General features: G+C 64.9%; 104 protein-coding genes and 5 pseudogenes (1 of these 109 running past the window's edge). 52 read left to right on the top strand and 57 right to left on the bottom strand.

Translation table 11 applies throughout. The features are described 5' to 3' along the window. The first annotated feature begins 271 nt into the window (after nt 1-271). Genes M3I53_RS09450 through M3I53_RS09475 form a run of 6 tightly spaced genes read left to right on the top strand, consistent with a single transcriptional unit; the run spans nt 272 to nt 7,308 of the window. Nucleotides 272-1,627 carry a lysine N(6)-hydroxylase/L-ornithine N(5)-oxygenase family protein gene (locus tag M3I53_RS09450; RefSeq protein WP_254315691.1) on the top strand — a complete coding sequence of 452 codons (1,356 nt, stop codon included), beginning with the start codon at nt 272-274 and terminating at the stop codon, nt 1,625-1,627. Further along, a complete protein-coding gene (locus M3I53_RS09455; protein WP_254315692.1) occupies nt 1,624-2,847 on the top strand; it encodes an MFS transporter in 1,224 nt (407 codons plus the stop codon). Before M3I53_RS09450 ends, M3I53_RS09455 begins: the two co-directional genes overlap by 4 nt. After that, entirely contained in the window at nt 2,837-3,436 is a 600-nt protein-coding gene (locus M3I53_RS09460) for a GNAT family N-acetyltransferase (RefSeq protein WP_254315693.1), read from the top strand. Before M3I53_RS09455 ends, M3I53_RS09460 begins: the two co-directional genes overlap by 11 nt. A gap of 21 nt (nt 3,437-3,457) precedes the next feature. Continuing rightward, nucleotides 3,458-5,350, top strand: a complete 1,893-nt coding sequence (locus tag M3I53_RS09465) for an IucA/IucC family protein (protein ID WP_375542488.1) — start codon at nt 3,458-3,460, stop codon at nt 5,348-5,350. Between the two features lie 2 nt (nt 5,351-5,352). Continuing rightward, a complete protein-coding gene (locus M3I53_RS09470; protein WP_254315694.1) occupies nt 5,353-6,123 on the top strand; it encodes a siderophore ferric iron reductase in 771 nt (256 codons plus the stop codon). A 9-nt stretch (nt 6,124-6,132) separates the two neighbouring features. After that, nucleotides 6,133-7,308, top strand: a complete 1,176-nt coding sequence (locus M3I53_RS09475) for an aromatic ring-hydroxylating dioxygenase subunit alpha (RefSeq protein ID WP_254315695.1) — start codon at nt 6,133-6,135, stop codon at nt 7,306-7,308. A 79-nt stretch (nt 7,309-7,387) separates the two neighbouring features. Here the strand turns inward: M3I53_RS09475 and M3I53_RS09480 are convergent, their stop codons facing one another. After that, nucleotides 7,388-8,461, bottom strand: coding sequence for an alkene reductase (locus tag M3I53_RS09480; RefSeq protein ID WP_254315696.1), 1,074 nt, complete (start codon nt 8,459-8,461; stop codon nt 7,388-7,390). A gap of 105 nt (nt 8,462-8,566) precedes the next feature. Here M3I53_RS09480 and M3I53_RS09485 point away from each other — a divergent pair, with 105 nt between their 5' ends. Then, complete coding sequence (locus M3I53_RS09485; protein WP_254315697.1) at nt 8,567-9,439, top strand: LysR family transcriptional regulator; 873 nt, start codon at nt 8,567-8,569, stop codon at nt 9,437-9,439. Between the two features lie 75 nt (nt 9,440-9,514). Here the strand turns inward: M3I53_RS09485 and M3I53_RS09490 are convergent, their stop codons facing one another. The 3 genes from M3I53_RS09490 to M3I53_RS09500 form a co-directional block, all read right to left on the bottom strand. Then, complete coding sequence (locus M3I53_RS09490) at nt 9,515-10,840, bottom strand: DUF3443 family protein (RefSeq protein ID WP_254315698.1); 1,326 nt, start codon at nt 10,838-10,840, stop codon at nt 9,515-9,517. A 21-nt stretch (nt 10,841-10,861) separates the two neighbouring features. Then, a complete protein-coding gene (locus M3I53_RS09495; protein WP_254315965.1) occupies nt 10,862-11,368 on the bottom strand; it encodes a DUF2844 domain-containing protein in 507 nt (168 codons plus the stop codon). Between the two features lie 205 nt (nt 11,369-11,573). After that, on the bottom strand, nt 11,574-11,963 hold the full coding sequence (locus M3I53_RS09500; protein WP_254315699.1) for a hypothetical protein: 390 nt from the start codon (nt 11,961-11,963) through the stop codon (nt 11,574-11,576). A gap of 597 nt (nt 11,964-12,560) precedes the next feature. Here M3I53_RS09500 and M3I53_RS09505 point away from each other — a divergent pair. Further along, nucleotides 12,561-13,409: a hypothetical protein gene (locus tag M3I53_RS09505; protein WP_254315700.1), complete on the top strand. Its 849-nt coding sequence runs from the start codon at nt 12,561-12,563 to the stop codon at nt 13,407-13,409. A 7-nt stretch (nt 13,410-13,416) separates the two neighbouring features. Here M3I53_RS09505 and M3I53_RS09510 read toward each other — a convergent pair whose 3' ends face one another. Then, the gene (locus tag M3I53_RS09510; RefSeq protein ID WP_254315701.1) at nt 13,417-14,316 is read right to left on the bottom strand and encodes a DMT family transporter; all 900 of its coding nucleotides are present in this window, start codon (nt 14,314-14,316) and stop codon (nt 13,417-13,419) included. 208 nt (nt 14,317-14,524) lie between these two features. On the opposite strand from M3I53_RS09510, the gene M3I53_RS09515 reads away from it, so the two are divergent. From M3I53_RS09515 to M3I53_RS09535, 5 genes are all read left to right on the top strand, one after another. Next, nucleotides 14,525-15,448 carry an AraC family transcriptional regulator gene (locus tag M3I53_RS09515; RefSeq protein ID WP_254315966.1) on the top strand — a complete coding sequence of 308 codons (924 nt, stop codon included), beginning with the start codon at nt 14,525-14,527 and terminating at the stop codon, nt 15,446-15,448. Between the two features lie 124 nt (nt 15,449-15,572). Further along, nucleotides 15,573-15,851 carry a hypothetical protein gene (locus tag M3I53_RS09520; protein ID WP_254315702.1) on the top strand — a complete coding sequence of 93 codons (279 nt, stop codon included), beginning with the start codon at nt 15,573-15,575 and terminating at the stop codon, nt 15,849-15,851. Between the two features lie 99 nt (nt 15,852-15,950). After that, a complete protein-coding gene (locus tag M3I53_RS09525; RefSeq protein WP_254315703.1) occupies nt 15,951-16,427 on the top strand; it encodes a VOC family protein in 477 nt (158 codons plus the stop codon). Between the two features lie 240 nt (nt 16,428-16,667). After that, nucleotides 16,668-17,783 (top strand): OpgC domain-containing protein, encoded by a 1,116-nt coding sequence (locus M3I53_RS09530; RefSeq protein WP_254315704.1) that lies wholly within the window; start codon nt 16,668-16,670, stop codon nt 17,781-17,783. Further along, nucleotides 17,780-19,450: a tannase/feruloyl esterase family alpha/beta hydrolase gene (locus M3I53_RS09535; RefSeq protein WP_254315705.1), complete on the top strand. Its 1,671-nt coding sequence runs from the start codon at nt 17,780-17,782 to the stop codon at nt 19,448-19,450. The genes M3I53_RS09530 and M3I53_RS09535 overlap by 4 nt, the downstream gene beginning before the upstream one ends. 9 nt (nt 19,451-19,459) lie before the next feature. Here the strand turns inward: M3I53_RS09535 and M3I53_RS09540 are convergent, their stop codons facing one another. Beyond that, nucleotides 19,460-20,248: a hypothetical protein gene (locus M3I53_RS09540; protein ID WP_254315706.1), complete on the bottom strand. Its 789-nt coding sequence runs from the start codon at nt 20,246-20,248 to the stop codon at nt 19,460-19,462. A gap of 190 nt (nt 20,249-20,438) precedes the next feature. Between M3I53_RS09540 and M3I53_RS09545 the strand changes: the two genes are divergently transcribed. After that, entirely contained in the window at nt 20,439-20,801 is a 363-nt protein-coding gene (locus tag M3I53_RS09545) for a hypothetical protein (RefSeq protein ID WP_254315707.1), read from the top strand. A gap of 59 nt (nt 20,802-20,860) precedes the next feature. Here M3I53_RS09545 and M3I53_RS09550 read toward each other — a convergent pair whose 3' ends face one another. Next, entirely contained in the window at nt 20,861-21,121 is a 261-nt protein-coding gene (locus M3I53_RS09550; protein WP_254315708.1) for a DUF2934 domain-containing protein, read from the bottom strand. 153 nt (nt 21,122-21,274) lie between these two features. On the opposite strand from M3I53_RS09550, the gene M3I53_RS09555 reads away from it, so the two are divergent. After that, nucleotides 21,275-21,649 (top strand): VOC family protein, encoded by a 375-nt coding sequence (locus tag M3I53_RS09555; protein WP_254315709.1) that lies wholly within the window; start codon nt 21,275-21,277, stop codon nt 21,647-21,649. A 72-nt stretch (nt 21,650-21,721) separates the two neighbouring features. Here the strand turns inward: M3I53_RS09555 and M3I53_RS09560 are convergent, their stop codons facing one another. Then, entirely contained in the window at nt 21,722-22,954 is a 1,233-nt protein-coding gene (locus M3I53_RS09560; protein WP_254315967.1) for a phospholipase A, read from the bottom strand. Nucleotides 22,955-23,287: 333 nt separating this feature from the next. Between M3I53_RS09560 and M3I53_RS09565 the strand changes: the two genes are divergently transcribed. Further along, the gene (locus M3I53_RS09565; RefSeq protein ID WP_254315710.1) at nt 23,288-23,737 is read left to right on the top strand and encodes a Spy/CpxP family protein refolding chaperone; all 450 of its coding nucleotides are present in this window, start codon (nt 23,288-23,290) and stop codon (nt 23,735-23,737) included. Nucleotides 23,738-24,138: 401 nt separating this feature from the next. Here M3I53_RS09565 and M3I53_RS09570 read toward each other — a convergent pair whose 3' ends face one another. From M3I53_RS09570 to M3I53_RS09595, 6 genes are all read right to left on the bottom strand, one after another. Continuing rightward, nucleotides 24,139-26,253, bottom strand: a complete 2,115-nt coding sequence (locus M3I53_RS09570; protein WP_254315711.1) for a phosphocholine-specific phospholipase C — start codon at nt 26,251-26,253, stop codon at nt 24,139-24,141. Nucleotides 26,254-26,342: 89 nt separating this feature from the next. Then, a complete protein-coding gene (locus M3I53_RS09575; RefSeq protein ID WP_254315712.1) occupies nt 26,343-26,786 on the bottom strand; it encodes a hypothetical protein in 444 nt (147 codons plus the stop codon). A 163-nt stretch (nt 26,787-26,949) separates the two neighbouring features. Beyond that, nucleotides 26,950-27,351 carry a PPC domain-containing DNA-binding protein gene (locus M3I53_RS09580; RefSeq protein ID WP_254315713.1) on the bottom strand — a complete coding sequence of 134 codons (402 nt, stop codon included), beginning with the start codon at nt 27,349-27,351 and terminating at the stop codon, nt 26,950-26,952. A gap of 123 nt (nt 27,352-27,474) precedes the next feature. Then, nucleotides 27,475-27,795 carry a DUF4148 domain-containing protein gene (locus tag M3I53_RS09585; RefSeq protein WP_254315714.1) on the bottom strand — a complete coding sequence of 107 codons (321 nt, stop codon included), beginning with the start codon at nt 27,793-27,795 and terminating at the stop codon, nt 27,475-27,477. A 208-nt stretch (nt 27,796-28,003) separates the two neighbouring features. Then, a complete protein-coding gene (locus tag M3I53_RS09590) occupies nt 28,004-29,506 on the bottom strand; it encodes a M81 family metallopeptidase (protein WP_254315715.1) in 1,503 nt (500 codons plus the stop codon). Between the two features lie 75 nt (nt 29,507-29,581). Next, entirely contained in the window at nt 29,582-30,871 is a 1,290-nt protein-coding gene (locus M3I53_RS09595) for an MFS transporter (protein WP_254315716.1), read from the bottom strand. Nucleotides 30,872-31,002: 131 nt separating this feature from the next. On the opposite strand from M3I53_RS09595, the gene M3I53_RS09600 reads away from it, so the two are divergent. Next, nucleotides 31,003-31,920, top strand: coding sequence for a LysR family transcriptional regulator (locus M3I53_RS09600; protein ID WP_254315717.1), 918 nt, complete (start codon nt 31,003-31,005; stop codon nt 31,918-31,920). Nucleotides 31,921-31,941: 21 nt separating this feature from the next. Here M3I53_RS09600 and M3I53_RS09605 read toward each other — a convergent pair whose 3' ends face one another. From M3I53_RS09605 to M3I53_RS09615, 3 genes are all read right to left on the bottom strand, one after another. After that, nucleotides 31,942-33,060: an exo-alpha-sialidase gene (locus M3I53_RS09605; RefSeq protein ID WP_254315718.1), complete on the bottom strand. Its 1,119-nt coding sequence runs from the start codon at nt 33,058-33,060 to the stop codon at nt 31,942-31,944. 58 nt (nt 33,061-33,118) lie between these two features. Next, nucleotides 33,119-33,388, bottom strand: a complete 270-nt coding sequence (locus M3I53_RS09610; RefSeq protein ID WP_254315719.1) for a MoaD/ThiS family protein — start codon at nt 33,386-33,388, stop codon at nt 33,119-33,121. 162 nt (nt 33,389-33,550) lie between these two features. After that, entirely contained in the window at nt 33,551-34,354 is an 804-nt protein-coding gene (locus M3I53_RS09615) for a hypothetical protein (protein ID WP_254315720.1), read from the bottom strand. On the opposite strand from M3I53_RS09615, the gene M3I53_RS09620 reads away from it, so the two are divergent. Next, nucleotides 34,353-34,490 carry a hypothetical protein gene (locus M3I53_RS09620; protein WP_254315721.1) on the top strand — a complete coding sequence of 46 codons (138 nt, stop codon included), beginning with the start codon at nt 34,353-34,355 and terminating at the stop codon, nt 34,488-34,490. The genes M3I53_RS09615 and M3I53_RS09620 overlap by 2 nt on opposite strands. A 20-nt stretch (nt 34,491-34,510) precedes the next feature. Next, on the top strand, nt 34,511-35,440 hold the full coding sequence (gcvA, locus tag M3I53_RS09625; RefSeq protein WP_254315722.1) for a transcriptional regulator GcvA: 930 nt from the start codon (nt 34,511-34,513) through the stop codon (nt 35,438-35,440). Between the two features lie 21 nt (nt 35,441-35,461). Here gcvA and M3I53_RS09630 read toward each other — a convergent pair whose 3' ends face one another. Beyond that, complete coding sequence (locus M3I53_RS09630; RefSeq protein ID WP_254315723.1) at nt 35,462-36,268, bottom strand: sulfite exporter TauE/SafE family protein; 807 nt, start codon at nt 36,266-36,268, stop codon at nt 35,462-35,464. A gap of 49 nt (nt 36,269-36,317) precedes the next feature. Continuing rightward, nucleotides 36,318-37,472 (bottom strand): annotated as a pseudogene (locus M3I53_RS09635) (cysteine desulfurase family protein); the annotation flags it as partial. A 317-nt stretch (nt 37,473-37,789) separates the two neighbouring features. Here M3I53_RS09635 and M3I53_RS09640 point away from each other — a divergent pair. Next, nucleotides 37,790-38,905 carry a galactose oxidase gene (locus M3I53_RS09640; RefSeq protein ID WP_254315724.1) on the top strand — a complete coding sequence of 372 codons (1,116 nt, stop codon included), beginning with the start codon at nt 37,790-37,792 and terminating at the stop codon, nt 38,903-38,905. Nucleotides 38,906-38,917: 12 nt separating this feature from the next. On the opposite strand, the gene M3I53_RS09645 is transcribed toward M3I53_RS09640, so the two are convergent. Then, the gene (locus M3I53_RS09645; protein WP_254315725.1) at nt 38,918-39,181 is read right to left on the bottom strand and encodes a DUF6723 family protein; all 264 of its coding nucleotides are present in this window, start codon (nt 39,179-39,181) and stop codon (nt 38,918-38,920) included. A 212-nt stretch (nt 39,182-39,393) separates the two neighbouring features. Here M3I53_RS09645 and M3I53_RS09650 point away from each other — a divergent pair, with 212 nt between their 5' ends. Then, the gene (locus tag M3I53_RS09650; protein WP_254315726.1) at nt 39,394-40,659 is read left to right on the top strand and encodes a multidrug effflux MFS transporter; all 1,266 of its coding nucleotides are present in this window, start codon (nt 39,394-39,396) and stop codon (nt 40,657-40,659) included. A 23-nt stretch (nt 40,660-40,682) separates the two neighbouring features. On the opposite strand, the gene M3I53_RS09655 is transcribed toward M3I53_RS09650, so the two are convergent. The 7 genes from M3I53_RS09655 to M3I53_RS09685 all read right to left on the bottom strand — a co-directional run bounded on the left by M3I53_RS09655 (nt 40,683) and on the right by M3I53_RS09685 (nt 47,479). Then, entirely contained in the window at nt 40,683-42,311 is a 1,629-nt protein-coding gene (locus M3I53_RS09655; protein ID WP_254315727.1) for an FGGY-family carbohydrate kinase, read from the bottom strand. 45 nt (nt 42,312-42,356) lie between these two features. Continuing rightward, complete coding sequence (locus tag M3I53_RS09660) at nt 42,357-43,085, bottom strand: SDR family oxidoreductase (protein WP_254315728.1); 729 nt, start codon at nt 43,083-43,085, stop codon at nt 42,357-42,359. 34 nt (nt 43,086-43,119) lie between these two features. After that, on the bottom strand, nt 43,120-44,415 hold the full coding sequence (locus tag M3I53_RS09665) for a sugar ABC transporter permease (protein ID WP_254315729.1): 1,296 nt from the start codon (nt 44,413-44,415) through the stop codon (nt 43,120-43,122). An 11-nt stretch (nt 44,416-44,426) separates the two neighbouring features. Then, nucleotides 44,427-45,257, bottom strand: coding sequence for an ATP-binding cassette domain-containing protein (locus tag M3I53_RS09670; protein WP_254315730.1), 831 nt, complete (start codon nt 45,255-45,257; stop codon nt 44,427-44,429). 60 nt (nt 45,258-45,317) lie between these two features. After that, entirely contained in the window at nt 45,318-45,539 is a 222-nt protein-coding gene (locus M3I53_RS09675; protein WP_254315731.1) for a hypothetical protein, read from the bottom strand. A 47-nt stretch (nt 45,540-45,586) separates the two neighbouring features. Then, nucleotides 45,587-46,375, bottom strand: a complete 789-nt coding sequence (locus M3I53_RS09680) for a substrate-binding domain-containing protein (protein ID WP_254315732.1) — start codon at nt 46,373-46,375, stop codon at nt 45,587-45,589. Between the two features lie 135 nt (nt 46,376-46,510). Continuing rightward, the gene (locus tag M3I53_RS09685) at nt 46,511-47,479 is read right to left on the bottom strand and encodes an AraC family transcriptional regulator (protein WP_254315733.1); all 969 of its coding nucleotides are present in this window, start codon (nt 47,477-47,479) and stop codon (nt 46,511-46,513) included. A gap of 469 nt (nt 47,480-47,948) precedes the next feature. Between M3I53_RS09685 and M3I53_RS09690 the strand changes: the two genes are divergently transcribed. Then, on the top strand, nt 47,949-49,355 hold the full coding sequence (locus tag M3I53_RS09690) for an MFS transporter (RefSeq protein ID WP_254315734.1): 1,407 nt from the start codon (nt 47,949-47,951) through the stop codon (nt 49,353-49,355). Between the two features lie 79 nt (nt 49,356-49,434). On the opposite strand, the gene M3I53_RS09695 is transcribed toward M3I53_RS09690, so the two are convergent. The 3 genes from M3I53_RS09695 to M3I53_RS09705 form a co-directional block, all read right to left on the bottom strand. Further along, nucleotides 49,435-49,863 carry a nuclear transport factor 2 family protein gene (locus tag M3I53_RS09695; protein ID WP_254315735.1) on the bottom strand — a complete coding sequence of 143 codons (429 nt, stop codon included), beginning with the start codon at nt 49,861-49,863 and terminating at the stop codon, nt 49,435-49,437. A gap of 98 nt (nt 49,864-49,961) precedes the next feature. Continuing rightward, nucleotides 49,962-50,483 carry a hypothetical protein gene (locus tag M3I53_RS09700; protein WP_254315736.1) on the bottom strand — a complete coding sequence of 174 codons (522 nt, stop codon included), beginning with the start codon at nt 50,481-50,483 and terminating at the stop codon, nt 49,962-49,964. Between the two features lie 49 nt (nt 50,484-50,532). Continuing rightward, nucleotides 50,533-51,369, bottom strand: a complete 837-nt coding sequence (locus tag M3I53_RS09705; protein WP_254315737.1) for an MFS transporter — start codon at nt 51,367-51,369, stop codon at nt 50,533-50,535. Between the two features lie 138 nt (nt 51,370-51,507). Between M3I53_RS09705 and M3I53_RS09710 the strand changes: the two genes are divergently transcribed. After that, nucleotides 51,508-52,443, top strand: a complete 936-nt coding sequence (locus tag M3I53_RS09710; RefSeq protein ID WP_254315738.1) for a LysR family transcriptional regulator — start codon at nt 51,508-51,510, stop codon at nt 52,441-52,443. A 22-nt stretch (nt 52,444-52,465) separates the two neighbouring features. On the opposite strand, the gene M3I53_RS09715 is transcribed toward M3I53_RS09710, so the two are convergent. Next, nucleotides 52,466-53,461 carry a Gfo/Idh/MocA family protein gene (locus M3I53_RS09715; RefSeq protein WP_254315739.1) on the bottom strand — a complete coding sequence of 332 codons (996 nt, stop codon included), beginning with the start codon at nt 53,459-53,461 and terminating at the stop codon, nt 52,466-52,468. A gap of 289 nt (nt 53,462-53,750) precedes the next feature. On the opposite strand from M3I53_RS09715, the gene M3I53_RS09720 reads away from it, so the two are divergent. After that, nucleotides 53,751-55,400 (top strand): alkaline phosphatase family protein, encoded by a 1,650-nt coding sequence (locus M3I53_RS09720; RefSeq protein ID WP_254315740.1) that lies wholly within the window; start codon nt 53,751-53,753, stop codon nt 55,398-55,400. A 61-nt stretch (nt 55,401-55,461) separates the two neighbouring features. Here the strand turns inward: M3I53_RS09720 and M3I53_RS09725 are convergent, their stop codons facing one another. From M3I53_RS09725 to M3I53_RS09775, 11 genes are all read right to left on the bottom strand, one after another. Then, complete coding sequence (locus tag M3I53_RS09725; RefSeq protein WP_375542489.1) at nt 55,462-56,217, bottom strand: helix-turn-helix domain-containing protein; 756 nt, start codon at nt 56,215-56,217, stop codon at nt 55,462-55,464. 262 nt (nt 56,218-56,479) lie between these two features. Continuing rightward, nucleotides 56,480-57,871, bottom strand: a complete 1,392-nt coding sequence (locus tag M3I53_RS09730) for an aspartate aminotransferase family protein (protein WP_254315742.1) — start codon at nt 57,869-57,871, stop codon at nt 56,480-56,482. A 20-nt stretch (nt 57,872-57,891) separates the two neighbouring features. After that, the gene (locus tag M3I53_RS09735; RefSeq protein ID WP_254315743.1) at nt 57,892-59,370 is read right to left on the bottom strand and encodes an NAD-dependent succinate-semialdehyde dehydrogenase; all 1,479 of its coding nucleotides are present in this window, start codon (nt 59,368-59,370) and stop codon (nt 57,892-57,894) included. A 129-nt stretch (nt 59,371-59,499) separates the two neighbouring features. Continuing rightward, nucleotides 59,500-59,982, bottom strand: coding sequence for an Lrp/AsnC family transcriptional regulator (locus M3I53_RS09740; protein ID WP_254315744.1), 483 nt, complete (start codon nt 59,980-59,982; stop codon nt 59,500-59,502). A gap of 7 nt (nt 59,983-59,989) precedes the next feature. Beyond that, nucleotides 59,990-61,018 carry a N(2)-acetyl-L-2,4-diaminobutanoate deacetylase DoeB gene (gene doeB, locus M3I53_RS09745; protein ID WP_254315745.1) on the bottom strand — a complete coding sequence of 343 codons (1,029 nt, stop codon included), beginning with the start codon at nt 61,016-61,018 and terminating at the stop codon, nt 59,990-59,992. 5 nt (nt 61,019-61,023) lie between these two features. Further along, nucleotides 61,024-62,232 carry an ectoine hydrolase DoeA gene (doeA, locus tag M3I53_RS09750; protein ID WP_254315746.1) on the bottom strand — a complete coding sequence of 403 codons (1,209 nt, stop codon included), beginning with the start codon at nt 62,230-62,232 and terminating at the stop codon, nt 61,024-61,026. 9 nt (nt 62,233-62,241) lie between these two features. Further along, entirely contained in the window at nt 62,242-63,267 is a 1,026-nt protein-coding gene (locus tag M3I53_RS09755) for a cyclodeaminase (RefSeq protein WP_254315747.1), read from the bottom strand. Nucleotide 63,268: 1 nt separating this feature from the next. Beyond that, a complete protein-coding gene (eutB, locus tag M3I53_RS09760; RefSeq protein ID WP_254315748.1) occupies nt 63,269-64,255 on the bottom strand; it encodes a hydroxyectoine utilization dehydratase EutB in 987 nt (328 codons plus the stop codon). A gap of 108 nt (nt 64,256-64,363) precedes the next feature. After that, on the bottom strand, nt 64,364-65,776 hold the full coding sequence (locus tag M3I53_RS09765; protein WP_254315968.1) for a PLP-dependent aminotransferase family protein: 1,413 nt from the start codon (nt 65,774-65,776) through the stop codon (nt 64,364-64,366). A 171-nt stretch (nt 65,777-65,947) separates the two neighbouring features. Continuing rightward, nucleotides 65,948-68,560 (bottom strand): DNA ligase D, encoded by a 2,613-nt coding sequence (gene ligD, locus M3I53_RS09770; RefSeq protein WP_254315749.1) that lies wholly within the window; start codon nt 68,558-68,560, stop codon nt 65,948-65,950. A 44-nt stretch (nt 68,561-68,604) separates the two neighbouring features. Beyond that, entirely contained in the window at nt 68,605-69,465 is an 861-nt protein-coding gene (locus tag M3I53_RS09775) for a Ku protein (RefSeq protein ID WP_309249501.1), read from the bottom strand. Between the two features lie 247 nt (nt 69,466-69,712). Between M3I53_RS09775 and M3I53_RS09780 the strand changes: the two genes are divergently transcribed. After that, the gene (locus M3I53_RS09780; protein WP_254315750.1) at nt 69,713-72,649 is read left to right on the top strand and encodes a PAS domain S-box protein; all 2,937 of its coding nucleotides are present in this window, start codon (nt 69,713-69,715) and stop codon (nt 72,647-72,649) included. 18 nt (nt 72,650-72,667) lie between these two features. On the opposite strand, the gene M3I53_RS09785 is transcribed toward M3I53_RS09780, so the two are convergent. The 3 genes from M3I53_RS09785 to M3I53_RS09795 all read right to left on the bottom strand — a co-directional run bounded on the left by M3I53_RS09785 (nt 72,668) and on the right by M3I53_RS09795 (nt 76,456). After that, nucleotides 72,668-73,816, bottom strand: a complete 1,149-nt coding sequence (locus tag M3I53_RS09785; protein WP_254315751.1) for a branched-chain amino acid ABC transporter substrate-binding protein — start codon at nt 73,814-73,816, stop codon at nt 72,668-72,670. 76 nt (nt 73,817-73,892) lie between these two features. Continuing rightward, on the bottom strand, nt 73,893-75,125 hold the full coding sequence (locus M3I53_RS09790; protein WP_254315752.1) for an FAD-binding oxidoreductase: 1,233 nt from the start codon (nt 75,123-75,125) through the stop codon (nt 73,893-73,895). Then, entirely contained in the window at nt 75,125-76,456 is a 1,332-nt protein-coding gene (locus M3I53_RS09795; RefSeq protein ID WP_254315753.1) for an amino acid permease, read from the bottom strand. The genes M3I53_RS09790 and M3I53_RS09795 overlap by 1 nt, the downstream gene beginning before the upstream one ends. Nucleotides 76,457-76,821: 365 nt before the next feature. Here M3I53_RS09795 and M3I53_RS09800 point away from each other — a divergent pair, with 365 nt between their 5' ends. After that, the gene (locus M3I53_RS09800) at nt 76,822-78,249 is read left to right on the top strand and encodes a PLP-dependent aminotransferase family protein (protein ID WP_254315754.1); all 1,428 of its coding nucleotides are present in this window, start codon (nt 76,822-76,824) and stop codon (nt 78,247-78,249) included. 335 nt (nt 78,250-78,584) lie between these two features. Next, entirely contained in the window at nt 78,585-79,124 is a 540-nt protein-coding gene (locus M3I53_RS09805; protein WP_254315755.1) for a hypothetical protein, read from the top strand. 79 nt (nt 79,125-79,203) lie between these two features. On the opposite strand, the pseudogene M3I53_RS09810 reads toward M3I53_RS09805, so the two are convergent. Together M3I53_RS09810 and M3I53_RS09815 are read right to left on the bottom strand one after the other, a co-directional pair. Continuing rightward, a pseudogene (locus M3I53_RS09810) lies at nt 79,204-79,554 on the bottom strand (EAL domain-containing protein); the annotation flags it as partial. Next, entirely contained in the window at nt 79,542-79,733 is a 192-nt protein-coding gene (locus tag M3I53_RS09815) for a hypothetical protein (protein ID WP_254315982.1), read from the bottom strand. The pseudogene M3I53_RS09810 and the gene M3I53_RS09815, both read right to left, overlap by 13 nt. Nucleotides 79,734-79,932: 199 nt before the next feature. Between M3I53_RS09815 and M3I53_RS09820 the strand changes: the two genes are divergently transcribed. Then, nucleotides 79,933-81,399: an MFS transporter gene (locus M3I53_RS09820; RefSeq protein WP_254315756.1), complete on the top strand. Its 1,467-nt coding sequence runs from the start codon at nt 79,933-79,935 to the stop codon at nt 81,397-81,399. A gap of 42 nt (nt 81,400-81,441) precedes the next feature. Here M3I53_RS09820 and tssJ read toward each other — a convergent pair whose 3' ends face one another. From tssJ to tssF, 3 genes and pseudogenes are all read right to left on the bottom strand, one after another. Beyond that, nucleotides 81,442-81,972, bottom strand: a complete 531-nt coding sequence (gene tssJ / locus M3I53_RS09825) for a type VI secretion system lipoprotein TssJ (protein ID WP_254315757.1) — start codon at nt 81,970-81,972, stop codon at nt 81,442-81,444. 13 nt (nt 81,973-81,985) lie between these two features. After that, entirely contained in the window at nt 81,986-83,101 is a 1,116-nt protein-coding gene (gene tssG, locus M3I53_RS09830; RefSeq protein WP_254315758.1) for a type VI secretion system baseplate subunit TssG, read from the bottom strand. Continuing rightward, nucleotides 83,098-84,147 (bottom strand): annotated as a pseudogene (gene tssF, locus M3I53_RS09835) (type VI secretion system baseplate subunit TssF); the annotation flags it as partial. The gene tssG and the pseudogene tssF, both read right to left, overlap by 4 nt. Here tssF and tssD point away from each other — a divergent pair. The 4 genes and pseudogenes from tssD to M3I53_RS09855 form a co-directional block, all read left to right on the top strand. Next, nucleotides 84,122-84,421, top strand: a pseudogene (tssD, locus tag M3I53_RS09840) (type VI secretion system tube protein TssD); the annotation flags it as partial. The pseudogenes tssF and tssD overlap by 26 nt on opposite strands. A gap of 153 nt (nt 84,422-84,574) precedes the next feature. Continuing rightward, the gene (tssH, locus tag M3I53_RS09845) at nt 84,575-87,301 is read left to right on the top strand and encodes a type VI secretion system ATPase TssH (RefSeq protein WP_254315759.1); all 2,727 of its coding nucleotides are present in this window, start codon (nt 84,575-84,577) and stop codon (nt 87,299-87,301) included. Between the two features lie 13 nt (nt 87,302-87,314). Beyond that, on the top strand, nt 87,315-87,746 hold the full coding sequence (gene tssE / locus M3I53_RS09850) for a type VI secretion system baseplate subunit TssE (protein WP_254315760.1): 432 nt from the start codon (nt 87,315-87,317) through the stop codon (nt 87,744-87,746). A 218-nt stretch (nt 87,747-87,964) separates the two neighbouring features. Next, nucleotides 87,965-88,303 (top strand): DUF2322 family protein, encoded by a 339-nt coding sequence (locus M3I53_RS09855; protein ID WP_246088922.1) that lies wholly within the window; start codon nt 87,965-87,967, stop codon nt 88,301-88,303. Between the two features lie 49 nt (nt 88,304-88,352). On the opposite strand, the gene M3I53_RS09860 is transcribed toward M3I53_RS09855, so the two are convergent. The 3 genes from M3I53_RS09860 to M3I53_RS09870 all read right to left on the bottom strand — a co-directional run bounded on the left by M3I53_RS09860 (nt 88,353) and on the right by M3I53_RS09870 (nt 92,071). Next, the gene (locus tag M3I53_RS09860) at nt 88,353-89,792 is read right to left on the bottom strand and encodes an MFS transporter (RefSeq protein ID WP_254315761.1); all 1,440 of its coding nucleotides are present in this window, start codon (nt 89,790-89,792) and stop codon (nt 88,353-88,355) included. A gap of 160 nt (nt 89,793-89,952) precedes the next feature. After that, complete coding sequence (locus M3I53_RS09865) at nt 89,953-91,104, bottom strand: CaiB/BaiF CoA-transferase family protein (RefSeq protein WP_254315762.1); 1,152 nt, start codon at nt 91,102-91,104, stop codon at nt 89,953-89,955. A gap of 16 nt (nt 91,105-91,120) precedes the next feature. Continuing rightward, nucleotides 91,121-92,071: a hydroxymethylglutaryl-CoA lyase gene (locus M3I53_RS09870; protein ID WP_254315763.1), complete on the bottom strand. Its 951-nt coding sequence runs from the start codon at nt 92,069-92,071 to the stop codon at nt 91,121-91,123. Between the two features lie 127 nt (nt 92,072-92,198). Between M3I53_RS09870 and M3I53_RS09875 the strand changes: the two genes are divergently transcribed. Continuing rightward, complete coding sequence (locus M3I53_RS09875) at nt 92,199-93,128, top strand: LysR family transcriptional regulator (protein ID WP_254315764.1); 930 nt, start codon at nt 92,199-92,201, stop codon at nt 93,126-93,128. Nucleotides 93,129-93,148: 20 nt separating this feature from the next. Here the strand turns inward: M3I53_RS09875 and M3I53_RS09880 are convergent, their stop codons facing one another. Next, nucleotides 93,149-94,096, bottom strand: coding sequence for a LysR substrate-binding domain-containing protein (locus tag M3I53_RS09880; RefSeq protein ID WP_254315765.1), 948 nt, complete (start codon nt 94,094-94,096; stop codon nt 93,149-93,151). A gap of 180 nt (nt 94,097-94,276) precedes the next feature. Between M3I53_RS09880 and M3I53_RS09885 the strand changes: the two genes are divergently transcribed. The 10 genes from M3I53_RS09885 (at nt 94,277) to M3I53_RS09930 (ending at nt 103,481) form a co-directional block, all read left to right on the top strand. Next, a complete protein-coding gene (locus M3I53_RS09885) occupies nt 94,277-95,344 on the top strand; it encodes an ABC transporter substrate-binding protein (RefSeq protein WP_254315766.1) in 1,068 nt (355 codons plus the stop codon). A gap of 49 nt (nt 95,345-95,393) precedes the next feature. Next, nucleotides 95,394-96,464, top strand: coding sequence for an ABC transporter ATP-binding protein (locus M3I53_RS09890; protein WP_254315767.1), 1,071 nt, complete (start codon nt 95,394-95,396; stop codon nt 96,462-96,464). Further along, nucleotides 96,451-97,323, top strand: coding sequence for an ABC transporter permease (locus M3I53_RS09895; protein WP_254315768.1), 873 nt, complete (start codon nt 96,451-96,453; stop codon nt 97,321-97,323). Before M3I53_RS09890 ends, M3I53_RS09895 begins: the two co-directional genes overlap by 14 nt. An 11-nt stretch (nt 97,324-97,334) precedes the next feature. Beyond that, nucleotides 97,335-98,132, top strand: coding sequence for an ABC transporter permease (locus M3I53_RS09900; protein ID WP_254315769.1), 798 nt, complete (start codon nt 97,335-97,337; stop codon nt 98,130-98,132). Next, complete coding sequence (locus M3I53_RS09905) at nt 98,129-99,271, top strand: FAD-binding oxidoreductase (RefSeq protein ID WP_254315770.1); 1,143 nt, start codon at nt 98,129-98,131, stop codon at nt 99,269-99,271. Before M3I53_RS09900 ends, M3I53_RS09905 begins: the two co-directional genes overlap by 4 nt. 7 nt (nt 99,272-99,278) lie before the next feature. Next, entirely contained in the window at nt 99,279-99,653 is a 375-nt protein-coding gene (locus M3I53_RS09910; RefSeq protein WP_254315771.1) for a (2Fe-2S)-binding protein, read from the top strand. Beyond that, on the top strand, nt 99,643-101,073 hold the full coding sequence (locus M3I53_RS09915; RefSeq protein ID WP_254315772.1) for an NAD(P)/FAD-dependent oxidoreductase: 1,431 nt from the start codon (nt 99,643-99,645) through the stop codon (nt 101,071-101,073). The genes M3I53_RS09910 and M3I53_RS09915 overlap by 11 nt, the downstream gene beginning before the upstream one ends. Next, complete coding sequence (locus M3I53_RS09920; RefSeq protein WP_254315773.1) at nt 101,066-102,247, top strand: FAD-binding oxidoreductase; 1,182 nt, start codon at nt 101,066-101,068, stop codon at nt 102,245-102,247. Before M3I53_RS09915 ends, M3I53_RS09920 begins: the two co-directional genes overlap by 8 nt. 55 nt (nt 102,248-102,302) lie before the next feature. Next, complete coding sequence (locus M3I53_RS09925) at nt 102,303-102,656, top strand: RidA family protein (protein WP_254315774.1); 354 nt, start codon at nt 102,303-102,305, stop codon at nt 102,654-102,656. A 159-nt stretch (nt 102,657-102,815) separates the two neighbouring features. Continuing rightward, nucleotides 102,816-103,481, top strand: a complete 666-nt coding sequence (locus tag M3I53_RS09930; protein WP_254315775.1) for a DUF2278 family protein — start codon at nt 102,816-102,818, stop codon at nt 103,479-103,481. 62 nt (nt 103,482-103,543) lie between these two features. On the opposite strand, the gene M3I53_RS09935 is transcribed toward M3I53_RS09930, so the two are convergent. Further along, nucleotides 103,544-105,745, bottom strand: coding sequence for a TonB-dependent siderophore receptor (locus M3I53_RS09935; protein ID WP_254315776.1), 2,202 nt, complete (start codon nt 105,743-105,745; stop codon nt 103,544-103,546). A gap of 351 nt (nt 105,746-106,096) precedes the next feature. On the opposite strand from M3I53_RS09935, the gene M3I53_RS09940 reads away from it, so the two are divergent. After that, nucleotides 106,097-106,402: a hypothetical protein gene (locus M3I53_RS09940; protein ID WP_254315777.1), complete on the top strand. Its 306-nt coding sequence runs from the start codon at nt 106,097-106,099 to the stop codon at nt 106,400-106,402. A gap of 290 nt (nt 106,403-106,692) precedes the next feature. Here M3I53_RS09940 and M3I53_RS09945 read toward each other — a convergent pair whose 3' ends face one another. Further along, nucleotides 106,693-107,118 (bottom strand): VOC family protein, encoded by a 426-nt coding sequence (locus M3I53_RS09945; RefSeq protein ID WP_254315778.1) that lies wholly within the window; start codon nt 107,116-107,118, stop codon nt 106,693-106,695. A 102-nt stretch (nt 107,119-107,220) separates the two neighbouring features. Between M3I53_RS09945 and M3I53_RS09950 the strand changes: the two genes are divergently transcribed. After that, nucleotides 107,221-108,114: a LysR family transcriptional regulator gene (locus M3I53_RS09950; protein ID WP_254315779.1), complete on the top strand. Its 894-nt coding sequence runs from the start codon at nt 107,221-107,223 to the stop codon at nt 108,112-108,114. Nucleotides 108,115-108,224: 110 nt separating this feature from the next. Here M3I53_RS09950 and M3I53_RS38430 read toward each other — a convergent pair whose 3' ends face one another. Beyond that, nucleotides 108,225-108,347 (bottom strand): hypothetical protein, encoded by a 123-nt coding sequence (locus tag M3I53_RS38430; RefSeq protein WP_309249509.1) that lies wholly within the window; start codon nt 108,345-108,347, stop codon nt 108,225-108,227. 255 nt (nt 108,348-108,602) lie between these two features. On the opposite strand from M3I53_RS38430, the gene alr reads away from it, so the two are divergent. The 7 genes and pseudogenes from alr to M3I53_RS09990 form a co-directional block, all read left to right on the top strand. Beyond that, nucleotides 108,603-109,724 carry an alanine racemase gene (gene alr / locus M3I53_RS09960; RefSeq protein WP_254315780.1) on the top strand — a complete coding sequence of 374 codons (1,122 nt, stop codon included), beginning with the start codon at nt 108,603-108,605 and terminating at the stop codon, nt 109,722-109,724. Between the two features lie 189 nt (nt 109,725-109,913). Next, nucleotides 109,914-110,024: pseudogene (locus M3I53_RS09965) on the top strand (non-heme iron oxygenase ferredoxin subunit); the annotation flags it as partial. A gap of 294 nt (nt 110,025-110,318) precedes the next feature. After that, nucleotides 110,319-111,434, top strand: a complete 1,116-nt coding sequence (locus tag M3I53_RS09970; protein ID WP_375542495.1) for a SpoIIE family protein phosphatase — start codon at nt 110,319-110,321, stop codon at nt 111,432-111,434. Between the two features lie 14 nt (nt 111,435-111,448). After that, nucleotides 111,449-112,012, top strand: a complete 564-nt coding sequence (locus tag M3I53_RS09975; protein WP_254315782.1) for a SiaB family protein kinase — start codon at nt 111,449-111,451, stop codon at nt 112,010-112,012. 18 nt (nt 112,013-112,030) lie between these two features. Then, nucleotides 112,031-112,417, top strand: coding sequence for a DUF1987 domain-containing protein (locus M3I53_RS09980; protein ID WP_254315783.1), 387 nt, complete (start codon nt 112,031-112,033; stop codon nt 112,415-112,417). A 22-nt stretch (nt 112,418-112,439) separates the two neighbouring features. Then, nucleotides 112,440-113,180 carry a GGDEF domain-containing protein gene (locus M3I53_RS09985; protein ID WP_375542490.1) on the top strand — a complete coding sequence of 247 codons (741 nt, stop codon included), beginning with the start codon at nt 112,440-112,442 and terminating at the stop codon, nt 113,178-113,180. A 143-nt stretch (nt 113,181-113,323) separates the two neighbouring features. Beyond that, nucleotides 113,324-113,957, top strand: the 5' portion of a protein-coding gene (locus M3I53_RS09990; protein WP_254315784.1) for a patatin-like phospholipase family protein. 497 nt of this gene lie beyond the right edge of the window; only the first 634 of its 1,131 coding nucleotides appear in the window; its start codon is at nt 113,324-113,326; the stop codon falls past the right edge of the window.

Raw genomic sequence — 113,957 nt, forward strand, 5'->3', positions numbered from 1 at the left:
CAGCCGGACTTTGCCGCCGGTCGAGCCTGCGAGCCTTGATGCGTATTGGGCAGGCACGATAGTTCGGTATCCTCAACGCCGTGCGTTTCGCTCTTGCCATGGGACCGCGTCTTTCCTATGATCATCAAACGCGAATCACTCTCATTCGCATCGAAACTCACACGCCCACGCAAACGACTGCGCGGTTGCGTCTCATGAGCCTTCTCGCCGTCTTCGTCCTTCGAAGAGGTAACCCGACATGGTCCTTTCCGCTACAGGTGAAAGTTCAATTATGAGTAGAACTAATGTCAAGCCACGTCCGCCCTCGTCCGTGCTCGACTTCGTGGCGATCGGCCTCGGGCCGTTCAATCTGAGTCTCGCCTGTCTGGCCGAGCCGATCCACGACCTGCGCGGCATCTTCCTCGAGCGTAACGAGGACTTCGACTGGCACCCAGGCATGCTGATCGACGACACCACGCTGCAAAATCCGTTTCTGGCCGACCTCGTGAGCCTCGCGGATCCCCAAAGCAAGTTCAGCTTCCTCAATTACTGCAAGCAGGAAGGCAAGCTCTATGCGTATTACATCCGCGAGCGCTTTTATCTGAGCCGCGCCGAATATAACCGCTACTGCAAATGGGCCATCGGCCAGCTGTCGAGCATCGCGTTCGGCTCGAGCGTGGAGCACGTTGAATACGACGCGCAGCAAGGCCATTACGTGGTGCGTGGGCGGCACGTGCGCACCGGCCAGCCGTTCACGCATCGCGCCGGCCGCCTCGTGATCGGCGTGGGGTCCGTGCCGCAATTGCCGCCATGCTGCGGCGAGCTGCGCGAGCGCTGCATCCATAGTGCGCATTACGTGGCGCGCAAAGCCGAGCTGCAGCAAAAGCGCTCCATCGCCGTGATCGGCAGCGGCCAGAGCGCAGCCGAGATCTTCTACGACCTGCTCAAGGAGAGCGACGAGCACGACTACACGCTCACATGGATCACGCGTTCGCCGCGCTTTTTCCAGATGGAGAACACAAAGCTCACGCTCGAAATGATCTCGCCCGACTATATCGACTACTTCTACAACCTGCCGGACGGCGTGCGCGAAGAAATCATCGCCAAGCAGGACAGTCTCTACAAAGGCGTGAACGCCTCACTCATCAACCAGATCTACGACCTGCTCGACGACCGCCGCAGCCGCGGCAGCAACAGCGCGCGCCTCATCACCAATTCCGAACTGAGCGCCTGTCATCACGACCGCGTCGAAGACCGCTTTCACCTGCGCTTCGTGCAGCGCGACGAGGGCGTGCAGTACACCCACGTGACGGACGGCGCGATCTTCGCAACCGGCTATGTGCAGAACGTGCCCGGCTTCATCGACGGCATTCGCGCCCGCATCCGCTGGGACGACAAAGGGCGCTACCGGCTCTCGCGCAACTATGCGATCGACGTGAGCGGGCGCGAGATCTTCGTGCAGAACGCGGGGCTCTACAGCCACGGCCTGACCAACCCCGACCTCGGCATGAGCTGTTATCGAAACTCCTGCATTCTGCGCGAGCTAACCGGCGTGGAGCACTACAAGATCGAGCGGCGCATCGCGCTGCAGGACTTCTCGGTGCCCGACACGGAAGCGTTCGTAAAGATACCGATGGAGGCGCAATGAAGCTGCGCAGCACGATCATCCTGATGACGACCTTCGCCGTCGTCAGCGATGCGATCCTGATTCCGTTCTACCCGCAGTTCTTCGCCGCGCGCTATGGCGTGACGAGCCCCGTGCACGCGGGCGCCTACGTGGCGTTCATCTCCATTGTCGTGATGCTCACGCTGCCGCTTTGGGCGCGCATTGCGAAGCGGCTCGACGCCATGCATCTGCTCGTTTATACGCAGTGCGCAGCGGGCGTGCTTTCGGTCGCGAGCTATTTCGCGTCGACGGTGCCGCTCTTCTGGGTACTCTCGCTCGCGATGTTCATGTGCAAAAGCAGCTATTTGCTGATGTACCCGTACATGATGCGCCTCGAAGCGAAAGAATCGCATGCGCGTACCATCGGCGTGCTTTCCGTGGTGGTGCACTTCGGCGCGATTGCGGGCGCGGTGGCGGGCGGCTTCGTCATGCAGGTCTGGGACGCCCATCACTGCATCTTCGCGATGGCCGCCGGCGACTTCGTGCAGATGGCAATCTGCCTTGCGCTGATCCGCACGCACCGCATTGCGCGGCGCTGCCGGTTTGCGGACTCTGCCGATAAAGCACAGGCCAAGCCGGGGCTGCGTGCGCGCATGCCGATCCTGCGCCTCGCCCTGCTCATGCTCGCGTTCGACTTCTGCGTCTATCTCATCCGCCCGTTCATGGCGTCGTACTGGCAAGCGGTCACCCACGCGCCCGGCGAACTGGTTCCGGGACTCGTGTTCGCCATTCCGGGCATCGTCGCGCTCGTCGCGCTGCGCCTGAACAAGCGCCTCGCCACCCAGGGCAAGCGTGTGCCCGACCACATGCTCGCGAACCTGCTGCTGTGCACCGCCGGCATGCTGCTGCAAGGCGTGGAAGCGCCGCTGTGGATCGTCGTGGGCCGCGTGATATTCGGCTGGGCGCTGTTCCAGATCGTCGTGAAGCTCGACGTGACGATGTTCGCACTGAGCACGCCCGCCACCTATGCCGCCGATTACAGCGTCATCAACTTCTTCCAGAACCTTGGCGTGCTACTCGCCTCGTTCGCGGCCGGCGCCATTGTCGACGACGCGGGCTTGCGTGCGCCGTTCTTCGCGGCGTCCGTGGGCCTCGTTTCCACGGCGCTCGCGAGCGTCTGGCTGCTCGCCCGGCCGCGTGCCCAGGACGCCGTCCTTTCCAACCCGATTGCCGAAACAGGAGTCACCGCCCGTGCGAACTGAAATCGCTGCCGACGAAATCGCGCCGCGCCGTGTCCCGGCTGCACGCATGGCCACGCCCGACGCCTTTCACATCCGCCCGCTCGACGCACAACGCGACGCGCCCACGCTGCACCGCTGGTTCATCGAAGAACGCGCCGCGTTCTGGAACATGCGCGACAAGAGCGTGGCGGACGTGGCCGCGTTCTATCAGGCGATAGAGGACTCGGGGCACGCGCGAGCCTGGCTGGGCTTGCAGGATGGCGTACCTGCCTTCCTCTTCGAAAGCTACGACCCGGCTCACGAAGAGATCGGCGAGCACTACGACGTGTGCACGGGCGATCTCGGCATGCATCTGTTCGTCGGGCCCGCTGTCAGGAAGACTTCTGGCTATACGCGCCACGTGTTCGAAGCGCTCATGGCGTTCCTGTTCGAGCGCCTTCGCGCGCAACGCGTCGTCGTCGAGCCGGATGCGCGCAACGCACGCATACACGCCCTGAATCGCGCGATGGGCTTCGTGTATACGAAGGACGTCGCGTTTCGCGAGAAGACCGCCTCGCTCGCGTTCTGCACCCGAGCCGATTTTTACGCTGCCATTACGCAGGATCACTAAATTCCATAAGGACATCGCATCATGAATCACGTCGCAACCCAGGCTTCCATGCAACACGTTCTCGTCACGCCGCACGAGGCTGCCGCCCACCTCGCGCCAGAAGTGTGGCAGCGAGCGAACCGGATGCTGCTGCGCAAGGCCATTGCCGAGTACGCGCACGAGCTGATCGTCGAGCCACAGCGTGTGGGCGATGCGCCCGGCGAGCACTACGCGCGCTATGCGCTCGAATCCGACGACGGCACCCGCGTCTACACGTTCGATGCGCGCCTGCTCGCGCTGCGCCACTGGAGCATTCGCCCCGAAACCATCGTGTGCTCGCAGGACGGGGCGCCGCAACCGCTCGACGCGCTGGCCTTCATCCTCGACGTGAAAGCGCGGCTTGGCATCAAGGAGGAAATGCTGCCCATTTACCTCGACGAAATCAGCAGCACGCTGTATGGCGCGGCCTACAAAGCGGTGAAAGACGGCCCGGACACGGCCGCACTCCTCGACGCCGATTTCCAGGCGATCGAAACCGCGATGAGCGAGGGCCATCCGGGCTTCGTCGCCAACAACGGCAGGCTCGGGTTCGACGCGGGCGACTATCGCGCGTTCGCGCCCGAGGCGGGCTCGCCGCTGCAGATCGTCTGGCTCGCCGTGCACAAGGAGAACGCGGCGTTCCACAGTTCAGCCGACCTCGACTACGAACAGCTCATGGAAGAAGAACTGGGCGTGGAGACTATCGTGCGCTTTCGCTCGATCGTCGAAGCGCGCGGCGCGGACTTGGCCGACTATCGGCTAATGCCGGCGCACCCGTGGCAGTGGTTCAACAAACTCTCGATCGCGTTTGCGAGCTACGTCGCGACCGACCGCATCATTTGTCTCGGCTTCGGCGAGGACCGTTATCAGGCCCAGCAGTCGATCCGCACGTTCTTCAATCTCTCGGACCGCTCGAAACGCTATGTGAAGACGTCGCTCTCGATCCTCAACATGGGCTTCATGCGCGGACTCTCGCCGTACTACATGTCCGGCACACCCGCCATCAACGACTTCATCAAAGGCCTCGTGGCTAGCGATTCGTATCTGCAGAGCAAAGGGTTCACCATCCTGCGCGAAGTCGCGTCCATCGGCTTTCGCAATCGCTATTACGAAGCGGCCGTCCAGGCGGATAGCCCCTACAAGAAGATGTTTTCGGCGCTCTGGCGCGAGAATCCGCTCAGCCTCGCGGGAGACGGCCAGCGGCTCATGACTATGGCCGCGCTGCTGCATACGGACCGCCATGGCGAGGCGCTGCTGCCCGCGCTGATCGGGGCTTCGGGACTCACGGCGCAAGCCTGGCTCGAACGCTACATGGAGGCGTATCTGGCGCCCCTCGTCCATTGCTTCTACGCACACGATCTCGTGTTCATGCCGCACGGCGAGAATCTCATCCTCGTGCTCGAAAATCATGTGCCTGTGCGCGCGATCATGAAGGACATCGCGGAAGAATCCGCCATCCTCAACAAGGACGCGCGGCTTCCGGAAAACGTCAAGCGCCTCGCCGTGGACGTGCCCGAGCGCGTCAAGCTGCTCGCGATCTTCATCGACGTGTTCGACGGCTTCTTCCGCTACATGAATCAGATACTCGTCGAGCACGATTGCTGCACGGAAGACGTGTTCTGGAACACGGTGGCGCGCTGCGTCGGGCGCTATCAGGACGAGCACCCGCAACTCGCGCGCAAATACGCCGAATATGACCTCTTCGCGCCCGAGTTCCTGCACTCGTGCCTGAACCGCCTGCAACTCGGCAACAACCTGCAGATGGTCAATCTCGCCGATCCCGCGGGCAATCTGAAGATGGCGGGCAATCTGCAGAACCCGCTGGCGGGCAGGCGCGGCGTGCCGCGAGACGCCGCGCAGGCTAGTGGCATGAGCGCCGAAGCGGTCGCGGCGTAAGCATGGCGGGGAACCGCGCGCTCGACGACATGCTGCGGCTCGCCGCGCGGCTCGTGCCTGGGTTGCAGGGCGTTGTAGCAGCGCGCCCCGCCCAAGGCATCGTGCATACGCGCCCGGCGCCCAACGGCGACGCCAATCGCGCTGCGCTCGATGCGCTCCTTGCCTTCTGGTCGCGCACCTACCCCGAAGCGGGGCGCCCCTATTGGTCGTCGCGCTGCTGGGGCATCCTGATCTGGCAACCGCTCTACTTGAGCGTGATCGGGGTGCATGCGGCAGGCCTGTCGCTGTCGCTTGCGGACATCGCGCAGCCCATTGCCGAGGGCTGGACCCGCGAAGTCCGCATACGCGATCACGAACCGGCGCATGGCGACACGCACGCGTTGATCGCGCACGCTGCATGCGAAATCGTCTCGTGCTGCGAGCAAATGCACGACGAGCTGATGCCGGTGATCCGCCTGAATCCGGCAGCAGCGCGCGGCACGCAAGCCGACGTGGTGCTCGCGGCACTGCTTGCGGCACGCAAGGCGCGTCCCGAATGGAGCGACGCACAGGTCGAGGCGCATGGCCGGCAGTGGCTCGCAGCGCTCGGCCTGCAAGGCTGCTCAGGCTATTTCCCGTTTTCGCGCGCGGACGGCGAAAAAGCGCTCGCGCTGGAGCGCCGCACCTGCTGCTACCACTATCGCCGCCGCGACGGCGAACTCTGCAGCACCTGCCCGCGGCTCGCAAAGCATGAACGCATCGTGCGCCTGAACGCGCAACACGAAACAGGATGAACCCGATCGATGAACGATATCAGTGACCTCGCGCATCTCGCGCTGCCGCCCGATACAGAGGAAGCGCACGTGCAATTGCCCGCGAGCGCCTATTTCGACGAGGCGCTGTTCGAGCGCGAGATGGCGCGTATCTTCGTGCACTCGGCGCTATACGTGGGCCACGAACAGTCGGTGCCCGAGCGCGGCGACTGGCGGCACCTGCCGCAGGACGAAGGCGGCCGCGTGCTGGTGCGCGGCGAGCACGGCGTGCAATTGCTCTCGAACGTCTGCCGCCATCGACAGGCGCTCATGCTGGGTGGCATGGCCGGGAAAGTCGCTGCGAGCAGCGGTCTCACTGCGCAAGGCAATCTCGCGGCGAGCGGCGGCAACATCGTGTGCCCCTTGCATCGCTGGACGTATGCCCCTGGCGGCGAACTGATCGGCGCGCCCGAGTTCGAGCGCAAACCGTGCCGCAATCTCGAACGTTTCGACCTGCGAAATTGCCATGGCCTGCTCTACGAAGGGCCACGCGAGCCTGCGCGCGACATGGCGCGCGTGTTCGCCCGGCCCGAGTTCGACTTCTCTGGGTACGTACTCGATCACGTCGAAACGCATACCTGCCGGTACAACTGGAAGACCTTTATCGAAGTCTACCTGGAGGATTATCACGTCGCGCCATTCCACCCAGGCCACGGGCGCTTCGTGACCTGCGAAACGCTCGACTGGGAATTCGCCGAGACGTACAGCATGCAGCGCGTGGGCGTGCACACCGCGCTTGCGCAGCCGGGTTCGGAAATCTATCGCGCGTGGCACGATCGTTTGCTCGATTATCGCGGCGGCGAGGCGCCCGAATTCGGCGCCATCTGGCTCGCGTATTTCCCCACGCAGATGATCGAGCTATATCCGCACGTGCTCGTGGTTTCGACGCTCTATCCGAAGAGCCCGCAGGAAACGCTCAACGTGGTGGAGTTCCACTACCCGGAAGAAATCGCGGCATTCGAGCGCGAGTTCATCGACGCGCAGCGCGCCGCGTATCTGGAGACGATGATCGAGGACGACGAGATCGCGGAGCGCATGGACGCGGGACGACTGCGGCTGCGCCGGCGCGGCATCAGCGACGCCGGGCCGTATCAGTCGCCGCTCGAAGACGGCATGCGCCATTTCCATGCGTGGTATCGGCGCGCCCTCGCGGGACCGCTCGAGTGAGCCATGCGAAACCGCGCAAGGCAGGCGGTTTCGCATTGGCGCGGCGCATGCAACGCACGCCCCGCGCCTTCTCGTTACGTCAGGCGTTAGCCACTTCGCTCAGGCTCGGGTAGTCCGTATAGCCTTGCGCGGCGCCCCCAAAGAAGCCGTTGCGATCCGCCGCGTTCATCGCCGCATTGCGCTGCAGGCGGGTGACGAAATCGGGATTCGCCAGCACCATCTGACCGTAGGACTCCAAAGCTGCCAGCCCCGTGGCCACGTCTGCGCCAATCTGTTCGCGCGGGCGGCCAGCCCGGTTCACGATCAATGCGCCCTTCCACAGCTTGCGAATCTCACCCAGCAGCGCCTCGTCGCCCTGATGCGCGATGTGCAGATAGGCGAGGCCCAACTTGTCGAGTTCGGCCACCAGATAGTGATAAAGATCGGGGCCTTGCGCGCCTTCGTCGATGCCCCACAGCGTCGTGCCCGGCGAGAGCCGGATGGCCGTGCGGTCCGCGCCGATTTCCCCGGCAATGGCGGCCGCGACTTCGAGCGCAAATCGTGCGCGGTTTTCGATCGGGCCACCGTATTCGTCGGTGCGCGTATTGGCGCTCGGCGCGAAGAACTGCTGAACCAGATAGGCATTCGCGCCGTGGATTTCGACACCGTCCGCGCCGGCATCAACGGCGCGGCGGGCCGCGGTGCGGAAGTCCTGGACGGTGCGGCGGATTTCCTCGGTGGTCAAGGCACGCGGCACGGGAATGTCCTGCATGCCGCTGGCCGTGAACATGGCCGTGCCCGGCGCGATGGCGGAAGGCGCGACGCCCACGCTGTGGTGCCGCGTATTGTCGGGATGCGACATGCGCCCGGCGTGCATGAGCTGGATGAAGAGATGGCCGCCTCTCGCATGCACGGCCGAGGTGACTTTTTTCCATCCGGCGACATGCGCGTCGTTATAAATGCCCGGGGTCGTAATGTAGCCCTGGCCCTCTTCCGAAGGCTGCGTGCCTTCGGTGACGATCAAGCCAACGCTCGCGCGCTGGGCGTAGTATTCGGCGGCCAATTCGCCGGGCGTGCCGTCGGCCAGCGCGCGCGAACGGGTCATGGGCGCCATGACCAGACGGTTTGACAGCGTGTAACGTCCAACGCGTACGGATTCGAAAAGCTTGCTCATGATGACTCACCTCGACTGGTTTGGATGGGTGCATCGTCGCCTGCTTCACGATTGGGATAAATATGGTAATTTGGATATCATTGATCCGTTGATGGAGCAGTCGAGGTGGAACTACTGAACGACATGGCCTTGTTCGTGGAGGTCGTCAAAGCCAAAGGGTTTCGGAGTGCCGCGGACGTGACAGGCATGCCGAACTCCACCCTTTCGCGCCGCATCAGCGGCCTGGAAAAAGCGATCGGGCTGCGCCTGCTCCATCGCACGACGCGCAAGATCGAGTTGACCGAAGCAGGCCAGATCTACTTCGAGCGCTGCAAGCGCATCGTCGACGAGGCCCGCCTCGCGCACGAGCAGTTAGGCGACATGGTCGCGCAGCCCAGCGGCGTGCTGCGGGCCTCGTTTCCGGTCGATTTCGCCGTCACGTACCTCGCGCCTCTGATCGCGGAATTCGCCGCTCTCTACCCTGCCATCTCCTTCGATTTCGAACTGAATCCGCGGCGTGTCGATCTGGTGAGCGACCCGTTCGACGTGGCGATTCGCATGGGTGAGTCCGAAAGCTCACAACTCATTGCGCGTCCGCTGGCATCGCTCACGCCTTACCTCTATGCGTCGCCGGGCTATCTCGAGCGCGCTGGCGAGCCAGCCAAACCGGCCGATCTCGAACGGCACGAATGCCTGGGAATCCTGAAGGCTGACACATGGAGCTTGCACGACGCCAAGCGCAGGAGCACGGTGAAGGTGGACGGACGCTTCACGCTCAACAGCGTCGGCATGATCCGCCGCCTCGCTACGTTCGATCTGGGCATCGTGCTGCTGCCGGAAGAAATCGTGGCCGACGAGGTGGCCAGCGGAGCGTTGCGACGAATCTTGCCACAGTGGCATGGCACGCCCACGACGGTCTACGCGATTACGGAAACGCGTTTGCTGCCGGCGAAGACGCAGCGCTTTATTGAGTTTTTGCGGGAGCGGTTGGCGCGGTAGCGCGCTCCAAGGATTTATGACCGCTGAGACATCCGCGAGCGGCGCGGCGGCCGCTCGCGGATACGGCGCTACGAGTCAGAAGGCAACGTAGGCCGACGTAGCGACGCCAGAATTGCCGTCGGTGTTCGGATCGTAATTGACGTACACAGTGCGACCGTAGAAGAACGGCATGCCGAAATCAAAGGCGACGCCCGTCATGATCCCGCCGACGTTCCCGTACGCGAAGCCACCGTCCTCGAACAAATCCAGCGCGTTGGCGATGCTAAGCCCAGCCGAAACGTTGGTGCCGTTGAACCCTGTGACAGAAGGCGTCCGCGACACCGTCGAAGCGGGGCAATAGAAGCCGATCGCGAGCTTGCACATCGTCGATGACAGCGTGCTGTCGGGGAAGAACAGCCCGTTTGAGCCCGTATCGAAGAACGCCGACGACACGCTCGTCCCACTCAGCGATGCACTTTGCACGTTGCCGTAATGATCGGTTGTGAGCTTCTGGATGCCGGAAGTCGGTACAGCGTTGTTCGATTGCGTACCGATGCCGAACGTCAGGAACCCGGTTGCACTCGTCGAGCCCGACGAAGTCACGGCAGGCATGTTCAGGATCACGCCCGTGTTGTCGATCGGGAACAACCGGACCGGATTCGTCACTTGCGCCGTTTCCGCTACCCCCAGGTCCGTGCAGTTCGTCGAACTCCCCGACCCCGTGCAGCCGAAATAGACGCCGTTCGGCGGGGTCGCGCAGCCATTGCCGCAGTCGTATTCGGCGGGGCCGATGCCGAGAATACCGTGCGCGGCGATTGACGACGACGTGTCATTGAGAGAGCCTGTTGCGCAACTGTTGTTAGTGCCGCCGGCTGCCGTTTGCGGCAGATCGCCCATGACATGGATGGGCACGCTCGAAGCCGTTTCACCGCCGATCGTCACATCCGCCGTACGAACGGAGCCCCAGGCGTTGCCGTCGACGAAACCGAAGCACTCGGCCACGGATTTACCGCTCGCAGTCTCGACCGGCAATGCAGACTGCATGGGTCCGTTCAGCGCATCCAGCGGGAGCCGCAACCCCCATGACCCCGTATCGACCTGAATGTCGGTGATCGTTTGGCACGTGGTCGTGCCGTGAGCGCAAATCGTGACGCTGACCGTCGGAATGTTCGGAGCGTTCTTGACGCCCGCCGCCACTGTCACAGCGACCTGGTTGCTCGCGAGCGTCGCGGGCAAGCTCGATACCGGCGCGCCGGCAGCGAGGACCGTACTGTTGGACGTACCGCCCGTGCCGCCGCTGCCTGTGCCCGCCGACGAATTGCCCGATCCGCCGCCACCGCCGCATCCCGCGACGACAGCGACAGCCGCCGCCAGACCGAATGCGGCCAGCATTCGGGCCAGTTTCCCGTTGATACTCAACATGGTTCGCCTTGTTTTTGTTTGTTATTGGATGTCGGTGGCGCTCACGCCAGCTGGCAACGACTGCGGCAGGTAGGCCTGCCCGGAGAACGCACCCGTGTGGCCGCCGGAATGGACGACAAGATCGGGAAGCTCGACATTCAGCGGACCACGGCCCGGATTAGCCGTGCGCTGCGAGACGCGCGCGCTGTCGTACTGCGTGAAGTAGGTGCCGAGCAGTACGGGCAGGTTCGGCATGATCGGGCCACTCCACGCAATGCCGAATACCGTTCCCGCTGCCGAGACGTACTCACGCACGACCGTGCCGGTCGAAAAAGTCGTTTGCGTCACCGTGTATGAGGCGGCGCTCGCGGTACCGGAGACGCCCGATGCAGCATGGACGACGGCCGCATTGGCCGAACTGGAGACAGCTCCAGCCGGCGCGGGCGTGGGCATGCCGCCGAGTGCAGCCGAGGCAGGTGCCGCCGCGCCCAGCGCAGCGCAACTGAACGCCGCGCAAAGCGCGACGTGCATGATCTGATTCGACATCAGGAGAGAACCCTTTTTATGGTTGGCTTTATCGCGCACATCGGCGCAGGTTTGCCGTTGCCATCCTTGCGAAAATCAACGGCGAGAATCGACCCCTCACTTCACGCCAAGGCGTCCCGGAAACTACCCGGAATGCCTCGCGGGGTCCGCTGAACGGTGGATCTATTTCTTTAGTCTCCCCAGTCGCCCCAATTTGCACGCAGTGGTTTCAGTCATTGAGCTTTAGTTTGCCGAGGCGATCTCCGCCTCGATTATCCTGGCCGTTATCTTCGATCTGGTACACGCGCGTACGCACCGCGGGAAGCTCGGGCGGCTCCTTGGCGATTCCCCAGGCGCTCAGCAAGCCTTCGAATGATGCACCGGCTGGCGTCGTCCGTGGCTCCGGCAGTGGGACGCCGGTAGAACGGTAACGCGCGGATCCTCTCGCAGTCGCGCCCTTATTGATGCGTTCGGCAGCTCCGTTGCGCATGGCGTAGCGCACGACGTCCGACGCTTCTCGCGAATTCATCAACCCCGACGCAGTAATTTCGCTGACCGACGCGCTTTCGCGTTGCGCCAACCAGTGCAGCAGTGTAAGCGCACTAGCGTGAACCTTCATTGCAGGCCTCTCCCGTCCTTGTCTTGTCCCTGTCCCCGGCGAAGCTCACGCGGTGCACTGAACTGATTTCGCGGCGTCTGCCATGTCATGCCGACACCCGCGAGCCAGAGTCGCGTCCATGCCGTTGCGCTTGACAGCGCCCGCGAACGTAAATCCCGTCGTTAGGACCGCGCTCGTCCGGAGCGTGATTTGCGTGTGCAAGCGTGTGCTGCACGCTGAGATGGGCCATCTGCTTTGCATTCGTTCATTCACGGCACGCGCATGCGTTGGCGGTAACCCCCGGAGCGGCCGGCGTGCCGCGTGTTTGCAATCGTATTAAATCCGTTCTTAAAAGGCTATCGGCACCCTTTAGACGAATCTTTAGTGCACACCATTAGTTTATGAACGCTGCATTTACGCAGTCGTAATAAAAACGTAGGGATTTGAAATTAAACCGAATAACTCACCGAAAACCTCAGTGTGCCATCCCACATACTCGCATCCCATATCCCATCACAATCGACGCGGCCGCGTAGGGCGGCGACGCATGATGCCAAACACATAACTGCCCGACTGACGCTTCGAGATGACCGAAAAAACAACGCGCAAGGGGTTCGAATGGAATCGATCACATTTGCTCAGTGCGTGGAGGGCGCATGGCGCGATGGCTGGCGATACCTCTGTCATCGTCCCGCATTTGCGGTTTTGCTATTGCCCTACGCGTGGCTGTCGTCGTTCGCCGTGAACGCCCTGCGGCCCGACCGCACGCCGCCGTTCCGGCTCCTCACCTACGTCCCGCTGGGCGTTTTCACATTGCTGGAGAACTCGCTATTTTCGCTTCTCATCATTCACGCCATACGCTTCGTATTGCTTGACAATGATTCGGCGAACGCACAGCCAATCTCAGGCCCGAGCTATTGGCGATATCTTGGCTGCACCTGGGGACTGGCCATGCTCGCGCCGGTGCTTGCCTGCCTGGTGCTGGCGCTCGTCTGCCTGGCCTTGGCGCTGTATGTCGGGGTGATCATCGCGCTCGACCCCACAGGGAAAGCCGCAATCGTGCAGCATCCGGTCGAGGTGCGCCTCCTGATAATGATCGTCGGCGGAGGTCTCGTGCTGTTTGCCGGAGGCATCAGTTGTTTCGTACTCACGCGACTGAGCCTGCTCCACACGCATGTCGCCATTGGCGGCACGGTCAGGATACGGGAAGTCTGGACCGATACGCGCGGGCATTGCTGGAGCATTTGGCTCATCCAGTTGTGCGTCGGACTGCCAACGCTCGCGGCCTCGGTACTGGTCGCCGCATCCGGGCTCGGGACCCGGCACCCAGGTCTCGCCTCGCTCAACATCCCCAATCTGTTGGGCACCGCACTCGCCACTTTCGGCGCGCTCTATCTTGGCGCGCCGTGTTCCGCCTGGCTGTACCGGCGTTATGGCAACAGCCTGAGAGCGAGCCCGGCGCCCTGAAGCCCGCTCACGCAGCCGGCGCGCGCCGCGCGAACAGGCGCCGCGTGAGGTCGAACGCCACGAGGTTGCCCAAAACGACCAGCAAAAGCCCGATAACGGCAAGCAAGGACCAGCGATAGCCCTCGTACACCGTCGACACTGCCAGCGCCACGATCGGGAACAAGACCGTGCAATACGCCGCGCGCTCGGGCCCGATCCGGCCCACCAGCGTCAGATAGGCCGTAAAGCCGATCACCGAACCTGCCACGACGAGCCACGCCAGCGCGCCGAGGTAGCGCGCATCCATTTCGAGCCTGAACGGCAATCCGGCGACGGCGCTGCCGGCCACGAGCACCGCGGTGCCGATCAGCATGGCCCAGCCGTTCGTGACGAGCGGATTGAGCCCCATCGACTGCATGCGGCTAGACAGCAGATTGCCGGTGGAGAAACACAGCGTGCCGAGAAACGCCACGGCGAGCCCGAGCCACGCGGTCTGATCGCCGATATGGCCGGCCATCTGCTGCAGGAAGAGGCAGACGATCCCCATCAGGCCCAGTACGGCGCCACCCAAGGCGGCGGGCTGCAGCGGCCGGCCCATGAAGATGCGTCCGTTGATCGAATTCAGCAGCGGCGCGGTCGAAAAAACCACGGCGACGAGCCCGCTCGGCACGATGTTCTCGGCATAGTAGAAGCACAGGAAATTGAGGCTGAACAGCGCCAGCCCTTGGGCAGTGAGATACCGCCACGCCGCGCGCGGCGGCCAGATGGGGCGGCGCATCACGCCCAGCAGCGCGAAGACCAGGAGCGCCGCAAGCCCGAAACGCCAGGCGATCGATACGGGCGCGGGCACGACGCCGAGCTGCCATTTGATAGCGATCCAGGTGGTGCCCCAGATCAAGACGGTGAGCACGTAGAGTAAGAGATTCATTGCGGGAAAGGACCTCGAGTCGATGCCCCTACTATGGCGCACGGGGGCGGCGCGGACTTGTCCAGGATTGCGCATTTCTTGCCTGCGCCCGGCCACGGCCAGCAACGGTGGGGGCGCGAGCGTATACTTTGAGAACCCGCTTTGAAAACCTGCTTTGACGACCCGCTTTGTTGACCCCATCACCGCCTTGCAGCCCGCCGCCCCGACCATGAACGCCCAGGTGCCGCTTCCCGCGCCTGCCCTCGCCCTCGCCGAGACGCCCTTTGGCCTGCATTCGGTGTGCCGCACGCTGAGCGCTGCCAATGCGACGCTGGAGCGCTTTGCGTGGCTGGGCGACCAGTTCGCGGCCGCCGTCTGGACGCGCGTCACGCGCGAGGCCGAGACCATCTATGACCGGCCGGGCCATCACACGTTGTCGTGCTATCTCGACGGCGGCTATCGCACTGAGCGGCAGAAACTGCCCGGCGTTTACGGCGCGCCAAGCCGCCTCTGCGCGCTTCCTGGCGACCATGAATCGCGCTGGTGGGTGCGCGGCCACATGCATTTCATGCACCTGTACTTCCTGCCCGAGCACTTCACGCAGCGCGCGGTGCGCGAACTCGACCGGGAGCCGCGCGAACTCACCCTCGCCGACCGCACGTATTTCGAAGACGAACGCATTGCCGTGCTCTGCCAGGCGCTGGCCAACGAAAACTGGTCCGATCCAGACGGCCTTTTGCGCAGCAACGAAACGGCGCACGAAGTGCTGAGCCTGCTGCTGCGCAGCCAGGGCGTGCGGCGCGCGGGTGCGGCCCTCAAAGGCGGTCTCGCCGTATCGACACGGCGGCGTCTGCGCGACTATGTCGACGCCCACCTTGGCGAAACACTGACGCTCGGCGCACTGGCCGATGTCGCGTGCCTTTCCGAATACCACCTCGCGCGCATGTTTCGCGCCTCGTTCGGGCTGCCGCCGCATGCGTGGATTGCGGCCCAGCGTCTGGAGCGGGCCCGTCTCCTGTTGCGCACGACCGCCCTGCCGCTCGCGCAGATCGCGGCAGCGTGCGGGTACGCGAACGCGAGTCACTTCAGCCATCGCTTTCGCGACGCGTTCGGCGCCGCGCCGAATGTCTATCGTCAAGCATTCCTGAAGTAGTTGTAGTTCCCACGACCCCGCCGTGCGTGGCTCCATGTTTTGATGCGCGGCTGGGTCTTGCCGCGGCTGCCGGGCCTGCCTATCGTGACGTCATGCCCTCGACGTTCATCGAAAAGAGCCCGCCATGTTCCGAATCATCGTCGAACAGACTTCGCGTTTTAGCGCCGTTTTCCCCTTGTCGCCCGCTTTGCGCACAACGTTGCGCGGCCGCGCCATTCTGGTTGCGGCAGTCATGGCATTCACGCTTGCGCTCATGTTCGCGCCATACAGCACCCGCGCCAATCTTGCGCTGTGTATTCAATCGCAGTCCGAATCACATCAGGATCGCGGCAAGCTGGATTCGCACGGCGCCCGGTCGACCCAGTCCGCCCAGTCCCTCGCGATCGAGCGCTGCATCGACTAGCCGCGATGCTTCGCCAGCAAAAATCCCCCATACAGCCGAGGCTTTGTCACAATGTGCGCTACGCGCCGGCAATGAGGCGCCTTGTCAAAGGAGAGCGTGATGGCGGAGCTTGTGACTTGCCTGTGGTTCGATGGAGGGAGAGCACGCGAAGCGGCCGAGTTCTATGCCGCGACGTTTCCGGACAGCCATGTCGGGGCTGGCCATGTTTCCCCGATACCTGGCATCGGCGCGGGGGCGGAACTGGTGGTCGAATTCACGGTGCTCGGCCGGCGCTTCGTGGGCCTGAACGGCGGCCCCAACTTCCAGGCGAACCAGGCCGTGAGCTTCATGGTCGAGACGCACAGCCAGGAAGAGACCGACCGATACTGGAACGCCATCGTCGGCAACGGCGGCGAGGAATCGGATTGCGGCTGGTGCAAGGATCGCTGGGGTTTTTCGTGGCAGATCACACCGAAGCGCCTGCTCGAATGCGTCTTCGGCGCGGATCGCGAAGCCGGCAAGCGCGCGATGGAAGCGATGATGACGATGCGCAAGATCGACATCACCACAATCGAGCGCGCCGCTGCAGCGAAGTAGGCGGCACCCCACCGGACACCGCAGTCGTCCCCTGGCTGGCATGCAGATGGCGCCAACATGGCGTGAGCGTCATATCCGGCGCATAGCGCGCCAACCATGCTGCGCGCAGGGAACGATACCTGCGAGATGCTCTCGTACGCACAAGGGCGGCGCCACGATACGTGAGAGCCGCCGCCCTGCCATTCATCGAGCGGTCGACGCCAGCCTGAGCGGCGCCGCCGCGATGCTTGCGAGGGCACCATGGAGTCTCGCCAGGGGCGTTCGATCGAAGTCGACTTTTTCCGCGGCATCGTGCTGATCGTGATCGTGCTCGATCACATTCCGGGGAGCGCCTTGTCGCAGCTGACGTTGCACGCTTACGCGCTGTGCGACTCCGCCGAAGTGTTCGTGTTTCTCGGCGGCTACGCGTCGGCCGCGGCGTTTATGGCCGTGCGTGCGCATCGTGGCATGAGCGCTGCGCAAGGGCGCTTCCTGCGCCGCAGCTGGGAGATCTACCGCGCCTATCTGCTGACGGCCCTCCTCACGCTGCTCTCGGGTGCGGTGCTCGCGCTCCTGCACCTGAATCCCGCTGCCACCGACCTGAGCGGCTGGGCGTCGTTTGCCACGCATCCGCTGCGCGAGACCTTCCACGTCGTCTTGCTCGCCCGTCAACCGTATCTGTCGAGCGTGCTGCCGATGTATGTCATATTTGCGCTGTGCGTGCCCGCGGCCGTGCCTTTCGCCCGCCGCGCGCCGCTCGCCGCCCTGATCTGCAGCCTGCTTCTCTGGGCCTTCGCGCCGCTACTGGCTGCGCTCATCGGGGCGCGCACGTTCGCGAACTGGCCGTTCAACCCGTTCGCGTGGCAGTTGATGTTCGTATTCGGCATGCTCTGCCGGCTGCACCCGCTTGCGCCAGGGTTCAAGACCTCGGAAACCGCGCGCTGGCTGGTACGATGCGCGTTCGCCGCGGTGGCGCTGTTCGCGGCCGTTAAATGGTTCGTCCTGACTCAACCCATGCCTGGGGCAATGAAACAGCATCTGGCCTTCGCGCGCGTCGTCAACTTCATCGGCATTGCCATGGTTGCGGCGTATTTCGTCCATCGCGGCACGATCGCGCGGATCGCCGCGCGTCTGCCCGCCGTCGTGATCGTGGGCCGCACGGGGCTCGTGTGTTTCGTCGGCGGCACGCTGATCTCGGTGATCGTCGACACGGCCACGCCACACGCGCTGCACGGCGCGGCGGCGTTCGCGGCGGCGCTAGCCGGCGACATCGTCGCGATCGGCGCGACGCTCATGCTCGCCAAAGCCTGGCGCGGCACGCTCGGGCGCCAAAAGGAGAAGGCCCGCGCGAGCGTCAACGGAGCCGGCTGCGGATGATACGGCGGGGCAAGCGCTCAATCGGATCCCTCAAGGCGATCGCCATCGCCACGCTCACGCTCATCGCTAGCGGTCCCGCTTTCGCCAAGCACACGCCTTCGCTGCCACTGCATTGCACCGACCTTGCCGGTGCGCTGCTGCCGCCCGCGAGCATCGGCCTGCCGACCAACGGTGCGCTCGTGCAGAGCGCGGCGATGATTTCCGCGACCGCCACAGGCAATCTCAACGGCGACTTCTGCCGCTTGACGGGCGTGATCCGCGCCCAAAGCGCGGGGACGCCGGATATCCGCTTCGAAGTGAACCTGCCGAGCCGCTGGAACGGCCGCGCGCTGCAATTCGGCGGTGGGGGGTACAGCGGCGTCGTGGTGACGGGAACCGGCCCGATGCCCTTTTCGCCCGACCGCGCGCCGCTCGCGCGCGGCTATGCGACCTTCGGCGACGACTCCGGCCACAACGGCACGTCGTCGGAGGCCAACTTCGGACTGCTTGAAGAAGCCGTGACCAATTTCGGCTACGCGCATCTGAAAAAAGCGCATGACGTCGCGCTCACACTGATCACGCTCGGCTACGGGCGGCCGCCGGAGCACATGTATTTCGCAGGCGGCTCGACGGGCGGCCGCGAAGGCTACACCGTGATCCAGCGCTATCCCGACGACTACGACGGCGTGATAGCGAATTCGCCCGCGCTGAACTTCTCGGGTGTGCGGCTGACAGGCGTCGTGGTGGGCCAGCACGAATACCGCAGGCCCGGCGGCTATCTGTCGCCGGAGTTGCTGGAGCACGTGTACGAGCGCGTGATGCAGGTGTGCGACACGCTCGACGGCGCGGCGGACGGCCTCATCAGCGACGTCGAAGCCTGCCGCGCGAAAGAACCGGAGATCATCGACTCGCTGCGTTGCTCCTCACAGGACCAGACGGATCGCCAGCACGCCCCCGACGACTGCCTCACGCCACCGCAACTCGCGACGCTGGAAAGCCTGCGCGACGGCCTGCGCCTGCCCTACGCGCTCGCCTGGAATGCCGATACCTATCGCGGCTACAACGTCTTCCAGGGCACGCGCTTCACGAGCATGCTGGGCCTCGCGCATTCGCCGCAGCGGCTGACTCAACCGAGGTTCGTCACTAACGGCTACCTGTACGCGCAGGGCGATGCCTACCTCAAATACTTCATCACGCACGACTCGACTTTCGATTCGACGACCTTCGACGTGATGCATCCCGGCCGTTACCGCGAGCGGCTTTTTACGCTGTCGACGACGATTGGCGCGATGAATCCGGACGTATCGCGCTACATGGCGCGAGGCGGCAAGCTCATCACCTTGCAAGGGCTCGCCGACGAAGTCATCAGCCCGAACCAGACCATCGCCTATTACCAGGGGCTGGTAGGGCGCTACGGCGAAGAGCGCGTGGACAGCTTCATGCGGCTCTACATGGTGCCGGGGTACCAGCACGGCAACGGCGTCTTCATTCCGTCCGTCGATCTGCTAGGCGCACTCGACGACTGGGTCACGCACGACAGCGCGCCCGAAACGCTGTTCGCGACCGACATTGCCCAGGCCACGAACGGCCGCACGCGGCCGCTGTGCCGCTACCCGGCGTTTCCGCGCTATCTCGGCAACGGCAATCTGAACCGCGCGACCAGTTTCACATGCGTGATGCCGCAATGACCATGCGCACTACGCGCTGTGCGCCCTGCGAGCGGCACGCTGAGGCAGCACCACGATGCAGCCGACGATAAAGATCACCAGCAACGCCGATGCATAAAAGCGGCTGAAGTGCAGGCCACCGTCGGCGACGGGCTTGTCGAGCAGATCGCCCAGCGTCGCGCCGAGCGGACGCGTGAGCACGAACGCGAACCAGAATAGCGCCGTGCGGGAGACGCGCGGCCACAACCACAGCAGCGCCACGACAACGAGGCCCGCGCCAAAGATCGCCGCGCCGTACTCGTAGCCCAAGCCGAGACCGCCGCGGTCTTCGCCGGACACCCAGTCGCCGAGCGCGGTGCCTAGCGTTTGCGAAAACAGGATCGTAATCCAGTAAAACCACTCGACGCGTGGCGTCGCGACGCTCTCGATCGAAACCGTGCCTTCTGCGCGGTACCAGATCGCGAGACTGGCCACGAGCAACAGGAGAATGATCGATACGCCGCCGGGATAACCTACGCCGAGCGAGCGGTCGCAAAAGTCGGCGAGCGTCGTGCCGAGCGTGGTCGTGGCGACGATCGTCGCCCAATATAGCCACGGGTAGAAGCGCTGCGCGCGGATCTGCGCCGCAACCAGCACGACGAAGCATGCGAGGAAAATGAGCGAGCCGACCAGATAGCCCAGATTCAGCGACATCGTCACCCAGTCACCGCCGGTTTCGCCGAGCGTGGTGCAAGCAATCTTGATGACCCAGAAGCCGAGCGTTACGGCGGGGACCTTGCTGACCGCATCTTCGATGAGATTTCGTGTGGTGGTGGACATGAATACTCCTTGCGCCGCATGACCGGCGTAACGGAACAGCGTGGGACTATATGCCGTTGTTGCTTAACTAAACCTTAACCGCGACCGAATATGCGCTAAATGCGCATCGTTGCCTGCGCATAAGCAAACTCTAAGGTTGGCTGCGTAGTCTGGGCACATGCGCCGTAGTGATTAGACTGCGCAAGATTGAATGAGCGTCTGCAAAAACGATTTTGCAATTCGCGCATTTTTTAGTCATCCGAATCAAATTTACTACCTGGAGTCTTCCATCATGAAACTTCTACTTGCTACTGCTATTGCCTCGCTCGGCGTCGTATTGTCCCCCGTCGTCTTCGCACAGGACACTGAACCCGCGGCACAAATGAGGCAGATGCAGCAGGCGCAGCAGATGCAGCAACCGGCAAACCCGCAGCACGTCGGCACGCAACGCGCTGACGACTCCGGCTATGGAATGGAAAGCTCGGGCACCTCGAATGCCTCCGTTGCGCAAACGTCGCGCCACGACGCACTCATGTCACACGAGCGCCGCAACGACCTGTTCGCGCATCATTGATGTGCGAACAGGTCGCGCGCTGGCATGACTATGGCTTGAAGCGCGGCACATCCGTGACTTCACCCGCCGCCGCGCCGCTTGTCGCGCGCCAGTTCGTTCGGCGGCATGGCGTCGGGTTCCTGCATGGGTTCACCGGCAAGCCGGCGCTTGCCGGCCTGATCGCTGGGGATATTCGACGCTTCTCCTTCTGCGTCGTATTCGGCGGCAACCTGCTTTTCGGCGCGGCTCCAGTATTCGTCCGCCCGACCTTCGGGCGCGCCGTCGTCTTCCCAGAGTTGATAAGCGCGTCGCCGGACGCGCTCTTCTCGTTGGTCATTCATGGTCAGTCCTCCGATCTGCGCGCGTAAGCGACGCGGCAACCGGCTAGCCGCAGTTGCGGATGGCGCACTACATGTGCAACGAGCAAACACGGTGCCCGGGGCGTGCGTCATACTCACGCCACCCGAACCCAACTCTGTTAAAGAAGATCGCTCATGACCGACACGAACACGCTAGGTCCCTTCGCTTTCGTCCTTGCCGTCCAGGACCTCGAACGCAACGCGGCATACTTTCGCGACGTGCTCGGCTTTCGGGTAGATTGGGCCGATTCGACCGACTGGCGAATCGTCGAGAGGGGCGGCGTACGGATCATGCTGGGCCATTGCCCCGATGCGTTGTCCCCGGCGGCGACGGGGGATCACAGCTACTTCGGCTATCTGGAAGTCGATGTTCAAGCGTTTCACAATGAAATCGCGCAAAGAGGCGCAATTGTCCTGCAACCTCCGGTCGATCGCCCGTACGGCATGCGCGAATGCACCGTCGCCACACCCGATGGCCACCGGTTCGTAGTCGGTCAAAGCATTACGTGACCCACGCTTGGTGTCTCTCTACGTTACCCGCCGGACGAATGACGTTTCCCAACATCCGCACCCCAAAGTCAGCTAGCGTGACACGGCAAAACCGATGCGCGCAGCCCAGCGGTGCTGGTTGTAATCGAGAAGATCTTCGGCGTAGCCGTTGAAGTAGTTGAGGAACAGATACCCGCCCCATGCATTGCCGAATAGCTTGGCAAGCGGGTATGTAAATTGCACATCGACGCTTCCATAGGTCGATCTCGTGCCCTTTCTCAGGGTCGTCGCGAGTTGCCAGCCGTCGGGGCTGCCATATTTGAACAGCAGATCGACATAGCCGCGATAGTGGGCAATATCCCCATTCGACTCCTGGATGTGCTCATACGCGTAGATTTTCGGCTCGATGGTCAGGTGGTTCGCGTTGAGGTCGCCGAAATCCCAGATCGGCTTCACGTACACGATGTCGACGCCGCGTGAACCCGGACCGGGGGTCCCGTTCGACTCGTGCTCGTAGCCGGTCTCGATACCCATCCGGGTGAACCAGTTGGACCTCCAACCGGTGTCCTCGAGGTAGTAGAAAAGCGCGGGCATGTAGCTCGTATCGTGGAACGGCGACTCGTCCCCGCGGACATCCCAAAGCGAAGTCTGCGTATAAGCAAAATAGAGGTTGTCGAGGAAACCGCGTGAACGCGGATCGTCCGGCAATATGAAGCGGAACTTGATACTGATCTGGAATCTTGCGAGATCCGCGTCGCTCGATGACCAGCCGTCCGCGAAATAATTTGGCTGGTAGAACGAAAGACGGCCCGCGAGGAAAGTGCCAATATCGGGCACCAGCGAATTCGAGGGCTTTACGGCGGAAGGCGGCATTTGCGCCGCAAGTGAAGCATTGCCCGCCATCGGTCCTTCGGCTGGCGCCGGGGCGACCGGTTCCGATGCGGACGCAACCGTTGCCGCAGGCACCAAAGGCGCAGAGGCAGGAGCCGCGGCGTTCGCCGTTGCCGAAGCCGGCATGCGCGTGAGCAGGACCACGGAAGGCGAAACGTCCACGCCCGGCACATCCACTCTCAAAGCGCCGCGCGCCCACTTGGGCCATGGCGCGCTATAGCTCACTGCCTTCATCTCTCCCGCGGCGAGCCGCAAATGCTCGGGTGCGCCTGGTTCGCGCGCGAGCAGCACGGCCTTCGGCAACGCCTCACCGTTGGTCAGCGTGATACTCAAGTCGCGCGGCACATCGATCGAACTGCCGGTCGGCGCATCGCCGGAATACACGATCGTCACGACGAGCGGTTCGTCGGATCTCGCCTCGCGCGGCGGGCGCATGATGGACACGGCCGCGCGGCTCGCAGGCACATAGCCCGCCAAAGTCGCCACGGCCAGGGTGGCGCACGCCAGTTTGCCCCAAGCCAACCGGGCGACGGGAGCGGCGCACAAACAAGATGCCCTCTGAAATGCCAATCGAATCGCCACGTTGCCTCCGTGTATCGTCAGAATGACTCGCGGCCGGGCAAGCCCAAACCGATTTTCTGCGTGAGTGAAGCGTGGTGCATTCGGGAATCGTGCCCTATTCCCTGTTATTCGCTGTTACATAGAGGATGCCGAAATTGCTTGCCGCCGCTGCTATGATCAAAACGGTTCGTTCCGACTTGCCGGCCATTGCCGGCGAACGCTTTTTCGCGAGGGCTGACAATGAAACCTGTCCTGCTTGCGCTAGCCCTGCTCGGCACTTCCACCTGCTGGGCGCAGGCCAGCGCTCCGACTGCGTCGTCGCATCAGCATCGCGTTGAAACCGTCGACGACCGCGTCAAAGAATTGCATGCCGAACTGAAGATTACTCCCGCCGAAGAGGATCAGTGGGCGAAAGTGGCCGACGTCATGCGCAATAACGCCAAAACCGTGGACGATTTGATCCAGCAGCGGCACGACAAGGCGCAGCAGCAAACCGCGGTGGAGAACCTTCAATCGTGGAACGAGATCGCGCAGGCGAATGCCGACGGCAGCAAGGCGATGCTCGATGCCTTCTCGGCTCTATATGCGACCATGCCCGACTCGCAGAAGAAGCTTGCGGACGCCGCTTTCCGGCCCACTGAAGCGCACACGAAATAACCAGCCGCGAGCGTCGGCAACGCGCGCTCGCGACGGAGGATCGGCGATGAAACTCCGTGTGTTGAAGTTTGCATTCCTTTGTATCGCGACGACGCTGTGCGCGATGCAAACCGCACAGGCGCGCGTGAACGTCAATGTCGGCGTGGGCATCGGGATTCCTGGGGCGTTCTACGCGCCGCCGCCGCCCGTATTCTTCATGCATCCCGCCGCGCCGATGTGGCCGCCTCCCGTTGTGTATTCGCGGCACGGCTTTTCTCCGTGGCACCGCCCTCCGCATTTCATGGGTCCGCGACACGTCCGGCATCCCGGCTGGGGACCACCGCCGCCACGCTGGCGGTAGCGCGGCAAACAAAAAAGCCACGGCTCGCGAAAGCCGTGGCTCACCTCACGCCTCAGCGGTATCAGGCGCCGAGTGCGGGATCGCTATAGCTCGGGCGGCCGGTCTCGACGTGGCCCGCGACGCGGCGCACGAACGTCGTGTCGCTATCGACCGTGATCGTCAGGTCGTACCAGCCGTGCGCGTTGCGCAGGTCGAGATAAAGCTGCTCGGTGTCGCCGCCGGGCACGGTACGCTGGATCTTCGTGCCCGGGTCATACGCGTTGACGATTGTGAACTGGCAACGCGCGCCGCCCTTGTTCTCGAGGCGCAGTTGCAGGTTGCCGTTCGCCACGTCGTAGCCCTCGGCCACTTCGGGGCGCGCCGTTTCGTTGCCCCCGAACCAGCCCGTCTTGACCTGCGTGCCCGCGAAACGGCGCAGAAACCCGTTCGGCCCATGCACGCTGAAGTCGTATGCGCCGCTGGCGCCAATCGCGAACTTGTCCTGCAGATGCTTGCCGGCTTCGACCGTATAGGTGCGCGGCGCATCGGTGCTGCCCGCCGTGTAGACGAGGAACACGGCGCCGGCGCGGCCCGAATTGACGAAGCGCGTGGTGACGTCGCCCGAACTGGCGTTCGAATCGAAGCGCACGAACAGCTCGTACGGCAACGCGCGCGCGTTGCGCACGCCCGCTTCCTGCTTCGGCACGCTGCCCACGACCGGCGGCACCGGCACATAGTCGGGGTGACGGAGCTTGTCGGGCGGCGCATAGCCCGTCGTGGAAGGCAGCGCGGGAATCGCCGCGTTAGGCGTGGCGAAGTTGAATGCCGACGTGAGGTCGCCGCACACGGCACGGCGCCACGGCGTGATGTTCGGCTCACGCAGGTCGTGATGCAGACCGAAGCGCTTTTCGATGAAGCGGATCACGGAAGTATGGTCGAACGTCTCCGAGCACACCCAGCCGCCGCGCGACCACGGCGAAACCACGAGCATCGGCACGCGAGGTCCGAGGCCATACGGGCCCGCTGCATACTTGCTGCTGCCCGGGAAGATCTCGTTCGTCGTGTCCACGGTCGAGAGGCCGTTCGCGCTCGAAGCCGGCGGGAACGGAGGCGCCAGGTGATCGAAGAAGCCGTCGTTCTCGTCGTAGTTCACGAGCAGCACGGTCTTGCTCCAGAGATCCGGGTTCGACGTGAGGATCTGCAGCACCTGGTCGACGTACCACGCTCCATAGTTCGCGGGCCAGTTCGGATGCTCAGAGTACGCTTCGGGCGCAACGATCCACGAGACCTGCGGCAGCGCGTTGTTCGCCACGTCCTGCTTGAGCACATCGAAATAGCCGCCGCCCGCCAGCACGTTCGTGCCCGTGCGTGCGCGGTCATACAGCGGATTGCCGGGCTGCGCGTTCTGGTATTGATGGAAATACAGGAGCGAGTTGTCGCCGTAATTGCCGATGTACGGGTTGTCGCCCGTCCAGCCCCACGAGCCCTTGGCATCGAGGCCTTCGCCCGCGTCCTGATAGATCTTCCACGTGATGCCCGCGCTCTGCAGGACTTCGGGATACGTGGACCAGCCATAGCCCGCTTCCGCATTGTCGATCACCGGGCCGCCGCCGCTGCCGTCGTTGCCCACCCAGCCCGTCCACATGTAGTAGCGGTTCGGGTCCGTCGCGGTCATCGTCGAGCAGTGGTACGCGTCGCAAATCGTGAACGCATCGGCGAGCTGGTAGTGAAACGGAATGTCGTCGCGCGTGAGGTAGGCCATCGTGGTCGTGCCCTTGGCGGGCACCCACTGGTCGTAGCGGCCGCCGTTCCAGGCGGCGTGCGTCGTGGTCCAGTCGTGCGGCAGATCCTGGATGAACTGCAGGCCCAGGTTGGACGCCGTCGGATGGAACGGCAGCACTTCGCCCACGCCGGCCGCGAGCGGCTGGTTCCACACGGGCTTGCCGGTGGGCAGCGTGATCGTGCGCGTGTCGCCGAAGCCGCGCACGCCGCGCAGCGTGCCGAAGTAGTGGTCGAATGAGCGGTTCTCCTGCATGAGGATGACGATGTGCTCGACATCGCGGATGCTCCCCGTGCGATTGTTCGCGGGAATCGCGAGCGCATTGCGGATGCCCTGCGGCAGCATCGTCAGGGCGGTGGCCGAACCGGCGCTCATCGCGGCGGTGCGGAGAAAGTCACGGCGGCTTCTCGATGTCATCTTGTGGTTTCCATCTTCAGGTTGAGAAAGGCACGCACGGCACGCCGCCTTGACGGGCGGCAGGCGGCAAGGCCGCGCGGCCGGGTACGTCAATCAGCGGTGTGGATGACGGGTGTGACAAGCGGTTCGATCTGTGCGGCTTGTGTGTCTTGCGCGCTCCCGCCGGCAGGTGGCTTCGCCGGCGAGCGCACGGCGTTCGCGGGCAAGGCGACGCCGGCGTTTGCCATGCTGTTCGCACTATCTGGGAGATTCGATGCGCCCGCATCTGACGCCAGCGTGAATGCGTTCGCGAGCGGCGTGCGCTGTGGATTGCTGCCCGGCTGCGCTTGCGCGAGTTCGCGTGCCGCGTTCGTGGTGAGCGCGGCGCGCGCGTCGCTATCGCGTGCGCTGCATGCGCCAAGCGTACACAGCGCGGCTGCGCATGCAAACAGCATGGCGGGCGCACGCATCGTCGCGAATGCAGCGGGCAGGCTCAAACGTCTGCGCAACGCGCCTTGCCATGGCAAGCGCGCCGGCGCGGATTCGACCGTCATCGAAGTCTCCGTCCAGATAGAGGCACAACAACGGCTCGAGGAGCGGCCCGAGCGGGGCCTCGCGCGCAGCACAGACAGCGGCGAGGCAACGCCGAAGCATAACGATGCCGCTTTTAAATTTTGTGACGGTGCGTGCTTCCGCTCGAAGCGCGGCGCAGGCGGATCAGCCTGGCGCGTTGCGGATCTGCAGTTCCGCGTATCCGGTCGAGGAATCGAGTTCGCGTGAGAAACGATGGCCGGGCAGCAGCACCAGCAACAGTTCTGCCGTAGTGCGCACAGTGCAGCCGCGCGCGACGTGGCCGCCCAACACGCGGCCTTGCGCGTCGGACACGGACATGTGCAAATGGGCGCCATCGGGCGACACCGAGCCCGCGAGCGTAAGAATTTCCAGGTCGCCGCGCAATTCGGTCGGCGTTTCGGCGCCCGCGAAGCGCAACTGGGCGACGCTCAGGCTGCCGATGCCCTGCATGACGAACGCCGCATGCGAGGCTTGCTGGCCCAGCAAGCTTTCGACTGCGACGCGCAGATCGTCGCCAGGAGACAGCCGTACCGGATGGATTTGCATGCTGGCCTCGGGGTCGTCGTATCCGGGACAGATTAGGCCGGGACGAAGCATGAGGCAAGTCGCGACATGGGCAGCGGCCCGCTCGAAGCGGGCCGCTCTTGCATTCGCATCTTCAGTCACCCATCACCGATGCGCGTAGAGCGAACCGAAGCCAGGAATGTCGTGAGGCGCCGAAGCCGTGGGCGCGCCCGCTGCTGACGAACCATTCGCCACGCCGCCGAACGCCGATGCCGCCGCGGCATTCTGCGCACTCACCTTCGCTTCGGCGGCCTCGATGTGCTGCGGATAGTCGTTGTAGTCGGCCGCAGGGTTGTAGCCGGCTTGCTGAAGCTGCACCAGTTCGGCGCGGACCTGGGCACGCGTGATCGGCTCGGCCGACTGCGCGAAAGAGACGACGGGAACGGCGACGACAGCGGCAACGATCAGCGACTTGATGAGTTTCATGGTATCCACCTGTAAGCAATGAGTTATGTCGGACCACGATTGCGTGGCTCGTGCATCCAGTCTTTTCGATGTCTGCCTGGCGACGTCGCTGACTGGCATGGGTGTATTTGAACTCCCGCACGTATCCCGCTTGTTTCCGGGAACCCCTGCTTTTGCAAGCCTGCTTGTCCATTGCCACGGTGGATACACAACCATACAAAACCCCTCCCTACTCCCGCATCTCGCTCAGCGACATCCCGTTCGGACGCAGGCGCAAGCGCGTATCGATGCGCTGCCACGGCAGGTCCGCGGGGTCGGCGGCCATGGGGCCGGGCGCCTTCGCCACGAGATGCGCCGAGGCTATAGCGTCGAAATCGGCGCGATAGTGGACCGAACTCTTGTTCACCAGAATCTTCATGCGCTCCGGTTCGATACCCGCCGCGCGATACAGATTGCGGTCGAAGATCTGCATCTTGACCGAGCTGACCGCGATCCTCACGCCGTCGATGCGCAGGCACGCCACCGGCCCGATCTCGGTCCACATGCCGTTCATCATCGGGCCGTCGAAACGGACGCGCCCGTCGGCGAGATGCTCCACGACGAAGCGCCCGGCGAGCGGCGCGTCGCCGGGCACGCCCGTGCCGCCCGCGAGCGCCAGTTCGATCGTCGCGCCCACGCCCGCTTCGTGCGCCTTCGCGGCCGCCTGCGGGTCCCAGATCAGGCCCACGGCCGCGTCGCGCGCGCCCTGGCGCAACAGCGCGCGCACGAGGCCCATCGTGTTCGAGTCGCCGCCCACCCCCGGGTTGTCCTGCGTATCGGCGATGATTACCGGCTGCGTGGCGTGTTCGGCCAGGCGCATGGCTTCGCGCACGGCGGCGTCGGGGTCGAGAAAGCGCACTTCCCAGTCGCGCTCCTGCTCGACGACGCCCGAGGCCAACTCGTTCACCGCCGCAATGAGGGCGGCTTCATCGAAGCCGTAGCCCCACACGGCCGCGCCGCACTCCGGGAAATCGGAGGCCGGAAAACCCGGCGCGAATGAAAGCGAGACGACCGCATCGTCCTCCAATTGCGCGAGATGCGCGTAAGTGCCGCGCGCCGGCTCCGCGAGCGTGCACATGCCGTTCACGGGAATCAGAAACGGAATGCGGCGCACATAGCGCTTGAGCCTGCGCTCGGGCTCCGCGACGAGGCGCAGGAGAATCTGCGCGGCGCGCGCGCCCGTTTCAGCCATGTCGACGTGCGGATACGTGCGATACGCGACCATGGCGTCGGCGTGCGTGAACATCTGCTCTGTCACGTTGGCGTGCAAATCGAGCGAGACCACCACAGGCATCTCGCGGCCCACAATAGCCCGCACGCGGGCGAGCAGCGCGCCCTCGCCGTCGTCGAGATGCTCGGTGACCATCGCGCCATGCAGGTCGAGATAGATCGCGTCGAAGCCGCCGCGCCGCACGGCATCGACGATCTCGCCGGCAATGTGCTCGAACGCGTCTTCGGTCACATGCGCGGAAGCGCTCGCCCCGGCCCAGATGACCGGCACGAGCGTATGGCCCGCCGCTTCCGCCGCCTGGATGAAACCGCCGGCGGGCACGTTCACGTCGCGCAGAGAGAGCACGTCGGCGCCGCGCGTGAGCGGCGGAAAGCCCTCGCCCTGGACGAAACTTTGATAGCTGGCTTTCGTCGGCGCGAACGTGTTGGTTTCGTGCTGGAAGCCAGCGATGAGAATCTTCATTTTCCTTCACCTCTCTTGCATAGGATGACTGAACAAACCGGTTTCGTGCCGTGCCTTGAAGGCAGCGACGTACGTTCAGGACTTCGCGCTCGCGAGCTTCACCGAAAGAATCAGCAGCGCGCCGATGAGCGACACGCCCGCCATGGCGAGCAGCGCCGGCTGGAGGCTGCCCGTAGCCGTCTTGATCCAGCCGATGGCCGCGGGACCCCAGAATCCGCCGGAAAGCCCAATGGTGTTGATGAGCGCGATGCCGCCCGCCGCAGCCGGCCCCTTGATGTACTCGGGCGGAATCGCCCAGAAGACGGTGTAGGCCATCCACAGCGCCATCGTCACGAGCGTGAGCAGCGCGAGCGTGGGCGCCAGGTGATTGCCCGTGGCGCCGCACACCGCAAAAAGCAGTGCGGCGGCCGCGGCCGGCACGGCGCAGTGAAAGCGCCGCTCGCCTAGCCGGTCCGAACGGCGGCCCACATAGAGCATGCCCACGGCCGCCGCGACATACGGAATCGACGTGTACCAGCCCAGCGTGAGGAGATTGCTCACGCCCTGCGCCTTGAGAATGGCGGGCAGCCAGAAGCTGATGGCGTAAATCGACGCGATGATGCAGAAGTACGCAAACGCCAGCACATAGACCTTGCGATCGCGCAGCACGCTGCCGAACGAGGTGGCGTGCGCCTCGGGCGCGCCGACTTCGACTTCGATCTGGCGCTTTTCGGCGTCGCTCAGCCACGCGGCATCGGCCGGTCGGTCGGGCAGATAGAGGAACGTCGCGATGCCGAGCACGATGCACGGCAGGCCTTCGACGAGAAACATCCATTGCCAGCCCGCGAGGCCCGCCTTCCCCGCAAGCTGGCTCATGATGGCCGCCGAAACCGGTCCGCCGACAATGCCGCCGATCGGGCCCGCCAGAAACACCATCGCAATGGCGCGCGCCATGCGCGAGGGGCCGTACCAGCGCGAGAGATAGAAGATCATGCCCGGTGCGAAGCCCGCTTCGAACACGCCTAGCAGGAAGCGCATGGCGTAGAACGCGGGCACGCTGCGCACGAACAGCATGCACGCCGACGTGATACCCCACAGCACGAGAATGCGCCCGAAGGTCTTGCGCGCCCCGATCTTCGGCAACAGTAGATTGCTCGGCAATTCGAACAGCACATAGCCGATGAAGAAAATGCCGGCGCCCACGCCATAGGCGGCATCGGAGAAGCCGAGGTCGGTCTGCATCTGCAGCTTGGCGAACCCGACGTTCACGCGGTCGAGGTAAGCAAACAAATAGCAGACCAGCAGAAACGGCAGCAAGCGCGCGTTGATCCTGCTGTAGAGCGCGGAAGCGTCGAGGCTTCTCGCGCGCGGAAGAATGGCGGCCATGTCCTGTCTCCTGTCTGGTTTGCATTGTGTGCAACACCATCGTGGCCAGGACAAACCTCGCTAGCAAGAGCAACAAAGTTCACATATCGTTCTTTTTCAGGCAACAGTCCGATCACGCGAACGAGGGCGCGATGCGCGAAATCAATCAGCAGAGGCTGCGTTATTTCCACGAGGTGCTTACGCACGGCACGATCCGCGGCGCCGCGGACAGTCTGAACACCTCGCCCTCGGTCATCACGCGGCAAATCAAGCTGCTCGAGGACGAACTGGGCGCGCAACTGTTCGAGCGCCAGGCGCGCGGCGTGAAGCCCACCGAAGCGGCGGCGCATCTGCTCGAGTTCTGGCGCGGCTATCGCGCGCAGCAGGAGAAGTTCGAGGACCAACTGCACGCGCTGCGCGGGCTCCAGCAAGGCCGCGTGGATCTGGCCGTGAGCGAAGGCTACGTGGATGCGCTCGTCGGCGAGGTCATCACGCCGTTCTGCGCGCAATATCCGAAGCTCCATGTGAGCCTCACGATGCTGCCCGTCGACGACGTGCTGCGCGAGGTCGCCGAAAGCCGCGCGCACATCGGCCTCGCGTTCAATCCGCCGCCGCACGAGCGCATCGAGTACCGCGCGAGTTCAGCGCAGCCCGTCGTGCTGCTGGTGCGCCGCGACCATCCGCTCGCGCTGCGGGGCACGCCCGCGACGATCGACGACCTGCTCGCGTGGCCGCTCGCGTTGATGCCCAGCACGTTCGGCATCGGGCATCTCGCGAGCATGCTGGCCTTCGCGGAGAACGTCGAAATACGCGCGACGCTCACCACGAATTCGCTCACCGCGCTCAAGCGTTTTGTCGCCGTAGAAAACTTCGCGACGCTGATCGGCGAGTTCGCCGCCTCGCGCGAGATCGAAGCGGGCGAACTCGTGACCGTGCCGATCGATCACGCGCTTTTTAAAGGCACGAAGGCGCGCGTGCTCGTGAAGTCGGGGCGGCCGCTCGTCGCGGCCGCGCATGAGCTGCTCAACTGGATCCTGCAGCGCATGACGATGTTTGAGCCGGGGGGATAAAGGCGCCCCGGGAGGCGTCGGTCACCCGAAGCGCACGCAATACACCGGCGGCAAGTGCGCCGAAACAAGCCGCCAGTTTTCGCCGCCATCGTCCGAGGTCCATAGCGCGCCCGTGGTCGAACCCATGGCGAGGCGCGTGCCGCTGTCGTCGATGTCGAGACCGTGCCGGTACACGAGGTCGTATGCCGGTGCGGCCGGCAAGCCGTTCGAGAAGCGCTCGAACGTGCGCCCGCCGTCGCGCGTGCGCGTGACGACGAACTGGCCGTCCACAGGAACGCGGTACTGGTCTTTTTGGGCCGGCACGAACCACGCGGTGTCCGGCTCGCGCGGATGAACCACGACCGCGAAACCGAAGCTCGACGGCTGCGCTTCGATGCGCCGCCAGTGGGCCGCGCCATCGGTCGAGCGGAAGATCGCGCAATGATGCTGGGTCCACAGCACATCCGGATTCGCCGCACATTGCACCACGCGATGCGGGTCTTGCACGTTGGGTTCGCCGCGGCGCTCGGGCGGCATGTAGTCGGCTTCCATGCCCTCGGCCGTGAGGCGCCAGCTCGCGCCGCCGTCGCCGGTCTGCCAGACGCCGCCGCACGACACACCCACCGTCACGTGCCTGCTGTCGCGCGGATCGACCATCACCGAGTGAATGCCTGGCGCGTCGTAGCCGCCGCCCGCCCATTCGCGCCGCTCCGGGCGGTCCCACAGCGAGCGGTTGAGTTCCCAGCTGTCGCCGCCGTCGGCGGAGCGGAACAGGCCGCCAGGGATCGTGCCCGCCCATAGCACGCCCGGCTCGTCGGCGCCGCCGGGTTCGAGCGACCAGATCTGCTGGAGCGACCACGACGCGGGCAGGCGGCCCAACGCGTCCGCTTCGCCGGCCTGAATGTCCTCGGTCGGCTGTGGCGGATAGACAGGCACCGCGCATTCTTCCCAGTGCGCCATGCCCGCACGCCGGCGATGCAGCTTCACCCCGAAGTGGCCCAGGTTGAGTGCGGCATAGAGCGAGCCGTCGCGCGCATCGGGCATTACCATGCTCACCGGCTCGCCTACGAATTCAGGCTCGCCGATTGTCCAGCCGCCTTCTCGATCGGCCTGCAGAACGAACAATCCCTTGCGGGTTGCGACTAGCAATCGATCGCTCATCTCGCGTCTCCTCCTGTCGATCCAGAGTCAGCGCCCCGGTCCCATGCAAAGTTGCGGCTCATCCGCCGGACAGCGCCTGCACGACGTACACCCGGCTCTCATCGCCGAGCGCGTCGCTCAAATGTTCCCGATCGCGCAGGCGAACGCCGTCCACGAATACCGCCAGATGCTTACGCAATGCGCCCTGATCGTCGAGGATATAGCCGCGCAATCGAGGCTGCTCGGCAAAGACGGCATCGAACGCTTCGCGAAGCGTGCACGCGTCGATCTCGCGCTCGGGCGTCGCGACGTGCCGCTGAATCGAAGCTGCGAAGAAGAGGTGCGCCATGGCGGACCGGCGGTGCGGAAACGGCCGCGTCCGCCGGTTTTGTAGTTTAGGCCATCCGCCATGGGCTATGAGTCGTTGGCGCGCCCCGAAGCCAAAGTCCTGCGATGCACCGCAGCAAGCGCGGCGCGGTCAGCCCAGGCCCGCCAGACGCAAAGCCAGCCGCTACGGCGTGCTGCCTTCGGCCTTGGCCTTCCCGTGCAGGCAAGGTGTCGGCAGACGCATGCGGTACAGCGAAATCGCCTGGATCGTGAGCACGCAGATTATCGCTGTCCCGTAAGCAGCCAGTAGATTCCAGTGCGTGAGCGTGAGGCTCAGCACGAAGAAGAACGACGCAAATCCCAGCAGTCCCGTGGTCATGCCGCGCATCAGTTGCTGCGCCGCTTCATGGCCGATCAGTCGGTGCGCGAACACCGCGAGGATGATCGCCATGAAGGGGAACGAAGCGAGCAAGCCGCTCGCCTCGGGTCCGACGTAAGGCGCGATCAGCGTCACGCACACCACAAGGCCGGCGATGAGCGCCATGCGCGACGGCAAATCCCACCACGGCGGTGAGAGGCGCACCGTTCTTGCCGGCTTGTTGGGAATCAGGTTGAGCGCAAGAGCAATGGCCAGAATGGCGAAAAGATAAAGACCATGCGTAGGCAGCGCGCCCCATTGCAGCACGAGGGCCACGAGCGCGAACGTGGCGCCTGCGCCTGCCAGCGCCATCTTCCATCCGCGCTCCGCGAGCCTGCAATAGACGACGCAAAACGCCGCCTGCGCAGCCGTTGCGACAAGCGAACCCGCAGTAGCTTGCGCGGCGAACGCCGGTCCGTGCTCCAGCGCGAGAAAAACGGAGACGGGCCCCGAGGTGAGCGGCAGCCCCACGAGCAACCCGCCGACCGCTTCGCCCCAGCGGCGAGCAGCGAGACTGGCGGCCAACAGCAACAACGGCGTAAAGACGAGCTTGAAAAGCAGAAGATCCATGATGAACGACGCCAATGCGGAGAATGCGAACTTTCAGGAATGCGCGGCGGGCGTAGCACTGGTTACGTTACGTCCCGCTGCTTTGCCCATATTGAAGCCCGTCAACGTGGCTGACAAACCATTTGTCGTCATATAATGCGTGAGCAGAACTCACACATGACGCACACACCCGGCTCCATGTTCGACCGCCTTCCCCCGCTGCAAACCCTGCGCGCCTTCGAAGCCACCGGGCGGCTGCTCAGCATGACGCTGGCGGCCCAGGAACTGCATGTCACGCATGGCGCGGTGAGCCGGCACATCAAGACGCTCGAAAGCCATCTGGGCGTGGCGCTGTTCCAGCGCCTCACGCGGCGCATCGTCCTGACTGAGGCCGGCGCCGAGTTCCTGCTGGCCGTGAACCACGCGCTCGCCGATTTGACCAAGGAGTCCGAGCGCCTGCGCACGCACGACAGCGTCACGCGCCTGAAGATCAACGCCAGCGTGTCCTTTGCGAACCGCTGGCTCGCGCCGCGCCTGCATCACCTCAAGGGCCGCCATCCGGAGCTCGACGTCCACCTCGACGTGACCGACAAATACGTCGATCTCAACGACTCGGATGTCGATGTGGCGATTCGCTACGGCAGCGGACGCTATCCGCGCGTGCTGGCCGAGCGCATTCTCGACGAAACCGTGACGCCGGTTTGCAGTGCTGACTATCGGGCGAAGATGGGCGGCATGGCGTCCGTCGAGAGTCTCGCGCGCTGCACCTTGCTGCATGAGGGCGGCATGCTCGCGAACTGGGAGCAATGGCTGGCGCTGGCGGGATTGAGCGGCGTGCGCAGCGATCGCGGCACGGCATACAGCCATGGGAGCCTCGCGATCGAGGCGGCGATCCGAGGGGAAGGCGTCGCGCTGGGGCGCAGCGTGATCGTGGCGGACGACATCGCGGCTGGCCGGCTCGTCGCGCCGTTCCCGCAGTTGCGTCTCGAGTCCGAGCGCGGCCATGATCTCGTCTACCGCATCGGCAGCCGCGACGACCCGAAGGTGCGCGCCGTGCGCGACTGGCTCGCCGACGAAATCCGCGTCTTTCTCGCCCCGGCCGGTTGAGCGCGAATCAAGCGCAAGGTCTCAGTAACCGAGCGCCACCTTGGCGAGCATGCCGCACGCCACGCACACCAGAATGGCGGCAAAGCCCATCTGCGTATGCCGCGAGGAAACGCGGTGCGAAACGTGACGCCCCAGCATCATGCCGACGACGGTCGCGACGCTGAACCACAGCGTGAGGTCGAGCCGCAGCGGCACGCCGTGCAGCACCGTCGCCACCACGCCGCCGGAGCCCACGAGCGCGATGACCATCAACGACGTCGCGACGATACCGTGCATGGAAATGTTCGTGAGCTTGCGCAGCATGGGCACGATGATGAAGCCGCCGCCCACGCCGAGCAGGCCCGTCATCAGCCCGGTCAACGCGCCGGTCGACGCCAGCGCGAGCGCCGTCGCTTTCGACCACACGAGGCGGCCGGTGTCGGGATTGACGCGGCCCACGCAAAGCGGCGACGCTTCGGGCAGCGCGCGCTTTTTCCCGATGGTCTGACGCAGCAGCCGCACCGCCACGAACAGCATCACGCTGGCGAAGAGCGCAAGCAGCAGGCGTTGCGGCATGGCTTGTGCGACGCGCACGCCGAGCCACGTGGTCGGCACGCCCGCGAGCGCCATGCAGAACGCCGCGCGATAGCGCACGAGACGCTTGCGGAAGGCTTCGAGCGCGCCGATCCCCGCGCTGCTCGCCACGGCGATCAGGGCGACCGGCGTGGCTTGCTGCATGGGCCAGCCCATTCCCACCACGATGGCCGGCACGGCGAGAATGCCGCCGCCCGCGCCCGTGAGTCCGAGCATCGCGCCGATCATGGCGCCGAGAACAAGTGAAACGATCATCGGGTTTCGATGTGCATCGTGACCTCGAGCGACGAAATCAGGCGGGCACAGCGGCCGGCAGACACGGCGCCACCGCGCGACGAATGCAGTCCGCCGCGAAATCGACGTCTTCCGGCTTCGTGAAGCGGCCGAGGCTCAGGCGCACCGTGCGGTTTGCCGCCTCTTCACCAACCCCGATTGCCGTGAGCACGTGCGAAGGCGTACCCGCCGCCGAGTTGCAGGCCGAAGTCGACGAGATCGCGAGGTCGCCGGTCAGCAGGAACGGGAAGAAGCCCGGCAGATCGATCGTGAGGCTAAGCGTATGGGGAATGCGCTGCGCGCGCGCGGCGTTGAGCGTGACGCCCGGCAACACGAGCACCTCGGCCAGCAGGCGCTCGCCCAGGCGTGCAATGCGCTCGCTGTCCGCTTGCAGCGCCTCGCGCGCAATCACGCACGCCACGCCCATGCCGACGATCTGATGCGTGGCCAGCGTGCCCGAGCGCAGGCCGCGCTCGTGGCCGCCGCCGTGCATTTGCGGCGCAATGCGCTCGAACGCCTCGCGGCTCACATAGATCGCACCGATGCCCTTCGGCCCATAGACCTTGTGCGCCGACATCGAAAGGAGGTCGATGCCCATCGCTTTCACGTCGATGGGCGTCTTGCCGAGCGCCTGCGCCGCATCGACGTGCAGCAGCGCGCCGGCGGCGTGCACCACGCGTGCAATTGCCGCGACGTCCGTGAGCGTGCCCAACTCGTTGTTCACCAGCATGAGCGAGACGAGCCCGGTGTCGGGTGTGAGCGCGGCGGCCACGGCCTTTGCCGTGATTTCGCCATGCGCGTCCGGTGCGAGCCGCGTGACGGTCATGCCGCGCGCTTCGAGGCTCGTCATCGTGTCGAGAATGGCCTTGTGCTCGAGTTGACTCGTGATGAGATGGCGCTTGTGCGTCGCGCGGTCCGCGTAGCCCTTGAGCGCGAGATTGTTCGACTCGGTCGCGCCGGAAGTCCAGACGATTTCCGCGGCGTCGGCGCCGATGAGCGCCGCCACGTCCTTGCGCGCCTGCTCGACGAGCCGCCGCGCCCGCTGGCCTGCGCCATGCGAGCTGGAGGCAGGGTTGCCGAAGTCGCCTTCCATGCCCAGACAGCCGAACATCGCCTCGATCACCCGCGGGTCCGCCGGGGTGGTCGCGGCATAGTCAAAGTAACGCAAATCGCCCTTCTCGCTCATCTTCGTTTCTCGCACAACGGAATTTGAAAAAATGCTACGCGTCGGGCGCTAAAAAAAGGTTCCAAAATTAAGCGGATTCTCCAAAGGACGAAGTATTCGATTCTCCCGGATGGCCTCCAAGGGAAATTAAATTCTCGGCATGCCCGCCCATGCAGCGTGGCGACGCGGATCCGGTCAAGCCTCAATCGGGCGCGCCCGCTCACGCAAGGTGAGCGACAGGGTAAGCGTGTACCTTGTCCACTGCGCGCGGTGCTAGTGAGAACGCGCCCGGAAACGGCGCGTTCGATGCCGTCCCGCCCACCTCCGCGAGGTTCGCCATGCCGCTTTCCCGTCGCCGCTTCCTCGAACTGAGCCTCGCCGCGGGCAGCACCGCCTGGTACGCGCAGCGAGGTGCGATGGCTGCAGAGGACATGCGGTCCATGCCCGAAGACCCGCAAGCGATGCAAACGGCCCAGCGCGGCGGGCTCTACGCCAGCCTGCGCGACCCCAACGCCACGCAGTTGCCGCCCGAAGCATTCACCCAGCGCTTCTCCTACTCGAGCGCGCCGCGCGCCACGCCGCAAGGCGCGTGGACCACGGCCGCGCCCTTGCCTCTGCCGCGCAGCGAAATGGCGTGGGCGACGAGCGAAGACGATCGCATGCACGTGATCGGCGGCTATGGCGCGGGCCAGGTCGCGCGAGCCTATCACCACGTATTCGATGCGGCGCGCGGCGCCTGGCGCAGCGCCGCGCCTGTTCCGCGCGGCGCGAATCATATCGGCGTGGCGGCACTCGACGGCGTCGTCTATGCGATGGGCGGCTTCGTCGAGCAGAACCGCATCGCCGTGCCAGACTGCTACGCCTACGTCGTGGCCGACGACCGCTGGCACGCGATTCACCCGCTTTCGCGCGGCTCGCGCGGCGCGATCTCAGTCGTGGCGCACGACGGCATGCTGCACGCGATCGGCGGCCGCGACACGCGCTCGGTGGACTGGCACGAGGCGTACGACCCGCAGAACGATAGCTGGAAGACGCTCGCGCCCATTCCCGGTCCGCGCGACCACACGGCGGCCGTCTCGCTAGCGGGCTGGATACTCGTGGCCGGCGGGCGCATGGATACGTTCGACTTCAACACCGGCATGCACGTGGCCTACGACGCGAAGCGCGACGCCTGGGAAGAACGCGCGCCCATGCCCACGCCGCGCTCCGGTCACGGCGCCGCGGCGTGGCGGGGACGGTTCTTCTGCATGGGCGGAGAAGGCACGCGGCGCGTATTCGGGCAGAACGAGGGCTACGATCCCGCCACCGATTCATGGCAGGCCTATGCGCCCATGCTGACGCCGCGTCATGGCATGGGCGCGGCGGTCGTGGGCGATGCGATTCATGTCGCGGGCGGCGGCCCCATGAATGGCGGCATGTTTCAGACTTCGGTGCACGAAGTGTTTACGTTTTGAGCCCGGGCGTGCTCAGCCTTCGGGCATGGCAATGTCCGCACGAATCAGCTCATCCGCGAGCGCGAGTGCCTGTTGCCTTGCCAGCGGCCCCGTGGCGCACGGCCCCGGACGCGAACAGCCGTCGAACGGATAGATGAGCCGCCCATCGGTCTTGCGGCGAATACGCAGCAATCCGTAGTAGCGGCCCGCGCCGTCGATCTGCTCGCCGCAGAAGACGTCGTAGTCTTGCGCGGTGGTCGGGCGGCGCACGGCCTCTTTCGGCCTTTTCTCTGGCATGTCGGCACTCCGCGAATATCCAGGGCGAGATATGCGGATGCTCAGCAAGCGCCGCGCCTGAGGCGCGTCGCACGGAAATCGGCGATAACGGGCACAATACCGGCCTACGCCGCCGCGCCGGACGCTGTGTTCGCGATTCGAACTCGCCTTCCGACCATGCTGCCCGATTGTTCCCGCGCCGCCGCACCGGAATCCGCCCTTTTCACGCTGTCATGACCCACGATCTGCCCGAACGACCAGCCACCGCCGCGCGCCCGGCGAACTCGCCGCGCTTCCTGCTGTTCCTGATCTGCCTGTTCGCCTCCGCGGGACAGCTCGCCATCGACATCTATGTCCCCGCGCTGCCGGCCATGGCGCGCTACTTCGCGACGTCGCCACAGGCGATCCAGTCGAGCGTGTCCGTTTATCTCGCCGCCTATGCGCTCGGCCAGCTCATCTTCGGGCCGATTTCCGACGCCCTCGGGCGCAAGCGCGTGCTGGCCTTCGGCCTCGTCATCTACACGCTCGGCTGTCTGCTTTCGCTCGCCGCGCCGAACCTGGAAACCTTCGTGCTGGCGCGCTGCCTGCAGGGCTTCGGCATCGCCGCGACCAACCTGCTCGCCAAGGCCATCATCACCGACTCGTTCGTGGGCACCGCGCTCATGCACGCGTTCACCTACATGTCGATCACCTGGGGGCTCGCGCCGATCATCGCGCCGGTGATCGGCGCGCATCTGCAGGAGCTGTTCGGCTGGAAGGCCTGCCTCGTGTTCCTGCTCGTGTATTCGCTGGTGATGTGGGCGCTGCTGTGGCGCTTTCGCGAGACCTTGCGGCAACCGGTGCGGCTGGAGCCGCGCACGCTCATCGCGAACGCGGGCAAGGTGCTCGCGAGCCCCGTGTTCCAGAGCTGCTTTCTGGCCCAGGGCCTGTGCTACAGCATCCTGCTCGTCTTCAACGTCGTCGGGCCGTTCATGGTGCAGAACACGCTGCACAGGCCGCCCACCTTCTTCGGCTATCTCGCGCTCGGCATCGGCCTGATGTATTTCCTGGGCGGCCTCTCGAACCGGCTGCACGGCCCGCGCCTGCCCACCCCCGAACAACGTCTGCGTGTGGGGGCGCGCGTGATGGCGGGCGCGGCCATCGCGATGCTCGTGCTCGCGCTCACGGTAGGCCTGCGCGTGTGGACGCTCGCCGTTCCTGTACTCGTGATGGGTCTGTGCGCGGGTGCGATGTATCCCACGCTGATGGCCAAGGGCAATTCGCTGTTCCCGCATATCGCGGGTTTGACGAGCGCGATTCTCGGCTGCGCGCTGCTGCTCGTTTCCTCGGCGATGATGGGGCTGGCCGGTTTCGTCTCCGTGCACGTGCTCACCCCGCTCGCGGTGTTCTTCGTGCTGCTCGCGCTCACGGTCGTCGTGATGGTGACGAAGCTGCTGCGCCACCTCGCCCAGAGTCAGGCTGCCGCCGCGCTCGCGCAACGCAGCGGCGAGGCGGCGTGAGCTGCTAGGCTCCCGTCAAGCCGTTATCGGATCGCGCGCGCCACGTCCTGCAACTGCGTGAAGGCGCGCAAACGCGCTTCGTGCAGCGCCGCGATCTCGCCCGTGGCCGGTGCGTAGACCTTGCTGATCTGCGACATCGCGGCCATCGCCTCGCGCACGTTCTCGTATAGCCCGCCAGCCACGGCGCCCAGCATGGCCGCGCCCAGCAATACGGGCTCCTCGGCGCGGGTGGCCAGCACGGGCTTGCCCGTTGCGTCCGCCAGCAGTTGGCGCACGAGGTCGAGCCTGCCCGCACCGCCGCTGATCACGACCTGCTCGATCGCCGCGCCCGCCTGGGCCTGCACCTCGATGATCTGCCGCAGCCCATAGCCGATACTGCCGATGCCCGCGACATAGAGCGCGACGAGGCTCTCCATGTCCGTCTCCATGCCGAGTCCCGCGATGACGGCCCGCGCGTGCGGATCGGCAAATGGCGCGCGGTTGCCGAGGAATTCCGGCACCACATGCAGGCCCTGATCGTGCGCGAGGCGCACTGCACCTGATTCGCTCTGCCCAGCCTGAACCGCCAGCCCGGCAAGCATCGTCGGCAGCGACTGGCCTTCGCTCGCCGCGCGGCTCGCGGCTTCTGCAGCGAGCGGATGCATCGCAAGCAGCCGCTCGATCGCTGCGCCCGCCACCGACTGCCCGCCTTCGTTGAGCCACGCCCCGGGCACCATCGCCGCGTAGTACGGCCCCCACACGCCGGGCACGAACACGGGGTCGCGCGTGGTCGTCATCGTGCATGACGAGGTGCCGAACACGTACGCGAGGCACGCCTCGGGCTGCCCTTGTGCGCCGACCGTGCCGATGCCGCCCGCGTGCGCGTCGATCACGCCCGTCGCGACGGCAGTGCCCGCGCGCAGGCCGAGCTGCGCGGCGGCCTCGGGCGTGAGCCCGCTGCCGAGCGGCGTCCCGGGTTCGACGATCGTGCGGCCGATGCGCGCAAAGCCTTCATCGGCAAGCACGCCCAGACCCACGTTGCGGAAGTAGCTCTCGTCCCAGCGCTGCTCGTGCGCGAGATAGGTCCACTTGCAGGTCACGGTGCAGGTGGAGCGCGAAAGATCGCCCGTGGCGCGCCATGTGAGGAAGTCGGTCAGGTCGAAGAACTGCCAGGCCGCGGCGAACACCTCGGGCCGGTTTTCCAGCAGCCACAGCAGCTTGGGCGTTTCCATCTCGGGCGAGATCTTGCCGCCCACGAAGCGCAGCACATCGTGGCCCGTGGCGTTAATGCGCTCGGCCTGCTCGACGGCGCGATGGTCCATCCACACGATGATGTCGCGCTCGGCTACTTCGGAGGGGCCAACGGGCAGCGGCCTGCCGCCCTCGCCCAGCACGACGAGCGAACAGGTGGCGTCGAAGCCGATGCCGTCGATCTGCTCCGGCGAGATCGCGGCCTGCGCGAGCGCCTCCTTCACGGCCCGGCACACGGCGTTCCAGATCTGCGTGCTCGATTGCTCGACGATGGCGCCGCTCTCATGAAACACGCTGATGTCGTGTTTCGCCGACGCCAGCATGCGACCGGCGGAATCGAAAATGCCGGCGCGGGCGCTGCCTGTGCCGACATCGACGCCGACGGCATGGCGTGCGCCGCCGGCCTGGTTATTTGTGGTCATGGCTCGTTGACTGTGGTTGCGGCCTGTTCACGCTGATAACAGGCCCTAAAGATCGACACTGTTCGGCAGGATCACGAGGTCGCGAATGGTGACGTTGCGCGGCCGCGTTAGCATGAATACCACGCAATCGGCCACTTCCTTCGGCTGCATGAGACTGCCCTGGGCCAGCGCTTCGTCCATCTTCGCCTTGGGCCAGTCGTCGAGCAAGGCCGTGACCACTGGGCCCGGCAGCACCGCGCCCACGCGCACGCCGTGCTTCGCGACCTGGCGGCGCACGGTGTGCACAAACGCCTGCACCGCGAACTTCGAGGCCGTGTAAATGGGCTCCCACACCACCGGCACGACGCCCGCCACTGAACTCGTGAAAATGATGTCGCCCGCCTTCTGCGCGATCATGTGCGGCAGCATCGCATGCACCGAGCGGAACGCGGCGTTGATGTTCAGGTTGAGCATGCGATCCCATTCGTCGGGGTTGCCGTTCGCCACTTCGCCGCCGATATACGCGCCCGCGTTGGCGTGGAAGATGTCGAGCCCGCCCGCGAGATCGAGGATCCTGGGCAGCATCGTCGCATAGTCCGCCGCGTTGAGCAGGTCCATGGCGAGGGGCAGCGCGTTGGGCCCCAGCTCCGCGCAACATTTCGCGAGCCGGTCTTCTGCGCGGTCGATCAGCACGACTTTCGCGCCTTCGTCCACGAGCGCGCGCGCGCACGCGAAGCCGATGCCGGACGCCGCGCCTGTAATGGCGGCGACTTTACCCTTGATCGATTCAGACATGGGTGACTTTCTCCTTGAATCAGGTGCCGACGCCTCAGGCGCGGCCGTGCGAAACACGCGACTGGCGGGCGAGCGAATCGACGATCACGGCAATGGCCAGCACGGCGCCGGTGATCATGAAGCGCAGCGACGACGACAGGTTCAGCAGCGTCAGGCCGCTCGCAATCGACTGGATCACGATGATGCCGAGCACCGCCGACCATGCGCTGCCGCGCCCGCCGAACAGGCTCGTGCCGCCGATCACGGCCGCCGCGATCGCGTTGAGGTTGACGTCGCCGGTGCCGGCCTGCTGGCTCGCCGAAGCGAGGCGCGCCGCGGTCAGCACGCCGCCGATCGCGGCCAGGCTCGCGCACAGCACGAAGGCGCTCGTATAGATCGCGCCGACCTTGATACCCGCGCGCCGCGCCGCTTCGTGATTGCCGCCCACGGCGTGCATCGAACGGCCCCAGCGCGTACGCGTGAGCGCGTACTGCATGACGACCGCGAGACCCAGAAAGAGGCCGAACATCAGCGGCACGCCACGCCCGCGGTTGAGATAGGCCACGACGATTTCGAGGAACACGGTCAGTGCCACCGCGCGCCCGAGCAGGCCTGCGACCGACGGCGCCGAAAGCCTCGCCGCATGGCGGCGCGTGCGCGTACGCATGCCGAGCAGCAGGAGCACGATACCGGGCAGCAGCGCGATCACGTGCGAGACGATCGGTGGGATCACCATGAGTTGTCCGAAGTTGACCATCGCCGAACCGTAAGGCAAATTGATCGAACCCGTCGAGCCGAGCACATAGAGCTGCATCCCGAGGATGGCGAGCAGGCCCGCGAGCGTCGAGACGAAACTTGGCATGCCTATCCAGTTGAGCAAAAGCGCGTACAGCGCACCGATCACTGCGCCAACCGCGATGGCCGCGACAATGGCGAGCAGCACGGGCCAGCCGTCGTTGACCCACAACGTGCCGACGAGCGCCGAGGCAAAGCCGCTCATCGAGCCCACCGAGAGATCGATCTGCCCGAGCAGCAGCACGCAGACAATGCCAAGCGAAATGACGCCGACCGTCGAGCAGTCGAACAGCATGTTCACGAGATTGTCGGCGGAGAGAAACACGGGGTTCAGGCTCGTGAACACCGTCCAGATGATGACGAGCCCCGCGATGACCGGGAGCGAACCCAGGTCGCCCGAGCGCACGCGGTCGACGAACGCCGACACACTCTCGCCGATTCCGCTCGCATGCTTCACGCGCACGTCGCTGCGGTCGAGCAGGGTGGATGGTTTCGCATCGGGCTTTGAGGCATCCGGGTTTTCAGGCTGCGCAGCGCCATGGATAGTCTTGCTCACGATCGTTCCTTTCACTGGACATCCTGTTGCGCCTGGCGGCGGCCCGCGCGGCGCGACACCGCGTTTTCCGTCGCGCCGGTGATCGCCGCCACGAGTTCGGCGTTGGAGGAGTCGGGATAGAAAATCCCGTTGTTACGGCCAAGGCGCAGCACGACGATGCGGTCGGCGACGGCGCGCACGTCTTCCATGTTGTGGCTGATCATGATGACGGCGTGCCCGCGCTCGCGCACGCGCTCGATCAGGTTCAGCACCTCGGCGGTCTGGGCCACGCCGAGCGCGGCGGTCGGTTCGTCGAGCATGATGAGCTTCGGGTCGAGCAGCAGCGAGCGCGCGATCGCCACGGTCTGGCGCTGGCCGCCCGAGAGCGAGGCGACCACGTCGCGCACGCTGGGAATACGCGCCGAAAGCTCGTTGAGGAGCGTCCAGGCCTTCACTTCCATCGTGACCTCGTCGAGCCGGTAAGGGCTCAATTCGCGGCCGAGGAAGATGTTCGCCACGACGTCGAGGTTCTCGCACAGCGCGAGGTCCTGGAACACCGTTGCGATCCCCAGGTCGAGCGCCGTGCCCGGATCCGACAGGCTCACCGGCTGGCCGCGAAACGTGATGGTCCCGGCGCTCGGCTGGTGCACGCCCGCAAGAATCTTCACGAGCGTCGATTTGCCCGCGCCGTTGTCGCCGACGAGGGCGACCACCTCGCCCGCATGCACGTCGAGCTCGATATCCGTGAGGGCCGAAACCGCGCCGAAGTGCTTCGAGATGCCGCGCAGGCTCAGCACCAGCTCGCCGGGCGCGCCCTGTGCCGTGGCGCTGTTCGTTGCGCGTTTCGTTGGTTCGTCAATCATGAAATGGGTACCTCTTCGTTGCTAACGAGGCCCGGCGCGCGCCGGGCCCAGCCATGCGTATCAGCCGCCGATGCCGAGCTTCTTGCAGCCGTCGGCGTAACGGCCCGTGCACAGGTCCGACGCTTTCGCGAAGCCCTTGTCCACCACTTCGGCCTTGATGTTCTTCTGCGTGATGACAGCCGGCTTGAACAGCTGCGTGGGCGTCTTGAATAGCGTCGTCTCGCCCTTCACGGGCTTGCCGTCGAGGAAGCCCACGGCCACCTTCGCCGCCGCGCCCGCCACGATTTCGCTGGGCTTGAGGATCGTGTTGTACTGGTCGCCCGCGATGATCAGTTGCAGGCCCGCGGTGGTCGCGTCGTTACCTGTGACCGGCGAACCGGATTCACGCCGGCCGCCTTGAAGGCCGCGATGGTGCCGCCCGCCGTGCCGTCGTTGGCGGCCACGACGCCCACGATCTGCGGCCCGAAGCGCGTGATCTGCCCGCTGACCCATTGCTGCGCCTTGGGGGGCGCCCACTCCGGCGTGTCGTACTCGGAGAGCGTCTTGTAGCCGCTGCCTTGCAGCCCTTCGTGAATGCCCTTCTTGATGAGCCCAGCGGCGGCGTCGGTCGGCGAGCCGTTCACTTCGAGCACGCCGCCCTTGCTGCCAGCCACGCCCGACGCCTTCAGTTGCTGCACGAGCGACTGCGCAATGGACTTGCCGATTTCCTCGTTGTCGAACGACACGTAGTAATCGGCAGGCGTGGACGGCACGGGCCGGTCATACGCAATGACCTTGATGCCCTGGCTCTGCGCCATGTGTACGAGCGAAGCCGCGGCCGTGGAGTCCACCGGGTCGAGCACGATGACCTTCGCGCCCTGGGCAATCACCGAATTGAACTGTTGCTGCTGCTGCGAAGCATCGGCATTCGCGTTCTGGTAGAGCACCTTGCAGTCGGGGCAGAGCTTGCCCATTTCCGCCTTGAAGCCGGGGAAGTCGTGCTGCTCGTAGCGCGTGGAGGCCTGGTCGGGCATCAGGAACGCGACCGTGCCGCTCGGCGCGGCGTAAGCCGACGTGATGCCCGCGAGGGCAAGACTGAGTGCGGCGGCGCCGATCAGTTGGGTGTGAAGTCGGGTCATTGGGTGTCTCCGTTTTTTGGTTGGATGCCTGGTAGGGTTGCCGGTGCTGTCGTGCTGCATTGTGAACGTGCGAGTTCGTCCTGCGCAGTACCTGACATGCCCACTGCGTTCGAACGTGTCTTGCCGGGCGATCCGCTAGCCGATCGCGGGCGCGCCGTACACAGCTTCGTTCTTGCTGGCCGCGCTCGCGGCATTGAGCCGTTGATACGATCGCCAGCGCGACGGCGACATTTCCTTGATCAACAGAAACTGGCGGTTGAAATTCGAGAGGTTGTTGAAGCCCACCTGGTAACAGATGTCGGTGATGTTCAGTTCGCCCGACATCAGCAGCTGGCACGCCAGATTGATGCGCAGCTGGTTCACGTAACGCACGAACGACACGCCCGTATGGCGGCGGAAATAGCGCGAGAATGCGCTTACGCTCTGCCCGGCCAGTTCCGCAAGCTCCGTTTCGCGCAGTTCCTGCGAGAGATTCTTGCCGATGAAGGCGAGCACGTGATTGATGCGCGTGCCCGCATAGCGGGCCGGGTCGGCGCGATAGGCCTCGCTTGCGAGCGCCGCGGGCTCCTCGCTTTGCACGAGCAGATCGAGCAGGTCGATGAAGAGCGTGACACGCCGCATGCCCTGCGCGCCGAGCATCTCGCGCAGGATCGGCTCGGCGGCCGCGCCCGTTTCCGGCGTGAACAGCAACCCCCAGCGCGACGCGTCGAGCAGCACCTCCACGCGCCTGAACTCAGGAAACGCATCGATCGCGCGGGCGATGAAATCCGCATCGAACTGGAGGACGAGACAACGTTCGTCCACCGGCTCGTCGTGCGGCACGCTGCTCACCCAGTTGTGCGGCAGGTTCGGACCGATCATCACGAGATTGCCGGGCGTGAAGCTGCCGATGAAATCGCCCACGAAATACTTGCCCGTGGTCGCGGTGATGAGGTGGATCTCGTACTCGGGATGGAAGTGCCAGCGCACCGTCCGATAGGGGTAGCCGTGCGACCAGACCTTGAACGACTCGTCGCGCGGCACGGCGACCAGTTCGAGGTCCGGCTGGGAATGTGTGGCGCAAGGCGCGCTCGTGCGCGCAGTGGCTGCCCCAAAGGTATGCATCTCGACTCCTCCTGCACGGTTTTTTTCTTGTTCTGCGACGGCTGCTGGTGCATAAGCTGCACCTACTCTCCGACCGCGCGCCGCCATGACGGAAAATTACCCGCCGCGGCACGCCTCCACCACTGAAAATCAGACCGCAGACTGATACTTTCTTGCATTGGGGTTAGTCCTGGGCCGATTCCGGAGCGCCGAAAGTCAACTTTTGTGCATAGCAACAGCCTCGCTGTGAAGCGCGAAACAACTCAACCACGACAAAAAACGGCAAATGTTGCAGCCACTCGATCGAGCGCGAAGCCCAAGGAACGGTCAAAAGTCGCCACTGCCCGCGCGCGACGGGTACTCGTGATGCGCAGGCAGGGAAAGTCCCGATGCGAAATCGTCCTATGACATCGGAAACAGAAATTGACGGGGCTAACTTGATCGCTCAAGCGCGCCATTCGGGCCGCGGTTCCTGACAAGAGGACGTCTTATGCGATTCGCCGAAACTTGGCATTCCCCCACGCCGGGCCGGTCCCTATGGGACGATACGTCGACTCCCGACCACGACCAGCACGCCGCCCCCACTGGCAGCGCGCACACGCTGCCACGCCGCGCCATTACCGCCGCTGCGCTGGGCAACGCAACCGAATGGTTCGACTACGGCATCTACGCCTATGGGCTCGCCTATATCTCCGCGGCGCTGTTTCCGGGCAGCACGGCAAGCGCCACGCTGTTCGCGCTGGGCACCTTTGCCATTTCATTTCTGATTCGCCCGCTCGGCGGCCTGTTCTGGGGGCCGCTCGGCGACCGCTTCGGGCGCAAGAAGGTGCTCGCGCTGACCGTGCTGCTGATGTCGGGCGCCACGCTGCTCGTGGGCGTGCTGCCGACCTATGCGCAAGCCGGCTGGATCGCCCCGGCCGCGCTCATCGTATTGCGCATGATCCAGGGCTTCTCCACCGGCGGTGAATATGGCGGTGCAGCCACCTTCATGGCTGAATATGCGCCCGACGCGCGGCGCGGCTTCTGCGGGAGTTTCCTCGAGTTCGCCACGCTGGCCGGCTTTTCGCTGGGCGCCTTGCTGATGCTCGCGGCGTCGCTCGCGCTCGGCAACGATGCGATGCATGCGTGGGGCTGGCGTCTGCCGTTCCTCGTCGCGGCGCCGCTGGGCTTGATCGGCTTCTATCTGCGTTCGCGCATCGAAGACACGCCGGTATTCCGCGAGATGGAAGAGAAGTTCGAACAACAGGAGCGGGAGCGCACGGCCATTTCGCTGCGCACGTTGCTGAGCGAACATCGCGTGCCGCTCGTGCTGCTGGGCGGCCTCGTGGTCGCGCTCAATGTCGTGAACTACGTGCTGCTGGCGTACATGCCTACGTACATGCACAAGGAACTCGGCGTGAGCGAGAACATGTCGCTGCTCATTCCGCTCATCGGCATGCTCGCGATGATGGCCCTGCTGCCGTTCGCGGGCCGGCTCTCCGATCATGTGGGCCGCAAGACGCTCTGGTGGTTCTCGCTCGTCGGGCTATTCATTGCCGCCGTGCCGATGTTCATGCTGATGCGCCACGGCGTGGCCGGCGCCCTGATCGGGTTCGCCGTGCTCGGCCTGCTCTATGCGCCGCAGCTCGCGACCATCTCGGCGATGTTCCCCGCCATGTTCCCGACGCAAGTTCGTTACGCGGGAATGGCGATTGCCTACAACGTCTCGACCTCGCTGTTCGGCGGCACCGCGCCGATCGTGAGCGACTGGCTCGTGGACAAGACCGGCAGCCCGCTCGTTCCGGCGTACTACATGATGGCCGCGTGCGCGGTGGGCGCCATCGCACTCTTCTTCGTGATCGAGACGAAGGGCTGTTCGTTGCGCGGGCAACAGGTGCCTGGCAAGGCGCAGCAGTAACGGCATGGCGGGCCGCTCGCGCCCGTCATGCTCCGTTCGAAATGCCCGACCGTGTGTCGGGCATTTTTCTTTTTAGCGACTAACGTTTGAAAATGACCTTCGTCGTCGCGGGGTCGATCGGCGAGGACGAATGCTGGTGGAAGATCTTCCAGCCCTCGACCGTTTGCCTGAGCGTCGCGCTCACGCGATTGTCCATCGAGCGCAATTCCTCGCCGTCCGCCGCCACCGCTTTGTAGCTCACGAAGGCATGGACCACGGCAAGGTCCTGCGAGACGGTGGTGTGCGCCTCGCTGAAATCCACGATCACGCGCTCTGCGCCCAGCGAGCCGAACCAGCCTTCCACCATGTTGCGCCATGATGCGATGCCCTCGTACGTCCAGGCGCCCCACATGTCGAAGGCCCGGATGTCCGGGTCGTAGAGCGCGACGAACGCATCGACGTCTTTGGCCAGTACCGCGGCTTTGTACTGGTGCAGCACCTGCAGGATTGGATCGGCGGCTCTGTCCACTGTGTTTTCTCCTTAACCAGGTTGCGTTGGCGAATGAACGGCTGCTTATTAAAGCAACGCTGCCTCGCCGCTGTCCAGTGAATTTGCCGCCCTGCCTCTCAGGTGCGCGAAGCGTTAGGGAGCACCCGGGCAGCCTTGCCCTGCGGACGCAGCAGCAAATAAAAGGCCGCGCCATGCGTAATCGCCAGCAGCGGCACGACGATCACGGGAATCACGTACGTCGCGCCCAATATTCCCGCGTGTACTGGCACACCGGCCTGGATTGCGTGGTAGTAGGCGAAAGCCAGATCCACCGCGCCCACGAGATTGAACGCCACGACGAAGAACCAGAACACCGGGCGCTTTCTCGCCGCGAGTAGCGCCAGCATGGCCAGCGAACCCGTTGCAAGGTCCCCATAAGCGGTGGGCACGGCAAAGCTCGCGGGCAGATCGGGGCTCACGACGCCCGGCAGCATGAAGACCAGCCCAAAGAAGCGGAAGCTGTGCAGCGTGGCGATCGCGCGTTGCGCGTCGAATGGGTCCATCGACTTGAGCCGGGGCCAGACGTACGCGGTAAAACAAAGCAGCCACGCGACATACCCGAGCGCGAGGTGCAAGCGAAAGATCGATTCCGGTGACATGTTGCCTCCTGCAAGGTGCGTTGCGATGTGTGGTTGAAATGAAGAGAACTCACGCGGCGCGACGCCGGAACACCTGGCGCAGCGAAAGCGCATGCAACAGGATCGAACTGGGCACGACGAAAGCGGGCGTCAGTACATACGGCCAGGTGCCCGCGTTGAGGCTCGGCAGATCCGGCGCGATCAACTGGAATCGGCCCGGCGCCGTGATCATTCCCAGCGTCACGGCGACGGCGAAATCGCCGAGTCCGAAAAGGTTCCAGGCGATGGCGGCCTTGCGCCCCTGCGCCGTGCCGCTCGCCACCGCGATGGCCGCCGGTACGGCGAACAGGCCCGTCAGCAGATCGCCGGTGCCCGCCGGCAACGCGTCCACGCCAGCCATCGCACCATGCAGCCACGCAGCGATCGCCCAACTGCCGAACACGCGGTAAAACTGCAGCGCGATGAGCCAGGCCGCCGGCATCGCGTCGAGCACTTGCCCGACCCGCTTCGATAGCAGCAATAGCGGCGTGCCGACCAACACCGGCAGGAATATCGCCAATGGCAGCCATGGCAACGGCGGCGGTACGGCGCTCAGCCGAAAGACGCCATGGATCGCCGCGCTCCAGACGACTGCAAACCAAAGCGCATGCGCCATCAGAATCGCAAGCCAGGTCGCACGGCGTTGGCTCAGCGTCAGAACGGTGCGCTCGAGGCCGAGCCACAATCCAAGCGCCATGAACATCTGGGCGACGAGCTGGTGCGCCGTGGTTTGAAAACCGCTGCCTGGAATCGCGGGCAGCCAGTACATCACGGCAATCCACAGCAACGCGAGCGGCGCAATCCAGCGCAGGCTGCGCCAGGCCGGGCGCGGCGGGATGATGCCAACGGAAACGGCGGGCGTGCTCATCAGCGGTTCTCCAGATGAATGCCGGACTTCGCAGTGGATCGTGCCTGCGCGCCACGCGGTTTGCGCGCGTCATCGGCTGGCACGTTAGGTGTACCATCGTTTTCCGCGAGCGACTATTCATCACAATGTTGATGCGCTATGAAGCAGAACTTCACAGTCAGGCAGGGTGCGCTCGATGGCGTGGAGGCGTTCCTGAGCGTTGCCAGGCACCGCAGCTTTCGCAAGGCGGCAGCGGACCTTGGAGTGACGCCTTCGGCCATCAGCCAGGCGGTGCGTGTGCTCGAAGAACGCATCGGCGCGGCGCTGTTCGTGCGCACCACGCGCAGCGTCGGCCTGACCGAAGCCGGCGAACGGTTTCTCTCGCGCGCCAGGCCCGCCTTCGAGGAACTGGTCGCCGCGAGCGAAGTCGCGCGCGACCTCGGCCAGCGCCCTATGGGCTTGTTGCGGCTCTCCGTGCCGCGCGCGGTCGTCCCGCTGCTGCTGGAGCCGCTGCTCGCTTCGTTCTGCCAGGCTTATCCAGAAGTGGAGGTGGAAATCGCCGTGAGCAAGGAAGTGGTCGATCTCGCGGCGGAAGGCTTCGACGCGGGCATCCGGCTCGGTCAGCTCGTTGCCGCCGACATGGTCGCAGTGCCGCTGACGCCACCGTTTCGCCTCGTTGTAGTCGGTAGTCCTGCCTATTTTTCCGCCAACAAACGGCCCCGCCACACGGACGATCTGCGCCAGCATGCCTGCCTGCGCTGGCGGCGCTCCAACGGCGCGCTGGCTTCGTGGTCATTCGACGACCACGGGCACGCCATGGAGATCGCCGTATCCGGCCCGCTGATCGCCAGCGATTTCCCGACCATGATGGGTGCGGCGCTCGAAGGCATAGGCCTCGCCCAGCTACCCGAGCCGATGGTTTCCGACGCGGTGAAAGCAGGCAAACTCGTGCGCGTGCTCGACGCCTGCGCGCCGATGCTGCCGGGCGTATTTCTCTGCTATCCGAGCCGCCGCCAGATCATGCCCAAGCTGCGCGCGTTCATCGACCACGTGAAGAGCCGCAGGGCGGGAGCGGGTCAGACCAGCAACCGTTGAACCCGCCCGCGGCGCTTCGAGGTCAAGCGATGCTTTCCCAGGCGCCCGAGCGGGCCGAGCGGAAAACGGCGTCGATCACGCGCATGTTCGCGCAGGCGTCTTCCAGCGCAATCGCCTGGGGCGTGCCGTTCAAAATCGCCTCGGCGAAAACCGACGCTGCCACGCCGTATTGATCGCATACCGGCAGTTCCAGCCAGCGATCGGCCTCTCGCTGCTTGCTCAACAGCAGCCGCGTCGGCCGGTCATTCGGTGCATTGAATGGAATCTCGACCTCGACGCGCCCGGTCGTGCCGTGGAATTGCATACGCTGGTAAGGATGAATCTGGGTGGAGTAAAAGAAGCTCGCTTGCACGCCGTCGAAGTCCATCAGCACGGAGCCAAGCCGGTCCACTTCGAACGACGGGTCGCGCTCCATCAACGCGACCACGCGTTTCGGCTCACGCCCGAGAATGAGGCGCGACGTCGTGATCGGATAACAGCCGATGTCCAGCAGTCCGCCGCCGCCCATATCGCCATGGTTGCGAATGTCCTGCGCATTGGTGTTGTAGTAAGTAAAGCCGCCCGTTACCGCCCGCAATTCGCCTATCGCGCCCTCTTCGATCAACGCCCGCACCTTCAACCACTGCGGATGCGTGCGCACCATGAACGCTTCCTGGATATACCGCCCGCTCTTGTCGCGCGCGGCGATCAATCGCTGAGCCTGTTGCGCATCGAGCCCGACCGGCTTTTCGCATAGCACGTGCTTGCCCGCCTCGACGGCCTTGATCGTCCACTCCACGTGAAGGTGATTGGGCAACGGTATATAGACCGCGTCGATTTCCGGGTCGGCCAGCAGCGCCTCGTAACTGTCGTACGCGTGCGCGAGTCCATATTTCGCGGCGGCAGCCTGGGCCTTCTGCGCTGAACGCGAAGCAATCGCTTTGACGCGGCACTTCGGTGCGTGGTGCATGGGCACGACGACCTTGTCGTTGATCTTCGACGTACCCAGAATGCCCCAGACGATTTCATCCTTTGCCATGACGTTCCCTTTGGATTCGATTATGTGATGCTGGAATGGACTGAATGGAACTCACTATTAATGAAAACTGCGAACGAGAACAGCAAACGAGCACTGCAAACACTCGAATGCAAGAGTTTACACCCGCGAAAACCCTGACCTCACTCACTTGCGAACGCGTCTTGCAACAACTGATAACAACTGACGGCAAGATGAAAGCATGCCGTCACGAGAGATTCGCCTTCCAGCCCCACATTGCTCGGGCTGTGCGCAGGTCCCCACAAATGCGATGCAAAAAACGAGGTGAACGATGGAGAATACGACCCGGTGGTCGCGGTTAAGCGCAGTCGTTGGCGCGGGTGCGATGGCACTTGCGGGTGTGCACACAACGGCTTACGCAGGCGACATGAAGGATGTGAAGCACGTCCTGCTCATCAGTTTCGACGGCCTGCATGAGCAGGATGTGGCTCGTTGCATCGGCAGCAATGCCTGCCCCAACCTCGCGGTGCTCGCGAAGTCGGGCGTGACCTACACGAACGCCCATACGCCGCATCTGTCCGACTCGTTCCCGGGCCTCACGGCGCTGGTGACGGGCGGATCGCCCAAGAGCGCTGGCCTCTTCTATGACGTGTCGTATGACCGTACGCTCTACGCACCGCTCGATTCGCACTGCAAGGGCCCGCAAGGCTGGAACGTCGTGTTCGATGAAACGACCGGCATCGACGGAGAGAACGGCGGCGCGCTGATCCACCTCGACGGCGGCGGCGCGTTCAATCCGCAAGCCATTCCCTACGCCAAGGTCAACGGCGTTTGCACGCCCGTGTACCCGCACAATTACATCAAGACGAACACTGTCTTCGAAGTCATCAAGCAGAACATCCACGGCGCGCGCACCGCGTGGGCCGACAAGCATGCGTGGGGCTACGACTGGGTCAACGGTCCTTCGGGCAAGGGCGTGGACGATCTGGCGCGCACCGAGATCAACTCGATCGATCCGAAGACGGGCACGTATTATCTGGACACCTACACGCATACCGAAGTCTTCGACAACATCCACGTGCAGGCGCTGATCAACGAGATCGACGGCCTCGACTCGACGGGCAAGACGAGCGCGCCGGTGCCCACGATGTTCGGCACGAACTTCCAGACGCTTAGCGTCGCGCAGAAGTCGCCGGTGGCGAAACAAGGCGGCTATCTCGACGCCGACTTCACGCCCGGCCCGCAGGTCGCCGCGGCCATCACATATCTGGACAACTCGCTCGGCCGCGTGGTGCAGGAACTGAAGCAGCGCAACCTGTACTCGTCGACGCTCATCATCGTGACGGCCAAGCACGGCCAGTCGCCGACCGATCACTCGAAGCTGGTGAAGAACGGCGACACGCTCACGAAGCTGCTCGAGGCCAACAACTATCTGGACCCGAACGGCAACTTCGGCCAGAACAACACGAAGACGGGCAACCTGAACGACGGCTCGGGCCTCCCGGGCACCGGCATGGTGCAGACCGACGACGTGGGCCTGATCTGGCTGCGAGACCAGAGCCAGAAGGACGCCGTGGTGAAGACGCTGCAGGCGAACCTGAGCTGTAACGCGCCGGGCATTTGCGCGGACGGCCCGCAGGCGTACATCCTCACCGGCGACCGCCTCGCGGACTGGTTCGGCAATCCGTCGAACGGCCGCACGCCGGACATCATCGTGCAGCCGAACCCGGGCGTGATCTACACGTCGAGCACGGCAAAGGATGAAGAGCATGGCGGCAACGCGCCCGACGACAGCCACCTCGGTCTCGTCGTGTCGTTCCCCGGCATTCGCCACGCGGGCCGTACGGACGACCACTACGTCTTCACGACCCAGGTCGCACCGACGATCCTGAGCGCGCTCGACCTCGATCCGCATCTGCTGCACGCGGTTCAGCTCGAAGGCACGCATCGCCTGCCGGGGCTGGATCTCGACGAGAAGTAAGGAGTGGCTGGCTGCGGCAGTCATCGGAAACTCTATGATGGCTGCCGCGTCAGCGGCCCGCTCAAACCGTCTGCAAGCCCTCGATATCGCAGATGCGGATCAGCTTGCCCTGCGCGTCGATGAGGCCGCGCTTCTGGAAGCGTGACAAGATCCGGCTTACGGTTTCGAGCGTGATGCCCAGGTAGCTGCCCATGTCCTCGCGCGACATGCGCAGACGGAACTCCGCCTGCGAATAACCACGCTGCCAGTTGCGCGACGACACATCGAGCAGGAAGGCGGCCACGCGTTCTTCGGCGGTGAGCGAGCCCAGCACCATCATCTGCGAGGCTTCCTGGTTGAACTGGTCGCCCATGAGCCGGTGCAGCCGGTCCTGCATCGTGCCGCTTTCGCGGCACAAGCCCTTGAGCGCGCCGTAGGGAAGCGTGCAAATCGAACTGTCTTCGAGCGCAACGGCGCTGAACGCGTGCACGTCCGTGGCGATGCCGTCGAGCCCCAGCGCGTCGCCCGCGAGACGCAGCCCGGTGATCTGCTCGCGGCCGTCGCGGTTGACGATCAGCGTCTTGAGCGAGCCGGAGCGCACGGCGTACAGGCTGTCGAAGCGGTCGCCCGAGCGATACAGCGCCTCGCCGCGGCGCACCTTGCGCGCCCCGCAGATCAGCGCCTCGAGCTTCGGCAGGTCTTCCGCAGGCAGACCTTGCGGCATGCAAAGATGGCGCATGGCGCATCCCGAACAGCGTGCGCCGGGCGGCGTTCCGGTGAGAGGAGCGCGGCTGCTTTGGCGCACGACGAAAGCCGATCCTGCGACGGGTGAGAGCATCGAACGACTCCTTCTTTAACATTTTTTAAGATTTCGACGCATTGTCACACCATGCGCGTGCGTCAATGTGGTGGCAAAATGCCGCGCACTAGAACCGCGGGCCATTGAGCCTTGTCAGGCAACGGTTTTTCGGCTTCTTGCGCAAGCGCAAGAGGCCGTAAAGCAACACCTGCGCAACCCTAGCGAGAAAAAAAAAGCCGCCGTACTGCCGTACGGCGGATAGTTGCATTGAATGGTCAACGGTTGACGCGCGCCTCGCGGCTTACCCCGCCACCAGAGTGCGCTCGGCCACCTCGTCCACGGCCTGCCTGACGATCCCGACGATCTCGTCGGCTTCGGCGCGCGTCATGACGAGCGGCGGCGCAAAGCCCAGGATGTCGCCATGCGGCATGGCGCGTGCGATCACGCCGTGCTGCAGCGCCGCGGCCGAAACCTTCGGCCCGATCTTCAGCGCCGGATCGAACGGCCTGCGCGCTTCCTTGTCGGCCATGAATTCCAGCGCCGCCAGCATGCCCACGCTGCGCACCTCGCCCACCAGCGGATGCGCGCCGAACGCCTCGCGCAGCTTCGCGCCGAAGTACGAACCGACCTGCCCGGCGTTCTCCACGAGCTTTTCACGCTCGAGGATCGCCAGATTGGCAAGCGCCGCGGCGGCACAAACCGGGTGCCCCGAATAGGTCCAGCCGTGGCCCATCGGCCCGTGCTCCTGCGAGCCGCGCGCGATCACGTCCCAGACCTTCTCGCCCACGATCACGCCGGAAAGCGGCGCATATGCGCTCGTGAGGCCCTTCGCGACCGTGATGAGATCCGGTTCGATACCGAAGTGCTGCGCGCCCATCTTCGAGCCCAGACGCCCGAAGCCGCACACGACCTCGTCCGAGATCAGCAGGATGTCGTGCTTGCGCAGCACCGCCTGGATGGCCGGCCAGTAGCCTTTGGGCGGCTCGATGATGCCGCCCGTGCCCATCACCGGCTCGGCGATGAACGCGGCGACCGTGTCCGCGCCTTCGCGCGCGATCAGCTTTTCGAGCTCTTCCACGCAGTACGCGACGAACTGCGCCTCGTTCATGCCTGCGGGCGCCTTGCGATACCAGTGCGGGCAGACCGTATGCTTCACGCGATCGATTGGCAGATCGAAATGCTGATGGAAGCTCGGCAGGCCGGTGAGGCTGCCCGTGACGATACCCGAGCCGTGATAGCCGCGGTCGCGCGAGATGATCTTCTTCTTGTTCGGGCGGCCCAGCACGTTGTTGTAGTACCAGACGATCTTGACCTGCGTTTCGTTCGCATCCGAACCGGACATGCCGTAATACACCTTCTTCATGCCGGCAGGCGCCCAGTCGATGATGCGCGACGACAGCTCGATGATCGCATCCGACGAATGGCCCACATAGGTGTGGTAGTACGCGAGCTGCTTCGCCTGCTCATACATGGCGTCGGCGACTTCGGTGCGGCCATAGCCGATGTTCACGCAGTAGAGGCCTGCGAAGGCGTCGATATACTGCTTGCCCTCGTGATCCTCGATGCGGATGCCCTTGCCGCCGCGCACGATCTTGCCCGGCAGCGCGCCGCTCTCGTGGTCGTAGGCGTGCGTGGACGGGTGCATGAAGTGCGCGCGGTCCTGCTCGAAGAGTGCGTCGATACGTTGAGTCATGTTGTCCTCCTGATTCCGGTTCAGGCCATGGCCGCGAGCGGCAGGCCGAGATTGCCAAGACAAAAATATTTGGTTTCCACGAAGGGCTCGAAGCCCTCCGCGCCCCCTTCTCGGCCCAGGCCCGAGGCCTTCATGCCGCCGAATGGAATGGGTGCGCCCGTGAACTTCACGCCGTTCACCGAGACCATCGCGAAGTCGAGCCGCCGCACCAACTGGAAGATCGTGTCCATGCGCGTCGCGCACACGTAGGCCGCGAGGCCGTATTCCGTGTCGTTCGCCTTGGCGATTACTTCGTCGAGCGTGTCGAACGCGCAGACCGCCGAGATGGGCGCGAAGTTTTCCTCGTCGTACACGCGCATGCCGGGCGCGGCATCCGCGATCACAGTGGGCTCGTAGTACCAGCCGCCCAGCGCATGCGGCTGGCCGCCCGCCACGATGCGCGCGCCCTTCTCGCGCGCATCGGCCACGCGCGCGATCGTGCTGTCGAACGCGGCCTGGTGCATGAGCGGGCCCACGTCTACGTCTTTTTCGAACGCGGGGCCGGTCTTGAGCGCGCGCACCGCACCCGCATAGCGCTCGACGAACGCTTCGTACAGCGGGCGCGCCACAAAAATGCGATTCGCCGCGCAGCAGTCCTGGCCCGAGGTCTGGAACTTCGCGCCCACGGCGATCCTTACGGACTGCTCGAGATCGGCGTCTTCCGCGACGATGAACGGCGCGTTGCCGCCCAGTTCCAGTGCGACCTTCTTGATTCCCGCGCGCGCCGCCGCCTGCGTGACGAGCGAGCCCACTCGCGTCGATCCCGTGAAACTCACGGCACGCACGCGCGTGTCGCTCACCAGCGTTTCCATCGCCATTTGCGGCTCGCCGAGCACCACGTTGTAGACGCCCGCCGGAAAGCCTGCTTCCTCCGCGAGTTGCGCCAAAGCGAGCGCCGAATACGGCGTTTCGTGCGCCGGTTTGACGACGACGGTGCAGCCGGCAGCGAGCGCGGCGGCGGCCTTGCGCGTGATCATCGCCACCGGGAAATTCCATGGCGTGATGAGCGCCGCGACACCCACTGGCTCCATCACCGTGCCCAGATGTGAGCCGTCGATGTGCGTGGGAATCGTACGGCCTGCCAGGCGTTTCGCCTCGTGCGCATACCATTCGACAAAGCTCGCCGCATAGCGGATTTCGCCGCGCGATTCCGCAAGCGGCTTGCCCTGCTCCAGCGAGAGCAGCGCCGCAAGGTCCTCCTGGTGCCGCACGATCCGCTCGTGCCAGCGCAGGAGCGCCGCGCTGCGCTGCGTTTGCGAAACCCAGCGCCACGATTCGAAGGCGCGCTGCGCGGCGTCGACTGCACCGGTGATCTGTGCGCGAACGAGCATGGGCACATGGCCGATCACCGACTGGTCCGCAGGGTTCTGCACGGCCGTGGTGGCCGCGCTGTCGCTATGCACCCAGCGGCCGTCCACGTAGCACAGGGATTTGAACAGAATGGGGTGTCCTGGCAGCATCTCGTCTACTCCTTGTCAGGTCTGTCGATATGCAGTCCATTCTGGGGCCAACAGCATCGCGAATTTTTTGGTTTTCGGCCCCGCGCACTTGCGCTTTTTTCGGAACCGCCGCGCGCGGGCGCGAAAAATTCACGCGCTCTCCAGGGCCCACGCGGGCGCGTGGGTGGGGGCGCATTTCACCAACTTCGTCACGATGTAGGTGAAGTAGCGCTCGATCCCGAGATCCTCCATCAGCAGCGCGTCGATAAAGCGCTGGTAATGGTCGATGTCGCGCGCCATCACGTGCAGCACGTAGTCCACCCCGCCGCCCGTGGCATAGCACTGCATGACTTCTTCGGCCGCGCTCAGGCGTTCTTCGAAGCGCCGCATGTCGGGCGCGGTATGGCGCGACAGCGTCACTTCCACGACGATACGGCTGCCGCGCATCGCGCCGACCCAGTCCACCTCGGCGTGATAGCCGCGTATCACGCCGCTTTCCTCGAGCTTGCGCACGCGTTCCCAGGCCGGCGAAATAGAAAGATTGACCTCTTCCGCGAGCTTCGATTTCGTGATGCGGCCATCGCGCTCGAGGATGCGCAGGATAGCCAGATCGTAACGGTCGAGCTTGATCACGGCGCGCTCATGCCGCCACGGGCAGGTTGCGTTCGACGACGTCGGCCACCACGGCCACAGTGTCGCCCGCCTGCACGAGTCCGGGGAAATGGCGCGCAGCTAGCAGCCCTCCGCATTGCGCGCGATATTCCATGGCGCGTGCGCCGGTGCGGTCGATGTCGTGCACGCGCGCGAGCACCTCGCCCGCCTCGACGGTATCGCCGAGATCGCGGCACATCTCGAGCATGCCGCGATGCTCGCTCGTGGTGTAGCAGTTGCCGTCGGGCATGTCGAGCAAGGTGGTCGTGCGCGGGCCCACGCTGCGCTCGCTGGCCTTGCGCTCGATGACGCCGGCGTGCGCAAGAAAACCGCGTACGCCGCGATCCGCAATCGCCACGCTTTGGGCGGTGGAAGTGCCGCCGCCACCCAGTTCGGTCGAGACAAAGACCTTGCCCGCTTCCTCCACGGCGCTGTCGAACAGGCCCACGCTATCGAGTTCCAGCATGCGCATCGAGTATGGCGCGCCGAACGCACGCATCGCACGCTCGCAACGCGCCTGCTGATCGCCATCGGGCAGCACATGAATCGCCGCGAACGGCACGAAGTCGAGCGTGCGCCCGCCCGCATGAATATCGAGCACGTAATCGGCGCGCGCAAGCAACTCGCGTTGAAAGTAATCGGCGATCTTTTCGGTCACGCTGCCCTCGGGGCGCCCGGGAAAGCTGCGGTTCAGATTGCCCGCATCGATAGGCGAGGTGCGCGTGCCCGCACGAAACGCAGGGTAGTTCATATACGGCACGATGATCACGCGGCCATTCACGTCCGAGGCTTGCAGCGTGCCCGCCAGCTTGGCGAGTGCGATTGGGCCTTCGTATTCGTCGCCGTGATTGCCGCCCGTGAGCAACACCGTCGGCCCCTCGCCGTGCTTGACCACGGTGAGCGGAATCATGATCGCGCCCCACGCGGAATCGTCGCGCGAATAGGGCAGCCTCAAAAAGCCGTGTTGCACGCCATTGGCGTCGTAATCGACGGTCGGCGTAATCGGTGACGCACGCATCGGCCCTACTCCTTCACGAACAGTTTGCGCGGCGTGGTGCAGAACGTTTCGACGCCGGTGTCGGTAATCAGGATGCTTTCGGTGATCTCGAGGCCCCAGTCGTCGAGCCACAACCCCGGCATGAAGTGAAACGTCATGCCGGGTTCGAGCACCGTGCGCTCGCCCGGACGCAGGCTCATGGTGCGCTCGCCCCAGTCGGGCGGAAAGCTCGCGCCGATGGGGTAGCCGCAGCGGCTGTTCTTCTCGATGCCCGATTTGCGCAGCACCGCAAAAAACGCATTGGCGATGTCTTCGCAAACGTTGCCGGGCTTCGCGGCGGCGAGGCCGGCCTCGATGCCTTCCACCACGGCCTTCTCCGCATCGAGAAAGTGCTTTGGCGGCTTGCCGAGATAGACCGTGCGCGACTGCGGGCAGTGATAGCGGTGGTAGCAGCCCGCGATCTCGAAGAAAGTGCCCGCATTCGCCGTGAATGCCGAGTCGTCCCACGTGAGGTGTGGGGCGGCGGCATCGGCGCCGGTGGGCAGGAGCGGCACGATGGCCGGATAGTCGCCGCCGTGGCCTTCCACGCCCGTAATGCCCGCTTCGTAGATCTGCGCAACGAGGTCGCACTTCCTCATGCCCGGCTCGACCACGTCGAGAATGCGCGCGTGCATCTTCTCGACGATGCGCGCCGCCACGCGCATATACTCGATCTCGCGCGGCGACTTCACCGCGCGCTGCCAGTTCACGAGCGCGGTGGCGTTCACCCAGCGCGCCTTGGGCAAATGACGCTGGAGCGACGCGTAGGCCGCCGCGCTGAAATAGTAGTTGTCCATCTCCACGCCGATGCGCAGCGTGTCCCAGCCGCGCGCGGCGATGACTTCCGTACTCAGATAGTCCATGGGGTGACGCACGGGCGACTGAACGTAATGATCAGGATAGCCAATGATATTTCCGTGCGACATGAACGCCGTGCGCTTCGCGCCGTTCGCGTCCTGGCCGCGGCCGAACCAGACGGGTTCGCCGTCCATGGTCAGCAGCACGCATTGATGGACATAGAACGACCAGCCGTCGTAGCCGGTCAACCAGTTCATGTTGGTCGGGTCCGTGACGATCAGCAGATCGATGCCTTCGTCCTGCATTGCGCGGCGCGTCTTCGCAATGCGCGCGTCGTATTCGCTGCGTGCGAACACGAGGCGCGGCGCCACCTCACTCTTTTCAGTTGCTGCGGACATCTTTCCCTCTCAAGGCATGACTGCGTTGTGAAACACCGCGCCCGCACCGGTCGCGCGGGCGCGCTGCAAGGCGAGAACGGCAATGGCGGTGTCCTGCGCCCCAGTGCCGGTGAGGTCGCAGATCGTGATGTCGTTGGCACTTACGCGGCCCTCGCGGCGGCCCGCGATCACTTCGCCCAGCTCCGCGAAGCCGTTATCGGGCGCGACCTTGTGCGCTTCGATCGCGTGCCTCAGTTCGCCGAGCACGCGTGTTTGCTGCAAGCGGTCGCAGACATAGCGGGCCGATTCGAACACCGAGGGCGCGAGTTCGTTCTTGTACTCGGCGTCGGAGCCCATGGCCGTGAGGTGCAAACCGGCGGGCAGGTCCGCCGCGTGAACGAGCGGTGTGCGGCTGGGTGTGGTCGTCACGGCGACGTCGGCCTGCGCGAGCGCGTCGTGCACCGAAGCGGCAACGCGCACGCGTACGCCGTGGCGGCGTTCGGTGTCGGCGGCGAAAGCGGAAGCGCGCGCCGCATCGCGGGCCCAAACGCTCACGCTGTCAATCTTGCGCACCAGCATGAGCGCATCGAGTTGCAGGCGCGCCTGCTCGCCCGCGCCGATGATCGCCGCATGGCGCGCGTCGGGTCGCGCCAGCCAGCGCGCAGCCACGGCCCCCGCCGCCGCGGTGCGCACGGCAGTCAGATAGCCGTTGTCGAGCAGCACCGCTTCGGTGAGACCTGTGCGCGCCGAAAGCACTAGCATCAGCCCGTTCAGGCTCGGCAGGCCGAGCGAGGGATTGTCGAAAAAGCCGGGGCTGACCTTGATGGCGAACTGTTCGAAGCGCGGCAGATGCGCCGTCTTCACATCGACCTCGCCATGCCGCTCGGGCAGCGCGAGGTTGAGAATAGGCGGCATGACGACAGCCTCGGTTGCGAGCGCAACGAATGCGGATTCGACCTGATCGACGGCCGCAAGATCGAGCGGGACCAGTTCGCGCAATTGCTCGGCGCCCAGCAACGTGACAGGTGGCAACTCAGGTAACGACTCAGGATGCATTTCAAACCTCCGTCACGAGACGGCGGTGCACCGTCATGTCGATGTTCGCGCCGCTCACGACGATCACGAGCGGGCCTTTGCTGCGCTCGATGTGCCCGTCGAGCAACGCCGCCATGCCCACGGCGCCCGCGCCTTCCACCACGAGACGCTCTTCGCGGTACGCATGGGCCACGCCGCGCGCGATCGAGGGCTCGCCGAGCAAGATGACTTCGTCGGCCAGCGCGCGCGTCAGCGCAAAGGTGTGGCGATTGTCGAGACCAATGCCGCCACCCAGCGAATCGGCCAATGTTTCGCTTTCCTCAACGTCGACGGGATGGCCCGCCGCGAGGCTCGCATGCATGGCCGCGCCGCGCGCCATCGAAACGCCGATGGCGTGCACGTCCGGCCGAATCTGCTTCGCCGCGAACGCCACGCCGCTAAAGAGTCCGCCGCCCGAAAGCGGCACCACGAGGGTCGCGGTGTCGGGCAGCGCTTCGAGAATTTCGAGGCCGATGGTGGCCTGTCCGGCAATCACGTGCAGGTCGTCGAACGGCGGCACGAACGCATAGCCCTCTTCGCGCATGAGGCGCTGCGCTTCGATCTGCGCTTCGTCCTGACTCTTGCCCGCGATCACTACGCGCGCGCCCAGCGCAGCCACGGCCTCGACCTTGTTGGGCGGCACGAGCGACGACATGCACACGGCCGACTCCATGCCGAGCGCGTGGGCCGCATATGCGAGCGCACGGCCATGATTGCCGGTAGACGCGGTGACGACGCGCTTCACGCCCGACTCGGCGAGATGCGCGACCGCGTTGGTCGCGCCGCGCAACTTGAAGCTGCCCGTGGGCTGCACGGTTTCGAGCTTGAAGTAGACCCGCGCGCCCACGCGCGCCGACAAGGTGGGGGACGCCACGAGCGGAGTGTGCGCTACGCGGCCCTCGAGGCGCTGGCGCGCCCGGTAGACATCGGCAAGCGAGATTGAGAGTGACGAAAACGAAAGCGACGACATGAAATGCACGTTCCTTCCAGTGAATCTGTGCAATCCAGTCTAATGAGCCAAAACGTGCTTTCTAATGTCCTGGTACAATCCGCGCGCCAGCGCAGCGAGCGAAGTCGACTAGCTGAAGTCGTGCACGTGCGGATACTGCTCGAATACGCCCGCCATCGTCTGCAGCGCGTTGCGGCATGCGGTGTCCGACGCTTCCGCGCCAAGGCTGATGCGCACAGCATTGGGACGCTGGGTGCCGCCCACGAGAAATGGGTCCGGCGAGGTCACCGCAATCTGGCGATTGCGCAATTCGCGCACCAGGCGGTCCGCCTGCCAGTAGTCGGGCACACGCAGCCAGGCGGAAAGCGCGTTGGGATGCGCGCCGAGCACATAGTCGCCCAACGCCTCGCGCACCATTGCCTGGCGCGCGGCGAGCCGCTCGCGCTGCAGTTCCACGAGGCGCCGCGCGGTGCCGTCCATGATCCAGCGCGTGGCGATTTCCGCGATCGGCGAGGTCGCCATCCAACTGCTCACGCGCAGGACGCTTTCCACGCGCAGCGCAAGGCGGCGCGGCATGGCGAGATAGCCCGTGCGCAGTCCGGTGAGCACCGATTTGGTCATGCTCGTGCAATAGAACGCCAGCTCGGGAATCAGGCTCGCGACAGGCGTATTGGCTTTCGCGGGCAGCGCGCCATACACATCGTCCTCGATCACGTACACGCCGTAGCGCTGCGCAATGCGCGCAATCGCGCGACGGCGCGAATCGGGCAGGACGGACATGGTGGGATTGTTGAAGGTCGGCGTGCACACGAGCGCACTCACGCGCTCGCTGTCGCACATCTCCTCGAAATGCTCGGGACGGATGCCGTATTCATCGATTTCGAGCCCCTTGAGCGTGAAGCCCAGCACGTTTGCCGAGCCGATCACGCCGTGATCCGTGAGGCTCTCGCAGAGCACGGTGTCGCCGGGGCCCACCGTAGACGCGAGCGCGAGGAAAATGCCGTGCGCCGCGCCATTGGTGATGAGGAGCGATTCGGGTCCGACCGGCATGTTGAGCGAGGCGAGCCACGCCGCGCCCGCCTGGCGATGATGCTCGAAGCCCGCGATGGGGCGAAACGAGCGAATCCAGGGCTGATCGTCCAGCGTGGCGAGCGTCGCGCACACTTCGCGCCACGCGGCGTCGTGCTGCGGCGTGTGGACGATGCGCGCAATCGAAAAGTCCACGATCTCGCGCTCGGCCGTGTCGAGAATATAGTTCGACATAGACTCGGTCACGCGCGCGGCGACGAAGCTGCCGCGCCCCACCTCGCAGCGAATCAGGCCCTGTCTTTCGAGTTCCTTGTAGGCATTGGTGACCGTCTGCACGCTCACGCCCAGTTCCGCCGCCACCTCGCGCTGCGGAGCGAGGCGCACGCCGGAAACGAGCGCGCCACGCTCGATGTCCTGTGCAATCGCCTTGACCAGCCGTTTGTATTTGGACTCCGCGCCGTGGGCGGCCCCGACCGCGTCACGCCACTCGCCCGAAATCGTCGCCCACGCCATCTCCATCCGCTCCTCGGTAAGCGTTCATGGTCGCTCAGAAACGGGGCGGAAAATAATTGTCTCAGGACAATTGCGGGTAAAAAAGGACAATTGGGCTGCAAAATCGACACCGCCTGCGAAGCCGACCGAGGCGACGAGCCGGCGGGCTGGTTGGCATCTGACGATAAGCTTTCACTTCGCGCCGAGTTGTTTCCACATAGCGGCCGTAATCCGTTGGCGCGCCTTTTCGTAGCCGCTCCACGGATCGGCGCGCAGCGCTTCGAGCCGCTCGCGCACGTTCGCGACGTTCCACTGGTCGCCGCCAGTGAGCGTATGAAGTTCGTCCCAGTCCACGGGCACCGAGACGCCGAGACCGGGCCGCGCCCGCGGCGCATAAGCCGCGGCCGTGCTCGCGCCGCGGCTGTTGCGCAGATAGTCCACGAAGATGCGTCCCTTGCGGTTTTGTGCCCCCATCTTGGCGCTGAAGCGCTCGGGCAGCGTCGCCGCCATGTGGTTCGCCACCGCGCGCGCGAAGTCCTTCGCCTCCTCCCAGCCGGCATGGCGCGTGAGCGGCACCACCAGGTGCAGGCCCCGGCCGCCGCTCGTCTTGCACCACGCCCGCAGGCCCAGCGCGTCGAGCAGTTCGCGCGTTAGCTGCGCAGCCTCGAGCATGCGCTCCCATGCGAGCGAGGGATCGGGGTCCAGGTCGAAGACGATGCGGTCGGGCTTTTCGATGCTCGACGCCAGCGCATTCCAGGTGTGCAATTCGATCGTGTCCATCTGCGCGGCGCCGACCAGCGCCACGGGGGAATCGAGCGTGAGCAGCGGCGCATGGCCCGGATCGAGGTCGGCGTGCTGCGTGGCATGGGGAATCTGCAGCGCGTTGGCGTGCTTCTGGAAGAAAAGCTCGCCGCCCACGCCCTTGGGCGCGCGCGCGAGGGCCACGGGCCGCCCCTGCACGTGCGGCAGCAGCCATGTGGAGATCTCTTCGAAGTACTGAACGAGATCGATCTTGCGCAGTCCGCTTTGCGCGTCGATTACGCGTTCGGGATGCGTGATGCGCACGCCGGCGACCTCGGCTTCGTCATGCGCGGCGCGGCGCGTGCGGCTCGCCCTCTTTGGCGCGCTCGCCGAAGCCTGTTTTTCCACCTTTTTTTCACGCTGGTTCGCCCCCGCTTGCACGGGCGGCGATTGCGCTTCGCGCACGATGTCCTTCGCGGGCTTGTCCGCGCGCAGCCCGACGAACGACGCCTGGCGCACCACGCCCGCGCTCGTCCAGGTCTTGAAGCGCACTTCCGCCACGAGTTCGGGCCGCACCCAGTGCACGCCCGCGCGACGCTCGGCCGCCGGCACCGCAGCGAACGGCGACGTTTGGCGCTCGCGCGCACGCAGCTCGCCCGCAATCGCGTCGAGCCGCGCTGCGTCGAAACCCGTTCCCACCTTGCCGGCATATTGCAGCGCGCCATCGTCGCCATATACGCCGATCAGCAGCGCGCCGAACCCTTCGCGGCTGCCCTTCGGTTCCGTAAAGCCGCCGATCACGAATTCCTGGCGCCGTGAGCAGCGCAGCTTGAGCCACGCGGCGCTGCGCGTGGACGTGTAACGGCTGTCGCGCCGTTTGGCGACGAGTCCTTCGAGATTCGCCTCGCAGGCGGCCGCGAGGAGTGCCTGCGGCTCGCCCTCGAAGGCCTCCGAAAAGCGCAGCGCCTCGTCTGGCTTATGGGCAAGCAGCTCAGAGAGCTTGCCGCGCCGCGCCTCGAGCGCCACACCGCGTAAATCCTCGCCGTCGAGCCAGGGCAGATCGAAGAGCCAGAACGTGATGTCGCCGGCGCGGCCCGCATCGAACGCATTCTGCAGCGCCTGGAAATTGGGCACGCCGGCTGCGTCGAGCACCACGGCCTCGCCGTCCAGCCACGCCGATTCGACGTTGAGCGCGCGCAGCGCTTCCACCTGGCGCGGGAACTTCGCGGTCCAGTCGTTGCCGGTGCGCGTGAAGATGCGCACATCGCCCTTGCCGCGCGCGCGCCGGTCGATGCGTGCCAGCACGCGGTAGCCGTCGAACTTCATTTCGTAGAGCCAGGTGTCGCCGCTCGGAGGGGCGTCGGCGGGCGTCGCGAGTTCAGGGGCAAGCGTGTCCGGCAGCGGCGCGCGCACCGCGCCTTCCAGTGCGGTCGCCGCGCCCTGCTTCGCAGCCCCGTTGCCCGACCGGGTGCGCTTTTTCGACGCTTTCGGTGTTTTCGACACTTTCGACGCGGCTGGTTCGTCCTCGACTATGTGGACTTCATCTTCGGACGCGGCGGCGTCGTCGCGCTGCTTGATGAGCAGCCAGCTCTCCTGTTTGCCATCGTGCATGGGGCTGCGCACGAGCGTCCAGCCGCCGTGCAGCCGCTCGCCCTCCAGTGTGAACTTGAGTTTGCCTTGCGCATAGCCTTCGCGCGCGCCGCGCAAGCCGCCCTCGGGGCGCCATACGCCGTGGTCCCAGATCGCCACCGTGCCAGCGCCGTAGCTGCCTTCCGGAATGCGCCCTTCGAACGAGCCATATTCGAGCGGATGATCCTCCACATGCACGGCGAGCCGTTTCACCGTCGGGTCAAGGCTCGGGCCCTTGGGAATGGCCCATGATTTGAGCGTGCCATCCAGTTCGAGGCGAAAGTCGTAATGCAGCCGCCGCGCGTCGTGACGCTGGATCACGAACGACCCTTCACCGTCTCGGGCCCGTGCGCTGTGGCGGGCGGCCCTGCCGCGCGGCTCCGGCGTTTCGTCGAAACGGCGCTTCTGTTCGTACACTTCGAGCTTGTGCTTCATCGTTCGCCCCTTGTTCCTCTCTCTGCGAGTCGCGCTCGCGCTCATCACGCCGCGCGCCGTCCGCGTTTCGGCGCCGCCTTCCCAGGCGGCGCACTCGCGCCGCTCTCGCCGCGTTTGCCGAGACTGCGCCTGAGCAGCCCGGAAAGGTCGACGATCTCCGCGCTGCGCCGTTCGAGCGCTGGTGCCTCGACGTGCATGAGTTCGTGCGCCTTCCCTTCGCGCGACTTGCGCCCGGCCAGTTCGAGAATCGCGTCGCGGTAGGTGTCGCGATACGTTTCGGGATCCCAGTCCGTGCTCATCTCGTCGATGAGCTTGCGCGCCATTTGCAACTCATGTGTGCTCACGCCCGCGGCTTTTGCACTTCCGGGCAGGCGCTTCACCGCATCGAACTCGCGCACCTCGGTGGCCCACCGCAGCGTTTGCAGCGCAAGCGCGGGGCCCGCCGCCACGAGCGCCGCGAGATGCTGCCGGCTGTGCAGCACGACGGTTGCGATGCCGATCTTGCCGCTCGCCGCGAGCGCGTCGCGCAAGAGCGCATAGGGCTTGGCCGCGCGCTTGTCGGGGGCGAGCCAGTACGGCGTGTCGAGGTAGAGAAAGGAGACCTGCGCTGCCTCCACGAACGCTAGCAAGTCGACCGTCTGCGTCGACTCGGGGCTCGCGGCCTTGATCTCCTCGTCGGACATCACCACGTACGTGCCTTTTTCATATTCGTAGCCGCGCACCGTATCGTCGTGCTGGATCCGCTTGCCCGTGCGCTTGTTGATCTGCTGGTAGCCGACCGGGTCCAGCGTGCGCCGGTCGAGCAGATTGAAGCCGGTACGCTCGCTCTGCGTAGCCGGGAACACTTCGACCGGCACATACACGAGCCCGAACGTGATGGCGCCTTTCCATATCGCGCGTGACATGTTCGCATCCTCCTCTTTCTTTCGCACCGTCCGGCTTTTAAGCAAACGCAGTGCCCACTGCGCTTTGCGGGCCGCCCCGGCATACGCGGCGTTCAAAGGGCCGCAACAAAAACGCACGGGCCTCCTGCGGTTTTCATCTACGGGAATACGCGATGCGCACCCGCGAACACAATGGGCGCCGTCGGCGTTCGCACCTTGCACCCAAGGTGCGAATGCAGGCACGGCGGACGACTAAAGCGGAGGGAGCATGCAAGAGAACGGCGCACCTGCGCTCACGGTCGAGGAAACGCTGATCACCGAAGCCCTGGTGAACCGCCCGAACCGACTGCCCGATTACGAGGGCGAGAGCCGTGCGCTTGCTGCGCTCACGCGGGAAATGGCGAGTAATCCCTCAGGTGTACTGCCTATGCTGGCGCGGCTCGCCCTTGCGCTTTGCCGCGCCGAGTCGGCCGGCGTGAGCGTGCCCGAGCGCGACGGCCCCACGATCCAGTTCCGGTGGGACGCCGTGGCCGGCGAACTGGCCGGCCACGTGGGCCGCACGCTTCCCGGCGACGACTGCGAGAGCGGCGTGACCGCGGGGCGCAATACCATGCTTCTGTTCGATCGCCCCGCACGCTGCTTTGCTTCGTACCGCGCGATCGAGCCGCCCATCCGCGAAGCGCTGCACGTCCCCTGGCACGTCAACGGCACGGTGGTCGGCACGGTCTGGGCCGTGACGCACGGCGAGGAAAAACATTTCGACGCCGAAGACGCGCGCCTGCTGGAAGGCCTCGCTTCGTGCGCGAGCGCCGCGCACCAGTTGACGAGCGCGCTGAGCGACGCCCAGGACGCGGGCCGCAATCTCGCGCACCAGGTGGCCGAACGCACGCGCACGCTGCAGAACCTCAACACGAAGCTCCACGACGAAGCCCGGCAGCGCAAGCACGTCGAGGATGCGCTGCGGGAGAGCGAAGCGCGCCTGCAGGCCGCCATCTCCATCGAAACCGTGGGCGTGCTGTTCTTCGACCTCGACGGCACCATGGCCGACGCCAACGGCGCATTCGAGCAGATGAGCGGCTATAGCCGCGAGGATTTGCGCGCCGCGGTGCACTGGGACCGGCTCGTGCCGCTCGAATTCCTCGGCGTCACGACGCGCGCGGTCACCGACCTCGCCACCACCGGACGCACACAGCCCTATGAGCGGCAGTTGATCCGCAAGGACGGCACGCGCTGGTGGGGGCTTTTTGCGCCGACGCGGATCTCGGGCTCGGGCATGGCCTCGAAGTGCGCCGAATTCGCGCTGGACATTACGGAACGCAAGCGCGTAGAGACTGAATGCATGGACAGCGAGGAGCGCTTTCGCGCATTGGTGGAAGGCTTTGCGCAGGCCGTGTGGGAAGCCGATGCACGGGGTCAGGCCGAGTCGGTCTCGCCCGGCTGGTCGGACTATACCGGCCAGCCCGCCGAAGAGTGGCTCGGCGAAGGCTGGGCCAACGCCGTTCATCCCGACGACCGCGCCAACGCGCTGCGCCAATGGAAGGACGCGGTCGCGGCGCAGCGTGTGGTGAACGCGGAACATCGCCTGCAGGTCGCCACGGGCGGCTGGCGCTGGACCAACCTGCGCGCCGCGCCGATCTGGAACGCGGACGGCACGGTGCGCAAGTGGGTGGGCATGAATATCGACGTGGACGACCGCCGCAGCGCCCAGGAAGCCCTGCGCGAAAGCGAGGCGCGCTTTCGAGCGCTAGCCGAAGCGTCGCCCGCGCTGATCTGGCAAATCGACACGCAAGGCAACACGGTCTATCTGAACCAGCGATATATCACGGCGATCGGCCTGACGCCCGGACAACTGCTCGAAACCGGCTGGCACACGATCGTGCATCCGCGCGATCTGCCCGGCTTTCTTTCGCGCGTACAGGCCGCACAGCAGGACCATTGCGCGTTCCAGAGCCGGCTGCGCGTGAAACTCAAGGACACAGGCTGGCACTGGTTCGAAACCTGCTGTGCGCCGTGGTTTTCCGCGAACGGCGAGTTTCGCGGCCACGTCTGTGTGTCGATCGACGTGACCGAAGCCGTGAACGCCGAAGACGCGCTCAAGGAAGCCGACCGGCGCAAGGACGAATTCCTCGCGACGCTCGCGCACGAACTGCGCAATCCGCTCGCGCCCATTGCCAATGCGCTGCACCTCATCCGCCGCAGCGCGTTTCCCGCGGACTCCGCGCCGATCCTCGACATGCTCGATCGGCAGGTGCATCACATGGTGCGACTCATCGACGACCTGATGGAAGTGTCACGCATCACGCGCGGCAAGATCGGCCTCGTGAAGGCGCCCGTGGCGCTCGCGGAAATCATCGCGAACGCCGTCGAAACCAGCCGCCCCGCGATCGATCAGGCGCATCATGAACTGGGCATCTCGCTGCCCGACGCGCCGCTCGTTCTCGACGCCGATCGTGTGCGGCTCACCCAGGTCTTCGCGAACATGCTCAACAACGCGGCGCGCTACACCGACACGGGCGGTCAGATCCGGCTCGACGCGACGCGCGAAGGCGAGTGGGTCGTCGTCGCGCTGAGCGATACGGGAATCGGCATGTCGGCGGGGCAGATCGATCAGGTGTTCGAAATGTTCACCCAGGTCAGCCGCCCCGCCGACCGCAACCAGGGTGGTCTTGGCATTGGCCTCACCATGGTGCGCCATCTCGTGCGCATGCACGGCGGCACGGTCGAGGCGGCGAGCGCCGGCCCCGGCAAAGGCAGCACCTTCACGGTGCGCCTGCCGCTCTCCCAGCAGACGCTCGCCGAAGCGCGCGAGAGCCCGGCGGCCTTGGCGCGCGCCGGGAAGCCGCTCGCGGGCAAGCGCATTCTCGTGGTCGACGACAACCGCGACGCCGCGGATTCGCTCGCCATGGTGCTCTCGAGCGAAGGCGCGCAAGTGCGCGTGGTCTACGACGGCGCCGCCGCGCTCGGCGCACTGCAGCAGTCGGTGCCGCATGCGGTCGTGCTCGACATCGGCATGCCCGGCATGGACGGCTACGAAATCGCGCGGCAGATCCGTCAAAGCCCGCGCTACGTCGGCCTGCACATCATCGCGCTCACGGGTTGGGGCCAGCACGCCGACCGGCTGCGCTCGCGCATGAGCGGCATCGACTCGCATCTCACGAAGCCGGTCGATTTCCACACCCTGTTCGATCTGCTGGTCGCGCGCTGAAACGCCCCCGCGCGCACTTCACACGCCATTGCCCCCGAGCGTCTTAAGACTCTTCCACTGGCCCTGCTGCACTTCGAAGAGCGTATAAGGCGGCCTGATCAGGTCGCCGTGCGGATCGAACGCGATATTGCCAGTCACGCCCGCCACCGTCACCTTCGGGAAGCTCGCGACGATCTTCGCACGGTCGAGCGAATCGGCATTGCGAATCGCCTTCAGCATGGCGAGCGCGGCGTCATAGGCGAACGGTGCATACAGTTCGACATCCTGATTGAAGCGCGCCTTGTAGCGCTTCGCGAACGCCTGCGCGGAAGGCAGCTTGTCGAGCGCCGGCCCCGGTTCGAGGTCCTGCGTGCCCTCGCCCGCCGGGCCCGCGATCTGCAGGAAGGCATTGCTCTTCAGCGCGCCCGCGCCGAACAGGCGCGCCGGCATGCCGAGCGTACGCATCTGCTTGGCAAGCATCGCGCCCTGTTCGTCGAGGCCGCCAAAGAAAATCACATCGACGTTTTTCTGCTTGAGCGAGGTGAGAATAGCGCGAAAATCCACGGCCTTGTCGTTGGTGAACTCGCGGTCGACGATATTGCCGTTGACTTCCTTCGCGCCTTTCTCGAACGCGTCGGCGAGCCCCTGGCCGAAGGCCGTGCGGTCGTCGATGATGCCGATGCGCTTCGCCTTCAACTGCTCCACCGCGAACTTGCCGGCGATCACGCCGCCTATCCCGTCGTTGCCCATGGTGCGAAACACGTTTGCGTAGCCCTGCTGGGTCAACGCCGGGTTCGTGGAGCCCGGCGTGATCATCGCGACGTTCGCATTGTGATAAACCGTCGAAGCGGGAATGCTGCAGCCAGAGTTGTAGTGGCCGATCACGCCGACCACGCCGTCGTCCACCAGCTTTTGCGCCACCTGCACGGCCACGTGCGGATCGGCCTGGTCGTCCTGCACGTCGAGCACGTACTTCACAGGCTTGCCGGCAATGACCGGATGTTTGGCGTTCTCCTCGTCAATCGCGAGCTGCGCGCCATACTGCAAGTCCTTGCCGACGCGCGCCACCGGGCCGGTGAGCGGACCCGCGAAGCCGATCTTCACAACCTCGGGGTCGGCCGCCTGCGCGGGGCCGTGCAAGCCCATCAGCCCGAGGGCCATCGTTAGTACGAGAGTGCGGCGGTTCATGATGCTCATCCTCGCTGGGAGACTGTTGGGTGAGTTGTTACGTGGCTGTTGGCTGGAAAGTGGCTTGAAACAGGGATTAGAAACGGCGCGGACTATAAGGCGCGAGATCGATCGAAGGCGCACGTTGCGCAACGAGATCGGCGATCACGCTGCCCGTCACGCCGCCGAGCGTCACGCCCAGATGCTGGTGGCCGAACGCATAGATCACGCGCGGCGAGCGGCTCGACGCGCCCACCACGGGCAGCGCGTCGGGCAGGCTCGGCCGGAAGCCGAGCCAGTCGCTGTCCGGTTCCGGCAGTCCGGGCAGCGCCTCCTGCGCGGAACGCGTCAGCAGGCGCAGCAGGTCCGCGTTCTTGCCCGCGCCGTTGGCCGCCAACTCGACGGTGCCCGCCGCGCGGATGCCGCCATCCATCGGCGTCATGTAGAAGCCGCGCTCGGCCCAGCCGCACGGGCGCGAAATTCGGTTAGCGGTGCCAGGAAAGCGCACGTGGTAGCCGCGCTCGACGCCCAGCGGTACCGCGTCGCCGCATTGGCGCGCGAGGCGCCCCGAAAATGCGCCCGCGCACACAATGGCCTGTTCTGCGTCATGCGCCTCGCCCGCCGTATCGATCAGTTTTACCGCGCCAGCCGCTGGCTCCAGCGTTTCGACGGCAACGCGCCGGTGCACGAGACCGCGCTGCGTCAACATCGCATGCAAGGCCTGCAGAAAACCGCGCGGATCGCTCAGAAACCAACTGCCCTTGAAGAGCGTGCCTTGACAGAAGAGCGGCGCGAGGCCGGGCTCCAGTTGTGCGATCTCGCTGCGCGCGAGCGTTTCGAACGCCACACCGAGCGAGCGCCGCAGCTCGAGCGCCGGCTGCGCGGCCTCGAACGACGCCGCGCTGGAATACAGGTAGAGGCATTCGCGTTCGCGCACGAAAGCCGCGAGCGTGTCGACGGCGAGCATTTCGCGGTAGCCTTCGAAGGCACGCGAGAGCAGTTGCGCAAGCGCGTTCACGCTGCCCGCGTAGCGGCGCGGCGTTGCGCTGAGCAGGAACCGCGTGAGCCACGGCGCGAGCTCCGGCACATCGCCCCAACGGATGCGCAGCGGGCTCGTCGACGAGAACAGAAAGCGCGGGATGTTGCGGAACACGTCCGGGTTGTTCACGGGAATGCACGCATAGTTCGCGAACGTGCCCGCGTTGCCGTAGGAAGCGCCCTCGCCCGGACCCAGCGGGTCGTACAGCGTCACGCTGTGCCCGTCGCGCATGAGCCAGTACGCGCACGACAACCCCACGAAACCCGCGCCGATGACAGCGACTTGCGCCATTACTTCTTCCAGTTGGTTGCGGGCTCACGGAAATCCTGCACGTGAGTCCTCTTGCGTGTGAGCAGGTAAGCCGCCGACACCACCGCCAGGCTCGCGAGGCTCGCCATGAGCTGGCCCGCGAGCGCGTGGTCGAAGCCCATCGCGCAGAGCACGCCGGCAATGGCCGCCACCACGGCCCACGAAAGCCAGGGAAAGAGCCACATCCTGAACGTGAGCCGTTCGGGCTCCGTTGCCTCCAGGCGCCTGCGAATCACGATCTGCGAAACCGCGATGGAGAAATACACGAACAGCATGACCGCGCCCGATGCACTGACGAGATACAGGAACACGCCCTGCGGCGAAACGATTGCCGCGACGATGGCCACGTAGCCGACGATACTGCTCGCGAGCACGGCGAGGCGCGGCACGCGGCTCTTCGAGAGCTTGAGCAGCGCGCGCGGGGCGTCGCGGCGCTCGGCGAGCCGGAACACGATGCGCGACGACACATAGAGCCCGGAGTTCAGCGCCGACAGCACGGCCACCAGGACGATTGCATTCATGATGTCCGCGGCGCCCGGAATATGCATGGTTTCGAGCGCCGCCACGAACGGCGAATAGCCCACCTTGATGCTCGCCCACGGCACGATGCACGCGATCACGAATAGCGAGCCGACATAGAACGTGATGACGCGCAGGATTACCGAGCGCGTCATCGACGCAACGTTGCGGCCCGGATCGTCGGATTCGGCGGCGGCAATGGTCGCGATCTCCGCACCGCCCACCGCGAAGATCACCGTGGGCACACCCGCGAAGATCGACATCGCGCCGAACGGCATGAAGCCGTGATTGCCGCTCAGATTGTTCACGGTCTGATGCCACGAGCTGAACCCCAACAGGTAGCTCGCGCCCACCACGATGAACACGATGATTGCCGCCACCTTGATCGACGCAAACCAGTACTCGAATTCTCCATATGATTTCACCGAGAGCAGATTCACTGCCGTCATGAGCGAAAGGAGCACGAGCCCGATCAGCCAGACCGGTGCGGGAATCCAGCGCTGCAGGATGCCCGCGCCCGCCACCGCCTCCACGGCAACCACGATCACCCAGAAGTACCAGTAGAGCCAGCCGTTCGTGAATCCGGCCCAGTCGCCGAGACCAATACGCGTGAACTCCGTGAACGAGCCGACGCCCGGATGCGCGAGCGCCATCTCGCCAAGCATGCGCATGACGAACAACACGACGATGCCCGCCAGCAGGTAGCTCAGGCAGGCAGCCGGTCCCATCGCGCTGATGGTGGCGCTGCTGCCGACGAAGAGCCCCGCGCCGATGATCCCGCCGAGCGAAATCATCGTGACGTGCCGCTTGCGCAGCGAATGACCAAGAGGTGTGGATGTTGCGCTTGGAGCGTGTGTGGGTTGCCGGGTTGCCACGAGCCTGTCCTCCTGTAATACAGTGCGTGTTGCGCCGAACTGCTAGCCGAACAAAATTGAATTCATACTCACACAATAATTTTTTGTGTGCAATCAAAAAGGCTTTGTGTGGAGACCAGGAAATTCCCTGGTGGATGAGGTTCCGGCTCGCAGCAAAGGCAGCTAAACTTCCGACATATATCGTATTATTCGATTATGGATACGGTGACGGTGCTGGCGATCCACCTCACAGCAGCAAGCCAACGTGAAAAGACGATCGAGTTTTGTATGGAGTTACTACTTGCATGAAAGCCGACGATTACCAGACAAAATCGGATGACGCTGTCCGGACAAAAGGTCGTCAAGCCACGTATCTGGAGGTCTCCCGCAATCTCGAGGAGCAGGTGCGCAGCGGTCAATACCCACCGGGCAGCCGCCTGCCGCCGCAGCGCGATCTGGCCGTGGAACTGGGCATCAATGTCTCCACCGTCTCGCGCGCGTATAAGGAGTTGCAGGCGCGCGGGCTGATCGTGGCGAGCAAGCGGCGCGGCTCGATCGTCACCGGCGGGGCCATGCCTGCTGTCGGCGCCGCGGCGCAGCGCGGCAGCCAAGCGAGCGGCGCTGATGCGAGCGGCGTGGTGGACCTCACCGTCAACCGGCCGGCGACCGGAGAATTTCTCGCGCAGCTCGCCCGCACGATGGCATCGATCTCGCGCGACCCGCGCTTTGCGGAAACCCAGGAATACCAGCCGCCGCAGGGCGCCGAATGGGCGCGCGCGGCTGGCGCGCAATGGATCGCCGCGCCCGGCTTCACGCCCTCGCCCGAGAATCTCGTCGTGACGAGCGGCGCGCAGCACGGCCTCTATGCGGTCCTGAGCAGCCTGATGGGACACGAAGGGGTGATCCTCTCCGACAAGCTGACTTACTACGGCCTCAAGGCGCTCGCTCCTGTGTTCCAGTTCGAGCTGGTCGGGGTCCCCAGCGACGCCGAAGGCCTGCTGCCCGACCAGCTCGAAGACGCGTGCCGCCGCATGCCGGTGAAGGCGATCTTCACCGTGCCGAACCTGCAGAACCCCAGCGTTGTCACGATGAGCCTGGAGCGGCGCCTCGCGCTCGTGGAGATCGCGCGTCGCCATCACGTCGCCATCATCGAGGACGACGTGTACGGGCCGTTGCTGCGCAAGCGCCTGCCGACCATCGCGAGCCTGTGCCCCGAACTGACCTTCCACGTGGCCTCCACTTCGAAGGTGCTCGCGCCGGGGCTGCGCATCGGCTATCTGCTCACACCGCCGCATGGTGCGCCACTCGCTGCCGAAGCCGTGCGTACGACGGCCTGGATGCCCGCGCCGCTCACCACCCTCGTCACCACGCGCTGGATCGAGGACGGCACCGCGCGCCTCATCCTCGAAGCGCAGCGTGCGGAGCTGCAGGCACGGCAGGAACTCGCGCTCGAGATCCTGCCGCGCGATCTGCTCAACAGCGACCCGGCGTGCATGTTCGTGTGGCTGCGCGTGCCGGCGCCGTGGCGTTCCGACGACTTCGCCGCCAACGCGCTCGCGCGCGGTGTAAACACCATGCCCGCCTCGGCGTTCGCGGTGGACCGCTCGACACTCGAGCACGGCGTGCGCATCAACCTCGCGTGCGCAACCTCGCGGGAGCAACTGGCGCGTGCGCTGAAGGTCCTCGCGCGCACGCTGCAGGACCGCCCGCGCGCCCTCTTTGGCACGATCTAGGCTGCCCCCGGATTTTCCCCAATGCGGTGGTGTTGATGCGCTCGCCTGTGGCGCGAGCCCATCGAGCCTGCGCATGACCATGCGCAATTTCTTCCGCTGCAAGTGCGGCCCACGCTGCCCGAATCGGTCATAACGTCCGCGATGTTAGGCAACGACGCTGGACACCGTCCGCGCGCTGGTGGACTTCGCATCCATCTGCATGACGTGCGCGCACATTCGGCTGGCAGGAAGCAAATCAGGTACTAGAATGCATTGGTGCAGTGATGCAAAGGCAGTCTGTTCGGCAAGAACGTTCGACAGTTTGATGTTTCGAGTTCGTCATTGGAGGCATGCTCATGACGTGCCTGAACGAAAAGATTGTCGGTGCAGCCTTTTTTATGCTGAGCGGTTATGCATTCGCTCAGAGCACCGGTGTGAACATTCCCGAAACCATGACGGTCGCCAATATCCCGTCAATGCCCCTGGAAGTGGTGCCGGCGCTGCCACCGGAACCCATGGCGTACCTCCACCGGTACGAAATGGAATATCAGACAAATCCGTCCAAACCGTTTTACGCGCAAGTCGAAAGCTTTTATAGCGCGCCGATGGCACAGGACAAATACCATTACGACTTCGTGAAATCCGCGCCTGTAAGCCGTTACGATGCGCAGCAGCAGGCTGCACGGCCAACCGCCGAATATCTGCAGATGGGCCCTTCCACAGCGGCGCAAATCTCGATTCTGCAGGTGCCGGACAGCACGCTGAACATCGGCGCCCAACCTCAGCGCAGGCTGTCGCTGACCGTCGACGAGTGGGTGTTTTCCGCCACCGCACGCGTCGCCATTCTTCATTCGCATAGCACAGGCGCAACGGTTACGGTTCGACGCGGTTTCTAAATCCGCGTATTGGATAAGGATTGCAGACTTCCTGTACGCCGACATTTCGCAACTTCGGCTTACCGGATGCGTATTCGCGCTAGCGCAGCGGCGACGACACCGCATAACGCACGAGGCTCGCCTCGCGCTGCATTTCGGCAATGCTCGCAGCCGAGCCCGGCCGCCGGTAGAAGTAGCCCTGCGCATAGCGAATGCCCAGGCGTTGCAGCATCTCGTGCTGCGCCTCGGTCTCGACACCCTCCGCAATGATCTCCATGTCGAAGTGGCTAGCCAGCGCCACGATCCCCTTGACCAGCTGATCGCCGCGCCGCTCGAGTTGTCGGACGAACTGCCCGTCGATCTTCACGTAGTCGAACGGAAAGCGCCCCAGCGTGTCGAGGTTGCTGTGGTGCGTGCCGAAGTCGTCGATGGCGAACTTTACGCCGCGGGTCCCTGGGCGATCAGACCTTCGTGCTTGCGGATCGACTTGTCGCCTTCCCTCACACCGACGGCCGCCGCGAGCAACAGCAGACTTGCGGCGCAGACGAAAATGACGATGGCGGCGAGCGTGGTCGTGAGGCCCGACAAACGGAACTTGCGAACTGGAGAGCACGTACCTGGTTTTGTCATGGGCACACCTGGCATGGATGACGTGCCCCGTTCCGGACATGATCCGGACATAGGCTCCCTGCACGTCAACCGCTTTTGTATGAACAGATGATACGTGCCGCCAACGTTTGCTCACATGCTGCCTTTCTGTTTGCGCGCGCCCGCATTTCAGGAACGGCGCATGCTCCAACGCAACCCGTGCTGAACCGCACCCTGACTGATGAATCATCCCAATACGACCGAGACGACTGACAAGCCGCCCATCATCGAAACCACGCTGCCCGCGCGCCTCGATCGCTTGCCGTGGGGCCGCTTTCATGTGCTCATCGTCGTGGCGCTGGGCGTCACCTGGCTGCTCGATGGTCTTGAAGTCACGCTGGCCGGTGCCGTGGCGAGTGCGCTAAAAACGAGCCCGGTGCTGCATCTCGACAACGCGCAGGTGGGCCTGGCGGGCAGCGCGTACATTGCGGGCGCGGTGTGCGGCGCGCTCGGCTTCGGCTGGCTCACCGACCGGCTGGGCCGCCGCAAGCTCTTCTTCATCACGCTCGCCGTTTATCTGCTGGCCACCGCCGCGACGGCGTTCTCGTGGAGCTTCGCGAGCTTCGTGGCGTTTCGCGCGATCACTGGCGCGGGCATCGGCGGCGAGTACGCAGCCATCAATTCGACGATCCAGGAGTTCACACCCGCGCGCGTGCGCGGCTGGACCGACCTCAGCATCAACGGCACGTTCTGGGTGGGCGCGGCGATCGGCGCTGCCGGCTCGGTCGTGCTCCTCGACCCGCACCTGCTGCCCGCGGACTGGGGCTGGCGCGTGTGCTTTTTCATCGGGGCGGTACTCGCGCTCATCATCTTGCCCATGCGCCGCTGGATTCCGGAAAGCCCGCGATGGCTGCTCACGCACGGCGACCACGACGAGGCGAAACGCATCGTCGAGGGCATCGAAACGCGCTTTCGCGATGCGGGCCATACGCTGGAAGACACGCCTGACGACCCGCTGCGTCTGCATGCGCGCAGCCATACACCGCTGAGCGCGGTGTTTCATGCCATATTCGTGCGTCATCGCCGTCGCGCGCTGGTGGGACTTTCGCTCATGACCGCGCAGGCCTTCTTCTACAACGCGATTTTCTTCACCTACGCGCTCGTGCTCACCGAGTTCTATCACGTGCCGGGCGGCGACGTGGGCCTCTATCTGCTGCCGTTCGCGCTCGGCAACTTCCTCGGGCCGATCGTGCTGGGGCGCCTCTTCGACGTGATTGGCCGGCGCACGATGATCGCCGCGACCTATGCGCTCTCGGGCGTGCTGCTCACGGCGAGCGGCTGGTTGTTCGAGCAAGGCATGCTCACCGCGACGATGCAAACCGGCGCGTGGATGGTGATTTTCTTTTTCGCCTCGGCCGCGGCGAGTTCCGCGTATCTGACTGTAAGCGAGTCATTTCCGCTGGAGATTCGGGCGCTCGCCATCGCCGTGTTCTATGCGTTCGGCACGGCGCTGGGCGGCATCATCGGCCCGGCGTTCTTCGGACGACTGATCGATACGCACCAGCGCAGCGAAGTGTTCACGGGCTATGTGGTGGGGTCGGCGCTTATGATCGCGGCTGCGCTCGTAGCCGCGATCTGGGGCGTGGACGCGGAGCGCAAGTCGCTCGAACATGTGGCCGCGCCGCTTTCGTCTGTCGGCGAGGAGTAGGTTCGCTCCGTTATATCGAACTACACCCGGCTATCCCTGATCTCACTGTGAGGCTTTCCGGGACGAGTCGTCTGCGGCGAGCAGAAGCTGGTCGACGAGTTCGAGCTTCAGCGGCTTATCGGCATCGAGCTTCGTTTTCTCGATCACGTATTTCCAGCCGTTGCCACTACCCGGGTTCCTGTAGAGCGCGACGATGGCCACGTACTTGGTGTCGGCTTTCATCGGCTGCGAGAGACTCGCCGACGCCCCCGGGTTCAACGCAGCGGCCATGCTGTCCTGCAGGTCCTGCGCGAGTACCGTGCGGTCGTTTTTCAGGAGATCGTCATACGATGCGCCATCGAACAGCTTGCGATCCCTGAGCTGGTAGATGCGTACCGCGACCGAAGTCGGCCGGCCGGCATCGTCCGGATTTAGAGCCTCGCGTGCGGACAGATCGACGTTGAGTACCTTGACCTGTTTGTAAAACACGGCGTGCCAGGCATTCGACGACGTGTCGGAAACGGCCTGCCAGGCGCCGCAGGCCGACAGTAGAAAGGCAGATGCAGCAGTGGCAATGGCCAGGCGGATAAACATCGTGGTTCCCCGGTTATGTGCGTTTCGGAATCAGGTAGGGATTGGGCGCCGGTGTGGGGAAGGCCTCGGTCACACCGAGCGGAATGGTAATCGTGCGCTCTTCCACGGCAGGCAGCACCGTGGTCCAGCCAAGCCGCGGCGCAGGTCCGGCCGATACCGTGTTGATCGTGCCAATCGTCGGCAAAGGCGCGATCCGCGACGACACCTGCATGCGCAGATGAACGTCGGCTTTCACGCCCACGTAAAGGCGTACGAATGCCAGCAGTTCTCGGTTCAGCCACGCCCCCGGCAAGAGGTCGTGTGCCTGTTGCGCGTTGGCGGGACGCAGCGTCACCCGAACGGCTCGACCACGCCAGGCCAGCCGCCTGCCCAGCACATACCCCCCGCCCAGACCGCGCTGAGCGCCGTTCTCCGATTCCTGCGCCTGAGGGCGTGAGCCCAGCGGCCTCGGTAGACCGGGGCGGGTAACCGCCGGGAAAAACTCGTCGGCGCGCACTTCCACGCCCGGCACGGCCAGCGCAATCACTCCCGCGAGGCCCTCTGGCGTGCGGGTCTTGAGACATAGCAGCCCCAGCAGCGCCAGCAAGCGGCAATCAGGCAGCCCCGCGCGCCCGGGTTTGTCGCCCCAGCCAAATCCGACCAGGCCCAGCAGGTTGCGTGAATGGGCGTCGGTCCCGCCCGGCCGGAAGCTCTCCGGATAGCGGTACTTCTTCCATGCGCGGTACAGCATCGTGACGAAGCGGTGATCGAACCGGTCGAGAAACGACTCGACCGCCTCATGCCCCTCCTCGCGCAAGACGATGTCGTCGATCATGTGCGGAGGTACCGCCGCATCGACGCCGTACAGACCCATGAAGGTCGTGCGCACGGTGGGCCGCACCGACCGCGCAGTTTCATCTGCCGCGTCGCCGAAGTCGACCGCGGCGACTTCGCCCGCAGGAAATCCGACGCGCGGCCACGACCCGAAGCGCACGGCTTCATGCTCGGGCGTATCGCGCGTGCCCAGGCCCGGTCGATCCGGCGCGCTTACCTCGAGCAGGCGGCACAACTGCATGAAGTTCATCCGGGGCGCGCGGGCCAGCAGCGATGCAACCAGGGGCTCAAAATTGGGAAAATCCTCTGGCTTCATAGCGGGGAACGTTCTGCCTTGCTGCGCGGCCACACCGTGCGGGTCTGCGATGGCAGGCTTACGATCGAAAGTTTCGTGAACAGGTTGATTTCCGCGTATAGCGCGAAGAACCGGTGCAGCAGTTCGCCGAACAGCATCACGTCGCCCTCACCCGCGAACGCATGTGAATCGAGCGTGACCTCGATCAGCACGCCACGCTCGACCGAGCCGCCCGAGACCTCCTCGAGCAGTTCCTCCGAAACCCAGAGGATGCCGTTAAGGCGTCGCCGGTTCAGCTCGTCATCGGTCCAGTCGTAGAGGCCGAGCGCGCCGCGCAGCACCTCCGCGTCCATCAGCGACAGGAAGTTGGGCGCCAGATGCGACAAAACCCGCCACTGGAACCGGTCATCCGTCGGGGGATAGAGCGGGAGCGTGGGCGCAACCAGGTTGCGCACGCCCGCGACGTTCGGCGTGCTCGCGGCGAGTTCGCTGAGGCTCGCCTCGCGCAGCCCCTTGCGCGGCAGCATCCCGTTGGTGCCGGTCACGCGCAGCGAGAGGCTTTCCTCCGGCAGCGTCTCCATCGTCTCCCAGGCGTGTCCACCCAGGACGACCCACGTCTCATGTAGTCCCGATATGCCGGGACGCACGCGCGCGTGGAAATACCGCTCCGGCGCCTCGTGACGCAGCATGCCGCCGCGATGCCGGAACGTGGCAAACGGGACGTATTCGTAGCGCTCTGCCGTCACATGGTCGAAGGACTCGATCGCATCGACCGCATACGTTTCGACGTGTTCACCCTGATGGCCCGCCGGCACGACACGGTATTCCGTCTCGTGGTGGTTGATCTCGATGGGCTCGGCGTCGAGTTCGAAGAGATTGATGACTGGCGAGCAAAACAGTCGCACGTTGTCACGGCTGAAACGCTGGTCAGACGGGTAGGACTCCTTGAGGATGAATTCCAGCTCGAAGCGGGTTGTTCCCCCGCGCAACCTGGCCACGTCGAGCCCACACAGGTCGACGAAAAGGAACTTTTCCCTGAAAGAAAAATATTCGAGCAGGAGCTGGTATCTCTACAAGGCGGTGACGAGCGGCCAGACGCTCAAGTCGGCCGAGATCAAGTGGTACAAGATCGACGACGCCGGCAAGGAGAAGGAATACTTCAACACTAAGCTCGAGAACGTGAAGGTCGTGGCGGTCCGTCCGAGGATGCTCGACATCAAGATCCCCGACTACGAAAAACACAACCATCTCGAGGAAGTCGAGTTGCGTTACGAGACCATCACGTGGTCCTATAAGGACGGCAATATCATCCACAAGGACACCTGGAACGAGCGCTCCTGAGCCCTGCTTCCTGACGATGGTCCGGGGACCGTCTCCGCATGACGGCTCTCTCTTGCCAGTCCGCGCACGCGGACTGGTGTTTGTTGCTGCACCGGACGGCCACTTCGAGTGGCCGCCCTCTTTCTCCCCTGCGCCCGCACAGGCAGCCACGACATGACCCTGTACAACGACCGAAGCACACATTCCCGCGATATCAGCCAACTCCTGCGCGGGCTCAATCCCCATTGCGCGGCGGCGCTCGAGGCAGCAGCCAGTCTGTGCCAGACACGGCTTGCGGATGAAATCACGGTCGAGCACTGGCTACTCAAACTGCTAGAAGCCGGCGACGGTGATATCCCCGCTATCCTGGACCACTACGATCTGGACGTGGATCCCATATGGAACGCGTTGCTCGGCGCCATCGAGCACACCCCGCGCAACTTGCGCGGCCGGCCGGGCCTCTCCCCGCAACTGGCGGCCGTCCTGCAGGACGCCTGGTCCCATGCGCTCAACCTCGCCGATGCACATGAGACGACGATCCGCTCGGGGCATGTTCTGCAAGCCATCGTCGAGGCGCCACACGTGCTGCGTACACGCGCCACGTGGCCGCTGCTGTCCGTGAGCGGCGCGCAGATCCAGCGTCTGCTGCCTCGTCTGGGGGCCCGTACGAGCGAAACCCCGCCCGAACGCCCAGAACCGGAAGCGGCCGCTGTCAACGCGGCGACAGCGGCGGACAGCACAGATCTTGCGCGACCGGCGAACGCAACGCCGGCGATCGTACGCCGCGTCGACGGTGATGCACTCGCGCGCTTTGCGATCGACATCACCGGCAAGGCGCGCGACGGCCAGATCGATCCGGTCTTTGGCCGCGATCGCGAGATCCAGCAGATGGTCGACGTCCTCGCGCGCCGACGCAAGAACAACCCCATCCTCGTAGGGGAGCCGGGCGTGGGAAAAACAGCGCTCGTCGAGGGCCTCGCGCTTCGTGTGGCTGAAGGCACGGTGCCCAACGTTATCCGCGATGTGCGTATTCTCACGCTCGACCTTGGCCTGCTCCAGGCGGGCGCAGGCGTGAAAGGCGAATTCGAGCAACGCCTGAAAAATGTGATCGACGAGGTGCAGGCATCCAGCGTGCCGATCCTGCTCTTCATCGACGAGGCGCATACGCTCATCGGCGCAGGCAATGCGGCCGGCGGCGCCGATGCGGCGAACCTGCTCAAACCCGCGCTCGCGCGCGGCGAATTGCGCACGATCGCGGCAACGACCTGGTCGGAATACAAGGAATATTTCGAGCGCGACGCCGCGCTCGAGCGGCGCTTCCAGATGATCAAGGTGGAGGAGCCAGATGACAATGCTGCTTGCCTGATGCTGCGCGGGCTCAAGAGTCGTTATGCGCAATACCACAACGTGCACATTCGCGATGAAGCCCTCGTGGCCGCTGTCAAGCTCTCGCGCCGTTACATCCCTGCCAGGCAGTTGCCGGACAAGGCTGTCGACCTGATTGACACTGCTGCAGCGCGGGTAAGGATGGGTCTCGAATCGCCCCCGGCCGACCTGCAGCGCGCACGCGCGGCCGTCTCCGCGCTTGAACTGGAACGCGCGATGTTGGAAGACGACGCCCGGGCGGGCATGCCGGAGATGAAGATGCGGCAGGCGGAACTTTGTGCGGCACTCCTCGTGGCGCAGGCCGGGCTTGACGCGATGCAGCAGCGTTATGAGCGGGAACTTGCGTTCGTGCATAAACTGCATGAACAGCGGGATGCTGCATCGGGTGGCCAGCCCGACTCCCTCGCGCAGGCCCAGCAGGCGCTCCAATGTGTCCAGGGCAAGACACCCCTGATTTTCGCGGACGTAGACGCGCAGGCAGTGGCGCGCGTGGTCGCCGAATGGACCGGCGTGCCGGTTGGGAATCTCGTCGAGGACGAACTGCAGAGCCTTCTCGCGCTCGAGGCGCAGCTCGCGAAACGGGTTGTCGCCCAGGACGACGCGCTCGTAGCGCTCGCGGAAAGCCTGCGCACCGCCAAGGTCGGATTGAAGAACGAGCACGCACCGCTCGGCGTGTTTTTGCTCGCCGGTCCCTCCGGTGTGGGCAAGACTGAGACGGCCCTCGCATTGGCCGACCTGCTGTTCGGCGGCGAGGCGGCGCTCACCACGATCAACATGTCAGAGTACCAGGAAGCCCATACGGTTTCGCAGCTCAAAGGCTCGCCGCCGGGCTATGTCGGTTATGGCCGCGGCGGCGTGCTCACGGAGGCGGTGCGACAACGCCCGTACAGCATCGTGCTGCTCGACGAAATCGAAAAAGCCCATCGCGACGTACTGGACTTGTTCTACCAGGTATTCGATCGAGGCGCGATGCGCGACGCAGAGGGGCGCGAAATTGATTTTCGCAACTGCGTGATCCTGATGACCTCCAACCTCGGCAGTGCGCAGATCGACGAATTCACTGCCGACAATCCCGCCAGCGCGCAGCCCGCGCTACTCGAGGCCATCCACCCACAGCTCGTCGCGCACTTCCAGCCGGCGCTGCTCGCGCGTTTCCAGACGCTGGTATACAAGCCCCTCGACGCAATAGCACTCGGCGCCATCGTGCGCCAGAAGCTCGACAAGGTGGCTGGACGCCTGAAACGTCAGCACGGTGTCGAACTGGTTTGCGACGATTCCCTGATTGCGGCCATGGCCGAGCTTTGCCTTGCCCGTGAATCCGGCGCACGCAACGTGGATGCATTCCTGAACCAGCGCGTGCTCCCGACTGTGTCGCGTGAGTTGCTCACCCGCATGGCGAGCGGCACGACGCCGGCGAAGATTGTCCTGTCGAGTTCGGCTGAAGGCAGTCTCACGATTGATTTCGTGGATCAGGCTGAGCCGGTCGCGGTCATGACCGAAACAACATCCGCGTAAAGGAGGCCTCGCCATGCCGACAGGCCCGTCCCTCTACGACATGCTGCTTGGCCACATCAACGGCGAGGCACTCGACAACCACGATGAGAACACGCTCGAAATCTTGAGCGTTCAGGCAAACATCGGGCGAATCCTGAATACGCGGGCGGGTGCGCTCAAGCACGTACCAGACTTTGGTTTGCCGGACCTGACCGACGTCTACCAGAACCTGCCTGCGTCAGTCCACGATTTGCGCAACCAGATGGAAAACACGCTGCTCAAGTTCGAGCCGCGTCTGCGTTCGATCGACATCGAGATCAGCGACAAGCCCGATCCGGGGCTCCTCGTGAGCTTCACAATGGTCTGCCATCTGAGGAAGGCCGGGCTGGTCCGGTTCGGAACGTATTTCGAGCCGCCCGGGCGCATGCGTGTCGAGCGGCTCGTCAATCGCGAGCGTGAGCGATAGCGCGTTTCCGATCCTTCTTATGCGACGGCGCCTGGAATCCGAAGTGGTGTTCGACGCGCGTCTATTCGACCACCATCCGCGTTCGGCAGCGCTCGCGCCCTCGCGGATCGAAGCCCGCGCGACGCACTTCAGCCGACTACATCGACCGGCGCGCGCCCTGATCAGCTAAGATACGGCTCCGCGAAAGCCATTTATCGAACCAACGGAGTGTTTCAGTGATCCAGGCAATTCAACCGGGCGCCGTCTTCAAGGACAATCTCGCACTGCTGCCGGGCATCGACGGCATCGAGCGCATCGATCTCGTGGACGCTCAGGGCAACGTCGCCGCGAGCATCGAAAACAAACCCGGCAAGCAGGGCTCGCTCGCGGTCTACCACTATCTGCGCGAAGCCTTCGGCACGCTCGACTCCAACGCGGCCGAGCATGGCCTCGCCGTGTTCGCCGAGCACACCGTCGACGCACGCAATCGTCCGGGGGCGCACCCGAACGTCGATCGTCTGCTCGAAATCGCAGCAGGCGGCCCGACGCTGCGCATCGACGTGATCGCCGCAGCCTGAGCGTTGCCTTCGCAGGCGTGCCAGCCGGCACGCCTCCTTCCGTGGCGACTCAAGCCGAAAGCTCTTCGAGCCGCACGCCATTCGTGCGCGGCCCAAATCCGCCGATGGAAATCATCACCGCGAGCATGCACACGGTGATGCCGGCGAACACACCGCTCACGCCAAAATCGCGCAACAACGCGGCGATGATGAAACCCGACATCATCGCGCCGACGCGGCTCGCGGAATAGACAATGCCGTTGGCACTGCAGCGGACCGCCGTGGGGAAAAGCTCTGCCTGGTAAGCGTGATAGCACACGGAAATGGTCTGCCCCGCAAGACTGATCAGGACACCGAGCGAAATCAGCGCGAGCGGCCCGCGCGCCTGCGCGAACAGCAAGCCGAACACGATCACCGCGAACGCCGAGCCGACGATGAGCCACTTACGCTCGATGCGATCGGCCACGAGCATCGCGAGCAGCGGCCCGCACGGCAGTGCAATGGCAATTACGACCGCATAGAACAGGCTCTTCGTGACGGTCACGCCCTGCCCGATCAGGAGCGTGGGGACCCAGTTCGCGAAGCCGTAGTAGCCCACGGCCTGGCAGAGGTTGAACGCGATCAGCATGATGAGGCGCGCGCGGTAGGGCGGCTTCCAGAGTTCCGCGAGCGAAGCGCGCCGGTGCGCGGGCAGCACGAGCGTGGGCGAAGGCTCGGGCAAGGGCTTGCCGCTTTCAATCACCGCGCGTTGCTCCATCTGCGAGATCACGCGTTCGGCCGCCTCGGTTTGACCATGCGTGACGAGCCAACGCGGGCTTTCCGGCACGGCGCGGCGCACGAACCAGACGATCGCCGCACCGAGCGAGCCGGCGAGCACGACCCAGCGCCAGCCGTCGAGACCGAGCGGCGCCTGCGGCACGAGCCACCACGACAGCAGCGCCGAAATGGGCGCCGCCGCAAACATGATCGCCTGATTCAGCGCCATGGCGCGGCCGCGCATCTGCTGCGGGACCATCTCCGTGACATAGCTGTCGATGGTGACGATCTCGATGCCCACGCCGATGCCGGTGATGAAGCGCCACAGGATCAGCCCCTGCGAGGTATGCTGAAACGCCATCGCCACCGAGCCCACCGAATACCAGAGCAGCGAGAACGTAAAGACGCTTCGTCGTCCGAATCGATCGGGGAGCCAGCCGAAGCAGAATGTGCCGATGAAAAGACCCGCGAAAGTCGCGGCCACGAAGGCCCCGATGCCGTTGAAGCCGAAAAATGCGTGCGTGGTGGTCTGCAGCATGCCGCTTTTCGCCATGCCCGGCGCGATATAGCCCGTGAAAATGAGATCGTAGACCTCGAAGAAGCCGCCCAGCGAGATCAACATGACCAGCATCCAGAGCTGGCGCGTGGCGGGCAGGCGGTCTAGCCGAGCGGAAAGCGCTGCCGCCGCGCGATTGCCTACGGGTGGGGCCGTGACGGCGTCGAGCGGCGCGTCCGCGCCGAGGGTTCGTTGCATGCTTGTCTCCGTGACGACGCCTCGCCGGGCGTCATTCTTGTGAACGCGGGGGCCGCGATCGCGCGGCGCGTGCGAGCGTCTGCCGGCTCGTGGCACGCGCAACCGTACGGCAGACCGGCGGGGGAACCGCGAAACTGCTGCTGCTTCGTCTGCCGCTGGCTCAGGGCGCTGCGTGTGACTTCAGGCCCGCGAGCACCTCTTCGGTATGCTCGCCCACCTTTGCCAGCGGCTGACGCACGCCGGGACGGCGGCCGCCCATCATGAGCGGCAGCAGCACGACTTCGGTCGTGCCGCCGTCGTCGGTCTGCATCGGCACGAGCCCGCCGCTCGCCTTGAGGTGCGGGTCGTCGAGCAACTGGTCGGGGCGCACGATCGGCGCATACGGAATGCCGGCCGCTTCGAGACGCGGCATGAGTTCGCCCACCTGCTGCGTGGCGAGCACGGCGCCGAGGCGTTCGAGCAACTCGGGCCGCACGGCCACGCGCAGGGCGTTGTTCGCGAAGTGCGGCTCGTCGGCGAGCTGCGGGCAGCCAATCACGTCGCACAGCGCCACGAACTGCTTGTCGCTCACCGCGCCGATGAAGAGCTGTTCGCCTTCGGCAAGCGTGAACACGTCGTACACGCTCCAGGCCGACACGCGCGAAGGCATGGGCGGCGGCGCTTCGTGCGTCATGGCGTACTGCTGCATGTGCTGCGCGCTCAGGAACACGCAGTTCTCGAACAACGCGGTCTGCACTTCCTGGCCGCGCCCGGTCGCGTCGCGCTCGCGCAGCGCGGCCAGCACGCCGATCGCGCCGAACATGCCGCCCATGATGTCGTTGACCGACGTTCCTGCGCGCAGCGGCCGCCCCGCAGGCCCGGTCATGTACGAGAGGCCGCCCATCATCTGCACGACTTCGTCGAGCGCGAGACGCTTTTCATAGGGGCCCGGCAAAAAGCCCTTGTGCGAGACGTAGATGAGGCGCGGATACTGCTGCGAGAGCGTGGCGTGATCGAGGCCGAGCTTTTCCATGAGGCCGGGCCGGAAGTTTTCCAGCATCACATCGCACTCGCCGATCAGCTCGAGGGCGGCGGCACGGCCCGACTCGGTGTTGATATCGAGCACCACGCTCTTCTTGTTGCGATTGAACGAGCGGAAAAAGCCGATTCCGAGGCCCGGCAAGTTGCGCGTCTTGTCGCCGCCGGGCGGTTCGATCTTGATGACTTCGGCGCCCAGGTCCGCGAGGATCATCCCGCAGGTGGGGCCCATGACCATGTGCGTGAATTCGATGACGCGCACGCCTTCGAGCGGCAAACGGTTTTGCTTGTTCATAAGGATCTCAAACTAGTCAGGCGTGATGCACGATTGCGCCAAAGGTCTTCGGCAGGCCGGCGCGCCAGAGCGTGCCGTGCAGCGTTTCGCCCTCCAGCCACTGGGCCACGCGCGCGCGCAGCGCCAGCAGCCGTTCGATGTCGATGCCGGTATCGATGCCCATGTCGGCAAGCATGAACGCGAGGTCTTCGCTCGATGCGTTGCCGCTCGCGCCCGGCGCATGCGGACAGCCGCCGATGCCGCCGAGCGTGGCGTCGAAGCGCGTGACGCCTGCCTCCAGCGCCGCATAGACGTTGGCGAGCGCGAGGCCGCGCGTGTCGTGAAAGTGCGCGCAGCACAGTCGCTCGCCCGCGATCTCGCGCGCGGCTTCGAAGAGTTCCCGCACGGCGGCGGGGTTTGCGTAGCCCACGGTATCGGCGAGGCTCACGCGGTCCGCGCCCGCATCGAGCAGCGCCTGCATGCAGCGCAGCACCTCGGCGGGCTCGACGCGCCCTTGCAGCGTGCAGCCGAACGCCGTGCCGATGCCACCTTCGATCAGCGTCTTTGCGCCGCTCGCGTCGCGCGCGGCGCGCATGCGCGCCACTTCGGCCACCACTTCACCGGGCGTCTTGCGCAGGTTCGCGAGGCTATGCGCCTCACTCGCGGAAAGGGGCACGAGCATCAGGTCCGCTTGCGCTTCCAGCGCGCGCTCGGCGCCCTTCAGGTTCGGCACGAGCACCGAGACGAAGAGGTCCGGCAGCGTCTTTGCGTAGGCGACGAGTTCCGCCGTATCCGCGAGTTGCGGCAGCAGGCGTGCCGGCACGAATGAGCCCACTTCGATCTCGCGCTGACCGGCTTCGTGCGCGGCGCGGATCCATTCGATCTTGTGTTCGGTAGGCAGCACCGTCTGGATGCTCTGCAGGCCATCGCGCAGGCCGACTTCTCGTATCACGGCACGAGTCCGGGCCCACTGAGGTAATGGGGGCATGTTGGTGTCTCCGTTTTTGTCTCCAGCGATGTGCTAACTTTAGGCATTCCGCAAAATACATAAAGCGGTATTTTGGAAGCTTCAAGATTCCAATACGGAAACTCATAAAAGCCCGTCAGGAGACACAGTGCACGACATCGACCTCAAGACCCTGCGCCTTCTCGTGAGCGTGTGCGAGCACGGCAACATGGGGCGCGCGGCGCGCGAGGAGCACATCGAGCCCTCCGCCATCAGCAAGCGCATCGCCCAGCTCGAAAGCGATTTCGGCGTGCCGCTGCTTACGCGCTCGCGCCGCGGCGTGCAGCCCACCGCGGCGGGTCTCGCGCTGCTCGAGCATGCGCGCAGCGTGATCTTTACGCTCGAACGCGCGGCCAGCGACGTCGCCGCCCTCGGGAGCGGGCTCTCGGGCAGCGTGAGCGTGTGCGCCTCGGCCTCCGCGATCGCCGAGGCGCTGCTCGACGATCTCGCGTCGTTCATGCGCTTGCCGGCCTACAAGAACATCCGCGTGAATGTGGAAGAACGCACCTCGCGCGAACTCGTGGAGCGCGTGCGCGACGGCGCGGCCTCGCTAGGCGTGTGCTGGGACAACGTGGACCTCGGGGGACTGCAATCGCGCCCTTGGCGCGAAGACCGGCTTGTGCTCGCCGTCCATCCCGAACACCCGCTCGCGAAACGCCGCACCATCGCCTTTGCGGAAACGCTCGATTACGAGCACGTGGGCCTGCCGACCTCCACGGCCGTGCATACGATGCTGCGGCAGTCGGCGGCGCGCAGCGGACGCACGGTCGCCTATCGCGCGGTGGTCTCGACGCTCGACGCGGCGTTTCGCGTGGTGGCCGCCAATCTCGGCATCAGCGTCGTGCCCCAGGAGGTGAGCAACACCTACCGGCGCATCATGGACGTGCACACCATCCCCCTCACCGACGTCTGGGCGCGGCGGCGTTTCATCGTCTGCTTCCGTGCGTTCGACACGCTCCAGCCGGCGGCGCAGCGCATGGTCGAACATCTCGTGGAGCGCGCGGGGCAGAAGAAGCGCGGCGCGAAAGGCAAAGCCTGATCGCGCGCCTCAAACCACCGTCAAGCCGCCGCTTTCTTCGCGCGTTTGCGCGTGGGCTCGCGATCGGCCGCTTTCATCTGCGTAATCAAACCGTCGTGGTGCTCGCGCAGCACCTCGACGAATTCGGCCACGAGACGCTCGCGCGGCCGGTTCGGCGGAAACAGCAAGTATGTGGGGAACAGCACCGCCGGCGAGAACGGCCGAATCGCAATGTCCGGCCCCGCGAAATCGCGCGCGACAATGGGATGCGCGAGCGTCACGCCCATGCCGCAGCGGACCATCTCACAGCAGATCGCCGTGTACTGCGCCTCGATGGCGAGTACGCGCTCCACGCCCGCACGCTGGAAGACTTCGTCCATTTGCGTGCGCGTGCCGTCGCCGTGGCACAGCGAAATGAACGATTCTCCTTCGAGATCGGCGGGCCGGATCATGGCCTTTTTCGCGAGCGCATGCGTGGCCGGCATCACGCAGACGGCCGCGACCTTCGAAAGCATTTCGACCTCGCAGTTCGACGCTTCGCTGATGTACACCGCCACACCCAGATCGCAGAACTGCGAGCCGGTCCAGTGATTCACTGTGCCCGATGTATTCACGTGCAGCGAAACGGTCACGCCAGGATAGAGGCGGCGGAACTTGTCGATCGCGTGCGGCACGAGCGTGAGCCCCGCGGAAGGCATGGCGGCGATGCGCAAACGCCCGCTGCCGAGATTGCGGATTTGCGCGGCGGCGGTGCTGAGTCCTTGCAGACCCACATACGCGCGCTCGACTTCGCGAAAGAACGCATTGCCCTCGCTCGTCGGAATGAGGCGGATGCCTACGCGCTGAAACAGCGTGAGGCCGGTCTCGCGCTCCAGTTGCCCGATCAGGCGGCTCACGTTGGGCTGCGATGTGTATAGCGCCTTCGCGGCGGCCGTCATCGAGCCCGACACCATCACCGCGCGAAACGCCTCGACGTGCTTCAGATTCAAGGTGGCTTCTCCTGGGCTTAACCCTGATTCATACGCCAGGGCCTAACCCTGGTCCATATCATCCCCGTATAGGTTGGCATTTTATTCGTATTGGACGATATGGCCAGCGCGGCACAGACTGCGATGCATCGGCGCACTGTCCGGTCCGCCGTTCCCCACACTCGAATGGAGATCGTCGTCATGAAAGCCGCGATGCGCCGTCGTTCAACCTTCCGCCACAAAACCACATTCGTCGCACTCGCCGTCGCCGGCACGCTCGCCGCGGCCTCGCTCGCCCAGGCCGAAACCACTCTGTACGTCGCCAACGTCGGCGGCTCCAACGAGCAGCTCTATCGTCAGAAGATCATCCCGGCGTTCGAAAAGGCGCATGACGTCAAGATCGTGTACGTGGCGGGCAATTCGAGCGACACACTCGCCAAGCTCCAGGCGCAAAAGGGCCACGAGCAGATCAACGTCGCCGTGATGGACGACGGCCCGATGTATCAGGCGATGCAACTCGGCCTGTGCGGCAAGCTCGACGACGCCCCGGTCATGAAGGACCTCTATCCGCTCGCACACATCGGCCCGACCGCCGTGGGCGTGGGCATGGTGGCGACCGGCATCGGCTATAACGAACAGGCGTTCAAAAAGCTCGGTCTGCCCGCGCCCAATTCGTGGAAGTCGCTCGAAGACGCACGCGTGAAAGGCAAGCTCGGCGTGCCGCCCATCACCAACACCTACGGCCTGCATACGCTCGTGATGCTCGCGCGCCTGAACGGCGGCGGCGAGAAGGACATCGACCCCGGCTTCAAGGCCCTGACGAAGCAGGTCGCGCCCAACGTGCTTTCGTGGGCGCCCACGCCCGGCGAAATGGACGGCCTCATGCAATCCGGCGACGTGATCATCGCGCCTTACGGCAGCGGCCGCGCGGTGGCGCTGCAAAACACCGGCTTCCCGCTCAAGTTCATCTACCCGAAGGAAGGCGGCGTGGCGCTGCAGGTGGCCGCGTGCTCCATTGCGCAGAACGCACAGCAGCAGCTCTCGCAGCAGTTCATCCAGTTTCTGCTGAGCCCGGAAGTGCAGGCGCAGCAGGCAGCCGACATCGGCCTCGGGCCCGTCAACAAGACCGTCAAGCTCACGCCGGAAGTGGCCGCGCGCGTGCCTTACGGTCCTGACCAGATCGCGAAGCTCACGGCGATGGACTGGACCACCATCAACGAGCATCGCACCGAGTGGACCGAGCGCTGGAACCGTTCGGTCGAGCGCTGATGCGCGCGCTCCCAGCCCCGCACCCAACGCACAGCGAGGACCGACGCTCATGAGCTTCCTCACCCTGCAAGGCATCTCGAAGCGCTACGGCGACTTCACGGCGATCGAGCAGATCGACCTCACGGTCGCGCGCGGCGAGTTTCTCTCGTTGCTCGGTCCCTCGGGTTGCGGCAAGACGACCACACTGCAGATGATCGCGGGTTTCGTCACGCCGAGCACGGGCCGCATCACGCTCGATGGCCGCGACATCACCCACGAACGGCCGGAGAAACGCGGCATTGGCGTGGTGTTTCAAAGCTATGCGCTGTTTCCGCATATGACGGTGGCCGGTAACGTGGGCTTCGGTCTGGAGATGCGCAAGATGAAGCGCGCGCAACGCGCGGAGCGTATTGCCGAGGCGCTGGAACTCGTGCGTTTGCGCGGGCTCGACGCGCGCTACCCGAAGGAGCTTTCGGGCGGCCAGCGCCAGCGCGTGGCGATCGCCCGCGCACTGGCCATGCAGCCCGAACTCTTGCTGCTCGACGAGCCGATGTCGAACCTCGACGCCAAGCTGCGCGAAGAGATGCATATCGAACTGCGCGCTATCCAGAAACGCCTTGGCATCACGACCCTGCTCGTCACGCACGACCAGGTGGAAGCGATGACGATGAGCGACCGCATCGCCGTCATGCACCGCGGCACGATCGCGCAGCTGAGCACGCCGTTCGACGCTTACGAGCGGCCGGCCACGCCCTTCGCCTCAACCTTCCTTGGCCGCACCAATACGCTCGCGGGCGAAGTGCTGCGCCGCAATCCGCGTTGCGCCGAGGTCGAAGTCGCCGGGACGATGCTGCACGTGCCGCACGAAGGCCGCGAGGTGGCGGGCGCCGTGAACGTCTACATCCGCCCTGAAAAAGTGCATCTGGCCAACGGCGACGCGCGTCTCACGGGGCGCGTGACGACGCGCGTGTTCGTGGGCAATCAATGGCTGCTCGCCGTGGAAACCCCGCTCGGCAAGCTCCACGTCGCACAGCCCAACCACGGCGCACCGCCGCCCGAGGAAGGCCACGAAGTGGGACTCGCCTGGACCGACGACGATCTGCGCGTGCTCACGCGGGAGGGCGCTCATGGCAACGCTTGACGATTCGCGCGCGGGCGCGGCTCCGTGGCTGCTCTCTGCGCCGGCGCTGCTGCTTTTTCTCGCGCTGCTGCTGGTGCCGCTTCTGCTCACCTTCGTGCTCTCGTTTCATGTTTTCAGCGACATCGCGGGTGTGCAACGCGGCTGGACCGTCACCAATTACCTGGAGGTCCTGAGCGATCCCTACTACGGCGAAATCTTCCTGCGCACTGCCGGACTCGCATTCGCCGTCACGCTGCTTTCCGTCGTGCTGGGTGTGCCCGAAACGCTGGTGCTCGCGCGCATGCGCAGACCCTGGCAGTCGGTTTGCCTGCTGATCGTGCTCGGCCCGCTGCTGATCTCGGTGGTGGTGCGAACGCTCGGCTGGCAAATCCTGCTGGGCAATAACGGCGTGCTCAACAACGCGCTACAGGCACTCCACATCACCGACGAACCCATTCGTCTCGTCTTCACCATGACGGGCACCATCATCGCCCTCACGCACGTGCTGGTGCCGTTCATGGTGATGTCGGTCTGGGCGACGCTGCAAAAGCTCGATCCGCAGGTCGAATGGGCCGGGCGCTCGCTCGGCGCCTCGCCGCTGCGCGTGTTCCGCCGCGTGATCCTGCCGCAGATCATGCCGGGCGTGCTCTCGGGTTCGATCATCGTGTTCGCGCTTTCGGCCTCCGCATTCGCCACGCCCGCGCTGATCGGCGGACGACGCCTGAAGGTCGTCGCCACGGCCGCCTACGACGAGTTCCTCGGCACCCTGAACTGGCCGCTGGGCGCGAGCATTGCCGTGCTGCTACTGATTGCCAACGTGGCGATCGTGATGGGCTGCAGCCGACTCGCCGAACGCCGTTTCAAGCACATCTTCGACTGACGGGGCCCCGCATGAAACGCAACGGATTCCTCGGGCTCGCGTTCAACGCGCTATTTCTTACCTTCATGCTCGCGCCGATCGTCGTGGTGCTGCTCGTGGCCTTCACGGACAAGGGCTATATCTCGATGCCGTTCGACGGCGCCTCGCTGCGCTGGTTTCGCGCGATCTGGCAGAACGGCGACATCGTCTCGGCGTTCTGGCTCTCCGTGCGCCTCGCGTTCGTCGCGGCCACCATTGGCGTGGCGCTCGCGGTGCCCGCCGCACTCGCCATCGCGCGCTACCGTTTTCCGGGGCGCGGCGCGCTGGTGAGCTTCTTCCTCTCGCCGATGATGATTCCCGCCGTGGTGCTTGGCATCGCGTTCCTGCGCTTCCTCTCGCTGCTGAACCTGAACGGCTCGTTCTGGGCGCTCGTCGCCGCGCACGTGGTGATCGTGCTGCCGTATGCGCTGCGTCTCGCGCTTTCTTCGGCGGTCGGCCTCGATCGCGACGCCGAACGCGCGGCGCTTTCGTGTGGCGCGAGCCGCTTCACGGCATTCCGCCGCGTGGTGCTGCCGATGATTCGTACAGGCGTGGCGGGCGGCTGGGTGCTGTCGTTCATCCAGAGCTTCGACGAGCTCACCATGACCATTTTCGTCGCGACGCCCGGCACCACCACGCTGCCGGTCGCCATGTACAACCAGATCGCGCAGACGATCGATCCGCTCGTCACCTCGGTGTCGGCGGTGCTGATCGTCGGCACGATCCTGCTGATGCTGCTGCTCGACCGCATGGTCGGGCTGGACCGCATCCTGATCGGAGAAGCCCGATGACACACAACTCCACCGCGAGCCCCGACGTGCTCGTGATCGGCGGCGGCCTCGTCGGCTCCGCCGTGGCCTATGGGCTCGCCCGCGAAGGCGCGCGCGTGACCGTGCTCGACGAGGACGACGGCGGCTTTCGCGCCTCGCGCGGCAACTTCGGCCTCGTCTGGATTCAGGGCAAGGGTTACGGCCTTTCGCCGTACGCGCGCTGGTCGCGTAGTTCGGCGCAGCGCTGGCCGCTGCTCGCGCAAAGCCTCGCCGACGAGGCGCGCGTGGACGTCGCGCTGCGTCAGCCTGGCGGCTTTCACATCTGCTTCTCGGACGAAGAACTCGCCGAGCGCCATAAACGGCTCTCCACCCTGCAGGCCGAGATCGGCGATTATCCGTTCGAACTGCTAAATCATTCTGAACTGCGCGAGCGGCTGCCCGGCATCGGCCCTGCGGTCGCAGGCGCGAGCTATACGCCGATGGATGGCCACGTCAACCCGCTTAAGCTGCTGCGCGCGCTGCATCTCGCCATGCAGCGGCGCGGCGTACGGCTCGTCTCGGGCGAACGCGCCGAGCGTATCGCCGCCGGGCCGGGCGGGTTCAGCGTGCAAGGCCGGCGCGGCGTGTATCACGCTGCGCGCGTCGTGCTCGCGGCCGGCCTCGGAAATCGCGCGCTCGCGCCGCACGTGGGTCTGAACGCCCCTGTTGCGCCCAATCGCGGCCAGGTGCTCGTGAGTGAGCGCATCGCGCCGTTTCTGCGCTACCCGACTATCAACGTGCGGCAGACCGACGAAGGCACGGTGCAGTTCGGCGACTCGATGGAAGAAGCCGGCTTCAACGACTTCACCACCACGCCGATCCTGCGCCAGATCGCGGCGCGCGGCGTGCGCGCGTTTCCGATGCTCGCTCATGTGAGGCTCGTGCGCATGTGGGCCGCGCTGCGCGTGTACAGCCCCGATGGCTTTCCGATCTACGACCAGTCCGAGGCGCATCCGGGCGCCTTCGTCGTCACTTGCCATAGCGGCGTGACGCTCGCCGCGGCCCACGCGCTGCGCATCGCGCCGTGGATCACCGGCGGTCCGATGCCTGCCGACCTGCCCGCTTTCTCCGCGCGCCGCTTCGTGACCGACGCGACCGCCGAACCGATCCTCGCACACTGATCACGCCATGACAGTCCAATCTACCCAGGCGCCCGCGCCGCTGTTCAAGACCCTCTCCGACGCCGAAACGCGCGTCGATATCTGCTTCAACGGCCAGCCGCTGTCCGTACCCGCCGACCGCTCCGTTGCCGCCGCGCTGCTCGCCGCAGGTGTATCGCGCTTTCGCGCGACGCCCGTTTCGGGTTCGCCGCGCGCGCCGTTCTGCATGATGGGCGCGTGTTTCGAATGCCTCGTGGAGATAGACGGCGTGCCGAGCCGGCAGAGCTGCATGGTGCCCGTGCGCGCGGGCATGCAGATCCGCTCGCAGGAAGGCGCGCGCGACCTGCCGCCCGAACCCGGCACGAATGCCGACACGCTAGAGGAGAACGCTCATGCCCGGTGATTATCAAGGCGATGCCAAAGCCGATTTCAATGCGCAAGCCGTCGATGTCGTCGTGGTCGGCGCGGGTCCTGCCGGGATGAGCGCGGCCACCCGTTCGGCGCGCACCGGACTATCAGTGGTCCTGATCGATGAGCAGGACGCCGTCGGCGGCCAGATCTATCGCGCGATAGGCCGCGCCGACGCCCGCCGCAAGGAGATACTCGGCCCCGACTACGCGGCGGGCGACGCCATCGCCCAGGCGTTCGCACATTCCGGCGCGCGCCATGTCGCCCACGCCTCGGTATGGCAGGTCACGCGCGAACATGCCGTTCACTACCTCAAGGACGGCAAGGTAGGCAGTTTCCAGGCGAAGCGCGTGATTCTCGCGAGCGGGGCGCTGGAGCGGCCGTTCCCCATTCCGGGCTGGACCCTTCCCGGCGTGCTCACGGCAGGCGCCGCGCAAATCCTGCTCAAGAGTGCGGGCGAAGTGCCCGCCTCGCCGCCCGTGCTCGCGGGCTGCGGGCCGCTGCTCTACTTGCTCGGCTGGCAATACGTACGGGCAGGCGTGCCGATACGCGCGCTCGTCGACACCACCCGCCATGAAGATCGCTGGCGCGCGAAACGCCACCTGCTTGCCGCGCTGCGCTCGTGGCCGTTCCTGAGCAAAGGCCTGCATCTGATTCGCACGCTGCGCGAGGCCACGGTACCCATTTTCGAGGCCGCCGACGACCTCGCCATCGAGGGCCGCCAGGGCAGCGACGGCGTGCAGCGCGCAGCCGCCCTCACGTTTACGTCGCAAGGACGCGCGCAACGCGTCGAGGCCGATGTGATACTGCTGCACCAGGGCGTGGTGCCCAACACGCAGTTCACGCAGGCGCTGCGCGCCACGCACCGCTGGGACAACGGGCAGCTCTGCTTTACACCGCAAACGGATGCGTGGGGCGAACTCGACGTGCCCGGTATCTTCGTGGCCGGCGACGGCGCGGGCATCGGTGGGGCCCAGGCTGCGGCGCAACGGGGCGTGCTCGCGGCGCTCGCCGCCGCCGCACAGCTAGGCTCGATCGACGCAGCCGCGCGCGATCGCGAGGCGGGTCCCCATCGCGCGGAACTCGACCGCGTAATGCGCATCCGCCCGTTCCTCGACAGCCTTTACCGCCCGCGCGACGCGAACCGCATTCCCGCCGACAGCACCATCGTCTGCCGCTGCGAAGAGGTGACGGCGGGCGAACTGCGCGGCTTCGTCGGCCTCGGCTGCCTCGGCCCGAACCAGGCGAAGTCGTTCGGACGCTGCGGCATGGGGCCGTGCCAGGGCCGCATGTGCGGCCTTACCGTGACCGAAGTGATCGCCGAGGCGCGCAAGGTGCCCCCAGCCGAGGTGGGCTACTACCGCATCCGCCCGCCCATCAAGCCGCTCACGCTCGGAGAACTCGCTGGTGAATGACGCCCGAACTTCCCCTGCGAGCGCCGTGCAGGAAGCGGACGTGCTCGTGATCGGCGGCGGTCTGCACGGTTCGAGCAGCGCCTTTCACATGGCGCGCCGCGGCGCGAGCGTGATCGTGCTCGAAGCCGACTACGTGGGCCGCCATTCGTCGGGCGTGAACGCGGGCGGCGTGCGCACGCTCGGCCGGCCGCTTCCCGAGATTCCGCTCGCCCTCATGTCGCGAGAAATCTGGCACGCGCTGCCCGACACCATCGGCGACGACGGCGGCTTCGTTCCGTCCGGACAACTGAAGATTGCCGAAACCGAGGCCGAGCTGGAGGAGTCCCGTGAACGCGTCACGCTGCTCGAATCGCACGGCTTCACGCACGAAAAGCTGATCGACCGCGAGACGGTGCTCGAACTTGAACCTGCACTGGCGAAGCACGTGACGGGCGGCATCTGGGTCGAGCGCGATGGCTATGCACTGCCCTTTCGCACCACCACGGCGTTTCGCCTCGCCGCGCAGAAGCACGGCGCGCGCTTTTACGAAGGCACGGCGGTCACGCACATCGAGCCGCGCGGCGAGCGCTGGATCGCGCAGACCCCGCGCGGCACCTTCGCCGCGCGCAAGCTGCTCGTCACGGCGGGCGCGTGGTCGGGCGAACTGGCGCGCCAGGCCGGCGAACCGGTGCCCGTGCACCCCGAAGGGCTCATGCTGATGGTCACGCACCGCGTGGCGCCTTTCTGCCGCGCGACACTCGGCGCAACGGGCAGGCCGCTTTCGTTCAAGCAGTTCGATAACGGCACGGTGGTGATCGGCGGCAAGCTGATCGGCATCGCGGATCTGCCGGGGCGGCACGGCGAAGTCGATTTCATTCGGCTCGTGAAAAGCGCACAGACCGTCGTCGATCTGTTTCCCCATCTGCGCCATCTGGGCGTGAACCGCACATGGGCCGGCGTGGAAGCGTTCACGGCCGACTCGCTGCCCATCATCTCGGCGAGCCGACGTGCCGCGAACCTTTACTACTCATTCGGCTATTGCGGCAGCGGCTTTCAACTCGGGCCCGCGTGCGGGCGCCTCGTTTCCGAACTCGTGCTCGACGGCGCGCCTTCGCTTTCGCTCGATGCGTTCGCGATCGACCGCTTCGAGCGCGCCGCGGTGCAGGCGCCGCTGGCCGGCGTTGCCGCACATTGACACCATCGAATCCCTCACCCCGTATCGCCATTGCGGCGAAGGAGCTTGCAGACACATGAACGATATCGTTCGCATTGAAACCCATCAGCGCATGAGCCGCGTCGTGAAGGCAGCGGGACTCGTGTTCGTGGGTGGGCAGACGTCGGCCGATCCGTCGCCCGACGTGAAGATACAGACCGCCGCCGTGCTCGCGAAAATCGACGGCTTTCTGGCCAAGGCCGGCATCGACAAAACGCGGCTCGTCTCCGCTCAGGTCTGGCTCGCCGATATCGCGCGCGACTTCACCGGCATGAACGAGGTGTGGGACGCATGGGTGCCCGAAGGTGGCGCGCCCACACGCGCGACGGTGCAGGCGCAGCTGGCATCGCCGCAACTGCTCGTGGAAATCGCGGTCGTGGCGCTGGGCTGAGCGCCGCGTGAGGCTGGCGGCGCCCCCATGAAAGCGCGCCGACAGCCGCAGTCGAGCAACCGTAAAGCGATGGGCACGGCATCGCGCGCACGCTGTAAGCGCAAGTTCACGTTCGCACGGCACAATGGCGAACCCCACCCGAACTTAGAGGAGCGCGCGATGGCCCTTCCTTACGGCTACGTCAAGGCTAAAATTGTTTCCGCGCCGCAGTTAAAGGCCACGCGGCGGCCGCACGAGGTCCAGTATCACCTGCACTTCGGCGTGACGGTCAACGGTGCGCGTTGGGACATCGCTGTGAACGTCGGCACCACGGACGCGGACGACCTGCTCAAGTACAAGCTCGTATTCGACTTCAACCACAACGTGCTGACCACGCTCGAGGGCGCGGCCGAAGGCTCGACCGATCTCACGGGCACCGAAGCGCTGCCGGCCATCGACTTCGAGCGCAGCGACTTCCTCGCCAATACGGGTGCATGGCGCAACAGCGACGTGATGGACGGCTCCGACCAGGTGGAGCCCGTCGCCTCGCTGCAGCGCCTGCTGTTGCGCGCGCAACAATCGTCGCTCGACGTCTACGTATTTGGCCGCTTCTACAGCGAAGGCGACGGCATTCACGATGTCCACATGAACCAGGGATCGAAGGGCGAGTTCATCCACAAGGCGGGCAGCGACGCGAACGATCACAACGACATCTGGCAGGACGGCGCGCTGCTCGTGGATCTGGGCGACCCCGAATGGGCCTTGTATGTAGCGGCGTTCGATCAGCAATACGTGCCCACCGACGACCTCGGCAACCCCACGCCTGAATCACAGCCGATTTCGTAAACGGCGCGCGGGCGCATGCCGGAAGGCCGCCATGCGCCCGCGCGTTGAAACGGATCGAGGGTTTAGAAGTCGATCTTCGCGTTAAGGCTGACCGTTCGCGGATCGCCCGGCGCGATGTAATCGGAGTACTGGAACATCCAGTAACGGCGATTCGTGATGTTGTCGATGGCCGCGCGCAGCGTCACGTCGTGGCCGCCAACGCGGGTGAAGTAGTTCGCGCCCACGTTCACGAGCATGTATCCGCCCGTTTCCAGATTGTTTGCCGGACGCACCTGGGTGCTGCCCGTGAACTTTGCATCCGCGGCCAGTTGCAGGCCTTGCAGGTAAGGCACGTCGTAGGTCACGCGGCCTGCAGCGACGAAGGTCGGCGCGCCGGCTACGCGATTGCCGTTGTACGACTGGCCCTTCGCATACCACGTATCGAGCAGCGTGACGCTGCCTGCCACCTGCCAGCTTCGGCCCAGCCGTACACTGCCGCCCGCCTCGACGCCTTCGTAAATCGAATTGCCGTCCTGCACGTAGACGTTGTCGGCGTTCGCATAGGCCGCGCCGCGCTCGATGCGGAACAGGGCCGCCGTCGCGCTCCAGCGCTCGTGTTCGCTCTTGATGCCGATTTCATACTGACGCGAGCGCAACGGGCGCAGCATCGCGCCGCCGTTCGCATAGATGCTGTCGACGATCGCGCCCTGCTCCAGTGCCTCGACGTAGCTCGTGTACAGCGTCGTGTTCGGCTGGAGCTTGTACATGAACGCGAACGTCGGCGTGAGCACGCCGTTCTGGCTGTACTGGGAGGTTTTTTCGCCTGTGGTTGCGTAGTTGTTCTGACTATAGTTCGTATAACGCAGGCCCGCGAGCACCGACCAGCGGCTTGTGATCTGCATCGTGTCGCTCACGAACGCCGAGGCCTGAGTGATGTCGCTCGTCCGGTACGTTTCGAGCCCGCCGCCCGAATAGAAGCGCCACGGGTTGGGCTGATACAGATTGCCGTTGCCGAGCACTGTGTAGATCGAGTTCGACGCGTAGTTGTTGGTCTGGTGCTGGTACGCGCCGCCAATCACGAGTTGATGCGTGAATGGCCCGGTCTTCACCTTGCCTTCGAACATGCCCTGCCAGTAGATGTCCTGATGGCCTTCGTCGCCGTTCCAGCGTGCGTCGGTGTAGTCGCCTGCCTGGTTGAGCAGCGTGAGCGTGCTCTCGTTGCGGTCGCGCGCGGACTTGCTGTAGCTGCCCGAGGTGGTGAACGACCAGTCGGGCGTGATCTGGTAACGCACGCCCGCCGTATAGAGCTGCAGGTTGGTGTTGATGTGCTGGTCGGTGCCGCCAAGCAGGTTGCTGCCGCCGCTGATCACAGCGGGCAGGCTCGATGCCGTGTAGCTGCCCGTGTAGATCGCGGGCGTCTGGCCGCTCGAACGGATCGTCTGATAGAGCGCGTTGAACCACACCTGCAGGTCGCGCGTGAGCTGGCCGTCGAGCGCGAGCGAAACCGAGTTGCGGTTGATATCGCCGGCGTTATAGGTCTTGCCCGCTTCCTTCGTGTAGTTCAGACGCGCGCCGAACATGTCGTCCGGGCCGAAGCGGCGGCTCAGGTCCACGTGCGTGCTCAGCACGCCGTCCATGCGATAGCCGACGTCGAGGCTTGTAACCGGGTCCTTCTCCGGCCGCTTCGTCACATAGTTGACGAGGCCGCCCGGCTGCGCGAAGCCGTACATGAAGCCGCCGAGGCCCTTGAGCAGTTCCACGCGCTCCAGCTGCTCGTAGGGCATGGTGATGCCGTACGAGATGAACGGATTGCCGTCGATGCGAAAGCCGTTCTGCCAGTCCACGGGCAGGCCGCGAATCGTGATGTAGGTGGCCCACGCGTTATAGGCGTTGCTGTTGTTGCTGACCGAGGCGTCGCCCGCGAACACATCGCCGAGCTTGTAGACCTGGCGCTCCGCCAGATTCTCGCCCGTCACGACGGTGGTCGAGAACGGCGTATCGAGCTGCGAGCGGGTGCCGAGCGCGCCGCTGTTCACGGGCGTGTTCAGGTTCAGCGGCGAATCGGCGACCTGGCTCGCGCTTACCTTCACGGCGGGCAGCGCCTGGTCCCTGCCGATGGCGGCGTCCCGAGGCGGCGCCTTCTGGGTTGCGCTCGTCGCGGCGCTGTCCTGCGTCGACGTTTGAGCGACAGCGGCCTGAGCCGCCGCGAAAGTAAGCCAGGCCGCAATATGCAGCGGCCGCGGCAGCGTGCGTCGCGCTTGCCGCGCGTGTTCTCGGTTGTTCATGTCGTTTCGAAAGGGTCGTCTCGCCAGTGCTTGTCGGATACTTCAATGAGAAGCATTCTCATTTTCACTGGCGGGCGATATTAACAAACCCTTACGACTTTTCCTAGAACCGGCGGCTCATTCGTCAGATTTGAGGGATTCCCTCGAAATACTGCTCAAAACTGACATCAGGCCGCGGAATTGCGTGTATTTCGCGCGAGAAGTACCGGAAATCGTCTGGATTGGGCAGCCGCACCGATGGGTCGCGCGCTCGCGCCGGCCTTGCTGCGGCGCGTGATGCCGGCGCCTGGAAATACGCTAAGTCGCGACATAAAATACAGACCCAGTCAGTTGCACTCACGTGGGCCGCGTATGAGACATGCTACGTTCCCCGTGCTGATCGTTCTGGCTTCGGTCCCGGCCGCATGGGCCATGGGCCTCGCCGCGGCGAACGAAAGCACGGATCTGCCCTCTCCCCAGAGCGCGGCGCCTGCCACGCTGCATTGGCCGCCCGCCTCGCCCTCGTCCATTCCGCCGGGCATTTCGCACGCCGCGTTGCATACGGGGACCCAGAAGGACGACAAGTCGTATTTCGAAACGCTCCCGGACGGCGATAAAAACCTCGACGATAACGGCGCGCCCTTGCGAGGCGATCGTTTCCGCTGGCAGCAGCCCTAGCATTCACCAGCCTGCCGCCTGCCCTCGTGGGCGGTCTCGCCTTTCTGCCCGGCACGAATCGCGCGGCCGACCGTAACGAACCGCGTCTATTACTTCGATTCCGCCACGCGCCCCGACACCTTCTGGGTCTCGCTGAGCAAGCTAAGCCTCAAGCCTGGCGCGCCCGCGATGAAGCTCACGATCGATTCGGCCAGGTGTATTCAGGCGAGGTGTCGGGAAATTTCGTGGCGACGCCGTCGTTCAAGTTCATGCGTGCGCCGGCGCCTTGATCGCCTCGCGACCATTCACGCTCATTTGGCGAAAAGCTGGCCGATGTCCTTGAACGCCTTGAATTCAAGCGCGTTGCCGCACGGGTCGAGGAAGAACATCGTGGCTTGCTCGCCCACCTGCCCCTTGAAGCGAACGTAAGGTTCGATCACGAACTTCACGCCGAAGCTCTTGAGGCGCTCGGCCAGAGCCTCCCAGTCGTCCCAGCTCAGCACGACGCCGAAATGCGGCACCGGCACGTCGTGGCCGTCCACGGGATTCGTGTGCGCGTGGTCCTGCGAGGCCGTTTTTGGGTGCTCGTGAATCACGAGCTGGTGGCCGAAGAAGTCGAAGTCGACCCACTGCGCGCTAGAGCGCCCTTCCGCGAGGCCGAACACGCGGCCGTAGAAGTCGCGCGCGGCTGCGAGGTCATAAACTGGAATGGCGAGGTGAAAGGGGGAAAGCGACATGCGTGTCTCCACGGTCATCGAAAGCGATCCCGCCATGGTAGACAGACCGAAGCAAAAACAAAATCAATATATAATTTCTCAATACACAAATATTCTTGATGAATGATACGCGAACTCAGAACCCTCGTTGCGGTGGCGAGAGAAGGCACGTTCGCTGCGGCGGGACAAAAGATCGGCTTGACCCAGGCCGCGGTGAGCGCGCAAATGCAGCGCCTCGAAGCGGAACTGGGTTTCGCGCTGTTCGACCGCGAAGGGCGCGCCGCGCGCCTGAACGCGATGGGCCAACAGATCCTCGCCCGGGCGCAGGAAGTCATCCGGCTCTATGAAAACCTGAGTACGAGCGCGGCCGGCCCCGCGGCGACCGGGCGCGTCACGCTCGGCGCGATCGCTTCCGTGCAGCGCGCGCTGGTGCCCGAGGCGCTGGCCGAATTACACCGCCGTTGCGCCGGCTGCCGCACGCGTGTGATCCCTGGCGTTTCGATGGAACTTCACAATCTGGTGGATGCGGGCGAAATCGACATGGCGGCCATCATCCGGCCACCCTTCGCACTGCAAAGCGATTTGCGCTGGACCACGCTCGCGCGCGAACCGTTCCGGCTCATCGTGCCGCGTCACGTAAGAGGCCACGACTGGGCCGAGCTGCTGGCGACGCAACCCTTCATCCGCTACGATCGGGCATCTTTCGGCGGACGCCAGGTAGACCGCTTCTTGCGCCGCATGCACTACACCGTGCAGGACCTGAGCGAACTCGACGAACTGGAGGCCATCGTCGGGCTCGTTGCGAACGGCGTGGGCGTCGCGCTCGTGCCGCAAACGTCGGCATGGCGGCGCTGGCCAGCCAGGGTGCGCGCGATCGATCTAGGGCAGCACACGTTCCACCGCGACGTCGGTCTCGTGCATCGCGCGCCGGGCACGCTGAGCGATCCAGCGCGCCTGCTGATCCAGCTGCTCGAATGGCGCGCCCGTGAGCAGCAGCCCGCGGACGAGGCGCAATGAGGCCATCATGCCTTGCAGGCCCGACACGTTAGCACTTCAAAACAATTTATTTTTTCTGCCTGGAGCCTCCGGCAACAAGGCTCTCTGGCGGCCGCTGGCCGATAACCTCGTTACGCCGGCAGCGCGCCGGCTTCGTCGGCTATCCGGGCTTTGGCGGCGAACCGGCGGAGCCGGCAGTCGCCAGAATCGACGACATCGTGCAGCGCGTGCTGGCCATGGTCCATCGCCAGCATCACCCAGCCGAGCCCTGCTGCTTTGGGGCGACAACGTGGTACACGGCGGCGAGCATGATCTCGCGAGCGTCCATGCCGAGGCGTTGGCGCCCCTCGTGGAGGCGCATCTGATGGCGGATTGATCCAATGCACGGCGACCCGGGCAACAGTCGTTTCGACCAAATTCGTCGTTAAATACATTAAAAATAACTGGACGAAAATCAATACGATTGCAGAAATCACTAGACCGTCGCCGTTCAACCCACAGGAACGCCTATGCCGCGCCCCATCGCCGCCCGCATTCAACCCGACGCCATCCGTCATAACCTGCAGCTTGTGAAGCAGAGCGCCACCGGCTCGCGCGCCTTCGCCGTGATCAAGGCCAATGCGTACGGCCACGGCATCGAGCGCATCTATCCGGCGCTCGCGGGCGCCGACGGCATCGCCCTGCTCGACCTCGATGAAGCCGTGCGCGTGCGCGAGCTGGGCTGGACCAAACCGCTGCTGCTGCTCGAAGGCGTGTTCGAACCCGCCGACGTCGAGTTGGCCGCAGCGCACCGGCTCACCGTGGCCGTGCATTGCGACGAGCAACTCGATCTGCTCGCGGCAGCGAAGCCGCAGCATCCGATCGATATCCAGCTGAAGATGAACTCAGGCATGAACCGCCTCGGCTTCCGCCCACATGCGTATCGCGCCGCGTGGGAGCGCGCACGCGGCATTGCGTCGATCGGCGCGATCGGCCTCATGACGCACTTCGCAAACGCCGACGACGGCCACATCGACTGGCAGCTCGACACCTTCGACGCGGTGGTGCAGGACCTTCCCGGCGAGCAGTCGGTGTCGAATTCGGCGGGCGTGCTCTGGCACCCGCGCGCGCATCGCGACTGGGTGCGCCCGGGCACGATCCTTTATGGTGCGTCGCCCACGGGCGTGGCGCGGCACGTGGAAGGCTTCGGACTGCGCGCGGCCATGACGCTCACGAGCCGCATCATCGGCGTGCAAACCCTCGCACCACAGGAAACCATCGGCTATGGCCGCACCTTCGAGGTCGACCGGCCCATGCGCATCGGCGTGGTGGCGTGCGGCTACGCGGACGGCTATCCGCGTCACGCGCCTACAGGCACGCCGATTGCCGTCGATGGCGTGCGCACGCGCGTGGTCGGGCGCGTCTCGATGGATATGCTCACGGTCGATCTCACGCCGTGCCCGCAGGCGGGCATCGGTTCGAGCGTCGAGCTGTGGGGCGACCACGTGCGCGTCGACGAAGTGGCCGAAGCGTCGGGCACCATTGGCTATGAGTTGATGTGCGCACTCGCACTGCGCGTGCCGGTGGTCGTGGCCGATGGCACGGATACGGCCCGCGCCACGCAAGCACACGGCGAGCGCGTAGCCGCCTGACTGCGCCAAAAGCTCGCTGACGCAGTTTCGTCAAACTTCCGGTTGAGCCCCGGCGTTTGCAGCTGCGCGACGATCTGGCGTTGGAGCCATGCGCGCGATCACACCGACACGTTTCGGCCCACGCTGAGGCCTGACCGGTTGCGCACACAACCTTCGACGCCGGTCTGGAGGCACTTCATGACCCACTCGAATGGCCGCTTCGACGTGCGTGACGGCGAGCCGCTTTGTGCACCGGTGTGTGAGAAGCTTGCAACGTATCCGGCCGGGCTCGAAGGTGGACGGCTCTATCTTGAAGTGTGAAGCACCGAAACCCTGCACAGGGAAGCGAAAAAAACACGCAAACGTTAGCGCGGCACTCGCCGATCATTACGGTGTATTAAACAAGCCAACCTTAGCGCCTACTCTCGTCCATGTAACGAGAATGACATAAATAGCCATTAGCGTGCTGATTCTCCATATTAATCGGAATGGATAGTCATGCACCCCGCGCTCGCGCAGTTTCGTCGTCCGGGTCTACCCGTAGGCCCGCGCAGCGCCGGAGAACTGGCTCTGGAAGTGCCGGCTATCGACGCTTCGGATTCGAACTCTCTCGTCATGGAGATTTTCTATTCGAGGCGTGACATGGCCAGTCTCGCGGTGATCGAAAACGATCGCCCCATTGGGCTCATCAACCGCGATATTTTCATGTCGCAAATGAGCAAGCCGTTCCACCGCGAGCTATACGACAAGAAAAGCTGTATCGCGTTCATGGACAAGGAGCCATTGATCGTCGACGCGGCCATGAGCATCGAGGCGCTCACGTTCAAAACCGTTGAAGTCGGCGAGAAGGCGCTGGTCGACGGTTTCATCGTGACGCGCGAAGGCCGCTTCGCCGGCGTGGGCAACGGCTTGCGCTTGCTGTCCATCGTGGCGGAAATGCAGGCGGAAAAGAATCGGCAGATCATGCAGAGCATCGAGTATGCGAGCGTGATTCAGCAAGCCATGCTGCGCGCCTCGCGCGAAACGCTCGCGAGCATGCTGCCCGATGCGGCGCTCGTCTGGGAGCCGCGCGACGTGGTAGGCGGCGACTTTTACCATTTCGCAGCGTTCGCCGACGGCTGGTTCGGCGCAGTGGCCGATTGCACGGGGCACGGCGTGCCCGGTGCGTTCATGACCCTGCTCGCCTCGGCGTCGCTCTCGCAGGCGCTCGAACAGATCGGCCCGCGCAACCCTTCCGCGCTGCTGGCAGCCGTCAATCGCAATGTGAAGGGCCTGCTCGGGCAAATCAACGGCGCGGGCGACGCCCCGCAGTCCAACGACGGCCTCGACGCCGCGTTCTTCTGGTTCGACGCCGCCAGCAAGGTGCTGCACTTCGCGGGTGCGCGCGTCGCACTGCATGTCTTGCGCGCGGACGCTGAGCAGTTCGACAGCATTGCCGGCGACCGCATGGGCGTGGGCTATGTCGACAGCCTCGCCGATTACACGTGGACCCAGCACACCCTCGCCGTGCCGCACGGCAGCCTGCTGTTCGTTTCCACCGATGGCCTGACCGATCAGATCGGCGGCCCGCGCAGAATCGCCTTCGGCAAACGCCGGACGCTCGACCGGATTCTCGCTGAGCGCGAGAACGCTTCTTCATTCATCTGCGCACGCCTGCTCGAAACCTTCGCCGAATGGCAAGGCTCACAGGCGCGCCGCGACGATGTCACGCTTTTCTTTGCACGAGTTTGAGGTAGTTCACCAATATGTCTGCAATTCTGGATCAAAACTGCTGCTTCTTCGAAATCGCACAGAAGCGCAATTTGCTCTTCTATCACAAAGGCTATTTCTCGCACAGCATCGTCGCCGCGATGAGCGAGGTCGTCAAGCTGCAACTGGAAGTGGCGGGACTGAGCTCGTCCACGCGCAGGAGGATCTTCTCCTCGTTCATCGAGCTTTCGCACAATATCGTGCATTACTCGTGCGACGCACTCTCGGAAGATCAGGGCCAAGGCGGTGCAATCCGCGAAGGCGCGATGTGCGTTTCCGCCGAAGGCGAGCGCCACCTCATGGTGTGCGTGAATCCCATCGCGACGGCGGCCGTGGACGACTTGCGCGAGAAGCTGGAGCCGCTGCGCAACATGTCGATCGACGAAATCAGGCAGGCCTACAAGATGTCGCTGCGCGCCGACACGCCTGCCGACAGCAAAGGCGCGGGACTGGGTTTTCTGACGATGGCGCGCGACGCCAGTGCGCCGCTCGAATTCGCATTTCATCCACGCGAAGACGATACGGGCACCACACTGTTTTGCCTCAAGACCATCATCTGACCAGGGCACGCGTACAAAATGGAAAACCTTTTTATCGCCGCCACGGCAACGTCGCCGGAAATCGACTTCCGCTTCGACGAAAACGTGCTGTCACTGCGAGGCGAATCGTATCCCGAGAATGCCGCCGCGTTTTATGCGCCGATCATCGAGCGGCTCAATCTCTGGCTCAAGGATTGCGAAAACGCCGCGATCACGGTCGAGGTCACGCTCACCTACTTCAACAGCTCGAGCACGAAAATGCTGTTCAGCGTGTTCGACTCACTCGATCGCGCCGCCGCGGCGGGCAACCAGGTGCAGGTGAACTGGTATCGCGACGAAGAAGACGAAACGATCCTCGAATTCGGCGAGGAACTCCAAACCGACTTCACCGCAATCAAGTTCAATGATTGCCCGGTTGCAACGTGAGGACGCTTTGAGGACGACGCGCGTGGAAACGACTGGCTTGCGGGACGCAATGAAGGACCATTACCTCGACCTGTTCCGCAGTGAAAGCGAGGCGCTGGAGAGGGCCCGGGCGATTGCCGAGGCTCCGGAGGCGTACGCGCACAGTCATCGCGAGGCGCTCATCGAGCTGATCCAGCACTACGAGCGCCTGATGCGCGAAACCCGCCGCCTGATCGGGCGCAGCGATCGCGCCGAGCGCGAAATGCAGGCGCTGACGCAGCAACTGCACTATCGCGCGACGCACGACGCGCTGACCGGCGTGCTCAATCGCAGCGCCGTGATCGAACGCACAGTGAAGGCGCTACGCGCGAATCGGGCCGTGATGATCCTGCTCGACATCGACGACTTCAAGACGGTCAACGACGACTTCGGGCACCCGGCGGGCGACAGCGTGATTTCGGGCATCGTGAACTGCCTGCGGCGCATTCTCGGCGAGACCGGCATCATCGGACGCGTGGGCGGCGAAGAGTTCACGGTTGTCTTGCCGGGCTTCGACATCGCCGATGCCTTGCAACTCGCCGAGCGCATGCGCGCAGCCATTGCGAATCACGCGTTCCCCGCGCCGGTGTGCCGCTCCATTACCGCCAGTTTCGGCGTCAGCGACAATCCGGCCGGCACCGATTTCGACACGGCGTACGGACTCGCCGATTCCGCGCTTTATACCGCAAAGCGCGGCGGCCGCAACTGCGTGACGTTCGAAGGGCAAATCGCCTCGACCGGTTGAGGGACAGCGGCCATTCGGGCCGTTGCCACGCAACGCTCGTCTTTTCCGAACCCCACTACAATGGTGCGGAGAAAACGGCCACGCGTATGAAGAATGCAGGTCACGAAAGCGCGCGTCGGTCGAGCAAAACAGCGAGGCGATCGATGACAGCGAAGCAGCCGGCAAGCCTGGCGTTGCCAGGGCAAGTCGTACTCGTGTTGCAAGGCGGCGGCGCATTGGGCGCCTATCAACTTGGCGTCTATGAGGCGATGCACGAAGCCGGCATCCATGTGGACTGGGTGATCGGCACCTCCATTGGCGCCATCAATGCTGCGCTGATCGCCGGAAACGCACCCGAGCACCGCTTCGCGCGTCTGGACGAATTCTGGCACCGCGTCACCGACCGTACCCGCCTCGACGTGGCAGCAACGTGGCCTGGCTTCGCGCCCGGCTGGGACAAGACGTTCGCAAAGCTGATGATCATCGGCGGCGGCATCGCCGGGTTCTTTCAGCCCAACCCTGCATCGTGGTTCGGTCCGCTGGCACATCTCGGCGTCGATCGCGCGTCTTACTACAAGATTGCCCCGCTGCGCGACACGCTCGTTTCCCTGGTCGACTTCGAATTGCTGAACGCCGGGCATCCGCGCCTCACCGTGGGCGCGGTGAACGCACGCACGGGTGCGATGCGTTATTTCGATTCGCGCGACCAGCGCCTGAACGTCGAACACATCATGAGCTCGGGCGCGCTGCCGCCCGCGTTCCCGGCGGTGCGCATCGACGGTGAGCCCTACTGGGACG

Source organism: Paraburkholderia sp. CNPSo 3272, assembly GCF_024206495.1.
In the GTDB taxonomy this organism is placed as follows: domain Bacteria; phylum Pseudomonadota; class Gammaproteobacteria; order Burkholderiales; family Burkholderiaceae; genus Paraburkholderia.

Coding starts and splice junctions, on each gene's coding strand:
- M3I53_RS09450 (WP_254315691.1), top strand. CDS start 272: ATGAGTAGAACTAATGTCAAGCCACGTCCGCCCTCGTCCGTGCTCGAC.
- M3I53_RS09455 (WP_254315692.1), top strand. CDS start 1,624: ATGAAGCTGCGCAGCACGATCATCCTGATGACGACCTTCGCCGTCGTC.
- M3I53_RS09465 (WP_375542488.1), top strand. CDS start 3,458: ATGAATCACGTCGCAACCCAGGCTTCCATGCAACACGTTCTCGTCACG.
- M3I53_RS09470 (WP_254315694.1), top strand. CDS start 5,353: ATGGCGGGGAACCGCGCGCTCGACGACATGCTGCGGCTCGCCGCGCGG.
- M3I53_RS09475 (WP_254315695.1), top strand. CDS start 6,133: ATGAACGATATCAGTGACCTCGCGCATCTCGCGCTGCCGCCCGATACA.
- M3I53_RS09480 (WP_254315696.1), bottom strand. CDS start 8,461: ATGAGCAAGCTTTTCGAATCCGTACGCGTTGGACGTTACACGCTGTCA.
- M3I53_RS09490 (WP_254315698.1), bottom strand. CDS start 10,840: ATGTTGAGTATCAACGGGAAACTGGCCCGAATGCTGGCCGCATTCGGT.
- M3I53_RS09500 (WP_254315699.1), bottom strand. CDS start 11,963: ATGAAGGTTCACGCTAGTGCGCTTACACTGCTGCACTGGTTGGCGCAA.
- M3I53_RS09505 (WP_254315700.1), top strand. CDS start 12,561: ATGGAATCGATCACATTTGCTCAGTGCGTGGAGGGCGCATGGCGCGAT.
- M3I53_RS09510 (WP_254315701.1), bottom strand. CDS start 14,316: ATGAATCTCTTACTCTACGTGCTCACCGTCTTGATCTGGGGCACCACC.
- M3I53_RS09515 (WP_254315966.1), top strand. CDS start 14,525: ATGAACGCCCAGGTGCCGCTTCCCGCGCCTGCCCTCGCCCTCGCCGAG.
- M3I53_RS09520 (WP_254315702.1), top strand. CDS start 15,573: ATGTTCCGAATCATCGTCGAACAGACTTCGCGTTTTAGCGCCGTTTTC.
- M3I53_RS09525 (WP_254315703.1), top strand. CDS start 15,951: ATGGCGGAGCTTGTGACTTGCCTGTGGTTCGATGGAGGGAGAGCACGC.
- M3I53_RS09530 (WP_254315704.1), top strand. CDS start 16,668: ATGGAGTCTCGCCAGGGGCGTTCGATCGAAGTCGACTTTTTCCGCGGC.
- M3I53_RS09535 (WP_254315705.1), top strand. CDS start 17,780: ATGATACGGCGGGGCAAGCGCTCAATCGGATCCCTCAAGGCGATCGCC.
- M3I53_RS09540 (WP_254315706.1), bottom strand. CDS start 20,248: ATGTCCACCACCACACGAAATCTCATCGAAGATGCGGTCAGCAAGGTC.
- M3I53_RS09545 (WP_254315707.1), top strand. CDS start 20,439: ATGAGCGTCTGCAAAAACGATTTTGCAATTCGCGCATTTTTTAGTCAT.
- M3I53_RS09550 (WP_254315708.1), bottom strand. CDS start 21,121: ATGAATGACCAACGAGAAGAGCGCGTCCGGCGACGCGCTTATCAACTC.
- M3I53_RS09555 (WP_254315709.1), top strand. CDS start 21,275: ATGACCGACACGAACACGCTAGGTCCCTTCGCTTTCGTCCTTGCCGTC.
- M3I53_RS09560 (WP_254315967.1), bottom strand. CDS start 22,954: ATGCGCCCGCCGCGCGAGGCGAGATCCGACGAACCGCTCGTCGTGACG.
- M3I53_RS09570 (WP_254315711.1), bottom strand. CDS start 26,253: ATGACATCGAGAAGCCGCCGTGACTTTCTCCGCACCGCCGCGATGAGC.
- M3I53_RS09575 (WP_254315712.1), bottom strand. CDS start 26,786: ATGACGGTCGAATCCGCGCCGGCGCGCTTGCCATGGCAAGGCGCGTTG.
- M3I53_RS09580 (WP_254315713.1), bottom strand. CDS start 27,351: ATGCAAATCCATCCGGTACGGCTGTCTCCTGGCGACGATCTGCGCGTC.
- M3I53_RS09585 (WP_254315714.1), bottom strand. CDS start 27,795: ATGAAACTCATCAAGTCGCTGATCGTTGCCGCTGTCGTCGCCGTTCCC.
- M3I53_RS09590 (WP_254315715.1), bottom strand. CDS start 29,506: ATGAAGATTCTCATCGCTGGCTTCCAGCACGAAACCAACACGTTCGCG.
- M3I53_RS09595 (WP_254315716.1), bottom strand. CDS start 30,871: ATGGCCGCCATTCTTCCGCGCGCGAGAAGCCTCGACGCTTCCGCGCTC.
- M3I53_RS09600 (WP_254315717.1), top strand. CDS start 31,003: ATGCGCGAAATCAATCAGCAGAGGCTGCGTTATTTCCACGAGGTGCTT.
- M3I53_RS09605 (WP_254315718.1), bottom strand. CDS start 33,060: ATGAGCGATCGATTGCTAGTCGCAACCCGCAAGGGATTGTTCGTTCTG.
- M3I53_RS09610 (WP_254315719.1), bottom strand. CDS start 33,388: ATGGCGCACCTCTTCTTCGCAGCTTCGATTCAGCGGCACGTCGCGACG.
- M3I53_RS09620 (WP_254315721.1), top strand. CDS start 34,353: ATGATGAACGACGCCAATGCGGAGAATGCGAACTTTCAGGAATGCGCG.
- M3I53_RS09615 (WP_254315720.1), bottom strand. CDS start 34,354: ATGGATCTTCTGCTTTTCAAGCTCGTCTTTACGCCGTTGTTGCTGTTG.
- gcvA (WP_254315722.1), top strand. CDS start 34,511: ATGACGCACACACCCGGCTCCATGTTCGACCGCCTTCCCCCGCTGCAA.
- M3I53_RS09630 (WP_254315723.1), bottom strand. CDS start 36,268: ATGATCGTTTCACTTGTTCTCGGCGCCATGATCGGCGCGATGCTCGGA.
- M3I53_RS09640 (WP_254315724.1), top strand. CDS start 37,790: ATGCCGCTTTCCCGTCGCCGCTTCCTCGAACTGAGCCTCGCCGCGGGC.
- M3I53_RS09645 (WP_254315725.1), bottom strand. CDS start 39,181: ATGCCAGAGAAAAGGCCGAAAGAGGCCGTGCGCCGCCCGACCACCGCG.
- M3I53_RS09650 (WP_254315726.1), top strand. CDS start 39,394: ATGACCCACGATCTGCCCGAACGACCAGCCACCGCCGCGCGCCCGGCG.
- M3I53_RS09655 (WP_254315727.1), bottom strand. CDS start 42,311: ATGACCACAAATAACCAGGCCGGCGGCGCACGCCATGCCGTCGGCGTC.
- M3I53_RS09660 (WP_254315728.1), bottom strand. CDS start 43,085: ATGTCTGAATCGATCAAGGGTAAAGTCGCCGCCATTACAGGCGCGGCG.
- M3I53_RS09670 (WP_254315730.1), bottom strand. CDS start 45,257: ATGATTGACGAACCAACGAAACGCGCAACGAACAGCGCCACGGCACAG.
- M3I53_RS09680 (WP_254315732.1), bottom strand. CDS start 46,375: ATGACCCGACTTCACACCCAACTGATCGGCGCCGCCGCACTCAGTCTT.
- M3I53_RS09685 (WP_254315733.1), bottom strand. CDS start 47,479: ATGCATACCTTTGGGGCAGCCACTGCGCGCACGAGCGCGCCTTGCGCC.
- M3I53_RS09690 (WP_254315734.1), top strand. CDS start 47,949: ATGCGATTCGCCGAAACTTGGCATTCCCCCACGCCGGGCCGGTCCCTA.
- M3I53_RS09700 (WP_254315736.1), bottom strand. CDS start 50,483: ATGTCACCGGAATCGATCTTTCGCTTGCACCTCGCGCTCGGGTATGTC.
- M3I53_RS09705 (WP_254315737.1), bottom strand. CDS start 51,369: ATGAGCACGCCCGCCGTTTCCGTTGGCATCATCCCGCCGCGCCCGGCC.
- M3I53_RS09710 (WP_254315738.1), top strand. CDS start 51,508: ATGAAGCAGAACTTCACAGTCAGGCAGGGTGCGCTCGATGGCGTGGAG.
- M3I53_RS09715 (WP_254315739.1), bottom strand. CDS start 53,461: ATGGCAAAGGATGAAATCGTCTGGGGCATTCTGGGTACGTCGAAGATC.
- M3I53_RS09720 (WP_254315740.1), top strand. CDS start 53,751: ATGGAGAATACGACCCGGTGGTCGCGGTTAAGCGCAGTCGTTGGCGCG.
- M3I53_RS09725 (WP_375542489.1), bottom strand. CDS start 56,217: ATGCTCTCACCCGTCGCAGGATCGGCTTTCGTCGTGCGCCAAAGCAGC.
- M3I53_RS09730 (WP_254315742.1), bottom strand. CDS start 57,871: ATGACTCAACGTATCGACGCACTCTTCGAGCAGGACCGCGCGCACTTC.
- M3I53_RS09735 (WP_254315743.1), bottom strand. CDS start 59,370: ATGCTGCCAGGACACCCCATTCTGTTCAAATCCCTGTGCTACGTGGAC.
- doeB (WP_254315745.1), bottom strand. CDS start 61,018: ATGCGTGCGTCACCGATTACGCCGACCGTCGATTACGACGCCAATGGC.
- doeA (WP_254315746.1), bottom strand. CDS start 62,232: ATGTCCGCAGCAACTGAAAAGAGTGAGGTGGCGCCGCGCCTCGTGTTC.
- M3I53_RS09755 (WP_254315747.1), bottom strand. CDS start 63,267: ATGCATCCTGAGTCGTTACCTGAGTTGCCACCTGTCACGTTGCTGGGC.
- eutB (WP_254315748.1), bottom strand. CDS start 64,255: ATGTCGTCGCTTTCGTTTTCGTCACTCTCAATCTCGCTTGCCGATGTC.
- M3I53_RS09765 (WP_254315968.1), bottom strand. CDS start 65,776: ATGGCGTGGGCGACGATTTCGGGCGAGTGGCGTGACGCGGTCGGGGCC.
- ligD (WP_254315749.1), bottom strand. CDS start 68,560: ATGAAGCACAAGCTCGAAGTGTACGAACAGAAGCGCCGTTTCGACGAA.
- M3I53_RS09775 (WP_309249501.1), bottom strand. CDS start 69,465: ATGTCACGCGCGATATGGAAAGGCGCCATCACGTTCGGGCTCGTGTAT.
- M3I53_RS09780 (WP_254315750.1), top strand. CDS start 69,713: ATGCAAGAGAACGGCGCACCTGCGCTCACGGTCGAGGAAACGCTGATC.
- M3I53_RS09785 (WP_254315751.1), bottom strand. CDS start 73,816: ATGAACCGCCGCACTCTCGTACTAACGATGGCCCTCGGGCTGATGGGC.
- M3I53_RS09790 (WP_254315752.1), bottom strand. CDS start 75,125: ATGGCGCAAGTCGCTGTCATCGGCGCGGGTTTCGTGGGGTTGTCGTGC.
- M3I53_RS09795 (WP_254315753.1), bottom strand. CDS start 76,456: ATGATTTCGCTCGGCGGGATCATCGGCGCGGGGCTCTTCGTCGGCAGC.
- M3I53_RS09800 (WP_254315754.1), top strand. CDS start 76,822: ATGAAAGCCGACGATTACCAGACAAAATCGGATGACGCTGTCCGGACA.
- M3I53_RS09805 (WP_254315755.1), top strand. CDS start 78,585: ATGACGTGCCTGAACGAAAAGATTGTCGGTGCAGCCTTTTTTATGCTG.
- M3I53_RS09815 (WP_254315982.1), bottom strand. CDS start 79,733: ATGACAAAACCAGGTACGTGCTCTCCAGTTCGCAAGTTCCGTTTGTCG.
- M3I53_RS09820 (WP_254315756.1), top strand. CDS start 79,933: ATGAATCATCCCAATACGACCGAGACGACTGACAAGCCGCCCATCATC.
- tssJ (WP_254315757.1), bottom strand. CDS start 81,972: ATGTTTATCCGCCTGGCCATTGCCACTGCTGCATCTGCCTTTCTACTG.
- tssG (WP_254315758.1), bottom strand. CDS start 83,101: ATGAAGCCAGAGGATTTTCCCAATTTTGAGCCCCTGGTTGCATCGCTG.
- tssH (WP_254315759.1), top strand. CDS start 84,575: ATGACCCTGTACAACGACCGAAGCACACATTCCCGCGATATCAGCCAA.
- tssE (WP_254315760.1), top strand. CDS start 87,315: ATGCCGACAGGCCCGTCCCTCTACGACATGCTGCTTGGCCACATCAAC.
- M3I53_RS09860 (WP_254315761.1), bottom strand. CDS start 89,792: ATGCAACGAACCCTCGGCGCGGACGCGCCGCTCGACGCCGTCACGGCC.
- M3I53_RS09865 (WP_254315762.1), bottom strand. CDS start 91,104: ATGAACAAGCAAAACCGTTTGCCGCTCGAAGGCGTGCGCGTCATCGAA.
- M3I53_RS09870 (WP_254315763.1), bottom strand. CDS start 92,071: ATGCCCCCATTACCTCAGTGGGCCCGGACTCGTGCCGTGATACGAGAA.
- M3I53_RS09885 (WP_254315766.1), top strand. CDS start 94,277: ATGAAAGCCGCGATGCGCCGTCGTTCAACCTTCCGCCACAAAACCACA.
- M3I53_RS09890 (WP_254315767.1), top strand. CDS start 95,394: ATGAGCTTCCTCACCCTGCAAGGCATCTCGAAGCGCTACGGCGACTTC.
- M3I53_RS09895 (WP_254315768.1), top strand. CDS start 96,451: ATGGCAACGCTTGACGATTCGCGCGCGGGCGCGGCTCCGTGGCTGCTC.
- M3I53_RS09900 (WP_254315769.1), top strand. CDS start 97,335: ATGAAACGCAACGGATTCCTCGGGCTCGCGTTCAACGCGCTATTTCTT.
- M3I53_RS09905 (WP_254315770.1), top strand. CDS start 98,129: ATGACACACAACTCCACCGCGAGCCCCGACGTGCTCGTGATCGGCGGC.
- M3I53_RS09910 (WP_254315771.1), top strand. CDS start 99,279: ATGACAGTCCAATCTACCCAGGCGCCCGCGCCGCTGTTCAAGACCCTC.
- M3I53_RS09915 (WP_254315772.1), top strand. CDS start 99,643: ATGCCCGGTGATTATCAAGGCGATGCCAAAGCCGATTTCAATGCGCAA.
- M3I53_RS09925 (WP_254315774.1), top strand. CDS start 102,303: ATGAACGATATCGTTCGCATTGAAACCCATCAGCGCATGAGCCGCGTC.
- M3I53_RS09930 (WP_254315775.1), top strand. CDS start 102,816: ATGGCCCTTCCTTACGGCTACGTCAAGGCTAAAATTGTTTCCGCGCCG.
- M3I53_RS09935 (WP_254315776.1), bottom strand. CDS start 105,745: ATGAACAACCGAGAACACGCGCGGCAAGCGCGACGCACGCTGCCGCGG.
- M3I53_RS09940 (WP_254315777.1), top strand. CDS start 106,097: ATGAGACATGCTACGTTCCCCGTGCTGATCGTTCTGGCTTCGGTCCCG.
- M3I53_RS09945 (WP_254315778.1), bottom strand. CDS start 107,118: ATGTCGCTTTCCCCCTTTCACCTCGCCATTCCAGTTTATGACCTCGCA.
- M3I53_RS09950 (WP_254315779.1), top strand. CDS start 107,221: ATGATACGCGAACTCAGAACCCTCGTTGCGGTGGCGAGAGAAGGCACG.
- M3I53_RS38430 (WP_309249509.1), bottom strand. CDS start 108,347: ATGCTGGCGATGGACCATGGCCAGCACGCGCTGCACGATGTCGTCGAT.
- alr (WP_254315780.1), top strand. CDS start 108,603: ATGCCGCGCCCCATCGCCGCCCGCATTCAACCCGACGCCATCCGTCAT.
- M3I53_RS09970 (WP_375542495.1), top strand. CDS start 110,319: ATGGAGATTTTCTATTCGAGGCGTGACATGGCCAGTCTCGCGGTGATC.
- M3I53_RS09975 (WP_254315782.1), top strand. CDS start 111,449: ATGTCTGCAATTCTGGATCAAAACTGCTGCTTCTTCGAAATCGCACAG.
- M3I53_RS09980 (WP_254315783.1), top strand. CDS start 112,031: ATGGAAAACCTTTTTATCGCCGCCACGGCAACGTCGCCGGAAATCGAC.